Source organism: Citrobacter sp. TBCS-15 (assembly GCF_005280815.1).
Classification (GTDB): domain Bacteria; phylum Pseudomonadota; class Gammaproteobacteria; order Enterobacterales; family Enterobacteriaceae; genus Citrobacter; species Citrobacter werkmanii.
Window position 1 is genome coordinate 342,190 of the sequence record NZ_SZWK01000018.1, and the last position, 115,343, is coordinate 457,532.

Annotated in this window: 97 protein-coding genes and 1 riboswitch (2 of these 98 only partly in view); of the genes, 56 read left to right on the forward strand and 41 right to left on the reverse strand. The window is 53.7% G+C overall.

The window, feature by feature from the left end; genetic code table 11:
- The 3 genes from carA to caiF form a co-directional block, all read left to right on the forward strand.
- A protein-coding gene (gene carA, locus FDW96_RS01810) for a glutamine-hydrolyzing carbamoyl-phosphate synthase small subunit (protein WP_137365139.1) crosses the window boundary here: on the forward strand, nucleotides 1-964 show its 3' portion. 185 nt of this gene lie to the left of the window's left edge; only the last 964 of its 1,149 coding nucleotides appear in the window; the start codon falls outside the window, past its left edge; the stop codon is at nucleotides 962-964.
- An 18-nt stretch (nucleotides 965-982) separates the two neighbouring features.
- Nucleotides 983-4,207: a carbamoyl-phosphate synthase large subunit gene (gene carB / locus FDW96_RS01815; protein ID WP_042312421.1), complete on the forward strand. Its 3,225-nt coding sequence runs from the start codon at nucleotides 983-985 to the stop codon at nucleotides 4,205-4,207.
- Nucleotides 4,208-4,482: 275 nt separating this feature from the next.
- Nucleotides 4,483-4,878, forward strand: coding sequence for a carnitine metabolism transcriptional regulator CaiF (caiF, locus tag FDW96_RS01820; RefSeq protein ID WP_042312419.1), 396 nt, complete (start codon nucleotides 4,483-4,485; stop codon nucleotides 4,876-4,878).
- Nucleotides 4,879-4,954: 76 nt separating this feature from the next.
- Here caiF and caiE read toward each other — a convergent pair whose 3' ends face one another.
- From caiE to caiT, 6 genes are all read right to left on the reverse strand, one after another.
- On the reverse strand, nucleotides 4,955-5,551 hold the full coding sequence (gene caiE, locus FDW96_RS01825; RefSeq protein ID WP_137365140.1) for a carnitine operon protein CaiE: 597 nt from the start codon (nucleotides 5,549-5,551) through the stop codon (nucleotides 4,955-4,957).
- Nucleotides 5,552-5,661: 110 nt separating this feature from the next.
- On the reverse strand, nucleotides 5,662-6,447 hold the full coding sequence (caiD, locus tag FDW96_RS01830) for a crotonobetainyl-CoA hydratase (RefSeq protein ID WP_042312416.1): 786 nt from the start codon (nucleotides 6,445-6,447) through the stop codon (nucleotides 5,662-5,664).
- Between the two features lie 53 nt (nucleotides 6,448-6,500).
- Complete coding sequence (gene caiC, locus FDW96_RS01835; RefSeq protein WP_137365141.1) at nucleotides 6,501-8,054, reverse strand: crotonobetaine/carnitine-CoA ligase; 1,554 nt, start codon at nucleotides 8,052-8,054, stop codon at nucleotides 6,501-6,503.
- Nucleotides 8,055-8,116: 62 nt separating this feature from the next.
- The gene (caiB, locus tag FDW96_RS01840; protein ID WP_042312412.1) at nucleotides 8,117-9,334 is read right to left on the reverse strand and encodes an L-carnitine CoA-transferase; all 1,218 of its coding nucleotides are present in this window, start codon (nucleotides 9,332-9,334) and stop codon (nucleotides 8,117-8,119) included.
- Between the two features lie 105 nt (nucleotides 9,335-9,439).
- Complete coding sequence (caiA, locus tag FDW96_RS01845; RefSeq protein WP_003018898.1) at nucleotides 9,440-10,582, reverse strand: crotonobetainyl-CoA dehydrogenase; 1,143 nt, start codon at nucleotides 10,580-10,582, stop codon at nucleotides 9,440-9,442.
- Between the two features lie 34 nt (nucleotides 10,583-10,616).
- On the reverse strand, nucleotides 10,617-12,134 hold the full coding sequence (caiT, locus tag FDW96_RS01850) for an L-carnitine/gamma-butyrobetaine antiporter (protein ID WP_042312410.1): 1,518 nt from the start codon (nucleotides 12,132-12,134) through the stop codon (nucleotides 10,617-10,619).
- A gap of 480 nt (nucleotides 12,135-12,614) precedes the next feature.
- Between caiT and FDW96_RS01855 the strand changes: the two genes are divergently transcribed.
- The 9 genes from FDW96_RS01855 to folA all read left to right on the forward strand — a co-directional run bounded on the left by FDW96_RS01855 (nucleotide 12,615) and on the right by folA (nucleotide 20,904).
- On the forward strand, nucleotides 12,615-13,385 hold the full coding sequence (locus FDW96_RS01855) for an electron transfer flavoprotein FixA (RefSeq protein ID WP_137365142.1): 771 nt from the start codon (nucleotides 12,615-12,617) through the stop codon (nucleotides 13,383-13,385).
- A 15-nt stretch (nucleotides 13,386-13,400) separates the two neighbouring features.
- Nucleotides 13,401-14,342 (forward strand): electron transfer flavoprotein subunit alpha/FixB family protein, encoded by a 942-nt coding sequence (locus FDW96_RS01860; protein WP_137365143.1) that lies wholly within the window; start codon nucleotides 13,401-13,403, stop codon nucleotides 14,340-14,342.
- 49 nt (nucleotides 14,343-14,391) lie between these two features.
- Entirely contained in the window at nucleotides 14,392-15,678 is a 1,287-nt protein-coding gene (locus FDW96_RS01865) for an FAD-dependent oxidoreductase (protein ID WP_042312403.1), read from the forward strand.
- The gene (gene fixX / locus FDW96_RS01870) at nucleotides 15,675-15,962 is read left to right on the forward strand and encodes a ferredoxin-like protein FixX (protein WP_000203736.1); all 288 of its coding nucleotides are present in this window, start codon (nucleotides 15,675-15,677) and stop codon (nucleotides 15,960-15,962) included. Before FDW96_RS01865 ends, fixX begins: the two co-directional genes overlap by 4 nt.
- A 107-nt stretch (nucleotides 15,963-16,069) precedes the next feature.
- Complete coding sequence (locus tag FDW96_RS01875; protein WP_042312400.1) at nucleotides 16,070-17,413, forward strand: MFS transporter; 1,344 nt, start codon at nucleotides 16,070-16,072, stop codon at nucleotides 17,411-17,413.
- Nucleotides 17,414-17,503: 90 nt separating this feature from the next.
- A complete protein-coding gene (locus FDW96_RS01880; RefSeq protein WP_003018880.1) occupies nucleotides 17,504-17,737 on the forward strand; it encodes a YgdI/YgdR family lipoprotein in 234 nt (77 codons plus the stop codon).
- 103 nt (nucleotides 17,738-17,840) lie between these two features.
- The gene (gene kefF / locus FDW96_RS01885; protein WP_038637110.1) at nucleotides 17,841-18,371 is read left to right on the forward strand and encodes a glutathione-regulated potassium-efflux system oxidoreductase KefF; all 531 of its coding nucleotides are present in this window, start codon (nucleotides 17,841-17,843) and stop codon (nucleotides 18,369-18,371) included.
- Nucleotides 18,364-20,226 carry a glutathione-regulated potassium-efflux system protein KefC gene (kefC, locus tag FDW96_RS01890; RefSeq protein WP_137365144.1) on the forward strand — a complete coding sequence of 621 codons (1,863 nt, stop codon included), beginning with the start codon at nucleotides 18,364-18,366 and terminating at the stop codon, nucleotides 20,224-20,226. The genes kefF and kefC overlap by 8 nt, the downstream gene beginning before the upstream one ends.
- 198 nt (nucleotides 20,227-20,424) lie before the next feature.
- Nucleotides 20,425-20,904 carry a type 3 dihydrofolate reductase gene (folA, locus tag FDW96_RS01895; protein WP_003018873.1) on the forward strand — a complete coding sequence of 160 codons (480 nt, stop codon included), beginning with the start codon at nucleotides 20,425-20,427 and terminating at the stop codon, nucleotides 20,902-20,904.
- 90 nt (nucleotides 20,905-20,994) lie between these two features.
- Here folA and apaH read toward each other — a convergent pair whose 3' ends face one another.
- From apaH to lptD, 6 genes are read right to left on the reverse strand one after another with little or no spacing between them, the layout of a single operon-like run.
- On the reverse strand, nucleotides 20,995-21,843 hold the full coding sequence (apaH, locus tag FDW96_RS01900; protein ID WP_042312394.1) for a bis(5'-nucleosyl)-tetraphosphatase (symmetrical) ApaH: 849 nt from the start codon (nucleotides 21,841-21,843) through the stop codon (nucleotides 20,995-20,997).
- Nucleotides 21,844-21,853: 10 nt separating this feature from the next.
- A complete protein-coding gene (gene apaG / locus FDW96_RS01905; protein ID WP_003018867.1) occupies nucleotides 21,854-22,231 on the reverse strand; it encodes a Co2+/Mg2+ efflux protein ApaG in 378 nt (125 codons plus the stop codon).
- 2 nt (nucleotides 22,232-22,233) lie between these two features.
- On the reverse strand, nucleotides 22,234-23,055 hold the full coding sequence (gene rsmA, locus FDW96_RS01910) for a 16S rRNA (adenine(1518)-N(6)/adenine(1519)-N(6))-dimethyltransferase RsmA (protein WP_061382914.1): 822 nt from the start codon (nucleotides 23,053-23,055) through the stop codon (nucleotides 22,234-22,236).
- A complete protein-coding gene (gene pdxA / locus FDW96_RS01915) occupies nucleotides 23,048-24,040 on the reverse strand; it encodes a 4-hydroxythreonine-4-phosphate dehydrogenase PdxA (protein ID WP_137365145.1) in 993 nt (330 codons plus the stop codon). Before pdxA ends, rsmA begins: the two co-directional genes overlap by 8 nt.
- Nucleotides 24,040-25,326, reverse strand: a complete 1,287-nt coding sequence (gene surA / locus FDW96_RS01920; protein ID WP_042312387.1) for a peptidylprolyl isomerase SurA — start codon at nucleotides 25,324-25,326, stop codon at nucleotides 24,040-24,042. The genes pdxA and surA overlap by 1 nt, the downstream gene beginning before the upstream one ends.
- Before the next feature lie 53 nt (nucleotides 25,327-25,379).
- Complete coding sequence (lptD, locus tag FDW96_RS01925) at nucleotides 25,380-27,737, reverse strand: LPS assembly protein LptD (RefSeq protein WP_137365146.1); 2,358 nt, start codon at nucleotides 27,735-27,737, stop codon at nucleotides 25,380-25,382.
- A gap of 255 nt (nucleotides 27,738-27,992) precedes the next feature.
- Here lptD and djlA point away from each other — a divergent pair, with 255 nt between their 5' ends.
- Complete coding sequence (gene djlA, locus FDW96_RS01930) at nucleotides 27,993-28,808, forward strand: co-chaperone DjlA (protein ID WP_003845702.1); 816 nt, start codon at nucleotides 27,993-27,995, stop codon at nucleotides 28,806-28,808.
- Between the two features lie 173 nt (nucleotides 28,809-28,981).
- Here djlA and rluA read toward each other — a convergent pair whose 3' ends face one another.
- The 6 genes from rluA to araB form a co-directional block, all read right to left on the reverse strand.
- Entirely contained in the window at nucleotides 28,982-29,641 is a 660-nt protein-coding gene (gene rluA, locus FDW96_RS01935) for a bifunctional tRNA pseudouridine(32) synthase/23S rRNA pseudouridine(746) synthase RluA (RefSeq protein ID WP_042312382.1), read from the reverse strand.
- Nucleotides 29,642-29,652: 11 nt separating this feature from the next.
- Nucleotides 29,653-32,559: an RNA polymerase-associated protein RapA gene (gene rapA / locus FDW96_RS01940; protein WP_042312380.1), complete on the reverse strand. Its 2,907-nt coding sequence runs from the start codon at nucleotides 32,557-32,559 to the stop codon at nucleotides 29,653-29,655.
- 176 nt (nucleotides 32,560-32,735) lie between these two features.
- Nucleotides 32,736-35,087 carry a DNA polymerase II gene (gene polB, locus FDW96_RS01945; protein ID WP_137365147.1) on the reverse strand — a complete coding sequence of 784 codons (2,352 nt, stop codon included), beginning with the start codon at nucleotides 35,085-35,087 and terminating at the stop codon, nucleotides 32,736-32,738.
- A 91-nt stretch (nucleotides 35,088-35,178) separates the two neighbouring features.
- Nucleotides 35,179-35,874: an L-ribulose-5-phosphate 4-epimerase gene (gene araD / locus FDW96_RS01950; protein WP_042312376.1), complete on the reverse strand. Its 696-nt coding sequence runs from the start codon at nucleotides 35,872-35,874 to the stop codon at nucleotides 35,179-35,181.
- Between the two features lie 96 nt (nucleotides 35,875-35,970).
- Nucleotides 35,971-37,473 (reverse strand): L-arabinose isomerase, encoded by a 1,503-nt coding sequence (gene araA / locus FDW96_RS01955; protein WP_137365148.1) that lies wholly within the window; start codon nucleotides 37,471-37,473, stop codon nucleotides 35,971-35,973.
- Between the two features lie 10 nt (nucleotides 37,474-37,483).
- Complete coding sequence (gene araB / locus FDW96_RS01960; RefSeq protein WP_137349680.1) at nucleotides 37,484-39,193, reverse strand: ribulokinase; 1,710 nt, start codon at nucleotides 39,191-39,193, stop codon at nucleotides 37,484-37,486.
- Between the two features lie 339 nt (nucleotides 39,194-39,532).
- Between araB and araC the strand changes: the two genes are divergently transcribed.
- Together araC and FDW96_RS01970 are read left to right on the forward strand one after the other, a co-directional pair.
- On the forward strand, nucleotides 39,533-40,378 hold the full coding sequence (gene araC / locus FDW96_RS01965; RefSeq protein ID WP_003018834.1) for an arabinose operon transcriptional regulator AraC: 846 nt from the start codon (nucleotides 39,533-39,535) through the stop codon (nucleotides 40,376-40,378).
- Nucleotides 40,379-40,497: 119 nt separating this feature from the next.
- Nucleotides 40,498-41,265 carry a DedA family protein gene (locus FDW96_RS01970; RefSeq protein WP_038637157.1) on the forward strand — a complete coding sequence of 256 codons (768 nt, stop codon included), beginning with the start codon at nucleotides 40,498-40,500 and terminating at the stop codon, nucleotides 41,263-41,265.
- Nucleotides 41,266-41,303: 38 nt separating this feature from the next.
- Here FDW96_RS01970 and thiQ read toward each other — a convergent pair whose 3' ends face one another.
- From thiQ to sgrR, 4 genes are all read right to left on the reverse strand, one after another.
- The gene (gene thiQ / locus FDW96_RS01975) at nucleotides 41,304-42,011 is read right to left on the reverse strand and encodes a thiamine ABC transporter ATP-binding protein ThiQ (protein ID WP_042312368.1); all 708 of its coding nucleotides are present in this window, start codon (nucleotides 42,009-42,011) and stop codon (nucleotides 41,304-41,306) included.
- On the reverse strand, nucleotides 41,995-43,605 hold the full coding sequence (gene thiP, locus FDW96_RS01980; RefSeq protein ID WP_137365149.1) for a thiamine/thiamine pyrophosphate ABC transporter permease ThiP: 1,611 nt from the start codon (nucleotides 43,603-43,605) through the stop codon (nucleotides 41,995-41,997). Before thiP ends, thiQ begins: the two co-directional genes overlap by 17 nt.
- A complete protein-coding gene (thiB, locus tag FDW96_RS01985; RefSeq protein ID WP_061382924.1) occupies nucleotides 43,581-44,564 on the reverse strand; it encodes a thiamine ABC transporter substrate binding subunit in 984 nt (327 codons plus the stop codon). The genes thiP and thiB overlap by 25 nt, the downstream gene beginning before the upstream one ends.
- 30 nt (nucleotides 44,565-44,594) lie before the next feature.
- Nucleotides 44,595-44,692, reverse strand: a riboswitch (TPP riboswitch).
- Between the two features lie 47 nt (nucleotides 44,693-44,739).
- Complete coding sequence (sgrR, locus tag FDW96_RS01990; protein WP_042312363.1) at nucleotides 44,740-46,395, reverse strand: HTH-type transcriptional regulator SgrR; 1,656 nt, start codon at nucleotides 46,393-46,395, stop codon at nucleotides 44,740-44,742.
- A 99-nt stretch (nucleotides 46,396-46,494) separates the two neighbouring features.
- On the opposite strand from sgrR, the gene sgrT reads away from it, so the two are divergent.
- From sgrT to FDW96_RS02015, 5 genes are all read left to right on the forward strand, one after another.
- Nucleotides 46,495-46,617 carry a glucose uptake inhibitor SgrT gene (gene sgrT, locus FDW96_RS01995; protein WP_016151681.1) on the forward strand — a complete coding sequence of 41 codons (123 nt, stop codon included), beginning with the start codon at nucleotides 46,495-46,497 and terminating at the stop codon, nucleotides 46,615-46,617.
- 115 nt (nucleotides 46,618-46,732) lie between these two features.
- On the forward strand, nucleotides 46,733-47,911 hold the full coding sequence (locus tag FDW96_RS02000; RefSeq protein WP_137365150.1) for a sugar efflux transporter: 1,179 nt from the start codon (nucleotides 46,733-46,735) through the stop codon (nucleotides 47,909-47,911).
- Between the two features lie 278 nt (nucleotides 47,912-48,189).
- Nucleotides 48,190-48,954 (forward strand): gluconate 5-dehydrogenase, encoded by a 765-nt coding sequence (gene idnO, locus FDW96_RS02005; RefSeq protein ID WP_061382927.1) that lies wholly within the window; start codon nucleotides 48,190-48,192, stop codon nucleotides 48,952-48,954.
- Between the two features lie 58 nt (nucleotides 48,955-49,012).
- Nucleotides 49,013-50,296 carry an MFS transporter gene (locus FDW96_RS02010; RefSeq protein WP_003829574.1) on the forward strand — a complete coding sequence of 428 codons (1,284 nt, stop codon included), beginning with the start codon at nucleotides 49,013-49,015 and terminating at the stop codon, nucleotides 50,294-50,296.
- 82 nt (nucleotides 50,297-50,378) lie between these two features.
- On the forward strand, nucleotides 50,379-51,371 hold the full coding sequence (locus FDW96_RS02015) for a LacI family DNA-binding transcriptional regulator (RefSeq protein WP_032944294.1): 993 nt from the start codon (nucleotides 50,379-50,381) through the stop codon (nucleotides 51,369-51,371).
- Nucleotides 51,372-51,416: 45 nt separating this feature from the next.
- Here FDW96_RS02015 and leuD read toward each other — a convergent pair whose 3' ends face one another.
- The 5 genes from leuD to leuL form a co-directional block, all read right to left on the reverse strand.
- Nucleotides 51,417-52,022, reverse strand: coding sequence for a 3-isopropylmalate dehydratase small subunit (gene leuD / locus FDW96_RS02020; RefSeq protein ID WP_137365151.1), 606 nt, complete (start codon nucleotides 52,020-52,022; stop codon nucleotides 51,417-51,419).
- A gap of 10 nt (nucleotides 52,023-52,032) precedes the next feature.
- A complete protein-coding gene (gene leuC, locus FDW96_RS02025) occupies nucleotides 52,033-53,433 on the reverse strand; it encodes a 3-isopropylmalate dehydratase large subunit (RefSeq protein WP_079225515.1) in 1,401 nt (466 codons plus the stop codon).
- 2 nt (nucleotides 53,434-53,435) lie between these two features.
- Nucleotides 53,436-54,527, reverse strand: coding sequence for a 3-isopropylmalate dehydrogenase (leuB, locus tag FDW96_RS02030; protein ID WP_137365152.1), 1,092 nt, complete (start codon nucleotides 54,525-54,527; stop codon nucleotides 53,436-53,438).
- The gene (gene leuA / locus FDW96_RS02035) at nucleotides 54,527-56,098 is read right to left on the reverse strand and encodes a 2-isopropylmalate synthase (RefSeq protein ID WP_137365153.1); all 1,572 of its coding nucleotides are present in this window, start codon (nucleotides 56,096-56,098) and stop codon (nucleotides 54,527-54,529) included. Before leuA ends, leuB begins: the two co-directional genes overlap by 1 nt.
- Nucleotides 56,099-56,187: 89 nt before the next feature.
- The gene (gene leuL / locus FDW96_RS02040) at nucleotides 56,188-56,274 is read right to left on the reverse strand and encodes a leu operon leader peptide (protein ID WP_048998978.1); all 87 of its coding nucleotides are present in this window, start codon (nucleotides 56,272-56,274) and stop codon (nucleotides 56,188-56,190) included.
- A 654-nt stretch (nucleotides 56,275-56,928) separates the two neighbouring features.
- On the opposite strand from leuL, the gene leuO reads away from it, so the two are divergent.
- From leuO to mutT, 23 genes are all read left to right on the forward strand, one after another.
- A complete protein-coding gene (leuO, locus tag FDW96_RS02045) occupies nucleotides 56,929-57,876 on the forward strand; it encodes a transcriptional regulator LeuO (protein WP_042312350.1) in 948 nt (315 codons plus the stop codon).
- Nucleotides 57,877-58,194: 318 nt separating this feature from the next.
- On the forward strand, nucleotides 58,195-59,919 hold the full coding sequence (gene ilvI, locus FDW96_RS02050) for an acetolactate synthase 3 large subunit (RefSeq protein ID WP_079225514.1): 1,725 nt from the start codon (nucleotides 58,195-58,197) through the stop codon (nucleotides 59,917-59,919).
- Nucleotides 59,920-59,921: 2 nt separating this feature from the next.
- On the forward strand, nucleotides 59,922-60,413 hold the full coding sequence (gene ilvN, locus FDW96_RS02055; RefSeq protein WP_003829566.1) for an acetolactate synthase small subunit: 492 nt from the start codon (nucleotides 59,922-59,924) through the stop codon (nucleotides 60,411-60,413).
- A gap of 266 nt (nucleotides 60,414-60,679) precedes the next feature.
- The gene (gene cra, locus FDW96_RS02060; RefSeq protein ID WP_032940373.1) at nucleotides 60,680-61,684 is read left to right on the forward strand and encodes a catabolite repressor/activator; all 1,005 of its coding nucleotides are present in this window, start codon (nucleotides 60,680-60,682) and stop codon (nucleotides 61,682-61,684) included.
- A gap of 613 nt (nucleotides 61,685-62,297) precedes the next feature.
- The gene (mraZ, locus tag FDW96_RS02065) at nucleotides 62,298-62,756 is read left to right on the forward strand and encodes a division/cell wall cluster transcriptional repressor MraZ (protein ID WP_038637194.1); all 459 of its coding nucleotides are present in this window, start codon (nucleotides 62,298-62,300) and stop codon (nucleotides 62,754-62,756) included.
- Nucleotide 62,757: 1 nt separating this feature from the next.
- Nucleotides 62,758-63,699, forward strand: coding sequence for a 16S rRNA (cytosine(1402)-N(4))-methyltransferase RsmH (rsmH, locus tag FDW96_RS02070; protein ID WP_042312345.1), 942 nt, complete (start codon nucleotides 62,758-62,760; stop codon nucleotides 63,697-63,699).
- The gene (gene ftsL / locus FDW96_RS02075) at nucleotides 63,696-64,061 is read left to right on the forward strand and encodes a cell division protein FtsL (protein ID WP_006686695.1); all 366 of its coding nucleotides are present in this window, start codon (nucleotides 63,696-63,698) and stop codon (nucleotides 64,059-64,061) included. Before rsmH ends, ftsL begins: the two co-directional genes overlap by 4 nt.
- Before the next feature lie 15 nt (nucleotides 64,062-64,076).
- On the forward strand, nucleotides 64,077-65,843 hold the full coding sequence (gene ftsI / locus FDW96_RS02080) for a peptidoglycan glycosyltransferase FtsI (RefSeq protein ID WP_042312340.1): 1,767 nt from the start codon (nucleotides 64,077-64,079) through the stop codon (nucleotides 65,841-65,843).
- Entirely contained in the window at nucleotides 65,830-67,317 is a 1,488-nt protein-coding gene (murE, locus tag FDW96_RS02085) for a UDP-N-acetylmuramoyl-L-alanyl-D-glutamate--2,6-diaminopimelate ligase (RefSeq protein ID WP_042312337.1), read from the forward strand. Before ftsI ends, murE begins: the two co-directional genes overlap by 14 nt.
- Nucleotides 67,314-68,672, forward strand: coding sequence for a UDP-N-acetylmuramoyl-tripeptide--D-alanyl-D-alanine ligase (gene murF / locus FDW96_RS02090; RefSeq protein ID WP_137365154.1), 1,359 nt, complete (start codon nucleotides 67,314-67,316; stop codon nucleotides 68,670-68,672). The genes murE and murF overlap by 4 nt, the downstream gene beginning before the upstream one ends.
- Nucleotides 68,666-69,748, forward strand: coding sequence for a phospho-N-acetylmuramoyl-pentapeptide-transferase (gene mraY, locus FDW96_RS02095; protein ID WP_016151694.1), 1,083 nt, complete (start codon nucleotides 68,666-68,668; stop codon nucleotides 69,746-69,748). Before murF ends, mraY begins: the two co-directional genes overlap by 7 nt.
- Before the next feature lie 2 nt (nucleotides 69,749-69,750).
- The gene (murD, locus tag FDW96_RS02100) at nucleotides 69,751-71,067 is read left to right on the forward strand and encodes a UDP-N-acetylmuramoyl-L-alanine--D-glutamate ligase (protein ID WP_137365155.1); all 1,317 of its coding nucleotides are present in this window, start codon (nucleotides 69,751-69,753) and stop codon (nucleotides 71,065-71,067) included.
- Nucleotides 71,067-72,311, forward strand: coding sequence for a cell division protein FtsW (gene ftsW / locus FDW96_RS02105; protein ID WP_079225510.1), 1,245 nt, complete (start codon nucleotides 71,067-71,069; stop codon nucleotides 72,309-72,311). The genes murD and ftsW overlap by 1 nt, the downstream gene beginning before the upstream one ends.
- Nucleotides 72,308-73,375: an undecaprenyldiphospho-muramoylpentapeptide beta-N-acetylglucosaminyltransferase gene (murG, locus tag FDW96_RS02110; RefSeq protein WP_042312327.1), complete on the forward strand. Its 1,068-nt coding sequence runs from the start codon at nucleotides 72,308-72,310 to the stop codon at nucleotides 73,373-73,375. Before ftsW ends, murG begins: the two co-directional genes overlap by 4 nt.
- A 51-nt stretch (nucleotides 73,376-73,426) precedes the next feature.
- Nucleotides 73,427-74,902 (forward strand): UDP-N-acetylmuramate--L-alanine ligase, encoded by a 1,476-nt coding sequence (gene murC, locus FDW96_RS02115; RefSeq protein WP_042312325.1) that lies wholly within the window; start codon nucleotides 73,427-73,429, stop codon nucleotides 74,900-74,902.
- Complete coding sequence (locus FDW96_RS02120) at nucleotides 74,895-75,815, forward strand: D-alanine--D-alanine ligase (RefSeq protein ID WP_137365156.1); 921 nt, start codon at nucleotides 74,895-74,897, stop codon at nucleotides 75,813-75,815. Before murC ends, FDW96_RS02120 begins: the two co-directional genes overlap by 8 nt.
- A gap of 1 nt (nucleotide 75,816) precedes the next feature.
- Nucleotides 75,817-76,650, forward strand: coding sequence for a cell division protein FtsQ (ftsQ, locus tag FDW96_RS02125; RefSeq protein ID WP_003018758.1), 834 nt, complete (start codon nucleotides 75,817-75,819; stop codon nucleotides 76,648-76,650).
- Entirely contained in the window at nucleotides 76,647-77,909 is a 1,263-nt protein-coding gene (gene ftsA, locus FDW96_RS02130) for a cell division protein FtsA (RefSeq protein ID WP_003018755.1), read from the forward strand. The genes ftsQ and ftsA overlap by 4 nt, the downstream gene beginning before the upstream one ends.
- A 62-nt stretch (nucleotides 77,910-77,971) precedes the next feature.
- Entirely contained in the window at nucleotides 77,972-79,123 is a 1,152-nt protein-coding gene (gene ftsZ, locus FDW96_RS02135) for a cell division protein FtsZ (protein WP_003018753.1), read from the forward strand.
- 100 nt (nucleotides 79,124-79,223) lie between these two features.
- Nucleotides 79,224-80,141, forward strand: a complete 918-nt coding sequence (lpxC, locus tag FDW96_RS02140; RefSeq protein ID WP_006686706.1) for a UDP-3-O-acyl-N-acetylglucosamine deacetylase — start codon at nucleotides 79,224-79,226, stop codon at nucleotides 80,139-80,141.
- Nucleotides 80,142-80,423: 282 nt separating this feature from the next.
- Nucleotides 80,424-80,930: a secA translation cis-regulator SecM gene (gene secM / locus FDW96_RS02145; RefSeq protein ID WP_042312321.1), complete on the forward strand. Its 507-nt coding sequence runs from the start codon at nucleotides 80,424-80,426 to the stop codon at nucleotides 80,928-80,930.
- A gap of 60 nt (nucleotides 80,931-80,990) precedes the next feature.
- Nucleotides 80,991-83,696, forward strand: coding sequence for a preprotein translocase subunit SecA (gene secA / locus FDW96_RS02150; protein WP_042312318.1), 2,706 nt, complete (start codon nucleotides 80,991-80,993; stop codon nucleotides 83,694-83,696).
- A 56-nt stretch (nucleotides 83,697-83,752) separates the two neighbouring features.
- Nucleotides 83,753-84,142: an 8-oxo-dGTP diphosphatase MutT gene (mutT, locus tag FDW96_RS02155; RefSeq protein ID WP_061382989.1), complete on the forward strand. Its 390-nt coding sequence runs from the start codon at nucleotides 83,753-83,755 to the stop codon at nucleotides 84,140-84,142.
- Between the two features lie 90 nt (nucleotides 84,143-84,232).
- Here the strand turns inward: mutT and yacG are convergent, their stop codons facing one another.
- The 3 genes from yacG to coaE are packed head-to-tail and all read right to left on the reverse strand — an operon-like array spanning nucleotide 84,233 to nucleotide 85,800.
- On the reverse strand, nucleotides 84,233-84,427 hold the full coding sequence (yacG, locus tag FDW96_RS02160) for a DNA gyrase inhibitor YacG (RefSeq protein WP_003018740.1): 195 nt from the start codon (nucleotides 84,425-84,427) through the stop codon (nucleotides 84,233-84,235).
- A gap of 9 nt (nucleotides 84,428-84,436) precedes the next feature.
- The gene (gene zapD / locus FDW96_RS02165) at nucleotides 84,437-85,180 is read right to left on the reverse strand and encodes a cell division protein ZapD (RefSeq protein ID WP_038637234.1); all 744 of its coding nucleotides are present in this window, start codon (nucleotides 85,178-85,180) and stop codon (nucleotides 84,437-84,439) included.
- Nucleotides 85,180-85,800, reverse strand: coding sequence for a dephospho-CoA kinase (coaE, locus tag FDW96_RS02170; protein ID WP_042312315.1), 621 nt, complete (start codon nucleotides 85,798-85,800; stop codon nucleotides 85,180-85,182). Before coaE ends, zapD begins: the two co-directional genes overlap by 1 nt.
- 225 nt (nucleotides 85,801-86,025) lie before the next feature.
- Here coaE and FDW96_RS02175 point away from each other — a divergent pair, with 225 nt between their 5' ends.
- Nucleotides 86,026-87,069 (forward strand): GMP reductase, encoded by a 1,044-nt coding sequence (locus FDW96_RS02175; RefSeq protein WP_137360253.1) that lies wholly within the window; start codon nucleotides 86,026-86,028, stop codon nucleotides 87,067-87,069.
- 34 nt (nucleotides 87,070-87,103) lie between these two features.
- On the opposite strand, the gene hofC is transcribed toward FDW96_RS02175, so the two are convergent.
- The 4 genes from hofC to nadC form a co-directional block, all read right to left on the reverse strand.
- Nucleotides 87,104-88,306 (reverse strand): protein transport protein HofC, encoded by a 1,203-nt coding sequence (gene hofC / locus FDW96_RS02180; protein WP_042312310.1) that lies wholly within the window; start codon nucleotides 88,304-88,306, stop codon nucleotides 87,104-87,106.
- A complete protein-coding gene (gene gspE, locus FDW96_RS02185) occupies nucleotides 88,296-89,678 on the reverse strand; it encodes a type II secretion system protein GspE (protein ID WP_137349670.1) in 1,383 nt (460 codons plus the stop codon). Before gspE ends, hofC begins: the two co-directional genes overlap by 11 nt.
- A gap of 9 nt (nucleotides 89,679-89,687) precedes the next feature.
- Complete coding sequence (ppdD, locus tag FDW96_RS02190) at nucleotides 89,688-90,125, reverse strand: prepilin peptidase-dependent pilin (RefSeq protein ID WP_042312306.1); 438 nt, start codon at nucleotides 90,123-90,125, stop codon at nucleotides 89,688-89,690.
- A gap of 232 nt (nucleotides 90,126-90,357) precedes the next feature.
- The gene (gene nadC, locus FDW96_RS02195) at nucleotides 90,358-91,251 is read right to left on the reverse strand and encodes a carboxylating nicotinate-nucleotide diphosphorylase (protein ID WP_042312634.1); all 894 of its coding nucleotides are present in this window, start codon (nucleotides 91,249-91,251) and stop codon (nucleotides 90,358-90,360) included.
- Between the two features lie 87 nt (nucleotides 91,252-91,338).
- Between nadC and ampD the strand changes: the two genes are divergently transcribed.
- Nucleotides 91,339-91,902: a 1,6-anhydro-N-acetylmuramyl-L-alanine amidase AmpD gene (gene ampD, locus FDW96_RS02200; protein WP_137365157.1), complete on the forward strand. Its 564-nt coding sequence runs from the start codon at nucleotides 91,339-91,341 to the stop codon at nucleotides 91,900-91,902.
- Nucleotides 91,899-92,753, forward strand: a complete 855-nt coding sequence (ampE, locus tag FDW96_RS02205; RefSeq protein ID WP_137365158.1) for a beta-lactamase regulator AmpE — start codon at nucleotides 91,899-91,901, stop codon at nucleotides 92,751-92,753. Before ampD ends, ampE begins: the two co-directional genes overlap by 4 nt.
- A 75-nt stretch (nucleotides 92,754-92,828) precedes the next feature.
- Here the strand turns inward: ampE and FDW96_RS02210 are convergent, their stop codons facing one another.
- From FDW96_RS02210 to aroP, 3 genes are all read right to left on the reverse strand, one after another.
- Nucleotides 92,829-93,779 (reverse strand): family 43 glycosylhydrolase, encoded by a 951-nt coding sequence (locus FDW96_RS02210; protein WP_137365159.1) that lies wholly within the window; start codon nucleotides 93,777-93,779, stop codon nucleotides 92,829-92,831.
- On the reverse strand, nucleotides 93,779-95,185 hold the full coding sequence (locus tag FDW96_RS02215; protein WP_042312300.1) for a glycoside-pentoside-hexuronide (GPH):cation symporter: 1,407 nt from the start codon (nucleotides 95,183-95,185) through the stop codon (nucleotides 93,779-93,781). Before FDW96_RS02215 ends, FDW96_RS02210 begins: the two co-directional genes overlap by 1 nt.
- Before the next feature lie 157 nt (nucleotides 95,186-95,342).
- A complete protein-coding gene (gene aroP, locus FDW96_RS02225; RefSeq protein ID WP_165406846.1) occupies nucleotides 95,343-96,716 on the reverse strand; it encodes an aromatic amino acid transporter AroP in 1,374 nt (457 codons plus the stop codon).
- Between the two features lie 564 nt (nucleotides 96,717-97,280).
- Here aroP and pdhR point away from each other — a divergent pair.
- The 6 genes from pdhR to traT all read left to right on the forward strand — a co-directional run bounded on the left by pdhR (nucleotide 97,281) and on the right by traT (nucleotide 105,858).
- Nucleotides 97,281-98,045: a pyruvate dehydrogenase complex transcriptional repressor PdhR gene (gene pdhR, locus FDW96_RS02235; RefSeq protein WP_003018699.1), complete on the forward strand. Its 765-nt coding sequence runs from the start codon at nucleotides 97,281-97,283 to the stop codon at nucleotides 98,043-98,045.
- 162 nt (nucleotides 98,046-98,207) lie between these two features.
- Nucleotides 98,208-100,871 (forward strand): pyruvate dehydrogenase (acetyl-transferring), homodimeric type, encoded by a 2,664-nt coding sequence (gene aceE, locus FDW96_RS02240; RefSeq protein WP_042312295.1) that lies wholly within the window; start codon nucleotides 98,208-98,210, stop codon nucleotides 100,869-100,871.
- Nucleotides 100,872-100,885: 14 nt separating this feature from the next.
- On the forward strand, nucleotides 100,886-102,775 hold the full coding sequence (gene aceF / locus FDW96_RS02245) for a pyruvate dehydrogenase complex dihydrolipoyllysine-residue acetyltransferase (RefSeq protein ID WP_137365161.1): 1,890 nt from the start codon (nucleotides 100,886-100,888) through the stop codon (nucleotides 102,773-102,775).
- 175 nt (nucleotides 102,776-102,950) lie between these two features.
- Entirely contained in the window at nucleotides 102,951-104,375 is a 1,425-nt protein-coding gene (gene lpdA, locus FDW96_RS02250) for a dihydrolipoyl dehydrogenase (protein ID WP_003018686.1), read from the forward strand.
- A 269-nt stretch (nucleotides 104,376-104,644) separates the two neighbouring features.
- Entirely contained in the window at nucleotides 104,645-104,929 is a 285-nt protein-coding gene (locus FDW96_RS02255) for a hypothetical protein (RefSeq protein ID WP_060855471.1), read from the forward strand.
- Nucleotides 104,930-105,126: 197 nt separating this feature from the next.
- Nucleotides 105,127-105,858: a conjugal transfer complement resistance protein TraT gene (gene traT / locus FDW96_RS02260; RefSeq protein ID WP_061382962.1), complete on the forward strand. Its 732-nt coding sequence runs from the start codon at nucleotides 105,127-105,129 to the stop codon at nucleotides 105,856-105,858.
- 61 nt (nucleotides 105,859-105,919) lie between these two features.
- Here traT and FDW96_RS02265 read toward each other — a convergent pair whose 3' ends face one another.
- Together FDW96_RS02265 and FDW96_RS02270 are read right to left on the reverse strand one after the other, a co-directional pair.
- Complete coding sequence (locus FDW96_RS02265; protein ID WP_042312284.1) at nucleotides 105,920-106,714, reverse strand: DUF2950 family protein; 795 nt, start codon at nucleotides 106,712-106,714, stop codon at nucleotides 105,920-105,922.
- A 10-nt stretch (nucleotides 106,715-106,724) separates the two neighbouring features.
- Nucleotides 106,725-108,320: a DUF3300 domain-containing protein gene (locus tag FDW96_RS02270; RefSeq protein ID WP_137365162.1), complete on the reverse strand. Its 1,596-nt coding sequence runs from the start codon at nucleotides 108,318-108,320 to the stop codon at nucleotides 106,725-106,727.
- Between the two features lie 124 nt (nucleotides 108,321-108,444).
- Here FDW96_RS02270 and FDW96_RS02275 point away from each other — a divergent pair, with 124 nt between their 5' ends.
- From FDW96_RS02275 to yacL, 3 genes are all read left to right on the forward strand, one after another.
- Nucleotides 108,445-108,708 (forward strand): hypothetical protein, encoded by a 264-nt coding sequence (locus FDW96_RS02275; protein WP_137365163.1) that lies wholly within the window; start codon nucleotides 108,445-108,447, stop codon nucleotides 108,706-108,708.
- Nucleotides 108,709-108,768: 60 nt separating this feature from the next.
- A complete protein-coding gene (gene acnB, locus FDW96_RS02280) occupies nucleotides 108,769-111,366 on the forward strand; it encodes a bifunctional aconitate hydratase 2/2-methylisocitrate dehydratase (protein WP_137365164.1) in 2,598 nt (865 codons plus the stop codon).
- A gap of 174 nt (nucleotides 111,367-111,540) precedes the next feature.
- Nucleotides 111,541-111,903 carry a protein YacL gene (gene yacL / locus FDW96_RS02285; RefSeq protein WP_003018670.1) on the forward strand — a complete coding sequence of 121 codons (363 nt, stop codon included), beginning with the start codon at nucleotides 111,541-111,543 and terminating at the stop codon, nucleotides 111,901-111,903.
- Nucleotides 111,904-111,936: 33 nt separating this feature from the next.
- Here the strand turns inward: yacL and FDW96_RS02290 are convergent, their stop codons facing one another.
- Nucleotides 111,937-112,284, reverse strand: a complete 348-nt coding sequence (locus FDW96_RS02290; protein WP_003018667.1) for a YacC family pilotin-like protein — start codon at nucleotides 112,282-112,284, stop codon at nucleotides 111,937-111,939.
- Nucleotides 112,285-112,437: 153 nt separating this feature from the next.
- Between FDW96_RS02290 and cueO the strand changes: the two genes are divergently transcribed.
- Nucleotides 112,438-114,048 carry a multicopper oxidase CueO gene (gene cueO, locus FDW96_RS02295; protein ID WP_042312277.1) on the forward strand — a complete coding sequence of 537 codons (1,611 nt, stop codon included), beginning with the start codon at nucleotides 112,438-112,440 and terminating at the stop codon, nucleotides 114,046-114,048.
- 84 nt (nucleotides 114,049-114,132) lie between these two features.
- Here the strand turns inward: cueO and FDW96_RS02300 are convergent, their stop codons facing one another.
- Nucleotides 114,133-115,343 carry the 3' portion of a glucose/quinate/shikimate family membrane-bound PQQ-dependent dehydrogenase gene (locus tag FDW96_RS02300; RefSeq protein ID WP_137365165.1) on the reverse strand. It continues 1,180 nt past the right edge of the window, so only the last 1,211 of its 2,391 coding nucleotides appear in the window; the start codon falls outside the window, past its right edge — the gene reads right to left on this strand; its stop codon occupies nucleotides 114,133-114,135.

Below are 115,343 nucleotides of genomic sequence, written 5' to 3' on the forward strand. Positions count from 1 at the left end.
TGTCGGCACCAATGCCGCCGATGAAGAGTCTTCTCAGGTTCACGCTCAGGGTCTGGTTATTCGCGACCTGCCGCTGATTGCCAGCAACTTCCGCAACACCGAAGACCTCTCTTCTTACCTGAAACGCCATAACATCGTGGCGATTGCCGATATCGATACCCGTAAGCTGACGCGACTGCTGCGCGAGAAGGGCGCTCAGAACGGCTGCATCATTGCAGGCGATAATCTGGATGCTACGTTGGCCTTAGAAAAGGCCAAAGCGTTCCCAGGCTTAAATGGGATGGACCTGGCAAAAGAAGTGACTACCGCTGAATCCTACAGCTGGACGCAGGGTAGCTGGACGATTTCGGGGGACCTGCCGGAAGCCAGGTCCGCAGAAGAGCTGCCGTTCCACGTGGTGGCCTACGATTTTGGCGCCAAGCGCAACATCCTGCGCATGCTGGTGGACCGCGGCTGCCGCCTGACGGTGGTACCGGCGAAAACTTCCGCTGAAGAAGTGCTGGCGATGAATCCGGACGGCGTGTTCCTGTCTAACGGCCCCGGCGACCCGGCACCGTGCGACTATGCCATCGACGCGATTGAGAAATTCCTCCAGACCGACATTCCGGTATTTGGCATCTGCCTCGGCCATCAACTGCTGGCGCTGGCGAGCGGTGCGAAGACCATCAAGATGAAATTTGGTCACCACGGTGGTAACCACCCGGTGAAAGACATGGATAAGAATGTGGTGATGATCACCGCGCAGAACCACGGTTTTGCGGTTGATGAAGACTCTCTGCCAGCCAACCTGCGCGTGACCCACAAATCCCTGTTCGACGGTACCCTGCAAGGGATTCACCGTACCGATAAACCGGCGTTCAGCTTCCAGGGCCACCCAGAGGCGAGTCCAGGCCCGCACGATGCGGCGCCGCTGTTCGACCACTTTATCGAGCTTATTGAGCAATACCGTCAGTCCGCGAAATAATCAGGAGTAATAAGAGCCATGCCAAAACGTACAGACATAAAAAGTATCCTGATTCTGGGCGCGGGCCCGATTGTTATCGGTCAGGCGTGTGAGTTTGACTACTCCGGTGCCCAGGCGTGTAAAGCGCTGCGCGAAGAGGGCTACCGCGTTATTCTGGTGAACTCTAACCCGGCAACCATCATGACCGACCCGGAAATGGCCGATGCGACCTACATCGAGCCGATTAACTGGGAAGTGGTACGCAAAATCATCGAAAAAGAGCGTCCGGATGCGGTGCTGCCGACCATGGGCGGCCAGACGGCGCTGAACTGTGCGCTGGAGCTGGAGCGTCAGGGCGTGCTGGAAGAGTTCGGCGTGACCATGATTGGTGCGACCGCCGATGCGATTGATAAAGCAGAAGACCGTCGTCGCTTCGATGTGGCAATGAAGAAAATCGGCCTCGATACCGCGCGTTCCGGTATCGCACACACTATGGAAGAAGCGCTGGCGGTTGCCGCTGACGTCGGCTTCCCGTGCATCATCCGGCCTAGCTTTACCATGGGCGGCACCGGCGGCGGTATCGCTTACAACCGCGAAGAGTTCGAAGAAATCTGCGAACGCGGTCTGGATCTCTCGCCAACCAACGAGCTGCTGATTGATGAATCGCTGATCGGCTGGAAAGAGTACGAGATGGAAGTGGTGCGTGATAAAAACGACAACTGCATCATCGTCTGCTCTATCGAAAACTTCGATGCGATGGGTATCCACACCGGTGACTCCATCACCGTGGCCCCGGCGCAGACCCTGACCGACAAAGAATACCAAATCATGCGTAACGCCTCGATGGCGGTACTGCGTGAAATCGGCGTCGAGACCGGTGGTTCTAACGTCCAGTTCTCGGTGAACCCGAAAGACGGTCGTCTGATCGTTATCGAAATGAACCCGCGCGTCTCCCGCTCCTCGGCGCTGGCCTCGAAAGCCACCGGCTTCCCGATTGCCAAAGTCGCGGCCAAACTGGCGGTGGGTTACACCCTCGACGAACTGATGAACGACATCACCGGCGGGCGTACTCCGGCCTCCTTCGAGCCGTCTATCGACTACGTTGTCACCAAGATTCCACGCTTCAACTTCGAGAAATTCGCTGGCGCTAATGACCGTCTGACCACCCAGATGAAATCTGTCGGCGAAGTGATGGCGATTGGCCGCACGCAGCAGGAATCCCTGCAAAAAGCGCTGCGCGGCCTGGAAGTGGGCGCCACCGGTTTCGACCCGAAAGTGAGCCTCGACGACCCGGAAGCGCTGACCAAAATCCGCCGCGAGCTGAAAGATGCGGGCGCTGAGCGTATCTGGTACATCGCCGATGCGTTCCGCGCGGGCCTCTCCGTCGACGGCGTGTTCAACCTGACCAACATCGACCGCTGGTTCCTGGTGCAGATTGAAGAGCTGGTGCGTCTGGAAGAGAAAGTGGCGGAAGTGGGCATTAACGGCCTCAACGCTGACTTCCTGTTCCACCTGAAGCGTAAAGGTTTTGCCGATGCGCGCCTGGCGAAGCTGGCAGGCGTGCGCGAAGCGGAAATCCGCAAGCTGCGCGACCAGTACAACCTGCATCCGGTCTACAAGCGCGTGGATACCTGCGCGGCGGAATTCGCCACCGATACCGCCTACATGTACTCCACCTATGAAGAAGAGTGCGAATCTAACCCGTCCGTTGACCGCGATAAAATCATGGTCCTCGGCGGCGGCCCGAACCGTATCGGCCAGGGTATCGAATTTGACTACTGCTGCGTACACGCCTCGCTGGCGCTGCGCGAAGACGGCTACGAGACCATCATGGTCAACTGTAACCCGGAAACCGTCTCCACCGACTACGACACTTCCGACCGTCTGTACTTCGAGCCGGTCACGCTGGAAGACGTGCTGGAAATCGTGCGCATCGAGAAGCCGAAGGGCGTCATCGTGCAGTACGGCGGCCAGACCCCGCTGAAGCTGGCGCGTGAACTGGAAGCCGCAGGCGTACCGGTTATCGGCACCAGTCCGGACGCCATCGACCGCGCGGAAGACCGTGAACGCTTCCAGCACGCGGTTGACCGTCTGAAGCTGAAGCAGCCGGCGAACGCCACCGTCACCGCCATTGAACAAGCGGTTGAGAAGGCGAAAGAGATTGGTTACCCGCTGGTGGTGCGCCCATCCTACGTACTGGGCGGCCGCGCGATGGAAATCGTCTATGACGAAGCCGACCTGCGTCGCTACTTCCAGACTGCGGTCAGCGTGTCTAACGATGCGCCGGTGCTGCTGGACCGCTTCCTTGATGATGCGATTGAAGTCGACGTTGACGCCATCTGCGACGGCGAAATGGTGCTGATTGGCGGCATCATGGAACACATCGAGCAGGCGGGCGTACACTCCGGTGACTCCGCCTGTTCCCTGCCAGCCTACACGCTGAGCCAGGAGATTCAGGATGTGATGCGCCAGCAGGTGCAGAAGCTGGCCTTCGAGTTGCAGGTGCGCGGCCTGATGAACGTGCAGTTTGCGGTGAAAGACAACGAAGTCTACCTGATTGAAGTTAACCCGCGTGCGGCTCGTACCGTACCGTTCGTCTCCAAAGCCACCGGCGTACCGCTGGCGAAAGTGGCGGCGCGCGTGATGGCCGGCAAATCGCTGACCGAGCAGGGCGTGACCAAAGAAATTATTCCACCGTACTACTCGGTGAAAGAAGTGGTGCTGCCGTTCAACAAATTCCCGGGCGTAGACCCGCTGTTAGGGCCAGAAATGCGCTCTACCGGGGAGGTGATGGGCGTGGGCCGTACCTTCGCGGAAGCGTTCGCCAAGGCACAGCTGGGCAGTAACTCCACCATGAAGAAACAGGGCCGTGCGCTGCTCTCCGTTCGCGAAGGTGACAAAGAGCGCGTGGTTGACCTGGCCGCTAAGCTGCTGAAACAGGGCTTCGAGCTGGATGCCACCCACGGTACCGCGATTGTGCTGGGCGAAGCCGGTATCAACCCGCGTCTGGTGAACAAGGTGCATGAAGGTCGTCCGCACATTCAGGACCGCATCAAGAATGGCGAATATACCTACATCATCAACACCACCGCAGGTCGTCAGGCGATTGAAGACTCCAAGCTGATTCGCCGCAGCGCGCTGCAGTACAAAGTGCACTACGACACTACACTGAACGGCGGCTTCGCCACCGCGATGGCGCTGAACGCGGACGCTACCGAGAAAGTAACCTCGGTGCAGGAAATGCACGCGCAGATCAAAAAGTAATAAACTGAAGATATCGGTGATATTGCCGTTAATTGGATCTGCAATATAAATTACAAACGGTTCCTGTATAGGAACCGTTTTTTTTACTCTTTCAGGTCATTCCTGGAGAAGTCCGTTTCCGTAACCACATTTTCAATGTAATAAGCACGATATTGCTCACACTAATCAACATTCAAGTCGCATACTATCTTTATATCCACAATTTTAATATGGCTTGGTTTTTATTAATTTGGACAGGCCGTAGCCAGATTTTTAATTTGTGAAATGGTGTGCTTATGTGTGAAAAATATGTTGAAAGACCGCTTTATTTGTTAATCGCTGACTGGATGATGGCAGAGGACCGATGGATTACTGCCAAGGAGATTTCCCGTCAATTTGATATTGAACACTGCAAAGCAATTAATACGCTCTCCTATATTCTGTCAGAAGTGGGGGAAATTGTTTGTGAAGTGAAGATGATCCCTAACCAGATTGCAGGACGAGGCTGTCAGTGCCAGCGTCTGGTGAAAGTCGTGAGTATTGATTCTCATCTCTATCGCCGATTGAATCATAATTTGCAGGAAAGAAAAGTGAGCGTGGCGAAAACACCGCGCCTGTCAGCGGTTCCTCCAACAGAGCTTAACCGTGAGCAGAAATGGCAGATGATGCTGTCAAAAAGTATGCGTCGCTAATTGTCTGTTTACCTGATGGCTGTATAAACGGTGATTGACGCGTAGGCCGGATAAGCGTGAGCGCATCCGGCATCAATTACTGTGCTGATTTTGGCTTTACGTCCGTCGTGCCTTTCAGGCGCGGCCGGTTTTCTTCGACCTGCGTTAACGGCTTCGTTTCAGATAACCCCGTTCGACAGCGGACCGCAAGATCCTGATATTCTTTGGTGTTGAGGCGTTTCCAGTGCAGCTCCTGGTCTGTGACCTGGCGTAGTACGCGCGCAGGTGAACCCACCAGCAGTTGCCTTGCCTCACCCTGAAATCCGGCTTTGACAAAACTCATGGCGGCGACAATGCTCTCTTCGCCAATTACTGCGCCGTCCATAATGACGCTGTTCATGCCGACCAGGGCGTCCCGTCCCACCACGCACCCATGTAAAATAGCGTCGTGGCCGATATGGCCGTTTTCATGCACGATGGTATCGGTATCGCAGTAGCCATGCATAATGCAGCCATCCTGCAGATTAGATCCTGCCTCCAGGATCAGGCGACCATAATCCCCACGCAATGACGCGAGTGGGCCAATATAAACACCAGCACCCACGATGACATCGCCAATCAGCACGGCGCTGGGATGGACAAACGCGTCCGGGTGCACCACCGGGATCAGTCCTTCAAAGGCGTAATAGCTCATGGTTTTACCTCGGTTTTTTTTGTCGGATGGCGGCGTAAACACCTTATCCGGCCTACGGTTGTGCATGTGTTGTAGGCCGGATAAGCGAAACGCCATCCGGCATAGTCACATTAACGACCTTTCCACACCGGATCGCGTTTTTCGGCAAATGCCAGCGGTCCTTCGAGCGCATCTTCTGAATGCAGTACCGAAGGATAATGCTTCAGCACGCCGCTGCGGATGTAGCGGTAGCCTTCTTCAACCGGCATTTCACTGGTCGCGCGATAAATCTCTTTCAGCGCCGCGATAGCCAGCGGAGCGCTATTGACCAGTTGTTGCGCCAGTTCGCGCGCGCTATCCATCAGTTCGCTCTGGCTGACAACGCGGTTCACGATCCCCCAACGCAGCGCTTCTTCGGCGCTCATTCGTCTGCCGGTCATTACCATTTCGTTGACGATAGCTGGTGGCAACAGCTTAGGCAGGCGCAAAACGCCGCCGCTGTCAGGCACGATGCCGAGCTTTGCTTCCGGCAGCGCGAAGCTGGCGTTTTCGGCGCAGACAATAAAGTCTGCCGCCAGCGCCAGTTCGAAACCGCCGCCAAACGCATAGCCGTTCACCGCGGCGATGACCGGCTTATCGAGGTCAAATATTTCGGTTAAACCGGCAAAGCCGCCGGGACCAAAATCGGCATCCGGCGCTTCACCTTCCGCTGCCGCTTTTAAGTCCCAGCCAGCAGAAAAGAATTTCTCACCGCCGCCGGTAATGATTGCTACGCGTAATTCCGGGTCGTCACGGAAATTAAGAAAAGCTTCACCCATCGCAAAACTGGTTTTGGCATCAATGGCATTCGCTTTAGGTCGGTCGAGGGTAATTTCCAGGATCGGGCCGTTACGGGTCAGATGTAATGATTCACTCATAGTTCATCTCCAGATAAATAGTTTCCCGGCGGGAGGGATTCCTGCCGGAAGGTTTATTTCAGATTTTTTTTGATTATTTTTCCTGAACAATTGCGCGGCAGGTCGGTTCTGATCTCCATAAAAGAGGGAACCTTGAATTTCGCCATATTGTTTTCGCAGAAGCTGAAAAACTCGGCCTCGCTTAATGTTTCACCTTCATTAAGGACAATAAATGCTTTAATGGCTTCATCACGGATCGCATCTTTAATACCAACCACTACAATGTCCTGAATTTTCGGATGTGCAGAAATAATATTTTCCAGCTCGACGCAGGAGACATTTTCCCCGCCGCGTTTAATCATGTTGCAGCGTCTGTCGACAAAATAGAAGTAGCCATCCTCATCCTGGTAACCCGAATCACCGGTATGTAACCAGCCCTCTGGTTCCAGCGCCCTGGCGGTTGCCTCCGGCTGCATGTAATACTCTTTGAAGATAGTCTTGCCGGGGATGCCTTTAATACAGATTTCGCCAATTTCTCCGGCGGGCAGCGGGCGATTTTGATCGTCGCGAATTTCAGCTTCATAGCTAAAACCCACGCGACCAATGGAAGGCCAGCGTCGTTTGTCTCCTGGACGGTCGCCAATAATTCCGACAATGGTTTCAGTCATACCATAAGAGGTCAGCAGCCTGACGCCAAAGCGTTCGGTAAAGGCGTCTTTTTCCTGCGCCGATAGATTGAGATAGAACATCACTTCACGCAGATGATGTTGCCTGTCCGTTGGCGCGGCGGGCTGCACCATCAGCGTGCGGATCATCATCGGGATGCACTCGGTCACCGTCGCCTGATATTTACGTACCTGACCCCAGAATGCTCGGGCGCTGTACTTTTCCAGCAGCACAAAGGTACTGCCGGCGGAAAAGGCTGGCATTGCCGCGGTACACTGACAGTCGATATGAAAAGCGGGCATCACCGTCATGTACACGTCATCATCGCGCAGGGCGATTTGCCAGGCAGAGTAGTAGCCCGCAAAACGCAGATTATAGTGGGTAATAACCACCCCTTTTGGACGCGAGGTGGTACCGGAGGTAAACAAAATTTCCGCCGTATCGTCAGTGGATAACGCTGGCGTATAGCACAGCGTGGCCGACTGACGTGCTTGCAGTTGGGAAAAGTGGCTCACGCCATCGTCAGCCGGAAGCTGCTCGCCAATCAGACAGATATGATTAAGCGGAGTGCTATTTTCCTGGCGTATTTCACGGTACATAGGATAAAACTGGGCGCTGGTAACCAGCAGGCTCACCTGGCTGTTTTGCAGGATCCAGGCACTTTCTTCGCCCAGTAAGCGGGCATTAATCGGCACCATAATGGCGCCGATTTTTGCCAGTCCAAACCAGCAAAAGATGAATTCCGGACAGTTATCCAGATGCAGTGCGACTCTATCGCCCTTGCGGATCCCTAAGGAATGAAAAAGGTTCGCCGTGCGGTTAATCTCTTCATTTAGCGAGGCATAGCTAAACTGCCGAACGATTCCCTCACAGGATTCGAAAATTAACGCCGTTTTATCTCCGTACACTTCGGCCAGGTCGTCCCACATCTGACGTAAGTTTTGTCCGCCAACGATATCCATATTGCTTTATCCACTGAAATCAGGCGTGAGCGCTAACCAACGAGCAGGTTAGCGCGTCGCGTTTATTCCTCAACCCTGGCCAGGCCTTTGCCGACCAGCTCATTTATGTCTGCTTCGCTATAACCAATGTTTTTCAGAATGGCGGCGGTATCCATGCCGTGTGATGGCATGCCACGCCAGATTTTCCCCGGGTTGTTTTTAAATTTCGGCATGATGTTCGGCCCTTTACAGGTGCGGCCGTCCATTGTTTGCCACTGAGTAATGGATTCGCGGGCAACGTACTGCGGATTACCTTCAAGTTCTGGAATGGTTAGCACCTTCGCACAGGCGATATTCAGCTCAGCAAAGCGCGCCTGAACTTCGGCGATAGTGTGTGTTGCCAGCCAGGCGTCCAGTTTCTCTTCGACGAGCGGGCCGTAAGGGCATTCCACGCGATGAATTAGCTGCGTGCCTTCCGGAACTTCCGGCGTACCGAGAATGTGGGCAAGGCCAATATCTTTAAAGCACTCGTTGATTTGCGTGATGCCGACCAACTCCATGACGATGTAACCATCGGCGCATTTATACAGGCCGCAGCCGGCGTAGTAGGGGTCCTTCCCTTTCGTCATACGTGGACAGATTTCGCCGCCGTTGAAGTAGTCCATCATGAAGTACTGACCCATGCGCAGCATCACTTCGTACATGGCGATATCAATGCTTTCACCTTTACCCGTTTCGCGCACTTTGTGCAGGGCAGCCAGCGCGGCTGTCGTCGCGGTCATCCCGGAGAAGTAATCGGCGGTATACGGGAAGGCTGGCATCGGTTGGTCAACGTCGCCGTTTTGGATCAGATAACCACTGAACGCCTGCGCGATGGTGTTATACGCCGGAAGATTGGTGTACTCCTCGGTACCAAACTGGCCGAAGCCAGAAAGGTGGGCAATGACCAGTTTCGGGTTATGTTCCCACAGCACTTCATCAGTAATACCGCGGCGCGCAAAGGCAGGGCCTTTACTGGCTTCAATGAAAATATCGGTGGTTTCCATCAGTTTCAGAAACGCTTCCCGACCTTCATCTTTGAAAATATTCAGCGACAGGGCGTGCAGGTTGCGGCGTGAGAGCTGCGGGTAGTTAGGCTGTACGCGGATGGTATCGGCCCATGCGACGTTTTCAATCCAGATAACCTCGGCGCCCCATTCGGCGAACATCTGTCCGGCGAACGGACCGGCGATTTCGATTCCTGAAAAAACAACGCGTACTCCAGCAAGCGGGCCAAAGGTTGGCATTGGTAAATGATTCATCATTTTTCTCCTGGCATTTTTTGTAGGCCCGGCAACTACGGCGCCACCGGGCATGTTGCCGGATGGCGGCGTAAACGCCTTATCCGGCCTACGAATCGTGCTGAATTAGCGGTATTGCTTGAGTACCGCACGACCCAACGTCAGGATCTGCATTTCGTCAGAACCACCAGAAACACGGTCAACGCGCAGGTCACGCCAGAAACGCGTGATGCGGTGGTTGCCCGCGATACCAACACCTCCCAGTACCTGCATGGCGGTGTCTACCACTTCAAACGCGGCGTTGGCGCAGAAGTATTTGCACATAGCCGCGTCGCCGGAGGTAATAGTGCCGTTATCCGCTTTCCACGCCGCTTCCAGCAGCATGTTTTTCATGGAGTTCAGTTTGATCGCCATATGCGCAAACTTCTCCTGAATCAGCTGGAAACGGCCAATAGTTTCACCAAACTGCACGCGCTGATTCGCGTAACGCGCAGCGTCTTCAAAAGCGCACATTGCGGTGCCGTAGTTGGTCAGCGCGACGAGGAAGCGTTCATGGTCAAACTCTTCTTTCACGCGGTTGAAGCCGTTACCTTCCCGACCGAACATGTCTTTTTCGTCCAGTTCAACGTCATCAAAGGTGATTTCACAGCAGCTATCCATGCGCAGACCAAGTTTCTCCAGTTTGTTGACCTTGATACCTGCTTTGCTCATGTCAACAAACCACTCGGTGTAAACAGGTTTATCCGGCGATGCACCGTCTCTCGCCATGACCACGATGTACGGGGTATAGGCGCTACTGGTGATAAAGCACTTACTGCCATTAAGATAAACCTTACCATTTTTGCGTGTATAAGTGGTTTTCAGACTACCAACATCCGATCCTGCTCCCGGTTCGGTGATAGCAGAGTTCCACATCTGCTTACCGGTACCCTGGAACGCCATGATTTTATCAATTTGCTCCTGAGTCCCTTCACGCAGGAAAGTGTTAAAACCTCCCGGTAATTGGTACAACACGTAAGTTGGTGCGCCAAGACGTCCCAGTTCCATCCAGACGGCGGCGACGGTAACAAAACCCGCTTCCAGACCGCCGTGTTCCTCCGGGATCAGCAGGCTATCAATGCCCATATCCGCCAGCGCTTTTACAAAACGCTCAGGGTAGACGCTGTCACGATCGCACTCGGCAAAATAAGCTTCCCAGTTCTCACTGGCCATCAGTTCACGAATACCGGCGACAAACAGTTCCTGCTCGTCATTTAAGTTGAAATCCATCTTTCAGCCTCTTGATCAATTGGGTTAATTAGAATTACTTGTCTTTCCAGTGCACTTTGGCGTCTTTAATAAAGGACAGCGTCACCATAATGTTGACGAAGAACAGCGGGCATCCTCCGGCGATAATCGCGGTCTGAATGGGCTTCAGCCCGCCCAGCGCCAGCAGAACGATACCGATGATGCCGACCAGAATGGACCAGCCGATGCGTACCAGCAGCGGCGGCTCTTCACCATCGCGAACTTCGCGACAGGTCGACATCGCCAGGGTGTAAGAGCAGGCGTTAATCAGCGTTACGGTGGCGATAAAGCAGAGGATAAAGAAACCCCACATGGTGGCGGTGCTGAGCGGCAAGGCGGCCCAGGTTTCGATAATGGCGCGCGCCACGCCGTGTTGCTCAATCAACTGCGGAATGTTGAGGATGTTTTTATCCATCAGCAGCAGCGTGTTACTGCCAAGGACAGTCCACAGGATCCAGGTAGACGCGGTCAGGCCCAGTACCATCCCGAAGCACAGTTCACGTACGGTACGACCCCGAGAAATACGGGCCAGGAAGATACTCATCTGGATGGCGTAAATAACCCACCACGCCCAGTAGAAAACGGTCCAGCCCTGCGGGAAGCCGCCTTTACCGATGGCATCGGTATAGAACAGCATCCGTGGCAGATGCATCAGCAGCATCCCTACAGAATCGGTGAAGTAGTTCATGATGAAGCTGGCACCGCTGACGATAAACACCCAGCCGAGCATCAGGAAGCTCAGGTAGCTACGCACATCGCTGGCGATTCTGACCCCTTTTTGCAGGCCGCAGGCCACGCAAATAGCGTTCAATATGATCCAGCAGGTAATGATGATGGCATCCAATTGCAGCGTATGCGGAATACCGAACAGCCATTGCATACACTCGGTGACCAGCGGGGTAGCCAGACCGAGGCTGGTGCCCATCGCGAAGATCAGCGCCACCAGGTAGAAGTTATCGACGATGGTACCGAACAACCCTTTCGCATGCTTTTCACCGACGAGCGGTACCAGCGTGGAGCTGGGGCGGATGACATCCATCTTGCGTACAAAGAAGAAGTAGGCGAAGGCCACGGAAAGGAAGCTATAGGTTGCCCACGGCAATGGCCCCCAGTGGAACAGGCTGTACGCCAGACCTATCTCTTTCGCGCCTGTGGAATTTGGTTCCAGACCGAACGGCGGGGTGGAGATATAGTAGTAGATCTCAATAGAGCCCCAGAACAGAACTGCAGCGGATGTACAGGAGGCGAACATCATGAAAATCCAGCTGGCGGTACTAAACTCCGGTTTTTCGTCGCCTAATCTCTTTTTAGCATAGGGGCCAAAAACCAGCCAGAACCAGCCGAAGAGCATGACGACCATATACCATTCAAATGCCCAACCCCAGACGTTGGTGACATAACTGAATACCGCATTAATAACGACGTTAGCGGCATCAAGATCTCTTACTGTTAGCCAGCAAAGTATCCCGACAATTATTAATGGCGGGAAAAAAACCTTCGGTTCAATTCCCGATTTTCTCTTTTCATTTTTCATAAGTGAATTCCAGTGTGAAAACGAAATTTATTTAGCGTGCCAGTCCATGAACGTTTGTTTATTTATTATTAATGATTTGTTGATAAGTTTTTAACCTCTGGGACGCCTCAGTGAGTAACTCATAATGGGTATTCATTTCGGGTGGTTCTGTTATCTGTGTCACACTTTTTCGTGCTGGTTATTTTGTGTTTAAATTCTTATTTTTGTTTTGTAAATCATTTAGTTGATGCTGATTTTTTAACTTTTTTAAGTGTCTGGCGTTCAATATTGTTGAGCCAGCAAACAATATTGAAAATTTTCATATTTGGCATATTTCTTTCAATATTGGTGAGGTGCGTAACACTATTGAAAGTTACGAATATCAATGTGTGACATTTTCAATATTGGTGATTAAGGTTTTATTTCCGAATTAAAGAGCGTGATATCTGTATTTAACACCGCCGATATAAATACGTTTCCTTCATGATTTCTGGAGATGCAATGAAGATAATTACTTGCTACAAATGCGTACCTGATGAACAGGATATTGCGATTAATAATGCTGATGGAACACTCGATTTCAGCAAAGCGGATGGCAAAATCAGCCAATATGATCTGAATGCAATTGAAGCTGCTTGCCAGTTAAAACAGCAGTTGGGAGACGCTCAGGTTGTCGCCATGAGCGTTGGCGGCAAAGCGCTGACCAATGCAAAAGGGCGCAAAGATGTCCTCTCTCGTGGCCCTGATGAACTGATTGTTGTGATTGACGATCAATTTGAGCAGGCGCTGCCGCAACAAACCGCCAGCGCGCTGGCTGCCGCCGCGCAAAAATCAGGTTTCGATCTGCTTATTTGCGGTGACGGTTCTTCCGATCTTTATGCTCAGCAGGTTGGTCTGCTGGTGGGCGAAGCGCTGAACGTTCCGGCGATTAACGGCGTGAGTAAGATCCTCTCTCTTACCGACAGCACATTGACGGTAGAACGCGAACTGGAAGATGAAGTTGAAACGCTGAGCATCCCGCTCCCGGCGGTGATCGCGGTTTCCACCGACATCAACACCCCACAAATCCCTTCGATGAAAGCCATTCTTGGCGCGGCGAAAAAACCGGTTCAGGTCTGGTCGCCTGCGGATATCGGGCTGAACAGCATATCCGCGTATTCCGTACAACAGGTTGCCGCACCGAAGCAGCGCGAGCGTCAGCGTGTGGTGATTGAAGGTGACGGGGAAGAACAAATCGCCGCGTTTGTCGAGAATCTGCGCAAAATCATTTAATTATCAGGGGATGTTATGAACAAATTTTCCAGTGTCTGGGTATTCAGCGATACCCCTTCTCGTCTGCCCGAACTGATGAGTGGCGCGCAGGCTGTAGGTGAAAAAGTTAACGCGTTCGTACTGAACGAAGCGGACAGCGCGACAGCATGTCATTTGGGCGCGGATCATGTCTGGCTGCTCAGCGGCAAACCAGAAGACCGCATGATCGAAGACTACGCTGATGCGATGGCTGAGACTATTCGTCAGCATAGCGAGGGCGGCGCGGTGCTGCTGCCGAATACGCGTCGAGGCAAGCTGTTGGCAGCAAAACTGGGCTATCGCTTGTCGGCTGCGGTTTCCAACGACGCCAGCGAAGTCGCCCTGCAGGATGGAAAAGCGGCGGTCAAACATATGGTCTACGGCGGTCTGGCGATAGGAGCGGAAACCATCGCTTCGCCGTTTGCCGTGATCACGCTTAGCAGCGGAACGTTTGACGCACAAGACCCGGACACTTCTCGCAGCGGCGAGATGCATACCGTGCAGTGGCAGGCTCCGGCCATTAACGTGACCCGCACCGCAACCCAGGCGCGTCAGAGCAACAGCGTTGACCTCGACAAAGCGCGTCTGGTGGTCAGCGTGGGACGTGGCATCGGCAGCAAAGAGAATATCTCGCTGGCCGAAGCGCTGTGCCAGACGATTGGCGCCGAGCTGGCCTGCTCTCGCCCGGTGGCGGAAAACGAGAAGTGGATGGAGCACGAGCGCTACGTCGGTATCTCCAACCTGATGCTCAAGCCTGAACTGTATCTGGCGGTGGGGATCTCCGGGCAGATCCAGCATATGGTTGGTGCCAACGGCGCGCAGACGATTTTCGCCATCAACAAAGATAAAAACGCGCCAATCTTCCAGTATGCAGATTTTGGCATCGTTGGCGATGCGCTGAAGATCCTGCCTGCGCTGACGGCTGCCTTAGCGCGATAAACCATTTCGGGCAGGATGCGAAGGTATCCTGCCGCTGACAGGAGTACGTATGTCCGAAGATATCTTTGATGCCATCATCGTGGGTGCAGGTCTGGCCGGTTCGGTTGCGGCGCTGGTGCTTGCTCGCGAAGGTGCACAGGTGCTGGTTATCGAGCGTGGCAATTCTGCTGGCGCGAAGAATGTCACCGGTGGGCGTTTGTATGCACATAGCCTGGAACGCATCATTCCCGGCTTTGCGGATCAGGCCCCCATTGAACGCATGATCACCCACGAAAAACTCGCCTTTATGACCGAAAAAGGGGCGATGACGATGGATTATTGCAACGGCGAGGACGCCGCATCGTCGCAAGTTTCTTATTCCGTTTTGCGCAGTAAATTTGACGCCTGGCTGATGGAGCAGGCCGAAGAGGCGGGGGCGCAACTGATCACCGGTATTCGCGTGGATAATGTCGTTCAGCGTGATGGCAAAGTCGTGGGCGTGGAAGCCGATGGCGATATTCTGGAAGCCAAAGTCGTAATCCTCGCTGATGGGGTGAATTCTCTGCTGGCTGAAAAGCTGGGCATGGCAAAGCGTGTTGAGGCATCGCATGTTGCTGTCGGCGTGAAGGAACTGATCGAATTGCCGAAGTCGGTAATTGAAGATCGTTTCCAGTTACAGGGCAACGAAGGTGCCGCCTGTCTGTTTGCCGGGGCGCCAACCGATGGTCTGATGGGCGGTGGCTTCCTGTATACGAATGAAACAACCCTTTCCCTGGGGCTGGTCTGTGGACTTCATCATCTGAAAGACGCGAAAAAATCGGTCCCGCAAATGCTGGAAGATTTCAAACAGCATCCGGCAGTTGCGCCGCTGATCGCCGGTGGCAAGCTGGTGGAATATGCCGCACACGTTGTACCCGAGGCGGGAATGAATATGCAGCCTGAACTGGTGGGCGATGGCGTACTGATTGCCGGAGACGCTGCCGGCATGTGTATGAACCTCGGCTTTACCATCCGTGGTATGGATCTCGCCATATCCGCAGGCGAAGCGGCGGCGAAAACGGTGCTTTCGGCGATGAAGCGTGACGATTTTAGCAAGCAGTCGTTGGGCGAATATCGTCAGCATCTCGACGAGGGTCCGATGCGCGATATGCGCATGTATCAGAAGCTTCCCGCTTTTCTTGATAATCCCCGCATGTTTACCGCTTATCCCGAAATGGCGGTCAGTATCGCGCGCGACCTGTTCACCGTGGATGGCTCCGCTCCGGTGCCAATGCGTAAAAAAATCCTGCGCCATGCGAAGAAAGTGGGCTTCATCAACCTGATGAAAGATGGTCTGAAAGGAGTGACCGTATTATGACATCTCCCGTCAATGTGGACGTCAAACTGGGCGTCAATAAGTTCAATGTGGATGAAGACAGCCCGCACATCATTCTCAAAACCGATCCTGATAAACAGGCACTGGAGGTGCTGATTAAGGCCTGTCCGGCGGGACTGTATAAAAAGCAGGACGACGGTAGCGTTCGTTTTGATTACGCCGGGTGCCTGGAGTGCGGAACGTGCCGGATCCTCGGCCTTGATACGGCGCTGGAAAAATGGGAATACCCACGCGGGACGTTTGGCGTGGAGTTCCGCTACGGCTAAACCTGGTGCCGGATGGTGGCTTCGCCTTATCCGGCCTACAGGCATAGTACGTAGGCCTTAAAGCTACGCGCCATCAGGCATTAAGTTAAATAAAACAGGACATCACCATGCAGCAGCCCAGGAACTTTGATGATATCAAATTTACCTCTATTCATCGCCGGATAATGCTATGGGGAAGCGGTGGGCCGTTTCTGGATGGTTATGTGCTGGTAATGATTGGCGTGGCGCTGGAACAGCTCACGCCAGCATTGAAACTGGATGCTGACTGGATTGGTCTACTGGGGGCCGGTACACTGGCTGGCCTGTTTATTGGTACATCGCTGTTTGGCTACATTTCTGATAAGGTCGGGCGGCGCAAAATGTTTATTATCGATATCATCGCCATTGGCGTGATATCGGCGGCGACGATGTTCGTTACCTCGCCCGTTGAACTGTTGGTGATGCGCGTGCTGATCGGCATTGTGATTGGCGCCGATTACCCGATCGCCACCTCGATGATTACCGAATTTTCCAATACCCGCCAGCGTGCCTTCTCTATCGGTTTTATCGCGGCTATGTGGTATGTCGGCGCAACCTGTGCCGATCTGGTCGGTTACTGTTTGTATGATGTTGAGGGCGGATGGCGCTGGATGCTAGGTAGCGCGGTGATCCCCTGTATTTTGATCCTGATTGGACGCTTCGACCTGCCTGAATCGCCGCGCTGGCTGCTGCGTAAGGGGCGGGTGAAAGAGTGCGAGGCGATGATGATCAAGCTGTTCGGCGAACCGGTGGTGTTCGACGAAGAAGCGCCGCAGGAGACGCGTTTTCTCCAGCTGTTTAACCGCCGCCATTTCCCATTTGTGCTGTTTGTTGCCGCCATCTGGACCTGTCAGGTGATCCCGATGTTCGCCATTTACACCTTTGGTCCGCAGATTGTTGGACTACTGGGACTGGGCGCCGGGAAAAGCGCCGCGTTGGGCAACGTGGTGATTAGCTTGTGCTTTATGCTGGGGTGTATTCCGCCGATGTTCTGGCTCAACAGCGCGGGGCGGCGACCGCTGTTGATTGGCAGCTTTATTATGATGACGCTGGCGCTGGCCGTACTGGGGTTAATTCCTGATATGGGGGCGTGGCTGGTGGTGCTGGCCTTTGCCGTATACGCATTTTTCTCTGGTGGTCCGGGGAATCTGCAGTGGCTATATCCTAACGAACTGTTTCCTACCGATATTCGCGCGTCTGCCGTCGGGGTGATTATGTCGTTAAGCCGCATCGGGACCATTGTTTCCACCTGGGCGCTACCGGTGTTCATTAGCAAATACGGCATCAGTAATGTCATGCTGATGGGGGCAGGAATTTCGCTGATTGGCCTGCTCGTGTCCATTGCTTTTGCACCAGAAACACGCGGTCTGACGTTGTCTCAAACCAGTCAGATGACGATTCGCAGTAAGCCCGTGACCAGGGCAGGCTATTAGGAGTGTTCTGTATTTTCCCTGTAACTCAGTCAGTTAGCCTACAGTTAATGTATATATCACTGAAAACGACTGAAAAGCAGGGAGAACACCATGCAAAAACATATCCTGATCACCTCTATTTTTACCGCAGCAGCACTGTTTACCGTCGCCGGTTGTTCCTCAAACCAGGCGGTGAAAACCACCGACGGCAAAACCATCGTCACCGACGGCAAACCGCAAGTGGATGATGATACTGGCCTGGTGTCATATAAAAATGCGCAAACAGGTAAGACGGAGCAGATTAACCGCGACCAGGTTAAAGATATGAGTGAGCTGGACAACTAACTCAGATTTTTCCATTTATCTACTCAATAATATTGACTGTTAGCCTGTGGATTAACTGACTAAACTCACTGTTATTACAATAATGCAGTGACACAGGCTAATCATGATTCTCATCATTTATGCGCATCCCTATCCGCAGCATTCGCATGCGAATAAGCGGATGCTTGATCAGGCAAGGACGCTGGAGGGCGTGGAGATCCGCTCGCTCTACCAGCTCTACCCCGATTTCAATATCGATATTGCCGCTGAACAGGATGCGTTGGCACGCGCTGATTTAATTATCTGGCAGCATCCTATGCAGTGGTATAGCACGCCTCCGTTACTCAAATTGTGGATGGATAAAGTCCTCTCTCACGGCTGGGCCTATGGCCATGGCGGAACAGCGCTGCACGGTAAACATCTGCTGTGGGCTGTGACGACTGGCGGCGGTGAAAACCACTTTGATATCGGATCCCATCCTGGCTTTGATGTACTTTCCCAGCCCTTACAGGCAACGGCTTTATATTGCGGCCTCAAATGGCTGCCGCCGTTTGCGATGCACTGTACGTTTATTTGTGATGATGAAACGCTGCAGGCGCAGGCGCGCCACTATAAACAGCGTCTGCTGGAGTGGCAGGAGGTGCATCATGGATAGTCATACGCTAATACAGGCGCTGATTTACCTCGGTTCGGCGGCGCTGATTGTCCCCATAGCCGTACGGCTGGGCTTAGGGTCGGTGTTGGGCTATCTCATTGCCGGGTGCATCATCGGTCCATGGGGTTTGAGGCTGGTGACCGATGCCGAATCAATCCTCCATTTTGCCGAGATCGGCGTGGTGCTGATGCTGTTTGTCATCGGCCTGGAACTGGATCCGCAACGTTTGTGGAAGCTGCGAGCCTCGGTGTTTGGCGGTGGTGCATTACAAATGGTGGTTTGCGGTGGGCTGATCGGTCTGTTCTGTATGTTCCTCGGCCTGCGCTGGCAGGTAGCGGAACTCATCGGCATGACGCTGGCGCTTTCCTCCACGGCCATCGCTATGCAGGCGATGAATGAACGTAACCTGATGGTGTCGCAACTCGGACGCAGCACATTTGCCGTGCTGCTGTTCCAGGATATCGCCGCTATTCCACTGGTGGCGATGATCCCATTACTCGCGGCGAGTGGCGCATCAACAACGCTTGGGGCGTTTGCGCTCTCTGCGCTAAAGGTGGCGGGCGCACTGGTGCTGGTGGTGTTGTTAGGCCGCTATGTGACGCGTCCGGCCTTACGTTTTGTCGCCCGTTCAGGCCTGCGGGAAGTGTTTAGCGCCGTCGCGCTGTTCCTCGTTTTTGGCTTCGGTCTGCTGTTGGAAGAGGTCGGACTGTCGATGGCTATGGGGGCGTTCCTGGCCGGTGTGCTGTTGGCCAGTTCTGAGTATCGCCATGCGCTGGAAAGCGATATTGAACCGTTCAAAGGGCTGTTGCTGGGACTGTTCTTCATCGGCGTGGGGATGTCTATCGATTTTGGCACGCTGATTGATAACCCTTTGCGCATTATCATCTTGCTGGTTGGTTTCTTGGTTATCAAAACCGTCATGCTGTGGCTGATAGCGAAACCGTTGCAGGTGCCGAATAAGCAACGTCGCTGGTTTGCCGTATTATTAGGACAGGGCAGTGAATTTGCCTTCGTGGTGTTTGGCGCGGCGCAAATGGCAGACGTGCTTGATCCTGATTGGGCGAAATCGTTGACCCTGGCGGTGGCGCTGTCGATGGCGGCGACGCCAATTTTACTGGTGATTTTGACGCATCTGGAAAAATCAGCGACCGGTGAAGAGCGGGAAGCGGATGAAATCGACGAAGAACAACCACGAGTGATCATCGCCGGGTTTGGGCGATTTGGTCAGATTACCGGTCGTTTGCTGTTGTCGAGCGGCGTCAAAATGGTGGTTCTTGATCATGACCCGGACCATATCGAAACGCTACGTAAATTTGGCATGAAGGTTTTCTATGGCGATGCGACCCGGATGGATCTGCTGGAGTCTGCCGGGGCGGCTAAAGCTGAAGTCATTATTAACGCCATTGACGATCCGCAAACCAGCCTGCAATTAACCGAAATGGTGAAGGAGCATTTCCCGCATCTGCAAATTATTGCCCGCGCGCGCGACGTAGATCATTACATCCGGCTGCGCCAGGCGGGCGTGGATATGCCGGAACGTGAAACCTTTGAAGGCGCGTTGAAGACCGGGCGTCTGGCGCTGGAAGGGCTTGGGCTGGGGCGCTATGAAGCGCGTGAGCGGGCCGACGTATTCCGTCGCTTCAATATGCTTATGGTTGAGGAGATGGTGAAAGGGGAAAATGACGCGATTTCCCGTGCAGCGGTTTATAAACGCACCAGCGCAATGCTGAGTGAAATTATTGCGGAAGATCGCCAACACTTATCGTTAATTCAACGCCATGGCTGGCAAGGCACGGATGAAGGTAAACATACGGGCGACGTCGCCGATGAGCCGGAAGTGAAACCGTCAGCATAGAGTAAAAAATGTGATGTTCTGCAAACTTTACTGCTAATTGACTGTTTTTGAACTACTGTAATGCTGGCGTACCACCTTAAATAGGTCGGTTCGCCAGCAGAACGGAAAATTTTCATGCTCATCCTCTTTCCGCCAGTCGACGAAAGATTGCGCTTTCCGTATAGTGGCGACAATTTTTTTGTATCCGGGAAACATTCAATGATCAGTCTGATTGCGGCGTTAGCGGTAGATCGCGTCATCGGTATGGAAAACGCCATGCCATGGAACCTACCTGCCGATCTCGCCTGGTTTAAACGTAATACCTTAAACAAGCCGGTTGTCATGGGCCGCCATACCTGGGAATCCATCGGGCGACCGTTGCCAGGGCGTAAAAATATTGTCATCAGCAGCAAGCCTGGCACCGACGATCGCGTGCAGTGGGTGAAGTCTGTTGATGAAGCAATAGCGGCCTGCGGCGATGAACCTGAAATTATGGTGATTGGCGGTGGACGCGTGTATGAACAGTTCCTGCCGAAAGCGCAAAAACTGTATCTGACACACATTGATGCGGAAGTTGAAGGGGATACGCATTTCCCGGACTACGAACCGGACGACTGGGAATCAGTGTTTAGCGAATTTCACGATGCCGACGCGCAAAACTCCCACAGCTACTGCTTCGAGATTCTTGAACGTCGTTAATACTGTAAATGCCGGATGGCGGCGAAATGCCTTATCATCCAGCTAATGTAGGCCGGATAAGGTGCGAGCACCGCATCCGGCAAACGACTATCAGGCGTTGACCGCTTCGCCGGGATCCAGATTCAGATGGCGATTTGATGGCTGCACAAAGTACTGTTTGTCTTCCCAGCGCAGACAGGTGAGGTCTCCCCCCCAGCAACATCCCGTATCCAGCGCGTAGATACCTTCAGGCGTGCCTTTCCCCTCCAGCGATGCCCAGTGCCCGAAAGCAATGCTATAGGCTTCACTGACAGGCCCAGGAATGGCAAACCAGGGCTTCAGCGGGGCTGGCGCATCTTCTGGCGACTCTTTGCTGTACATATCCAACTGACCGTTGGGGAAGCAGTAGCGCATACGGGTAAATGCGTTGGTAATAAAACGCAGGCGCGCCAGCCCCGTGAGTTCCGGCGTCCAGTTGTTTGGCATGTCGCCATACATGGCGTCAAGGAAGAAGGGATACGAGTCGCTCGACAATACGGCTTCAACATCGCGGGCACAATTCCTCGCTGTCTGCAGATCCCATTGTGGGGTAATGCCGGCATGCGCCATCACCAGCTTCTTCTCTTCATCAATCTGCAAGAGTGGCTGGCGGCGTAACCAATTAAGTAACTCATCCGCATCCGCTGCTTCGAGCAGCGGTGTGAGCCGGTCTTTCGGTTTGTTACGGCTGATACCAGCAAACACGGCCAGCAGGTGCAGATCGTGATTGCCAAGGACTAACCGCACGCTATCGCCCAGCGATTTCACGTAGCGTAAAACGTCCAGAGAGCCTGGCCCACGCGCGACCAGATCGCCGGTGAGCCAGAGGGTGTCTTGTTCGGGGTTAAAGTCTACCTGGTGCAGCAAGGCGATCAGTTCATCGTAACAACCGTGAACGTCGCCAATAAGGTATGTCGCCATAGTTATTGTTTTAGTGAATGAGTGTTGGAACGGCGAGCCGAAACACGGGAATGTCGATGGTAAAGGCGATGCCTTGTTCATCGATCATTTCGTAATGACCCTGCATGGTGCCCAGCGGTGTTTCAATTACCGCTCCGCTGGTGTACTGATACTCTTCGCCAGGTTCGATGTGGGGCTGAACGCCAACCACACCTTCGCCCTGAACTTCGGTTTCGCGGCCATGACCATTAGTGATCAACCAATAACGCCCCAACAGCTGCACAGGCGCTCGCCCCAAATTGCGGATAGTCACGGTATAAGCAAAAACGTAACGTTCATCATCAGGTGAGGATTGCGCCTCAATGTAGACGCTTTGTACCTGAATGCACACTCGGGGCGAATTGATCATCTTTAACTCTCCTTCGATGGCGCTTTTTCTGACAGATAGTTAGCCATCCGGCAGTATTGCGCGACAGAGATATTTTCCGCTCGCATCGCCGGATCAATACCCAGCTCGGTCAGGACCTCAACGCTAAACAGGTTACCGAGGCTGTTACGTACCGTTTTACGGCGCTGGTTAAACGCTTCGGTGGTAATACGGCTCAGCACGCGGACATCTTTAACCGGGTACGGCATCGTCGCATGTGGAACCAGACGCACAACGGCGGAATCGACTTTAGGCGCAGGCGTGAATGCGGATGGCGGTACTTCGAGTACCGGGATCACATTGCAATAATATTGCGCCATGACGCTTAATCGACCATACGCTTTACTGTTTGGCCCTGCAACCAGACGATTGACTACCTCTTTTTGCAACATGAAATGCATGTCGGCAATGGCATCAGTATAGGTAAAAAGATGGAACATCAGCGGCGTGGAGATGTTGTACGGCAGGTTGCCGAAAACGCGCAGCGGCTGGCCCATCGTTTGTGCGAGTTCGCCGAAGTTCATCGTCATGGCATCTTGCTGATAAATCGTCAGCTTTGGCCCTAAAAACGGGTGAGTTTGCAGGCGCGCGGCAAGGTCGCGGTCCAGTTCAATGACCGTGAGCTTATCCAGTCGTTCACCTACTGGCTCGGTCAATGCTGCCAGGCCCGGGCCGATTTCGACCATTGCCTGACCCTTCTGCGGATTGATAGCAGAGACAATACTTTCGATCACAAACTGATCGTTAAGGAAGTTTTGCCCGAAACGTTTACGGGCTAAGTGGCCCTGATGGACTCGATTATTCATTAGTATTAACAATCATTTTGATGGCGAGGTTAAGCGCCGTAATAAAACTGCCGACATCTGCTTGCCCACGACCCGCAAGTTCAAGTGCGGTACCGTGATCGACAGATGTGCGAATAAAGGGCAGGCCCAGCGTGATATTCACACCGCGACCAAATCCCTGGTATTTTAGCACGGGGAGACCCTGATCGTGGTACATTGCCAATACGGCATCCGCGTGGTCGAGATATTTGGGCTGAAACAGCGTATCTGCAGGCAGTGGGCCGTTTAATTTCATCCCCTGCGTACGCAGGGCATCGAGGACCGGAATGATGGTGTCTAACTCTTCCGTCCCCATATGTCCGCCTTCACCAGCATGCGGGTTAAGGCCACACACCAGAATCTGCGGATCGGCAATGCCAAACTTGGTGCGCAAATCATGATGCAGAATGCCGATCACTTCCTGCAACAGTGCGGGTGTAATAGCGTCGGCAACGGCTCTGAGCGGCAAATGCGTGGTGGCCAGCGCTACGCGCAGTTCCTCCGTCGCCAGCATCATCACCACTTTCTTCGCCTGTGAACGCTCTTCAAAAAACTCGGTATGCCCGGTAAACGGCACCCCAGCGTCATTGATTACGCCCTTGTGGACAGGGCCGGTAATCAGCGCCGCAAATTCACCTTGCAGACAACCATCGCAGGCGCGAGCCAGCGTATCCACGACATATTGCCCATTTTCTACCGCCAATTGACCTGCGACTACAGGTGCTCGTAGCGCAATCGGTAACAGCGTCAACGTACCTGCTGATTGCGGTCTGGCTGGAGTATCTGAAGAGTAGGGGAGGAGTGAAAGCGGTAAACCGAGCATCGCTGCCCGGTCACTGAGAAGAGCGGCATCCGCACAGACGACGAGTTCTACGGGCCACTCACGCTGTGCGAGCTGAACCACGAGGTCTGGGCCAATCCCGGCGGGTTCGCCGGGAGTGATGACAACGCGTTGAATACGAGTCATTAGTTGCTCAGAATTTTAACGTATGCGCTGGCGCGCTGTTCCTGCATCCAGGTCGCTGCTTCTTCCGAGAATTTACGGTTCATCAGCATACGGTAGGCACGGTCTTTCTGCGCTGCGTCAGTTTTATCCACATTACGCGTGTCCAGCAGTTCGATCAGATGCCAACCGAAAGAGGAATGCACCGGGGCGCTCATCTGTCCTTTGTTAAGTTTGGTCAGCGCATCGCGGAAAGCGGGATCGAAAATATCCGCTGCAGCCCAGCCCAGATCGCCGCCCTGGTTGGCAGAACCGGGATCCTGAGAAAACTCTTTCGCTGCTGCCGCGAAGGTGGTTTTACCGCTCTTAATATCTGCCGCGATTTGTTCCAGCTTCAGACGCGCCTGTTGATCGGTCATGATCGGCGATGGCTTCAGCAGAATATGGCGGGCGTGCACTTCAGTCACGGAGATGCTCTGACTTTGACCACGCATATCGTTGACTTTCAGGATGTGGAAACCTACACCTGAACGAATAGGGCCGATGATATCGCCTTTCTTCGCGGTGCTTAACGCCTGAGCGAAGATGCCCGGTAGTTCCTGAATACGTCCCCAACCCATCTGGCCGCCTTTCAGCGCCTGCTGGTCTGCGGAGTAAGTGATAGCCAGTTTGCCGAAATCGCTACCGTTACGCGCTTCATCAACAACGGAACGCGCCTGGCTTTCAGCCGCGTTTACCTGATCTGAAGTTGGGTTTTCCGGTAATGGGATCAAAATGTGGCTCAGGTTCAGCTCGGTGCTGGCATCGTTTTGGTTGCCAACCTGCTGCGCCAGGGCATCCACTTCCTGCGGCAGAATGGTGACGCGACGGCGGACTTCGTTGTTACGCACTTCGGAGATGGTCATCTCTTTGCGGATCTGGCTACGATAGGTCGAGTAGCTTAAGCCATCCTGTGCCAGACGGCTGCGCATCTGATCCAGCGTCATGTTGTTCTGCTTGGCGATGTTGGCGATAGCCTGATCCAACTGCTCGTCAGAGATTTTAACCCCCATCTTCTGACCCATTTGCAGGAGGATTTGATCCATGATCAAACGCTCCAGGATCTGATGACGCAGCGTGGCGTCGTCCGGTAACTGCTGACCAGCCTGACCCGCATTAAGTTTTACTGACTGCATTAAGCCATCGACGTCGCTTTCGAGAACGACGCCGTTATTGACGACGGCTGCGACTTTATCGACTACCTGTGGGGCAGCGAAACTGGTATTCGCGATCATGGCGATACCGAGAAGCAGCGTTTTCCAGTTCTTCATACTTTTTCCATTTCAATTAACCGCAATGCGGATTACGTTGTAAATCAATCAGATCATAAAGCGCTTTGATACGGCAAAATGTTCGAACGCAACATTTGGTTGGTGCCGAGACCGTAGTTAGAGCTCAGGCCACGCAGTTCGATATTAAAGCCGATCGTGTTGTCATAAATCGCGTGCTGCATTTTGTTATCCCAACCGTTCAGCTTACGTTCGTAGCCGAAGCGAATAGCGTAACAGCAGGAGTTGTACTGTAAGCCCAGCATTGAATCTGCTTCTTTGTTCACATTGGTATCGAAGTAGTAAGCACCGACAATCGACCAGCGGTCGGCAATCGGGAAGCTCGCCACCGCACCCACCTGTGAAATCCCATTTTCATATTGGGCGTTAGTTACATCGCGTGAAGGTACCGCGGCCTTAATATACTCTGGGCTGGCATAACGGTAGTTCAATTGCAGCATACGGTTTTCGTCACGGCGGTATTCGATACTGCTATTGCTGGTTGCGATGCTATCCAGGCGCGTGTCGTACTGGATCCCACTGCGTAAACCCCAGCGATCGGAGATGCGCCAGTAGGTATCGCCAGCCCATACCAGTGAGCCCGTTTTGTCGTCATTCTCCCATTCTGTATGGTCATCGCCAGTGCGAGACTCGGTGAAATAGTAGATTTGACCCACAGAAATATTAAAACGTTCAACGGCCGCGTCATCATAAACGCGAGATGTGACCCCGGTCGTTACCTGATTGGCGGAAGCAATACGGTCCAGGCCGCCATAAGAGCGGTCACGGAACAGGCCACTGTAGTCAGATTGCAGCAGGGATGAGTCATAGTTATAGATATGACTTTGGTCGCGGTATGGGACGTACAGGTACTGCGCGCGCGGCTCCAGCGTCTGGGTATATCCCGGCGCCAGCATGTTCATATCGCGCTCGAAGACCATCTTGCCGTCGACTTTAAACTGCGGCATGACGCGGTTGGCGGAATCATCCAGCTTGGTATTTTTCGGGTTACTGTTGTACCAATCCAGGTTGGTCTGCTGATAGTGCGTTGCCAGCAGTTTCGCTTCCGTATTGACACTGCCCCAGTTATTTGACAACGGCAGATTAATGGTCGGTTCCAGGTGAACACGCGTGGCTTCCGGCATGTTGTCATTGGTGTTCACGAAATGGACCGCCTGGCCATAAATACGGGTATCAAACGGACCGACGTCATTCTGGTAATAGTTGACGTCTAACTGCGGCTGCGCAGAGTAGCTGTTACTGTTTGCGGCATCGAAGACCTGGAACTGCTTGGTCGAGACCGTGGCGTCAAAGTTCTGTACCGCATAGCCAACGCTGAATTTTTGCGTGGCATAGCCGTCGGTACTGGAACCGTATTTATTATCGAAATCATTGAAGTAGCTGGTGTCGCTGACCTTGGTGTAGTCGATGTTGAAACGCCACACCTGGTCCATTACGCCAGCGTGCCGCCAGTAAAACAGCCAGCGGCGTGAGTTGTCATCCTTCGGGTTATCATCCTCGTACACTTTATCGGAGTTCAGATAGTCGAACTCCATCAGGCCTGCACCCGCCTGGGTGAGGTAGCGGAATTCGTTCTCCCACATGATGCCGCCACGACGGTGCATATAATGCGGCGTGATGGTGGCGTCCATATTGGGCGCAATGTTCCAGTAGTACGGAAGATAGAACTCAAAATAGTTATTAGTCGAGTATTTTGCGTTCGGGATCAGGAAACCGGAACGGCGCTTATCGCCGACGGGCAACTGTAAATAAGGACTGTAAAAGACCGGAACCGGACCCAGTTTAAAACGGGCGTTCCAGATCTCTGCGACCTGTTCTTCACGATCGTGGATGACTTCGCTACCGACGACGCTCCAGGTATCGGAACCGGGCAGACAGGAGGTAAAGCTACCGTTTTCCAGAATGGTATAACGGTTTTCCCCACGCTGTTTCATCAAGTCGGCTTTCCCGCGTCCCTGACGGCCCACCATCTGGTAATCACCTTCCCAGATGTTGGTATCTTTGGTATTCAGATTAGACCAGCCCTTCGGTCCCTTCAGAATAACCTGATTGTCATCGTAATGGACATTACCCAACGCATCGACGGTACGTACTGGCTCCGGCTGGCCTTCTGCCTGCTTCTGATGAAGCTGAACTTCGTCGGCTTGCAGGCGGCTATTACCCTGCGCAATATCCACGTTGCCGGTAAACACTGCGTCATCCGGGTAATTCCCTTTCGCGTTGTCGGCATTGATGGTGACGGGTAATTCATTGGTTTCGCCCTTCACCAGAGGACGGTTATAGCTCGGCACGCCCAGCATACACTGTGAGGCGAGATCGGCTGCCAGACCCTGTTGACTATAAAGGGCGCTGGCAATCATGGTGGCCAGAAGAGTGGGAATACGTTTTTTCATACGTTGTATTTATTGTTCCATCATCGGTAGCGTCGCGCGTGACAAACGGTCACAGCCTAACTTATCTCATCTTCACTGCGCTAGTGTTAATCCTGCCCATTTAGGCATCCGTGGTGTTAGGCACGGCATTGAATGACAGGTATGATAATGCAAATTATAGGCGATGTCCCACAATTGACCGCAGCCGTCAAACGGTAAAAGCAGCTTATATTGTGGGACATAGTCTGGCTGAGAGCATAAAGATTTGGGGAGTCTATGCAGTATTGGGGAAAGATAATTGGTGTAGCCGTGGCTTTAATGATGGGCGGCGGCTTCTGGGGTGTGGTTCTGGGCCTGTTAGTCGGCCACATGTTCGACAAAGCCCGCATGCGCAAAATGGCGTGGTTTGCCAACCAACGTGAACGCCAGGCGCTTTTTTTTGCCACCACTTTTGAGGTGATGGGACATCTGACCAAATCCAAAGGTCGCGTCACGGAAGCCGATATTCATATCGCCAGCCAGTTGATGGATCGGATGAATTTGCACGGTGATTCCCGTACTGCCGCGCAACACGCCTTCCGGGTGGGAAAATCAGACAATTACCCATTACGTGAAAAGATGCGTCAGTTTCGCAGCGTCTGTTTTGGTCGATTCGATCTGATCCGCATGTTTCTGGAGATCCAGATCCAGGCAGCATTTGCCGATGGGTCATTGCATCCTAACGAGCGCGAAGTGTTGTATGTGATCGCTGAAGAGTTGGGGATTTCGCGCACCCAGTTTGATCAGTTTCTGCGCATGATGCAGGGCGGGGCACAGTTCGGCGGCGGATATCAGCAGCAGTCCGGTGGTGGCGGCTGGCAGCAAGCGCAACGAGGCCCGACGCTGGAAGACGCCTGCAATGTTCTCGGTGTTAAAACAACCGACGATGCGACCACCATTAAACGCGCTTATCGTAAACTGATGAGCGAACACCATCCGGACAAACTGGTGGCGAAAGGGCTGCCGCCGGAGATGATGGAGATGGCTAAGCAGAAGGCGCAGGAAATTCAGAAGGCGTACGAGCTGATTAAAGAGCAGAAAGGATTTAAGTAAATATACACGGCATCCTTCAAGCTGCCTCTTTGTTGGCTGCACTGTGAAACCCCAGTCACATAGTTATCTATGCTCCTGGGGATTTCTTCGTTTGCCGCCTCGATGCATCTCGAATGATTTGTGTCTATAAATAGAGACACAAAGCAAAAACGAAATGCGTCCCCAGCAACGTTTTAAAAATCCGCCGGGACTTTAAACGTCATGCTGTTGCCGTATTCGGGATGGGTGATGGTTAACATCTCTGCGTGCAGCAGCAGGCGCGGCGCTAACGCCAGGGCCTGTGGCGGGGCGTAGAAGCGGTCACCCAGAATCGGATGCCCTAATGCCAGCATATGCACTCGCAGCTGGTGGGAGCGTCCGGTAATAGGTTTGAGCACCACCCGGGCGGTGTTATCCGCCGCGAACTCTACCACTTCATACTCGGTCTGCGCGGATTTCCCGGTCTCATAACACACTTTCTGCTTTGGCCGGTTCGGCCAGTCGCAAATCAGCGGTAAATCAACCAGTCCCTCGGCCGGAGCGGGATGTCCCCATACGCGTGCGACATATTGCTTTTTCGGTTCGCGCTCGCGAAACTGGCGTTTTAGTTCACGCTCTGCCGCTTTGGTTAGCGCGACTACAATCACGCCGCTGGTTGCCATATCCAGACGATGCACGGATTCAGCCTGCGGATAATCGCGCTGAATGCGCGTCATCACGCTGTCTTTGTGCTCATCCAGACGGCCCGGCACGGACAACAAGCCGCTCGGCTTATTGACCACCATAATGTGCTCATCCTGATACAGGATAACCAGCCAGGGCTCCTGCGGCGGATTGTAGTTTTCCATCCCCATGTATGGCTCCGTTACTGGTGCGTCACAACGATCAGACGCAGGGCATCCAGACGCCAGCCCGCCTGATCCAGGCTTTCCAACACCTGCTGGCGGTTGCTTTCAATGGCGCTGAGTTCGTCATCACGGATGTTCGGGTTAACTGCACGCAGGGCTTCCAGACGCGACAGTTCTGCTGTCAGCTTCTCGTCCGCTTCCTTACGCGCCGCGTCGATCAGCGCGCGGGCGGATTTTTCCACCTGCGCTTCACCCAGTTGCAGGATGGCATGAACATCCTGCTGCACGGCGTTGACCAGTTTGCTGCCGGTGTGGCGGTTAACGGCGCTGAGCTGACGGTTAAAGGTTTCGAATTCAACCTGCGCGGCAAGGTTATTACCGTTTTTATCCAGCAGCATGCGTACCGGCGTTGGTGGCAGGAAGCGGTTCAACTGCAGCTGTTTCGGCGCCTGCGCCTCTACAACGTAGACCAGTTCAACCAGCAGAGTGCCGACTGGTAATGCCTTGTTTTTCAATAAAGAAATAGTGCTGCTTCCGGTATCGCCGGAAAGGATCAGATCCAAACCATTGCGGATCAGCGGATGCTCCCAGGTAATAAACTGAGCGTCTTCACGCGACAGGGCGACATCACGTTCAAACGTAATGGTGCAGCCATCTTCCGGCAGGCCAGGGAAATCCGGTACCAGCATGTGATCGGACGGCGTCAGCACGATCAAATTGTCGCCACGGTCATCTTGATTAATACCGACGATATCAAACAGGTTCATGGCAAAGGCGATCAGGCTGGTGTCGTCATCCTGCTCTTCAATACTTTCGGTAAGCTGTTGAGCTTTTTCGCCGCCATTGGAGTGAATTTCCAGCAGGCGATCGCGGCCTTGCTCCAGCTGGGCTTTCAGCGCGTCATGCTGCTCACGGCAGGTTTTGATCAGGTCATCAAAGCCATCGGTATTTTCCGGCTCAGCCAGGAAGCCGATCAGATTGTTGTATACCGTGTCATAGATAGTACGTCCGGTTGGGCAAGTGTGTTCGAACGCATCCAGACCTTCGTGGTACCAGCGCACCAGCACGGATTGCGCTGTTTTTTCCAGAAACGGCACGTGGATCTGAATATCATGCGCCTGACCGATACGGTCCAGACGACCAATACGCTGTTCCAGCAGGTCCGGGTTGAACGGCAGGTCGAACATCACCAGGTTGCTGGCGAACTGGAAGTTACGCCCCTCGGAGCCGATTTCAGAACACAGCATCACCTGGGCGCCGCTATCTTCTTCGCTAAACCAGGCTGCCGCGCGGTCACGTTCAATGATCGACATTCCTTCATGGAACACGGCGGCGCGGATCCCTTCACGCTCGCGCAAGACTTGCTCCAGTTGCAGCGCGGTGGTCGCTTTCGCGCAGATAACCAGCACTTTTTGCGAGCGGTGGCTGGTCAGGTAGCCCATCAGCCATTCCACGCGCGGATCAAAGTTCCACCAGGTGCCGGTGTCACCTTCGAATTCCTGATAAATCTGTTCCGGGTAGAGCATGTCGCGAGCCCGGTCTTCCGCACTCTTTCGTGCGCCCATAATGCCGGAGACTTTAATCGCGGTCTGATATTGGGTTGGCAGCGGCAGCTTGATGGTATGCAGTTCGCGTTTCGGGAAGCCTTTCACACCGTTACGGGTATTACGGAACAGCACGCGGCTGGTGCCATGGCGGTCCATCAGCATTGAAACCAGCTCCTGGCGCGCGCTCTGGGCGTCCTCGCTGTCGCTGTTTGCCGCCTGCAATAACGGCTCAATGTCCTGCTCGCCAATCATGTCGCCTAACATGTTCAGCTCATCGTTACTCAGCTTGTTGCCAGCCAGCAGCATGGCGACGGCATCAGCGACCGGACGGTAATTTTTTTGCTCTTCAACAAACTGGGCGAAATCGTGGAAACGGCTTGGATCCAGCAGGCGCAGACGCGCAAAGTGGCTTTCCATACCCAGTTGTTCTGGCGTTGCGGTCAGTAGCAGGATACCCGGCACGCGTTCAGCCAGCTGTTCAATGGCCATATATTCGCGGCTGGGCGCATCTTCGCTCCACACCAGGTGATGGGCTTCATCGACAATCAGCAGATCCCATTCGGCGTCACACAAGTGCTCCAGACGCTGTTTACTGCGACGGGCAAAGTCCAGCGAACAGATAACTAACTGTTCGGTTTCAAACGGGTTGTAGGCGTCATGCTGCGCTTCTGCATAACGCTCATCATCAAACAGCGCAAAACGCAGGTTGAAACGGCGCAGCATTTCGACCAGCCACTGGTGCTGTAGCGTCTCCGGGACGATGATCAGTACGCGTTCAGCGGCGCCGGAAAGCAGTTGCTGATGCAGGATCATCCCTGCCTCAATGGTTTTACCTAAACCCACTTCGTCAGCCAGCAAAACGCGCGGGGCGTGACGACGACCAACATCATGAGCAATGTTGAGCTGGTGGGGGATCAGGCTGGTACGCTGGCCGCGCAAACCACTCCACGGCATACGGTACTGTTCGCTCTGAAATTTACGCGCGCGATAGCGCAGCGCAAAGCGGTCCATACGATCAATTTGGCCAGCAAACAGGCGATCCTGTGGTTTGCTGAATACCAGTTTACTGTCGAGCAGCACTTCACGCAGCGTTACACCGGTTTCTTCGGTATCAAGGCGGGTTCCGATATAGGCAAGCAGGCCGTTTTCTTCTTTTACTTCATCGACATGCAGCTGCCAGCCTTCATGGCTCGTTATCGTATCGCCAGGATTGAACATCACGCGGGTCACGGGAGAATCACTGCGCGCATACAGACGGTTTTCGCCCGTCGATGAGAAAAGTAAAGTGACGGTTCGCGCATCCATGGCGACAACAGTACCAAGTCCCAGTTCGCTTTCTGTATCGCTGATCCAGCGTTGACCAAGTGTAAAAGGCATATATGTTCGGCTCTATATCTTTAATTGCAGGCAATACTCGTCATTTTCCGGGCTAACCCGGTTTTTGAGAGCATACGACCCCGCTACCAGGCTAATAAATCAGTGGTAGTGGTGTTAAATGGGTCCAGGAATGGAAAGGGCGCTATGGTACTGGATGGCGGCGGTTTCGTCACGCGTCAAAATAACCCCAGTTGCCCTGTGAGTAGTGTAGCAAAGTTATCATCGATAAAGGGAAGTATTCCCTCGGCAACTGGTTGTATCTGACGGGTCAGATAGTGCTCATAATCGAGAGCAGATTGCTGATAATCCACAGGTTCAGGGCCGTTTACTGTCCAGACATATTTAATGGTGCCACGGTTTTGGTACTGTGGCGCACGACCTCGTTTTATATTCTGTTCATCAGCCAGTCGTGCCGCGCGGACGTGTGGCGGAACATTTCGCTGGTATTCACTTAACGGGCGGCGCAGGCGTTTGCGGTACACCAGTTGCGCATCAAGTTCACCCGCCATCAGACGGTCGATGGTCTCGCGGACAAACTCCTGATACGGCTCGTTACGAAAAATTCGCAGGTACAGCTCCTGCTGGAATTGTTGTGCCAGCGGTGTCCAGTCGGTGCGAACCGTTTCCAGCCCCTTAAACACCATGCGTTGTTCAGCCCCTTCCTGAATCATTCCGGCGTAACGTTTTTTACTACCGGTATCTGCACCGCGAATAGTCGGCATCAGAAAGCGACAAAAGTGGGTTTCAAACTCCAGCTCCAGCGCGCTGGTCAGATTTTGTTGCTTTAGCGATTGCGCCCACCACGAGTTGACATGGCTCACCAGCTCCCGGCCAATCCGGGCGGCATCATCTTCTGAGTGCGCCTTTTTAAGCCAGACAAAGGTCGAGTCGGTATCACCATAGATGACGTCGTAACCCTGAGCCTCAATTAACGCTTTGGTCTGGCGCATGATCGCATGACCGCGCATCGTGATTGATGAGGCCAGTCTCGGGTCGAAAAAGCGACAGGCGGTCGTGCCAAGCACACCGTAAAACGCGTTCATGATAATTTTCAGCGCCTGCGAGAGCGGTTTATTTCCGTGGCGTTTTGCTTCTTCACGCCCGTGCCAGATCTGAGTAACGATCTCCGGCAGGCAATGTTTTTCGCGTGAGAACCAGGCGTCAAGAAAACCTTCGGTGCTGTGCTCCCGATCCGGTTGCGCCATCCCTTCAATAAGCCCCACCGGATCGATCAAAAATGTACGAATAATTGAGGGGTACAGGCTTTTGTAATCCAGCACCAGCACGGAGTCGTACAATCCCGGGCGCGAGTCCATCACGTAGCCGCCGGGGCTGGCGTGCGCGGGAACTTCCCCCAGATTTGGCGCCACGTAACCCGCCCGGTGCATGCGCGGAAGGTAGAGGTGGCCGAAGGCGGCAACCGAACCACCGTGACGGTCGACCGGTAGACCGTTGACCGTCGAGCGCTCCAGCAGAAAAGGCATGATCTCGGTTTTATGAAAAATACGCGTGACCAGCTCACAGTCTTTGAGATTGTAGGTGGCGAGCGCGGGTTTATCCTGGGCAAACCGACGGTCAATTTCGTCCATTCGGTCCCACGGGTTATCAATCGACTTGCCTTCACCCAGCAATTCTTGCGACACCGTTTCCAGCGAGAATGACGAGAAATTCCAGAAGGCGGATTTGAGTGCTTCAATGCCGTCAATGATCAGACGACCTTTGGCCTGCGCGAAGAACACGCCGTTTTTGAAGCCATGCTCGCGCCACTCCAGTTCGCTATTATCACGACCAAAACGCAGGGGGATGCGATAACGTTCGGCATGCTTTTGCAGGACGCGTAAATCGAATTGCACCACGTTCCAGCCGATGATGACATCGGGATCGTGACGGGCAATCCAGTCGTTGAGCTTTTCCAGCAACTGCGGGCGGCTTGCCACGTACTCAAGTTCAAAATCCAGCGCCGAGGCATCGCCGTTTGCCGGGCCGAGCATGTAGACAATACGCTGCCCGCAACCTTCAAGGCCAATGCAGTAGAGTTCACCATGCCGCGTGGTTTCGATATCCAGCGATACCCATTTTAGCGGTGGACGATAGCCCGGGTTTGGCTTCAGACGGGTATTAATCAGCGTGCCGTGCTGTTTGTCGCCTTCGGCCCAGACCGGGGACGTGATGAAGCGTTCCATAAGGTAGCGCTCCGGCGGGCGGATATCCGCCTCGTAGACAGTGACGCCGTTTTCGCGCAGGAGTTTTTCCAGCCGCATGAGCTGGCGATGGGAGCGGCAATACAGACCCGAAACGGGCTGGCGGTGGAAATCTTGTAGTTGAAGCGGCGTCAGGCGATAGCCGTTCTCTGTACGTAATAATGATGTAACGCGCGGAACCTGACTGCCTGGTATAAACGCGACGGATTCCTGCGGCGCGAGCGTAACCAGCAGCGGCCCGTCGTCTGTAGCCAGCCAGAATGAGACCTCAGTTCCCTGCGGGGTGTCCCGCCAGTGCCGGGTTAAAATAAAGCCTGCCTGCGCCACGCTGTGTATCCATTAAAAAACCAGGCATGATTATAGCCTGGTTCTGATAGATTTGCTGTGGTTTTATACAGTTATCCTGTACCCGCAGAGACTACTGTCCGTAATACGCTTTAGCACCGTGTTTACGTAGGTAGTGCTTATCCAGTAGGGTTTGTTGCATATCCGGCAGTTGCGGCGCGAGCTGGCGGCAGAAAATCCCCATATAGGCGACTTCTTCCAGCACGATGGCGTTATGCACCGCATCTTCGGCATTTTTTCCCCAAGCGAACGGACCGTGAGAGTGCACCAGTACGCCAGGCATCTGCGCTGCGTCAATGCCTTGTTTCTCGAAGGTTTCAACGATTACATTTCCGGTTTCCCACTCGTATTCACCGTTAATCTCGCTGTCGGTCATTTTCCGCGTACAGGGAATCGTGCCGTAGAAATAGTCCGCGTGGGTGGTGCCTGTCGCTGGAATTGACTGACCCGCCTGCGCCCAGATTGTCGCGTGGCGCGAGTGGGTATGAACAATACCGCCAATGCTCGGGAATGCCTGATATAACAAACGGTGTGTTGGAGTATCGGAGGAGGGCTTTTTCGTGCCTTCAACGACTTCCCCAGTGGCGATACTGACAACAACCATATCGTCTGCGGTCATGACGCTGTAATCGACACCGGAAGGTTTAATCACAAACACGCCGCGTTCGCGATCGACGGCGCTAACGTTTCCCCAGGTCAGCGTCACCAGGTTGTGCTTTGGCAGCGCCAGATTCGCTTCCAGTACCTGACGTTTAAGATCTTCTAGCATGTTAACTCCTGAATGCCGGATGGCGCTTCGCTTATCCGGCCTACGTAATTTGTAGGCCCGGTAAATGAAATGCCACCGGGCAATCCGTTTCACCAATTAACGTTTGAACCCGTAATACACTTCGTTCCAGCGCAACGCGTCCTTAAAGGCCGGCAGACGGGTATCGTTATCGATCACTGCGATCTCAATATCATGCATTTCAGCGAACTGGCGCATATCGTTCAGATCCAGCGCATGGCTGAAGACGGTGTGGTGCGCGCCACCGGCAAGGATCCAGGCCTCAGATGCGGTTGGCAGATCCGGCTGGGCCTTCCACAATGCGTTAGCCACCGGCAGTTTCGGCAGGTCATGCGGCGTTTGCACCGTGTCGATGCAGTTAACCAGCAGGCGATAGCGATCGCCGAGATCGATCAGGCTGGCAACCACTGCCGGGCCGGTTTTGGTGTTGAAGATCAGACGGGCAGGATCGTCTTTACCGCCAATACCGAGGTGCTGAACGTCGAGGATCGGTTTCTCTTCCACAGCGATTGACGGGCACACTTCCAGCATGTGCGAGCCGAGCACCAGATCGTTGCCTTTCTCGAAGTGGTAGGTGTAATCCTCCATAAATGAGGTGCCGCCCTGCAGACCGGTTGACATCACCTTCATGATGCGAAGCAGAGCGGCGGTTTTCCAGTCGCCTTCGCCCGCAAAGCCGTAGCCTTGCTGCATCAGACGCTGTACGGCCAGACCCGGGAGTTGTTTCAGGCCGTGCAAATCTTCAAATGTCGTCGTAAAGGCGTGGAATCCGCCCTGTTCCAGGAAGCGTTTCATCCCCAGTTCAATACGGGCGGCTTCCAGTACGTTCTGACGTTTTTCACCATGGACTTGCGTGGCCGCCGTCATGGTGTAGGTGCTTTCGTACTCGTCGATCAGTGCGTTGATTTCGCCGTCACTAATTGCGTTCACTACCTGCACCAGATCGCCCACGGCCCAGGTATTTACCGAGAAACCGAATTTGATCTGTGCGGCAACTTTATCGCCGTCAGTGACCGCCACTTCGCGCATGTTGTCGCCAAAACGGCAGACTTTCAGATGGCGGGTATCCTGCTTGGACACCGCCTGGCGCATCCAGGAGCCAATACGCTCGTGCGCTTGCTTATCCTGCCAATGACCGGTGACCACGGCGTGCTGCTGACGCATACGCGCACCGATGAAGCCGAACTCGCGACCGCCGTGTGCGGTCTGGTTCAGGTTCATAAAGTCCATATCAATGCTGTCCCACGGCAGGGCGGCGTTGAACTGGGTGTGGAACTGCATCAGCGGTTTGTTGAGGATAGCCAGACCGTTAATCCACATTTTGGCTGGAGAGAAGGTGTGCAGCCAGACCACCAGGCCTGCGCAGCGATCGTCATAGTTGGCATCACGACAGATAGCGGTAATTTCGTCAGGAGAAGTACCCAGCGGTTTTAATACCAGTTTACAGGGCAGGTTAGCTTCCGTATTCAGTGCGTTAACAACGTGCTCGGCATGTTGGGTTACCTGACGCAGTGTTTCCGGGCCATACAGATGCTGGCTACCAATCACAAACCACACTTCATAGTTATCAAAAATTGTCATTGTCGTGTCCTTAATGAGTCAGGGTTGCCAGGTCTACCGGGGCTTGCTGCGCCGGTGCGGCAGTCGGAAGGTACTGTTGTTCAGCGCTTACCGCCCACAGCTGGTAGCGGCGGTAAAGCTGTTCAAAGCGTTGAGCCTGTTCTGGACGAGGTTGCATCGTCTTTTCTACAGCACTCGCCATGTGTTGCTGGGCGGCTGGAATGTCTGCATGGACCTGCGCGGCAACGGCGGCGAAGATAGCCGCACCGAGCGCGCAACACTGGTCTGAAGCGACAATCTGTAGCGGACGGTTTAGCACGTCACAGCAGGCCTGCATGATGACCGGGTTTTTACGCGCGATACCGCCGAGCGCCATGACGTTGTTAACCGCAATGCCTTGTTCGGTGAAGCATTCCATGATGGCGCGCGCGCCAAAGGCCGTGGCGGCAATCAGACCACCAAACAGCGCTGGCGCATCGGTTGCCAGATTCAGGTCGGTAATGACGCCTTTCAGACGCTGGTTGGCATTCGGCGTACGACGACCATTGAACCAGTCGAGCACCACCGGCAGGTGATCCAGCGACGGATTTTTCGCCCAGGCTTCGGTGAGCGCAGGCAGCAGCTGTTTTTGGCTGGCTTTAATCTGTGTTTTCAGTTCCGGGTGCTGCGCGGCAAGCTGTTCCAGCGGCCAGCTCAACACACGGCTAAACCAGGCATAAATATCGCCAAAAGCAGATTGCCCCGCTTCCAGACCGATAAAATGCGGCACCACGCTGCCATCAACCTGGCCGCAAATGCCTTTCACCGCGCGTTCGCCAACGCTTTGTTTGTCGGCAATCAGAATGTCGCAGGTAGACGTGCCGATGACTTTCACCAGCGTATTGGGCTGTGCGCCTGCGCCGACCGCGCCCATATGGCAGTCAAAAGCTCCGCCTGAAATCACCACGCTTTCTGGTAGCCCCAGGCGCTGCGCCCACTCGGCACACAGGGTGCCAACCGGCAGGTCCGCCGTGAAGGTGTCGCTAAACATTGGGTATTGCAGATGGCGGTTGAGGATGGGGTCGAGTTCGTCAAAGAAACTGGCTGGCGGCAGTCCCCCCCAGCTTTCATGCCACAGGGATTTATGCCCGGCGCTGCAACGACCGCGACGAATATCCTGGGGGCGCACAGTATTGGAGAGCAGGGCCGGAACCCAGTCACATAGCTCAATCCATGAGACCGCTGCCTCGGCGACCGCGTGGTCCTGGCGAGTTACGTGCAGGATTTTTGCCCAGAACCATTCGCTGGAATAAATACCGCCAATATAGCGGGAGTAATCGATCTTGCCCGGCGTGTGGCACAGGCGAGTAATTTCTTCGGCTTCTTCGACCGCGGTGTGATCTTTCCACAGAACAAACATCGCATTCGGGTTTTCCGCGAACTCCGGGCGCAGCGCCAGTACGTTGCCGTCGGCATCGATGGGCGCCGGGGTTGAACCGGTACTGTCAACGCCAATCCCGACCACTTCCGCGCGTTGTTCCGCGCTCAGCTCGGCCAGGACGGTTTTCAGCGCCGCTTCCATGGACTCAATGTAGTCGCGCGGATGATGGCGAAACTGGTTGTTTGGGCCGTCGCAATACTGCCCTTCCTGCCAACGTGGGTACCACTCAACGCTGGTGGCGATTTCTTCACCAGTGGCACATTCCACCGCCAAAGCGCGTACTGAATCACTACCAAAATCGAGGCCAATTGCAATCGCCATCGTCTTACTCCATCCAAAAATACGGGTATGGATAAACAGTAGTGAGAAGGGATAAAAACCGTCAGGCAGGATCCGCTAATCTTATGGACTAAAATGCTGTGGCATCACAAAGTGTGACGCCGTGCAAATAATCAATGTGGACATTTCTGCCGTAGTTATAGACACTTTCGTTAGCCGATTTTGACGTTGGCGTAGTACATGTTTTTTACAAATTGCTTTTCACAAGCGGGGTTGATGGTCCATTACTGCAAACACTGTGACCCGCAGGGGCGACGGCGATGATGTCTGGCGTAATATGGACAAATTGTTTCTTAGCAGAACCCAGGGAGTATTGAAATTATGGCTGAAACGCAAAACGATCCCCTACTGCCGGGCTATTCGTTTAACGCACATTTGGTGGCTGGATTAACCCCCATTGAGGCGAACGGATACCTGGACTTTTTTATCGACAGGCCGCTGGGGATGAAGGGCTATATCCTTAATCTCACTATCCGTGGGGAAGGGGTCATTAATAATCAGGGCAAGCAGTTTGTCTGTCGACCTGGCGATATTTTGCTGTTTCCGCCCGGAGAAATTCACCACTACGGACGCCACCCGGATGCCAGCGAGTGGTATCACCAGTGGGTCTACTTTCGGCCACGCGCTTACTGGCAGGAGTGGCTGACCTGGCCGGCCATTTTTGCCCAGACCGGTTTCTTTCGCCCTGATGAAGCGCACCAACCGCATTTTAATGAACTGTTTGGACAGATCATTAATGCCGGGCAAGGGGAGGGCCGCTATTCCGAACTGCTGGCGATTAATCTGCTGGAGCAATTGTTACTCCGACGTATGGAAGCCATTAATGAGTCGCTGCATCCGCCAATGGACAACCGCGTTCGCGATGCCTGCCAGTACATTAGCGATCATCTGGCGGACAGCAATTTTGATATTGCCAGCGTCGCACAGCATGTCTGCCTGTCGCCTTCCCGTTTGTCACACCTGTTCCGCCAGCAATTGGGCATCAGCGTATTAAGCTGGCGTGAGGATCAGCGAATCAGTCAGGCGAAGCTACTGCTGAGTACCACACGTATGCCTATCGCCACGGTGGGTCGCAACGTCGGCTTTGATGACCAGCTCTATTTCTCTCGCGTTTTCAAAAAATGTACCGGCGCCAGTCCGAGCGAGTTCCGTGCTGGATGTGAATAAAAAGTGAATGATGTGTCCTGAAAGTTGTCATAACTGGCAATCTATTCAGACAATTGATGGCTTGACGAAGTTGAGAAGGGTTATCAAAATCCCTGCTTCGTAAATCTGACGGACACATTATGCAAGCATTGCTGGAACACTTTATTCTCCAGTCCGCCCTGTACTCTCTGATCGCCGTACTTTTGGTGGCTTTTTTGGAGTCGCTGGCGCTGGTTGGTCTGATTCTGCCCGGCACCGTGATGATGGCGGGGCTGGGGGCGCTGATTGGCAGTGGCGAACTGAATTTCTGGCATGCCTGGCTTGCGGGCATCGTCGGTTGCCTGTTGGGGGATTGGATCTCCTTTTGGTTGGGCTGGCGCTTTAAAAAGCCGCTGCACCGTTGGTCGTTCATGAAAAAGAACAAGGCGCTGCTGGATAAAACCGAGCATGCGCTGCATCAGCACAGCATGTTTACCATTCTGGTGGGCCGTTTTGTCGGCCCAACGCGTCCGCTGGTGCCGATGGTGGCGGGCATGCTGGATCTGCCTGTCGCAAAATTTATTGTGCCGAATATTATAGGCTGCGTGCTGTGGCCGCCGTTCTATTTCCTGCCGGGTATTTTGGCGGGAGCGGCAATCGATATTCCTTCCGATATGCAGAGCGGAGACTTCAAATGGCTGCTGCTGGCGACGGCGTTGCTGCTGTGGGTCGGGGGCTGGCTATGCTGGCGGCTGTGGCGTAGCGGCAAAGCGGCAGTCGATCGTTTAACCGCGTATTTCCCCCGCAGTCGTTTGCTGTATCTGGCACCGTTAACGCTCGGGATCGGCGTGGTCGCGCTGGTGGCGTTATTGCGTCACCCACTGATGCCGGTGTATATCGATATTCTGCGCAAAGTTGTGGGTTACTAGCGATTCCTTTGCCGGATGGCGGCTTCGCCTTATCCGGCCTACGAAATATGAGGGTTGATGCCTAACAGCGCTGAGGCACTGGCTTGACCGCTTAGTAGCTCGTCTGTTTTGCCTTGCCATGCAATGCGTCCGTCGGCGACGACGATTGACCGGGGCGCAATTCGCGCCGCATCTTCTACGCTGTGGGAAACCATCAGCAGCGTAAGCTGCTTATCACGGCAGACCTCGGCGACCAGGGTTAACATCTCCTGACGCAGGGCGGGATCGAGCGCAGAGAACGGTTCATCGAGCAGCAATATGGGTTGCTCCCGCACCAGACAACGCGCCAGCGCCACGCGTTGTCGCTGCCCGCCGGAAAGCTCACCGGGGAGTCGCTCCAGCAATGAATCGAGCCCCATTTGCCGGGCGATGTTGTGCATTTTCTCCCGCTGAAGCGCGTTCAGTTTTAAACCTGGATCAAGACCCAGGCCGATGTTTTGCCACACGCTCAGATGGCTGAACAGATTGTTTTCCTGAAACAGCATGGAGACGGGACGACGCGAAGGAGGCGTTGCGGTGTGATCTTCACCTTCAATCATCATTGTGCCGCTGGCAGGCGTGAGAAAGCCGGCAATCAGATTCAGCAACGTACTTTTCCCGGCACCGCTGGGCCCGAGTATTGCTACCTGCTCACCGCGCGAGACTGACAGCGTAAAGCGCATGGGCAAATGGTGGTAAAGCCATGTGATATCAATCAGTTTTAACATTTCGACCCGGCAATTTCTCAATAACGGTAAACAGCGTAAAACACAGGATCAGCAGCAAGAGCGCCGTAACCGCGCCATCCTGACTGCGATAAGATCCAATCTGCTGATATAAATAAAACGGCAGGGTGCGGAAATCCTCATTGCCAAATAACGCCACCACGCCAAAGTCGCCAATCGACAATACACAGGCAAACGCCATCGCCTGCGCCAGCGGACGTTTCAGTGCCCGCAGTTCAACCACTTTCAGGCGCGACCATCCCTCAATTCCCAACGACTGGCACAGCATACTGTAGCGTGCGGTCACGTCACGCATTGGGTTTTCCAGTACCTTCAGCGCGTAAGGGATCGCCATCAGCGCGTTGGTGAAAATCACAATGCCGTCGGCAGATTCGGGGAGTCCAACGGTGTTATTGAGCAGCAGAAAGAAGCCGGTAGCTAACACGATGCCCGGCATGGCGAGGATCATCATGCCGCTAAGCTCCAGTACCTGGCCTGCCAGCACCTGCTGTCGGGCGCGCAGTTCGCGACAGCTCCATAACAGCATCATGGTGAGTATCACGCACAATGCCCCTGCCGCCAGCGCGATGCGCAGTGAAGTTCCCAATGCCTGCCACAGAACCGGCTGCATAAGCACTTCCAGTACCTGGTTGTTAAGACCATCGACAAGCACTGCCAGCAGCGGCGGCAGCAACAGCAGCAGGGCCAGAATAATCAGCAGCGAGTCGGCCAGACGGCTGTGCAAACGATCGTCGGGATCGCGCCAGCCCTGAACCAGCGTGGTGCCCGGCGCAATGGCGCGGCTCAGGCGTTGGCTGAGGAGCACCAGCGCTAAACAACACAGCATCTGGATCAACGCCAGCATCGCGGCACGGGCGGGATCGTAATCAAAGTTCAGCGCCTGATAGATAGCCAACTCAATGGTAGTGGCCTGCGGCCCGCCACCCAGCGACAAAACGGTGGCAAAGCTGGCGAAGCACAGCATAAAGATGAGCGCCGCGACGGGAAGGATCTGACGGCGTAACCATGGCCATTCGACAAAGCGGAAGAAATGCCAGCCGCGGATACCCAACTGAGCGGCTAACTGTCGCTGTTCGCCGGGAATATTTTCCAGCGACTGCAACAGCAGACGGCTGGCCATCGGCAGATTGAAAAAAACGTGCGCCAGCAGGATGCCCTGCAAACCGTACGGCGAAAACGTCCACTCCAGCCCGAATGTCTGCCAGAGCGAGGCTAACCAACCCTGACGGCCATACACGCTCAGGATGCCAAAGACCGCGACCAACACCGGCAGGATTAGCGTCATCGCGCACAGGCGTAGCAGCGCCAGACGTCCAGGGAAACGGCGGCGATAAAGTGCTCTGGCAAGGAAAATTGACGGGACAACCGACAACACTGCGGATAAAAAAGCCTGCCAGAAAGAAAAACGCACCACGTGCCACAGGTAGTCGTCTCGCCACAGCGAGAGCCAGTCACCTTGTGGGGCGTTAAACCATAGCGCCAGGAACGCGGCCAGGGCAACTGCCACCATCAGCGTGGCGGCAGAAAGCCCGGGAACCAGCCAGCCGGGAATTAACGGCTGACGGCGCGTTGCCATTCGCTGATCCATGTCTGACGCTGGGCCGCAACCTGCTGCGGGGTAAATTCCAGCGCGGTGGCCGGTTTATTCAGTTGCTCAAATCCTGGCGGAAGAGCAACCTGCGTCACCGGATACATCCAGTTGCCGGTCGGAATGGCATTCTGGAATGCCGGTGACACCATAAATTTCAGGAATTTCTCAGCCAGTTCCGGCTGCTTGCTGGCCGCGGTGCGGGCGGCAACTTCCACCTGCAAATAGTGACCTTCACTAAAGTTGGCGGCGGCGTAGTTATCTTTTTTCTCGTCAATGATGTGATAAGCCGGAGAGGTGGTGTAGCTCAGTACCAGATCGCTTTCACCTTTCAGGAACAGGCCGTAGGCTTCGCTCCAGCCCTTGGTGACGGTGACGGTTTTGGCTGCCAGTTTCTGCCACGCCTCCGGCGCTTTGTCGCCATAGACTTTTTGCATCCATAACAGCAGGCCCAGCCCTGGGGTGCTGGTGCGCGGATCCTGATAAATGACGCGCCATTTCTGATCGCTTTCGACCAGTTCTTTCAGGCTCTTTGGCGGATTTTTCAGCTTGTTTTTATCATAGACAAAAGCGAAGTAGCCGTAATCAAACGGAACAAAGGTGTCATTTTTCCAGCCGCCGGGCACGTCAACGGCGTCGTTTGCGACCCCGCTTTTGGCGAACAGTTTGGTTTGCGTGGCGGCGTCCAGCAGGTTGTTATCCAGTCCCAGTACGACGTCGGCTTTGCTGTTTTTTCCTTCCATGCGCAGGCGGTTAAGCAGCGAGACGCCATCTTCCAGCGCGACCAGCTTCAGTTCGCAGTTGCAGTCAGCTTCAAAGGCTTTTTTGATTGTCGGGCCAGGGCCCCAGTCCGCGGCGAACGAATCGTAGGTATAGACGGTCAGTACCGGTTTGGCGAAGGCAGGCGCTGCGCACAGCAGTAAAAGCGGAAGACATTTTTTAAACACTTTGCACCTCAAGAGTTGGGTGGCAAAGGACTTGAGATAAGCCTCAAATCCCTTCGCCGGCATTATCCGGATCAGGTTCGACGGGTATCTCTCAGCCAGCATATTGCATAGCACCCCGTTGAGAACGGCGTTAGTGTAGTGATTTTGTTGCCGGGCAGCAATTAAGAGCTGGCTCTTATGGATCCGGCGGCGCAAACCATGCCGATTTAAAATCAAACCAGCCGAGGGTATTCATACGTAGCCCGCGCATACTGCGCTGGCCCTGAATGATCAGCCAGTGGTGGATCAACGGCACAATGGCCTTTGTGGCGAGCAACTGTTGGCACCATGCCGCCAGGCTCATTTCACCGGTTCGCCAACGGGCGGCATCGTTTTCCCAGTCACGCGAGATACAGTTTTGCAGTAATGGGACTTCGCAGAGATGCGCGAACAATGAGAAATCCAGCGGGAGGGTAAAGTTGGCGCTGTTGAGCCAGATATCACTGACTATTTCACCTGCATGCCACTGATCGTAGTCGATCTCCTGAATATTTAACTGTACCTGATGTTCCGCCAGCAGCGTTTTCATGATCTGCGCGATAATTCGGTGTTCGATGTGATCGCGATAGTAAGTGAGCGTTAGCGTTTCCAGCCCGGCCGGTTTTTCGCCATGTCCGGGTTTGGCGTGGTGCCAGCGGGGGAGTAACCCATAGGCGGGAAACCACAGTCGTTGGTACTGTTCGTCGGCGTGACAGATTAAATTTGTCGGTGAAAGAACGCGGCTTGCCCACTCGCGAACCTCCTGGTTCGCGCCACGATGGGTTCGCGCATCAAACAACAGGTAATAGCAGCCTTCTTCGAGGCGGCTTTCGATCGCTTTTTCATCTTCCGTGGGACCTTTTAGCGTCAAGCCGCCGCCCGGCTCTTCGCCGATGTCAGGTAATACCCAAACGTTAACTTCATCGATCAGCGCCCGGTAGCCGAAGTAATCATCAAATGCGCGAATTTTTAGTTGGTTATTAGTATTGCGCATCACGGCATATGGGCCGGTGCCAATCGGATGGCTGGAGAAGTTACTTAGCGTTTCCCATTCTCGTGGCAGGATCATGGCGGGGACTTGCCCCAGTAGCCAGGGAAGCCAGCGGTCCGGTTGGGCAAGATGGATATCCAGCGTCCAGGCGGTGGGGGAGACGATTTGCGTAATGTGCGAGTACAACGGCAGCGTGTTGATACGCTGTAGCGAGGTAATGACATCCTCCATTTCCAGCTCGCGGCCATGGTGGAAATGGATCCCCGGGCGCAGGAAGAATCGCCAGTGTAAAGGCGAAATCTGTTGCCAATGATGGGCTATGTCGGCTTCCAGTTCCCCATTTTCCTCATTTACCAGAATTAAGGAACTGAAGATTTGCCGGGCAATATGGGTTTCGGAGCGGCGTAACGCCGTGCCGGGGAGCAGATTGCGCATAGGACGATAATAGAGGACGCGCATGATGTGCCGCCCCTGGCGAAAACTGCGTCCCAGGTGGGAAACCAGCATTTGTCTGACGGCCGTTTTATCACCGACCAGTTGTACCAGTTGATCGATACGATCCTGTTCCAGCAGGTCTTCTGCTCGCTGCTGCTGGAGCGCCAGCCCGGTATAGAGGAATGTCAGGCGCGAGCGTTTACCCCGCCCAACTTCGGCTTCCCACGTTAACCAGCCGCGATCCTGCATGGTATTAAGCAGGGTGCGCATATGACGGCGCGAGCAGCTCAGCAGCTCCGCCAGTTCGTTCAGCGTCGTGTCTTGCGTTTTGCCGTCACAGCATTGCCACAGACGGATGAACTGTTGTTGCAAACGACCAGAAGACATAAAAGGGGAACTCCTGCGGAAAACTCAGCAATTTTATTATCCCTATATTAAGCCAATAATAGATTCCGATGAAGCGATGAGACAACGAAGGGGTCATCTATGCGTCAGTTCTGGTTGAAGTACTTTACTGCGACGGAAAAATCGTCCTGGTTGGCTTGCCTGAGCGCACCGCAGCGCTTAAAGATGCTTGAAGAACTGATGCAGTGGGAGGTGACAGCCTGACCTCCGAATTGCGAGTTGCAGACATCATGTGTGACTGAGTATTGGTGTTAATCGCCGCGCCAGCAGGTATTATCTGCTGGCTTTTTTCGTTTCAGCTGCGCTTAAAAGGAAAGATATGCTCTGGATTATGACCATGGGACGGCGCCTCAACGGCGTTTACGCGGCATTTATGCTGGTCGCTTTTATGATGGGCGTGGCCGGGGCGTTGCAGGCTCCCACGCTGAGCCTGTTTCTGAGCCGTGAAGTCGGGGCGCAGCCATTTTGGGTCGGGCTGTTTTACACCGTCAACGCCATTGCCGGGATCGGAGTCAGCCTTGGTCTGGCGAAACGATCCGACAGTCAGGGCGATCGGCGCAAACTGATCATGTTCTGTTGTCTGATGGCAATCGGCAACGCGCTGTTGTTTGCCTTTAATCGCCACTATCTCACTCTGATCACCTGCGGTGTGCTGCTGGCTTCGCTGGCGAATACCGCCATGCCGCAGCTGTTTGCGCTGGCGCGGGAATATGCCGATAGTTCCGCGCGCGAAGTGGTGATGTTTAGCTCGGTGATGCGTGCGCAGCTTTCGCTGGCCTGGGTGATTGGGCCGCCGCTGGCCTTTATGCTGGCGCTGAATTACGGCTTCACGGCGATGTTTTCCATTGCCGCAGGCATTTTTGCTATTAGCCTCGTGCTAATCGCGCTGATACTGCCGTCTGTGGCGCGGGTGGAACAACCTGTCGATGTGCCGCTGGAACAGGCTGGCGGTTGGCAGGACAAAAATGTACGCATGCTGTTTATTGCCTCCACGCTGATGTGGACCTGCAACACCATGTACATCATCGATATGCCGCTGTGGATCAGCCTTGAACTGGGTTTACCGGACAAGCTGGCCGGGATCCTGATGGGCACCGCGGCCGGGCTGGAAATTCCGGCGATGATTCTGGCGGGCTACTATGTGAAACGCTTTGGCAAGCGGCGCATGATGATTGCGGCCGTAGCGGCGGGCGTACTGTTTTATCTCGGTTTGATCTTCTTTCACAGCCGCACGGCGCTGCTGGTTCTGCAACTGTTTAACGCGGTGTTTATCGGCATTATCGCCGGAATAGGAATGCTGTGGTTTCAGGATCTGATGCCGGGGCGCGCGGGTTCTGCGACCACATTATTCACCAACAGTATTTCAACGGGCGTGATTCTGGCCGGAGTGATTCAGGGGGCGGTTGCCCAAAGCTACGGTCACTATGCTGTCTATTGGGTAATTGCGGTGATTTCGGTGGTGACGTTGTGGATGACTGGGCGGGTGAAGGATGTTTAGTCCGGTGCAGTCCCGGCGTCGCTGTGCTCGACCGGACGACATTTCGTATTCGCTTTTGTCGTTTTTGTAGGCCGGATAAGGCGTTTACGCCGCCATCCGGCAATCTGTCCTTACGGCCTGATCGCGTTACGCTTATCAGGCCAATCCCTCTTTTTTTCATCTTGCACGTAAATGCAACGTTGATCACATAACGATCATTTTCCTCTTCCTGGATCTTCTTTTTTCTACTGTTACGCGTATACAGTTACGCGTAACAGTTATTAAAAAAGGAGTTTTTTGTGAAAAACCTATTCGACCTGACCGGTAAACGCGCGCTGATTACCGGTTCCGCTCAGGGCATTGGTAACCTGCTGGCCAACGGTCTGGCGGCGCACGGTGCTGAGATTGTGATTAACGATATTACCCAGCAGCGCGCTCAGGCGGCGGCGGACAAACTGGTGGCCGAAGGCTATCGCGCCGTTGGCTATGGATTTGATGTCACCAACGGGGAAGAGGTGGCGCGCGCCATCGCGCAAATCGAAAAGGAAGTTGGGGCCATTGATGTTTTAATTAACAACGCCGGAATTCAGCGTCGTTATCCCTTCACCGAATTCCCGGAGGCTGAATGGGACAAAGTGATTGATGTAAACCAGAAATCGGTCTTTCTGGTGTCGCAGCAGGTTTCCCGCTACATGGTGCAACGCCGCCGCGGGAAGATTATTAATATCTGCTCAATGCAAAGCGAATTAGGTCGTAAAACCATTACCCCATACGCGGCGTCAAAAGGCGCGGTCAAAATGTTAACCCGTGGCATGTGCGTGGAACTGGCGGAATACAATATTCAGGTCAACGGTATTGCGCCCGGTTATTTCGCCACCGACATGACCACCGCGCTGGTTAACGATGAGGCATTCTCCGCCTGGCTGTTCCAGCGCACGCCCGCCGCCCGCTGGGGTAAACCGGAAGAGTTGATCGGCGCGGCGGTTTATCTTGCCGCGCCGGCCTCTGACTTTGTTAATGGACATCTTCTGTTTGTGGACGGCGGCATGCTGGCCGCGGTCTGATCAATAATGGGCCGCTACGCGCGGCCTGACAGATAAAACAATAATCCAAGGAGTGAGTATGAATATGCTCGCAAAACTGCCGGCGCGTCGCTGGTGGTATTTAATGCCGATTATTTTTATTACCTACAGCTTAGCTTATCTCGACCGCGCCAATTACGGCTTTGCCGCTGCCGCCGGTATTGAACATGATTTAGGAATTACTCAGGGAACCGCATCGTTAATTGGCGCGCTGTTCTTCCTGGGCTATTTCTTCTTCCAGGTGCCGGGTGCGATGTACGCCGTTAAGCATAGCGTGCGCAAAATGATTTTTTACAGCCTGATCCTTTGGGGGCTTTGTGCCGCGGCGACCGGCTTTGTAAGCAATATCCCAACGCTGATGGCGATCCGCTTTATTCTCGGCATCGTCGAAGCAGCGGTGATGCCCGCTATGCTGATTTATATCAGCAACTGGTTTACCAAAACTGAACGCTCGCGCGCCAACACCTTTTTAATTCTCGGCAACCCGGTCACAGTGCTGTGGATGTCGATAGTCTCCGGCTACCTGATTGAAGCCTGGGGCTGGCGCGAAATGTTTATTATCGAAGGTATCCCGGCGGTGATCTGGGCGTTCTGCTGGGTGATTCTGGTACGCGACAAACCGGCGGATGCGGGCTGGTTGAGCGAGCAGGAGAAACAGGCATTACAGCAGGCGATGGATCGCGAGCAGCGCGACATCAAACCGATGCGTAACTACGGTGAAGCGATGCGTTCACGCAGCGTCATTATGCTTTGCGCGGTTCATGCGCTGTGGAGCATCGGCGTGTATGGCTTCATGATGTGGATGCCGTCAATCCTCAAAAATGCGGCGCAGATGGACATCGTGGCGGTGGGCTGGCTGGCAGCGGTGCCGTATCTGGCGGCGATTTGCCTGATGCTGACCGTCTCCTGGCTGTCCGATAAGTTCCAGAACCGTAAACTGTTTATCTGGCCGCTGCTGTTGATTGCCGCCATCGCGTTCTTTGCCTCGTGGCTGTTGGGCAACCAGTCCTTCTGGCTCTCCTACGCGCTGCTGGTTGTAGCCGCTGCCTGTATGTATGCGCCTTACGGGCCGTTCTTTGCGCTGATCCCCGAACTGCTGCCGCGCAACGTCTCCGGCGTGTCGATGGGGATGATCAACAGTTTTGGCGCGTTAGGGGCATTCCTCGGCGCGTGGCTGGTGGGTTACCTCAACGGTGTGACCGGCGGGCCGGGCGTCTCCTACACCTTCATGGCGATTGCTCTGCTGGCGTCGGTGGTGCTGATGTACTGCGTTCGTGCGCAAAATGAAACCACGTCGCCGTCGGCTGAGATGGCTACGCGTTAAGGCTGAGCGAGGAGTGCAGTCGCTAACCGGCTGTGATAAGGTTCTCTGCGAGCATAATGGGCTGTTGGTCGTAGAGAACCTCATGAAAAACAATCGGATGACATTACAGGATATCGCTAATCTGGCCGGGCTGAATAAGATGACGGTCAGCCGTTATCTGCGTGACCCGAATCAGGTGTCGCAACGCAGCCGCGAATTGATTTCGAAAGTGATGGAAGAGAACAACTACATCCCCAACCGCGCCCCGGAAATTCTGCTCAACGCCCGCAGCAAAACCATTGGTGTGCTGATCCCCTCGTTTCGTAATCAGATCTTTGCCGATGTGCTGGCGGGGATTGAATCCGTCACCTCGGCCTGCCAGTACCAGACGCTGATCGCCAACTACGAATATGATGCCGAGCGTGAAGAACGCGAAGTGCTGAACCTGCTCTCTTACAATATCGACGGCCTGATCCTCACGGGAAAGCTGCATACCGAGCGGATGATCCAGTACGTGCGCGCCAGCGGCGTGCCGGTGGCAGAACTAATGGACATTAGCGGCCAGTATCTTGATATTCAGGTTGGGTTTGATAACGAAAAAGCCGCGTTTGAAATGACGCAGGCTTTTATCGACAGCGGCAAACGCAGCATTGCTTTCTTTGGCTCGATGGATGACCCCCGAGACCTTAGCCGTTTTCGCGGCACCGAGAAAGCGCTGGCGGCGCAGGGGCTGGAAGCGTACCACCTGGCGCCAAAAACCATTTCGTCGGTGGCGCTGGGCCGCAAGATGTTCCAGCAGGCGATGGCGGAAAAGCCGGATATTGACGCTATTTTCTGTACCAACGATGACCTGGCGGTTGGCGCGCTGCTGGAGTGTCAGGCACAGCAGTACGATGTGCCGGGAAAAATGGCGATTGCCGGTTTCCACGGGCTGGAAATAGGGCGCGCACGGCTGCAAAAAATTGCCAGCGTGATTACGCCACGCTTTGAGATTGGCAAAACGGCAGCGGATATTCTGATTAAGCGTTTGAACGGGAAAGATGCGCCGGGCAGCGTCAATCTTGGCTACCAAATCTATTACGGCGATACGCTTTAGGCGAAGAGAAAGGGCTGGCCACCGTGTGGTGACCAGCGGGAGAGATTACTGCATAAACGCGGGCTGCTTGTCTTCGTATTCGGTGATGGCGGCTTCGTGCTGCAGCGTCAGCCCGATGCTGTCCAGACCGTTCAGCATGCAGTGGCGACGGAAGTCGTCGATCTTAAAGCTGTAGGACTTATCGCCCGCTTTCACTACCTGCGCGACCAGATCCACTTCAAATGTAATCCCCGGATTGGCTTTGACCAGGTTGAACAGCTCATCGACCTGTTCGTCGCTTAATTTCACCGGCAGCAGTTGGTTGTTGAAACTGTTGCCGTAGAAGATGTCGGCGAAGCTTGGCGCGATCACCACTTTAAAGCCGTAATCGGTCAGCGCCCATGGCGCATGTTCGCGTGAAGAGCCGCAGCCAAAGTTTTCCCGTGCCAGCAGAATTGAGGCACCTTTATATTCCGGGAAGTTCAGCACAAACTCTGGATTTGGCTGTTGGCCCTTTTCGTCCAGGAAACGCCAGTCGTTAAACAGATGGGCGCCAAAACCGATGCGCGTAACCTTCTGCAAAAACTGTTTCGGGATAATTGCATCGGTATCGACGTTGGCGGCATCCAGTGGGACAACCAGGCCGGTATGCTGGGTAAATTTCTCTGCCATGGTAGTTTCCTTATTTGATGCTGCGAATGTCGGCGAAGTGGCCGGTAACGGCGGCGGCGGCGGCCATCGCTGGGCTGACTAAATGCGTGCGACCACCGCGGCCCTGACGACCTTCAAAGTTACGGTTGCTGGTGGATGCGCAGCGCTCGCCTGGGTTCAGGCGGTCATTGTTCATGGCCAGGCACATGGAACAGCCCGGTAAGCGCCATTCAAATCCTGCTTCGATAAAGATCTTGTCCAGACCTTCCGCTTCCGCCTGCGCTTTCACCGGACCAGAACCCGGCACCACCAGTGCCTGTACGCCCGGCGCGACTTTGCGCCCTTTGGCGATTTCCGCCGCGGCGCGTAAATCTTCAATGCGCGAGTTGGTGCAGGAACCGATAAACACTTTATCGATAGCCACTTCTGTTAACGGAATGCCCGGTTTCAGCCCCATATACGCCAGCGCTTTTTCTGCCGATGCGCGCTCAACGGGATCAATAAATGACGCCGGATCGGGAATAGTATCGTTCACCGAGATCACCTGACCCGGATTCGTTCCCCAGGTTACCTGCGGCGCGATCTCTTCTGCTTGCAGGGTGACGACGGTGTCAAACGTTGCGCCGTCGTCGGTTTGCAGCGTTTTCCAGTACTCAACCGCGTGGGCAAAATCCTCGCCCTTCGGTGCGTGTAAACGACCTTGCACATAGTTGAACGTGGTTTCATCCGGTGCGACCAGACCCGCTTTGGCCCCCATTTCAATGGCCATGTTACACAGGGTCATGCGGCCTTCCATGCTCAGCGCACGGATGGCTTCGCCGCAAAATTCAACCACGTGCCCGGTACCGCCCGCGCTGCCGGTTTTACCGATAATCGCCAGCACGATATCTTTCGCCGTGATGCCCGGCGCGGCTTTGCCGTTGACTTCAATCTTCATGGTTTTGGCGCGGCCCTGTTTCAGGGTTTGCGTTGCCAGCACGTGTTCAACTTCTGACGTGCCGATACCGAACGCCAGCGCGCCGAACGCGCCGTGGGTGGCGGTGTGGGAATCGCCACAGACGATGGTCATTCCCGGCAACGTTACGCCTTGTTCAGGCCCCATCACATGCACGATACCCTGGTACGGGTGGTTCAGGTCGTACAGTTCGACGCCAAATTCATTGCAGTTTTTGATCAATTCCTGCATCTGAATACGCGCCATTTCGCCGGAGGCGTTAATGTCTTTGGTCTGCGTGGAGACGTTGTGGTCCATGGTGGCGAAGGTTTTACCCGGCTGGCGCACCTGACGGCCATGTGCGCGCAGACCATCAAACGCCTGCGGAGAGGTGACTTCATGCACCAGATGGCGGTCGATATACAGCAGCGGGGTTTCGTTTTGCGCCTCAAAGACTACGTGCGCATCAAATAATTTTTCGTATAACGTTTTGGCCATGATTACACCCCTTCTGCGACGTAACGGGCAATGATGTCACCCATTTCATCGGTACCGACTGCGGCAGCGCCACGGGCCAAATCACCAGTGCGAATGCCTTCTTCTAATGCGCGGTTAATGGCGCTCTCAATTGCGGTTGCCGCATCGTTGGCATCCAGGCTGTAGCGCAGCAGCAGCGCCAGCGACAGGATCTGGGCGATAGGGTTAGCAATGTTTTTCCCGGCGATATCCGGGGCGGAGCCGCCAGCAGGCTCGTACAGACCAAAACCCTGCTCGTTCAGGCTGGCGGATGGCAACATCCCCATTGAACCGGTGATCATGGCGCACTCGTCAGACAGAATGTCGCCAAACAGGTTGGAGCACAGCAGGACGTCGAATTGGGAAGGATCTTTGATCAACTGCATTGTCGCGTTGTCGATGTACATATGCGCCAGTTCAACGTCCGGATATTCATTGGCAATTTCATTGACGATTTCGCGCCACAGAATAGAGGTTTGCAGCACGTTAGCTTTATCAATCGACGTGACTTTACGGCGACGCTGGCGAGCTGACTCAAACGCGATACGGGCAATACGTTCGATCTCGAAACGGTGATATACCTCGGTATCAAAGGCTTTTTCATGCTGGCCGCTGCCTTCGCGGCCTTTTGGCTGACCGAAGTAGATCCCACCGGTCAGTTCTCGCACGCACAGGATGTCGAAACCGTTAGCGGCGATATCGGCACGCAGCGGGCAAAACGCTTCCAGCCCCTGGTACAGCTTTGCCGGGCGCAGGTTGCTGAATAATTTGAAATGCTTACGCAATGGCAGCAGCGCACCGCGCTCAGGCTGCTGGTTTGGCGGCAGGTTTTCCCATTTCGGGCCGCCAACGGAGCCAAACAGAATGGCGTCAGCTTGCTCACAGCCTTCAACTGTTGCCGGTGGCAGCGGATGACCGTGGTTATCGATGGCGGCGCCACCCACATCGTAGTGGCTGGTGGTAATGCGCAGGTTAAAACGGTGGCGAATTGCGTCCAGTACTTTCAAGGCTTGCGCCATCACTTCCGGGCCAATACCATCACCCGGCAAAACAGCAATATGGTAATTCTTCGACATCACACGGTTTCCTTGTTGTTCTCGTTGTTCTGAGCTTTGCGTTGCAATTCTTTTTCGACTTCCTCGGCGCGCCAGATATTGTTCAGCACATGCACCATCGCTTTAGCGGAAGACTCGACGATATCTGTTGCCAGACCGACGCCGTGGAAGCGGCGACCGTTATGGTTGGCGACGATATCCACCTGACCCAGCGCATCTTTACCGTGCCCCTTGGCGGTCAGGCTGTATTTCACCAGTTCGATGTTGTATTCCGTCACGCGGTTAATGGCCTGATAAATGGCATCGACCGGGCCGTTACCGTTCGCCGCTTCGGCTTTGACGTCTTCACCACAGGCCAACTTGACGGAGGCGGTGGCAATATCATTAGAACCAGACTGCACGCTGAAATAGTCCAGACGGAAGTGTTCTGGTTCTTCCTGCTGTTTGTTAATAAAAGCCAGCGCTTCCAGGTCGTAATCGAATACCTGACCTTTTTTATCTGCCAGTTTCAGGAAAGCGTCATACAGGTTGTCCAGATTGTATTCATTTTCTTTATAGCCCATCTCGTCCATACGGTGTTTCACCGCGGCGCGTCCGGAACGGGAGGTCAGGTTCAACTGCACCTGATTCAAGCCGATGGATTCAGGCGTCATGATTTCGTAGTTTTCACGATTTTTCAGTACGCCGTCCTGATGGATGCCGGAGGAGTGCGCAAAGGCACCGCTACCGACAATCGCTTTGTTTGCCGGAATGGGCATGTTACAGATTTGGCTGACTAACTGGCTGGTACGCCAGATCTCCTGGTGATTAATGCGGGTCTGTACGTTCAGGATATCTTTGCGCACTTTGATCGCCATAATCACTTCTTCCAGTGAGCAGTTACCAGCACGTTCGCCGATACCATTCATTGCGCCTTCCACCTGACGCGCACCGGCATGAACGGCCGCCAGCGCGTTGCCGACGCCCAGACCTAAATCATCATGGGTGTGCACGGAGATGATGGCTTTATCGATATTCGGTACGCGTTCATACAGACCGGAAATGATTGCGCCAAATTCGAAAGGCATGGTGTAACCGACGGTATCGGGGATATTGATGGTTTTGGCACCCGCATTAATGGCGGCTTCTACCACGCGAGCCAGGTCTGCGATAGGAGTACGACCCGCGTCTTCGCAGGAGAATTCCACGTCATCCGTATAATTACGCGCTCGCTTAACCATATAGATAGCTCGCTCGATAACCTCATCCAGCGTGCTGCGTAATTTTGTTGCGATATGCATCGGCGAGGTGGCGATAAACGTATGAATGCGGAAAGCTTCAGCGACCTTCAGGGATTCAGCGGCAACATCGATATCTTTTTCAACGCAGCGCGCTAAGGCGCAAACGCGGCTGTTCTTAACCTGACGAGCAATGGTTTGAACCGACTCAAAGTCACCGGGTGAAGAAACCGGGAAACCCACTTCCATCACGTCAACGCCCATACGCTCGAGGGCCAGCGCAATCTGCAGTTTTTCTTTCACACTCAGGCTTGCCTGTAACGCCTGTTCTCCGTCGCGTAAGGTGGTATCGAAAATAATGACTTGCTGGCTCATGGTTTAGGTCCTTGGTCTTTAGGGCGCCTTGCTTCGAGCATAAAAAAACCCGCGCAACGGCGCGGGTTTCTGTCTTAACTGGAGCTGACTTAATGCTGAATGTCGTCCACCAGTCTACCGCGCAACGAAGATGCGTTTAGTAGTAGTAGACCGTTGAAACGAGCAATGTAAGTCATCAATTAAGCTCCAGGCGAATGCGATATGCTTTTAGTGGTACTGGATATGAACTTCGATGTCAACCCCATCCTCTGTAAATGCCCCTGTAGCAGAGGAAAGTTTAGGCAAAACTTAAGCGAATTGTGCTGAATTTTTTACCGTATATAAAATTAATCCGCTGATGTTTGTACATGTTTTTCATGATTAGACATATTTAAGCATATTTGTTTGCACTTACTGTAACCATCGGTTGAAGTAGTTGACCTGTTTGAGATTTTATATCTGTATGATTTACCTGTTTTTATACTAATTTTGAATAGATAGGAAGAGAGCAAAAGCTCATAATTGATAAATTAATGTTAACTTTTAATGTATTAATAATATAAACATTTAATTAAAACTTAAATATACATTCATAATATGTATGATTGTGTATTCGCCGTGCTTATGGTTATATTGTTTTTGAAATTTAAACATATGAATCATCGTGCAGTGACCTCTGCCACACTGCGCTCGCATTGCTCTTTTGTTCATTTAGGTTTGTACCTTTATGTTTTCCTAATTTTAATGTTTTTCCTTTTTCTCATTTTATATGCATGGTAAATCATATTAACGGAGGTTATTTCTTCACTCCGTCTGGAAAAAGGGAGTTTAGAGTGACAGTGGAGTTAACTATGCCAGAAGTAAAAATAATAGATAAACCCAATCTTTTAGAGCCAGGAAAACCGCAGCTTCGCATGGTTGACCTTAATCTTTTAACTGTTTTTGATGCGGTGATGCAGGAACAGAATATTACCCGCGCAGCGCATACCTTAGGAATGTCGCAACCAGCAGTCAGTAATGCGGTAGCGCGCCTGAAGGTCATGTTTAATGATGAGCTTTTTGTTCGTTACGGCCGTGGGATCCAGCCGACAGCAAGAGCTTTCCAGCTATTTGGTTCCATTCGTCAGGCATTGCAATTAGTGCAAAACGAGCTGCCTGGATCGGGTTTTGAGCCAACCAGCAGCGAACGTGTATTCAATCTTTGCGTATGCAGCCCATTAGATAATATCCTGACATCATTGATTTATAATCGGGTTGAACAAGTCGCGCCAAACATTAATGTCGTATTTAAATCTTCACTCAATCAAAATACCGAGCATCAGTTGCGTTACCAGGAAACTGAGTTTGTTATTAGCTATGAAGAATTCCGCCGTCCAGAATTCTCAAGTATTCCGTTATTCAATGATGAAATGGTATTAGTCGCGAGCAAAAAGCATCCGCGCATTAGTGGTCCATTATTGGAAAGCGACCTTTATAATGAGCAGCACGCGGTGGTTTCGTTGGACCGCTTCGCATCTTTCAGTCAGCCGTGGTATGACACGCCGGATAAACAATCTTGCGTCGCTTACCAGGGCATGGCATTAATTAGCGTTCTTAATATTGTATCGCAAACGCATCTGGTTTCGATTGCGCCACGTTGGTTGGCAGAAGAGTTCGCAGATTCGTTAGAACTTCAGATATTGCCTTTACCTTTAAAATTGAATAGTCGGACATGTTATCTTTCCTGGCATGAAGCTGCTGGCCGGGATAAAGGACATCAATGGATGGAAGAGCTGTTGGTCTCCGTCTGTAAGCAATAGCATTCAGCAGAACAAATCGGTTAATGCAACCTGTTTGTTCTGCTTTTTTCTTTGTATATGAAATTTTATGCTGAAATCCACTTTTCAGGTTTAGCCAAAAGTGTAAAAAAATAGAGTAATAGCTGTAAGTACCCCTTTTTAAGCGATTATTTATCATATCATTTACTTATCCTGGTTTAATTCTCCATTAAATCGACGCTTTCCTCCGTTTTATTCTTATTTGCTCTGAGGCTACCCCTGCGGAGTCAATTGCCATGCGTCATCGTCAGCGGTTAATGTGTTGTTAAACCGTTTTTCATTATAAGAGTGAGGCAAGCCATGGAGATGTTGTCTGGAGCCGAGATGGTCGTCCGATCGCTCATCGATCAGGGTGTAAAGCAGGTATTCGGTTATCCCGGGGGGGCCGTCCTCGATATTTATGATGCGCTGCATACGGTCGGTGGTATTGATCATGTGCTGGTCCGCCATGAGCAGGCTGCGGTACACATGGCTGATGGCCTTGCGCGCGCTACGGGGGAGGTGGGCGTCGTATTAGTCACTTCAGGACCCGGCGCTACCAACGCGATTACCGGGATTGCAACGGCTTACATGGATTCCATTCCGCTGGTGATCCTCTCCGGACAGGTCGCAACGTCGCTGATTGGCTACGATGCCTTCCAGGAGTGCGACATGGTAGGTATATCCCGCCCGGTAGTGAAGCACAGTTTCCTGGTCAAACAAACGGAAGACATCCCACAGGTGCTAAAAAAAGCCTTCTGGCTGGCGGCAAGCGGTCGTCCCGGGCCAGTGGTGGTGGACTTACCGAAGGATATTCTGAATCCAGCTAAGAAACTGCCTTATAGCTGGCCGGAGTCGGTGAGCATGCGTTCGTATAATCCGACGACGACCGGACATAAAGGGCAGATAAAACGCGCTCTGCAGACGTTAGTCGCGGCTAAAAAACCGGTTGTGTACGTGGGTGGTGGCGCCGTTAATGCCGCCTGCCATGCGCAGTTAGGCCAGATCGCTGAAGCACTTAATCTGCCGGTTGTTTCCTCGCTGATGGGGTTAGGCGCGTTTCCGGCAACACATCGGCAGGCGCTTGGGATGCTGGGCATGCATGGAACTTACGAAGCAAACATGACCATGCATCATTCCGATGTGATCTTCGCCGTCGGCGTGCGCTTTGACGATCGAACGACCAATAACCTGGCAAAATATTGCCCAAATGCGACCGTGCTGCATATCGACATCGATCCGACCTCTATTTCGAAAACCGTCACTGCGGATATTCCGATTGTCGGCGATGCTCGTCTGGTACTTGATCAGATGCTCGAACTGCTGGATCAGGAGAAATCTCAGCAGCCGCTGGATGATAACCGTGACTGGTGGCAACAGATTGAACACTGGCGCGCCCGTCAGTGCCTGAAATATGACACGCAAAGTGAAAGCATTAAGCCACAGGCGGTGATTGAAACCATCTGGCGTCTGACGAAAGGGGATGCGTATGTCACCTCTGACGTTGGCCAGCATCAGATGTTTGCCGCACTCTACTACCCATTCGATAAACCACGCCGTTGGATTAACTCAGGCGGCCTCGGCACCATGGGATTTGGATTACCTGCGGCGTTAGGCGTGAAAATGGCGCTGCCGGATGAAACGGTAGTGTGTGTTACCGGGGATGGCAGTATTCAGATGAACATCCAGGAACTGTCTACGGCGCTGCAATATGAGTTGCCGGTACTGGTGCTCAACCTGAACAACCGTTATCTCGGCATGGTCAAGCAGTGGCAGGACATGATCTACTCCGGACGTCACTCACAATCTTATATGCAGTCGCTGCCCGATTTTGTGCGCCTTGCCGAGGCTTATGGGCATATTGGTATCCAAATTAACCATCCAGAAGAACTGGAAAGCAAACTGAGTGAAGCGCTGGAGCATGTGCGCAATCGTCGTCTGGTGTTTGTCGATGTCACCGTTGATGGCAGCGAGCATGTCTACCCGATGCAGATTCGTGGGGGCGGTATGGATGAAATGTGGTTAAGCAAAACGGAGAGGACCTGATTATGCGCCGGATATTATCGGTATTACTGGAAAACGAGTCGGGTGCCTTGTCGCGTGTGATAGGCCTTTTCGCCCAGCGTGGATACAATATTGAAAGCCTGACCGTCGCCCCCACTGACGATCCAACCTTGTCGCGGATGACGATTCAGACGGTAGGGGATGAGAAAGTCCTGGAGCAGATCGAAAAGCAGCTACACAAACTGGTGGATGTTCTGCGCGTGAGCGAACTGGGGCAGGGTGCCCATGTTGAACGCGAGATCATGTTGGTGAAAATTCAGGCCAGCGGCTATGGTCGGGAAGAGGTGAAACGCAACACGGAGATTTTCCGCGGGCAAATCATCGACGTCACGCCGTCCATCTACACCGTACAGTTGGCGGGCACCAGTGATAAGCTGGATGCGTTCCTGGCAACATTACGGGAAGTTGCCAAAATTGTAGAGGTAGCTCGTTCCGGCGTGGTGGGGCTTTCTCGCGGCGATAAAATCATGCGCTAATAGTCGACTGTAGGCCTGACAAGCACAGCGTCATCAGGCATCCTCGTGGAGGTCATGCCGGATGGCGGTGTAAACGCCTTATCCGGCCTACAGGTAACGTACCCGTTTTCGCTGATGCTTCCTGTTGCGCTTTTTTTTTTGCGAAATCAGCAGTAACCAGAGACAAAAGCGGTTGCCGCAGTCATTATTCTGCGCTTAGATGTTAAGAAACTTAACCCATGCCATCACAAAGGTTATGGTTTGTACATTTTACGCAAGGGGCAATTGTGAAACTGGATGAAATCGCTCGGTTGGCCGGCGTTTCGCGAACGACTGCAAGCTACGTTATTAATGGCAAAGCAAAGCAATATCGCGTAAGCGACAAAACGGTTGAAAAAGTCATGGCGGTGGTGCGTGAGCATAATTACCACCCGAATGCCGTGGCGGCCGGGCTGCGTGCTGGACGCACACGCTCTATCGGGCTGGTGATCCCGGATCTTGAAAACACAAGCTATACCCGGATCGCAAACTATCTGGAGCGCCAGGCGCGTCAGCGCGGGTATCAACTGTTGATTGCCTGCTCTGAAGATCAGCCAGATAACGAAATGCGCTGTATTGAGCATCTTTTACAGCGCCAGGTTGATGCCATCATTGTGTCGACTTCCTTGCCGCCAGAACATCCGTTCTATCAGCGCTGGGCAAACAGTTCATTCCCTATTGTGGCGCTGGACCGTGCGCTGGATCGCGAACATTTCACCAGCGTCGTGGGCGCGGACCAGGATGATGCGGAAATGCTGGCGCAGGAGTTACGTAAATTCCCTGCAGAAACCGTACTTTATCTGGGCGCGCTCCCTGAATTATCTGTCAGCTTCCTGCGTGAGCAGGGCTTCCGTACCGCGTGGAAAGATGATCCGCGTGAGGTGCATTTCCTCTACGCCAACAGCTATGAACGCGAAGCGGCAGCGCAGCTGTTTGATAAATGGCTGGAAACGCATCCAATGCCTCAGGCGCTGTTTACCACGTCGTTTGCTCTGTTGCAGGGGGTGATGGATGTGACCCTGCGTCGCGATGGGCAGTTGCCGTCTGATTTGGCGATAGCGACTTTTGGCGATCACGAACTGCTCGACTTCCTGCAGTGTCCGGTTCTTGCGGTGGCGCAACGCCATCGTGATGTAGCGGAACGCGTGCTGGAGATTGTGCTGGCAAGTCTGGATGAGCCGCGTAAACCAAAACCTGGATTAACGCGTATACGGCGTAATCTGTACCGTCGCGGTATTCTGAGCCGTAACTAAGTTGCCTCATTTGATGACGTCAACGGCATAAGCCTCTGACGTCATCAAATATTCTATTCTCAGAAATAACCTCATTATAATTAAGAATATTCTTTAGAATTATCTGAAATTGATTCTTGAAATATGCCGAATTAAAAATGCAACTCGCCATTTTTGGGTTATTGAAGCGTAAAGATGCGTTACGGTTGTATTATTTTGTTACATGCTTGTAGGGATTTGCCGAATTAACAAACACTTTGCTGCCCTATGGCGACAACCTCACGCTGACCTCGCTCCTGCACGGCATACAGACTGATTAACTGGTACTGTTATCTCGCTGCATATTGTCCTAAAATGCCGCTCGCGTCGCAAACTGACACTTTATATTTTCTTTGGATGATATTCAGTTGTTTTAAACAATCATGAGTTGTTGGATTTTTTTCTTACAAATATTCATGACGTTAATTTGCTTCGTTTGCTGTACGGAATTTGTTCAACGCTGATATTAGCCGTAAACAATGTGTTTTTTGCTCCGCTTAGCGCCGTGACTTGCTTGACAAGGTTTTCCTCCGCTCCGTAAACTCCTTTAAGTGGGATTTTGTGGGATAAAGTGGTAATCGGGGGTGAGACTGGCATGTTCCGGGGAGCAACGTTAGTTAATCTCGACAGTAAAGGGCGCTTATCGGTGCCCACCCGTTATCGGGATCAACTGCTCGAGTGCGCTACCGGTCAAATGGTTTGCACCATTGACATCCATCACCCGTGCCTGCTGCTGTACCCCCTGCCTGAATGGGAAATTATCGAGCAGAAGTTATCGCGTCTGTCGAGCATGAATCCAGTTGAGCGTCGCGTACAGCGCCTGTTGTTGGGGCATGCCAGCGAATGTCAGATGGATAGCGCTGGCCGATTATTGATAGCGCCCATTCTGCGACAACATGCGGGGCTAACGAAAGAAGTGATGCTGGTTGGGCAGTTCAATAAGTTTGAGCTGTGGGATGAAACGACCTGGTATCAACAGGTCAAGGAAGATATCGACGCTGAGCAGTCTGTTACCGGCGCGCTGTCGGAACGATTGCAGGATTTGTCTCTATAAAATGATGGAAAATTATAAACATACAACGGTGTTGCTGGATGAGGCCGTCAACGGCCTGAATATTCGTCCAGACGGCATCTACATTGACGGGACATTTGGTCGCGGTGGTCATTCACGTCTGATCCTCTCCCAGCTTGGCGAAGAGGGACGTTTACTGGCTATCGATCGCGATCCGCAGGCTATTGCCGTTGCACAGACGATTACCGATCCCCGTTTCTCCATCGTCCATGGACCTTTCTCTGCGCTGGCTGACTATGTCGCCGAGCGTGGGCTTACCGGTAAGATCGACGGGATTCTTCTCGATCTTGGCGTGTCTTCACCGCAGCTTGATGACGCGGAGCGCGGTTTTTCGTTTATGCGTGATGGTCCGTTGGATATGCGTATGGATCCAACACGCGGTCAGTCCGCGGCCGAATGGCTGCAAACCGCCGATGAAGCGGATATTGCCTGGGTGATTAAAACCTTTGGCGAGGAGCGCTTTGGTAAACGCATTGCTCGCGCCATCGTAGAGCGCAATCGCATCGAACCGATGACCCGCACCAAGGAGCTGGCGGAAGTGATTGCGGCGGCAATGCCGGTGAAAGACAAATTCAAACATCCCGCGACCCGTACCTTCCAGGCGGTGCGCATCTGGGTGAACAGTGAACTGGAGGAGATAGAGCAGGCGCTAAAAAGCTCGCTCAGCGTGCTGGCACCAGGTGGTCGCCTTTCGATTATCAGTTTCCATTCGCTTGAAGACCGCATTGTGAAACGCTTTATGCGCGAACAAAGCCGTGGTCCTCAGGTTCCGGCTGGAATACCGATGACGGAAGCGCAGATCAAAAAGCTGGGCGGCCGTGAGTTAAGAGCACTAGGCAAGATGATGCCGGGTGAAGAAGAGGTAGCTGAAAATCCTCGTGCCCGTAGTTCAGTTCTGCGTATTGCAGAGAGGACGAACGCATGATCAGCAGAGTGACAGAAGCCCTCAGCAAAGTTAAAGGATCGATAGGAAGCAACGAGCGCCATGCCTTGCCTGGCGTGATCGGTGACGATCTTTTGCGGTATGGGAAGCTGCCACTCTGCCTGTTCATTTGCATTATTTTGACGGCGGTTACCGTCGTGACAACAGCCCACCATACGCGGTTACTGACCGCGCAGCGTGAGCAACTGGTTCTGGAGCGAGATGCGCTGGATATCGAATGGCGCAACTTGATCCTTGAGGAGAACGCGCTCGGCGACCATAGCCGTGTTGAACGGATCGCAACGGAAAAGCTGCAAATGCAGCATGTTGATCCCTCACAAGAAAATATCGTAGTACAAAAATAAGGATAAACGCGACGCATGAAAGCAGCGGCAAAAACGCACAAACCAAAACGCCAGGAAGAACAAGCCAACTTTGTCAGTTGGCGTTTTGCGTTACTGTGCGGCTGTATTTTGCTGGCATTGGGTTTCCTGCTGGGGCGCGTTGCCTGGCTGCAAATCATTGCGCCGGATATGCTGGTGCGTCAGGGTGACATGCGTTCCCTGCGCGTCCAGGAAGTCTCCACATCGCGCGGGATGATTACCGACCGTTCCGGTCGTCCGCTGGCGGTGAGCGTTCCGGTGAAAGCGATTTGGGCCGACCCGAAAGAGGTGCATGACGCAGGCGGCGTGAGCGTTGGTGAACGCTGGAGAGCGCTGTCGACTGCGCTGAATCTACCGCTCGACCAGCTGGCTTCCCGCATTAACGCCAACCCGAAAGGACGCTTTATCTATCTGGCGCGTCAGGTTAATCCTGACATGGCCGACTACATCAAAAAACTCAAGCTGCCGGGTATTCACCTGCGTGAAGAATCCCGTCGTTACTATCCTTCCGGAGAAGTGACCGCTCACCTCATTGGCTTTACTAACGTTGACAGCCAGGGGATTGAAGGCGTTGAGAAGAGCTTCGATAAGTGGCTCACCGGACAGCCGGGCGAACGTATCGTGCGTAAAGACCGCTATGGCCGCGTAATTGAAGATATTTCCTCTACTGACAGCCAGGCGGCGCATAACCTCGCGCTGAGTATTGATGAGCGTTTACAGGCGCTGGTCTACCGTGAACTGAATAATGCCGTCGCGTTCAACAAAGCGGAATCCGGCAGCGCCGTGCTGGTGGATGTCAACACCGGTGAAGTGCTGGCGATGGCCAACAGCCCGTCCTACAACCCCAATAATCTCTCCGGTACGCAAAAAGATGTCATGCGTAACCGTACCATTACCGACGTGTTTGAACCGGGTTCTACCGTCAAACCAATGGTGGTAATGACGGCGCTGCAGCGTGGAGTGGTACGCGAAAATACCGTACTTAATACGATTCCTTACCGAATTAATGGCCACGAAATCAAAGACGTGGCGCGTTATAGCGAATTGACCCTTACCGGGGTTTTGCAGAAGTCGAGTAACGTCGGTGTTTCTAAGCTGGCGTTAGCGATGCCGTCCTCAGCGTTAGTAGATACTTACTCACGTTTTGGGCTGGGAAAAGCGACCAATTTGGGGTTGGTCGGAGAACGCAGTGGCTTATATCCTCAAAAACAACGGTGGTCTGACATAGAGAGGGCCACCTTCTCTTTCGGCTATGGGCTAATGGTAACCCCGTTACAGTTAGCGCGAGTCTACGCAACGATCGGCAGCTATGGCGTTTATCGCCCGCTGTCGATTACCAAAGTTGACCCTCCTGTACCGGGCGAACGTATTTTCCCGGAAGCGACCGTTCGTACCGTGGTGCACATGATGGAAAGCGTGGCGCTGCCCGGTGGCGGCGGCGTGAAGGCGGCGATTAAAGGCTATCGCATCGCTATCAAAACCGGTACGGCGAAAAAAGTAGGGCCGGATGGTCGCTACATCAACAAATACATTGCTTATACCGCAGGCGTTGCGCCTGCGAGTCAGCCGCGCTTCGCGCTGGTTGTTGTTATCAACGATCCGCAGGCGGGTAAATACTACGGTGGCGCCGTTTCCGCGCCGGTCTTCGGTGCCATCATGGGCGGCGTATTGCGCACCATGAACATCGAGCCGGATGCGCTGGCAACGAGCGATAAAAGTGAATTTGTGAATAATCAAGGCGAGGCAACAGGTGGCAGATCGTAATTTGCGCGACCTTCTTGCTCCATGGGTGCCGGGTGCACCGGAGCGAGCACTGCGGGAGATGACGCTCGACAGCCGTGTGGCTGCATCGGGCGATCTCTTTGTAGCAGTATTGGGTCATCAGGCGGACGGGCGTCGGTATATCCCGCAGGCGATAGCGCAAGGTGTGGCTGCCATTATTGCAGAAGCAAAAGATGAAGCGACTGACGGTGAAATCCGTGAAATGCACGGCGTTCCGGTTATCTATCTCAGCCAGCTTAACGAACGTTTATCTGCACTGGCGGGCCGTTTTTACCACGAGCCTTCTGAAAAAATGCGTCTGGTCGGCGTGACCGGGACCAACGGTAAAACTACTACGACCCAATTGCTGGCGCAGTGGAGCCAACTGCTGGGTGAAACCAGCGCGGTTATGGGAACCGTTGGCAATGGCCTGTTGGGCAAAGTGATCCCGACGGAAAATACCACCGGTTCAGCCGTTGATGTCCAGCATGTGCTGGCGGGGCTGGTTGCGCAGGGTGCAACGGTTGGCGCGATGGAGGTTTCCTCCCACGGTTTGGTTCAGCATCGCGTTGCGGCGCTGAAGTTTGCCGCATCGGTATTTACTAACTTAAGCCGTGACCATCTCGACTACCACGGTGACATGGAACATTACGAAGCGGCGAAGTGGCTGCTGTATTCCACGCACCATTGCGGTCAGGCCATCGTCAATGCGGATGATGAGGTTGGCCGTCGCTGGCTGGCGAAACTTCCGGATGCGGTTGCCGTTTCGATGGAAGACCACATCAACCCGAACTGTCACGGTCGCTGGTTAAAAGCGGTTGAGGTGAAGTATCACGACAGTGGGGCAACGATTCGCTTTACCTCTTCATGGGGTGAGGGCGAAATAGAAAGCCGCCTGATGGGGGCGTTTAACGTCAGCAATCTGCTGCTGGCGCTGGCAACGCTGCTGGCGCTGGGTTATCCGTTAGCCGATTTACTGAAAACGGCGGCGCAATTACAGCCGGTTTGCGGGCGCATGGAAGTGTTCAGTGCGCCGGGTAAAACCACTGTTGTCGTTGATTATGCCCATACGCCGGATGCGCTGGAAAAAGCGTTGCAGGCGGCGCGTCTGCACTGTACTGGCAAACTGTGGTGCGTCTTTGGCTGCGGTGGCGATCGCGATAAAGGCAAACGTCCGCTGATGGGTGCGATTGCCGAACAATTTGCTGATGTCGTCGTGGTGACCGATGACAACCCACGTACCGAAGAACCTCGTGCCATCATCAACGACATTCTGGCGGGGATGCTGGATGCCGGACAGGCGAGGGTGATGGAAGGTCGCGCAGAAGCAGTGACTAACGCCATCATGCAGGCGAAAGAAAACGACGTGGTGCTGGTGGCTGGTAAAGGTCACGAAGACTACCAGATCGTTGGCTCACAGCGCCTTGACTATTCTGACCGCGTCACGGCTGCGCGCCTGCTGGGGGTGATCGCATGATTAGCGTAACGCTCAGCCAGCTGGCGGAAATCCTCCGTGGCGAACTAAAAGGGGCCGATCTGACCCTCGATGCAGTGACAACCGATACGCGTCAAGTGACGCCGGGCTGCCTGTTTGTGGCGCTGAAAGGCGAACGTTTTGATGCCCACGATTTTGCCGATAAGGCGAAAGACGGGGGAGCAGGCGCGCTGTTAGTCAGCCGTCCGCTCAATATTGATTTACCACAGGTCATTGTCAAAGACACCCGTCTGGCGTTCGGCGAACTGGCTGCGTGGGTTCGCGCCCAGGTTCCGGCGCGCGTTGTCGCGCTGACCGGCTCATCCGGCAAAACGTCTGTTAAAGAGATGACCGCCGCGATTCTCAGCCAGTGCGGCAAAACGTTATATACCGCAGGCAATCTGAACAACGACATCGGTGTACCGATGACGCTGTTGCGCTTAAACAATGATTACGACTATGCAGTGATTGAGCTCGGCGCCAATCATCAGGGCGAAATCGCCTGGACCGTTGGCCTGACGCGCCCGGAAGCGGCGCTGGTGAACAATCTTGCCGCCGCGCATCTGGAAGGTTTCGGCTCTCTGGCGGGCGTTGCGAAGGCTAAAGGTGAGATCTTTAGCGGTCTGTCGGCGAATGGTATCGCCATCATGAATGCTGATAACAACGACTGGCTGAACTGGCAGAGCATCATTGGCGATCGCAAAGTCTGGCGCTTCTCCCCGAATGCGGCCAACAGCGACTTTTCGGCGACCAACGTTCACGTGACCTCACACGGCACGGAGTTTTCATTGCAAACGCCAACCGGAAGCATTGATGTTCTGCTGCCGCTGCCGGGGCGTCACAACATAGCCAACGCCCTGGCGGCGGCTGCGCTCTCTATGGCGGTAGGCGCGACGCCTGAGGCGATCAAAGCGGGCCTGAAGGATCTGCAAGCGGTGCCGGGGCGTCTGTTCCCGATTCAACTGGCAGAAAATCAGTTGCTGCTGGACGACTCCTACAACGCTAACGTTGGTTCGATGACCGCAGCGGTACAGGTGCTGTCCGAAATGCCGGGCTACCGCGTGCTGGTGGTGGGCGATATGGCAGAGCTTGGCGCGGAAAGCGAAGCATGTCACGTACAGGTAGGTGTTGCTGCGAAAACCGCGGGCATCGACCGTGTACTGAGTACAGGGAAACTGAGTCAGGCAATTAGCGACGCCAGCGGCGTGGGCGAGCATTTTGCGGATAAAACCGCGCTGATCGCGCATCTCAAGGCGCTGATTGCAGAACATCAGATCATGACGATTTTAGTGAAGGGTTCACGTAGTGCCGCCATGGAAGAGGTAGTACGCGCATTACAGGAGAATGGGACATGTTAGTTTGGCTGGCCGAACATTTGGTCAAATATTATTCCGGCTTTAACGTCTTTTCTTATCTGACGTTTCGCGCCATCGTCAGCCTGCTGACCGCGCTGTTCATCTCTTTGTGGATGGGCCCGCGCATGATCGCCCGCCTGCAAAAAATGTCCTTTGGACAGGTCGTACGTAACGACGGTCCGGAATCACACTTCAGTAAACGCGGTACGCCGACCATGGGCGGGATTATGATCCTCACCGCGATTGTTATCTCCGTGCTGCTGTGGGCATACCCGTCGAACCCGTACGTTTGGTGCGTGCTGGTTGTATTGGTCGGTTACGGCATCATCGGTTTTGTCGATGACTACCGCAAAGTGGTACGCAAAGACACCAAAGGCCTGATTGCGCGCTGGAAATATTTCTGGATGTCGGTGATTGCTCTGGGCGTAGCCTTTGCGCTGTACCTCGCGGGCAAAGATACCCCGGCGACGGAACTGGTCGTGCCGTTCTTCAAAGACGTGATGCCGCAACTGGGACTGTTCTACGTCCTGCTGGCGTACTTTGTGATTGTGGGGACTGGTAACGCGGTCAACCTCACCGATGGTCTGGATGGTCTGGCGATTATGCCGACCGTGTTCGTGGCTGCGGGTTTTGCGCTGGTGGCATGGGCGACCGGTAACATGAACTTTGCCAACTATCTGCACATTCCGTATTTACGCCATGCCGGTGAACTGGTGATCGTCTGTACGGCGATTGTCGGTGCAGGGTTAGGCTTCCTGTGGTTTAACACCTATCCGGCGCAGGTCTTCATGGGCGACGTCGGATCGCTGGCGCTGGGCGGCGCACTGGGCATTATTGCTGTGCTGCTGCGTCAGGAGTTCCTGCTGGTGATCATGGGCGGCGTATTTGTCGTAGAAACGCTGTCGGTCATTCTGCAGGTCGGTTCCTTTAAGTTGCGCGGACAGCGCATCTTCCGTATGGCGCCGATCCACCATCACTATGAACTGAAAGGCTGGCCGGAACCGCGCGTGATTGTGCGCTTCTGGATTATTTCGCTGATGCTGGTGCTGATTGGCCTGGCAACGCTGAAGGTACGTTAATCATGGCTGATTACCAGGGTAAAAAAGTCGTCATTATCGGTCTGGGTTTGACCGGACTGTCCTGCGTGGATTTCTTCCTGGCGCGTGGCGTAACGCCGCGCGTGATGGATACCCGCGCGACGCCGCCGGGCCTGGATAAATTACCGGAAGCGGTTGAGCGTCATGTTGGCAGTCTGAATGATGACTGGCTGCTGGACGCCGATCTTATCGTCGCCAGCCCTGGTATTGCCCTGGCGCACCCTTCGCTGAGCGCTGCCGCCGATGCAGGGATTGAAATTGTCGGTGACATCGAGCTGTTCTGTCGCGAAGCGCAGGCGCCGATCGTTGCGATCACCGGTTCTAACGGTAAAAGCACCGTTACGACGTTGGTTGGCGAAATGGCGAAAGCGGCCGGTGTGAACGTGGGGGTGGGCGGTAACATTGGCCTGCCCGTGCTGATGCTGCTGGATGATGAGCGTGAGCTGTATGTTCTGGAACTGTCGAGCTTCCAACTGGAAACAACCTCCAGCTTACAGGCCGTAGCCGCCACTATTTTGAACGTCACCGAAGATCATATGGACAGGTATCCGTTTGGCTTGCAGCAGTATCGTGCGGCCAAACTGCGCGTTTATGAGAATGCGAAAGTCTGCGTGGTCAATGCGGATGATGCGCTGACCATGCCGGTTCGTGGTGCCGATGAGCGTTGCGTGAGCTTTGGCGTCAACATGGGTGACTATCATCTTAATCGTCAGCAGGGCGAAACCTGGCTGCGGGTGAAGGGTGAAAAAGTTCTCAACGTGAAAGAGATGACGCTTACCGGCCAGCATAACTATACCAACGCTCTGGCAGCGCTGGCGCTGGCTGATGCTGCGGGGCTGCCGCGGGCGTCAAGCCTGAAAGCGCTGACCACCTTTACCGGACTGGCGCATCGTTTCCAGTTGGTACTGAATCATAATGGTGTGCGTTGGATCAACGATTCAAAAGCGACCAATGTCGGCAGTACCGAAGCGGCGCTGAATGGCCTGCACGTTGACGGTAAGCTGCACCTGTTGTTGGGCGGCGACGGGAAATCCGCTGACTTTATGCCGCTGCAACGTTATCTGAACGGCGACAACATTCGTCTGTACTGCTTTGGCCGCGATGGCGCGCAGCTTGCCGCGCTGCGACCTGAGGTTGCGGAACAAACTGAAACCATGGAGCAGGCAATGCGTCTGCTCGCGCCGCGCGTGAAGCCCGGTGATATGGTGCTGCTGTCGCCCGCCTGTGCCAGCCTCGATCAGTTCAAGAATTTTGAGCAACGCGGTGACGTCTTTACGCGCCTGGCGAAGGAGTTGGGTTGATGCGTTTATCTCTCCCTCGTCTGAGAATGCCGCGCTTACCGGGACTGGGTGTCCTGGCGTGGATCTTTGCGGCACTTAAAGGCTGGGTGATGGCTTCGCGCGATAAAGACGCGGACAGCCTGATCATGTATGACCGCATGCTGCTGTGGCTGACCTTTGGTCTGGCGGCAATTGGTTTCATCATGGTGACATCGGCATCGATGCCGGTAGGACAACGTCTGGCGGGCGACCCCTTCCTGTTTGCCAAACGTGACGCGCTGTACATCTTCCTGGCGTTCTGTTTGGCGATGGTCACTCTGCGTTTGCCGATGGAGTTCTGGCAGAAGTACAGCACCACGATGCTCATCGCCTCGATCATCATGCTGCTGATCGTACTGGTGGTGGGGAGCTCCGTTAACGGGGCATCGCGCTGGATTGCTCTGGGGCCGCTGCGTATTCAGCCTGCGGAATTTACCAAGCTGTCGCTGTTCTGTTATCTCGCCAACTACCTGGTACGCAAGGTGGATGAAGTTCGAAACAACCTGCGCGGCTTCCTGAAACCGATGGGCGTGATCCTGGTACTGGCCGTGCTGCTGCTGGCGCAGCCTGACCTCGGTACGGTGGTGGTGCTGTTTGTCACCACGCTGGCGATGCTGTTTCTTGCCGGCGCTAAATTATGGCAGTTCATTGCGATTATCGGCATGGGGATATCGGCGGTCGTGCTGCTGATCCTTGCCGAACCGTATCGTATTCGCCGCGTAACTTCTTTCTGGAATCCATGGGAAGATCCGTTCGGCAGCGGATACCAGCTGACGCAATCGCTAATGGCTTTTGGCCGCGGTGAGGTTTGGGGGCAGGGGTTAGGCAACTCAGTCCAAAAGCTGGAGTATTTGCCGGAAGCGCATACCGACTTCATCTTCGCCATCATTGGGGAAGAGCTGGGTTATATCGGTGTGGTATTGGCACTTTTAATGGTATTCTTCGTCGCTTTTCGCGCGATGTCGATTGGCCGTAAAGCGCTGGAAATTGACCACCGTTTTTCAGGCTTTTTAGCCTGCTCCATCGGGATCTGGTTTAGCTTCCAGGCGCTGGTAAACGTCGGCGCGGCGGCAGGTATGCTGCCAACCAAAGGTCTGACGCTGCCGTTAATCAGCTATGGTGGTTCTAGTTTGTTGATAATGTCGACGGCCATCATGTTTTTGTTACGTATAGATTATGAAACGCGTCTGGAAAAAGCCCAGGCGTTTACACGAGGTGCACGATGAGTGGTCAACCGAAGCGGTTAATGGTGATGGCAGGCGGTACCGGCGGGCATGTGTTCCCGGGGCTGGCGGTCGCGCACCATTTAATGGCCCAGGGCTGGCAGGTTCGTTGGCTGGGCACCGCCGATCGTATGGAAGCGGACTTAGTGCCGAAGCATGGCATTGAAATTGACTTTATTCGCATCTCCGGTCTGCGTGGCAAAGGCGTTAACGCACTACTTGCCGCACCCGTGCGTATTTTTAACGCCTGGCGTCAGGCGCGCGCCATCATGAAGCAATTCAAGCCTGATGTGGTGCTCGGTATGGGCGGCTACGTGTCAGGTCCTGGCGGTTTAGCTGCATGGTCATTAGGTATTCCGGTCGTACTGCATGAACAGAACGGCATTGCGGGATTAACCAATAAATGGCTGGCAAAGATTGCAACGAAGGTTATGCAGGCTTTCCCTGGCGCTTTCCCGAATGCGGACGTGGTCGGGAACCCAGTACGCACGGACGTTCTGGCGTTGCCATTACCCGAAGCGCGTCTGGCTGGACGTGAAGGCCCGGTTCGTGTGCTGGTGGTTGGTGGTTCTCAGGGCGCACGCGTCCTCAACCAGACGATGCCGCAGGTTGCCGCAAAGCTTGGCGAGGCGGTGACTATCTGGCACCAGAGCGGTAAGGGCGCGCAGCAGACCGTTGAACACGCTTATGCCGAGGCGGGACAACCGCAGCATAAGGTCACTGAGTTTATTGATGATATGGCCGCCGCTTATGCGTGGGCGGATGTTGTCGTGTGCCGTTCTGGCGCGCTGACGGTGAGTGAGATTGCCGCCGCAGGCTTGCCTGCGCTGTTTGTGCCGTTCCAGCACAAAGACAGACAGCAGTACTGGAATGCGTTGCCGCTGGAAAAAGCGGGCGCCGCCAAAATTTTAGAGCAACCACAGTTTACTGTGGACGCCGTCGCCAGCACCCTTGCCGGGTGGTCGCGAGAAACTTTATTAACCATGGCAGAACGTGCGCGCGCCGCATCCATACCGGATGCCACCGAACGCGTTGCAAATGAAGTGAGCCGGGCTGCCCGGGCGTAATTGTGGTGATGCCTTTTGCATCGCATGAACTAAGAAGTTAATGGCTAAAGAATGAATACACAACAACTGGCAAAACTGCGTTCCATCGTGCCCGAAATGCGTCGCGTTCGGCACATTCACTTTGTCGGCATCGGTGGTGCTGGTATGGGCGGTATTGCCGAAGTTTTGGCCAATGAAGGTTATCAGATCAGCGGTTCTGACTTAGCGCCAAATCCGGTGACGCAGCAGTTGACGAATCTCGGCGCCACGATTTTCTTCAACCATCGCCCTGAAAACGTGCGCGATGCGAGCGTGGTGGTGGTCTCCAGCGCTATTTCTGCGGATAACCCGGAAATTGTTGCGGCGCATGAAGCGCGTATTCCAGTGATCCGCCGTGCTGAGATGCTGGCGGAGTTAATGCGTTTTCGTCACGGCATCGCCATTGCCGGGACGCACGGTAAAACCACGACCACAGCGATGGTCTCCAGTATTTACGCGGAAGCGGGGCTGGATCCGACTTTTGTTAACGGTGGTCTGGTGAAGGCTGCTGGCGTCCATGCGCGCCTGGGTCATAGCCGTTATTTGATTGCCGAAGCGGACGAGAGCGACGCGTCGTTCCTGCATTTGCAGCCGATGGTGGCGATTGTCACCAATATCGAAGCCGACCATATGGATACCTACCATGGCGACTTCGAAAATTTAAAGCAGACGTTTATTAATTTCCTGCATAACTTGCCGTTTTATGGTCGTGCGGTGATGTGCGTTGACGATCCGGTGATCCGCGAACTGTTACCGCGAGTTGGCCGTCAAACCACAACCTATGGTTTCAGTGATGATGCCGATGTGCGCGTTGAGGATTACCAGCAGATCGGCCCGCAGGGGCACTTCACGCTGGTGCGTCAGGGGATGGCCGATCTACGCGTGACGTTAAACGCGCCGGGCCGCCACAATGCGCTGAACGCCGCGGCGGCGGTGGCTGTCGCAACGGAAGAAGGTATTGAAGACGACGCGATCCTGCGCGCGCTGGAAAGTTTCCAGGGTACCGGACGTCGTTTTGACTTCCTCGGCGAATTCCCACTTGAGCCGGTTAACGGTAAAGCCGGGACCGCGATGCTGGTTGATGATTACGGCCATCACCCAACGGAAGTGGACGCCACAATTAAAGCTGCACGCGCAGGCTGGCCGGACAAAAATCTGGTGATGCTGTTCCAGCCGCATCGGTATACGCGCACTCGCGATTTGTATGACGACTTTGCCAACGTGCTGACTCAGGTTGATACGCTGTTGATGCTGGATGTATACGCCGCGGGCGAAGCCGCCATTCCGGGCGCTGACAGCCGCTCGCTGTGCCGTACTATTCGTGGTCGCGGTAAGATCGATCCTATTCTGGTATCCGATCCAGCCCTGGTGGCAGAAATGTTGGCACCGGTATTAACCGGCAACGATCTGATTTTGGTGCAAGGCGCTGGAAATATCGGCAAAATTGCGCGTTCCTTAGCTGAAATCAAACTGAAGCCGCAAAATCCGGAGGAAGAACAACATGGCTGATAAAATCGCGGTCCTGTCAGGAGGTACCTCCGCAGAGCGAGAAGTGTCGCTGAATTCCGGCGCGGCCGTATTGGCAGGGTTACGCGAAGGTGGTGTCGATGCCCATCCGGTTGACCCGAAAGAGGTTGATGTCACTCTTCTGAAATCAATGGGTTTTCAGAAGGTGTTTATTGCGTTGCATGGTCGTGGCGGGGAAGATGGCACGTTGCAGGGCATGCTGGAGCAAATTGGCCTGCCGTATACCGGCAGCGGCGTCATGGCTTCCGCGATCTCAATGGACAAACTGCGCAGCAAGCTGCTGTGGCAGGGCGCAGGTTTACACGTCGCGCCATGGGTTGCGTTGACCCGCGCTGAGTTCGAAAAAGGTCTTAGCAATGAGATAGTTGCAAAAATCTCTGCGTTAGGTTTGCCGCTGATTGTGAAGCCAAGCCGTGAAGGCTCCAGCGTAGGGATGTCAAAAGTTGAAGAAGAAAATGCTTTGCAGGGTGCATTAGCATTGGCTTTTCAGCATGATGAAGAAGTACTGATTGAAAAATGGCTCAGTGGCCCGGAATTTACCGTTGCGATACTCGGCGAAGAAATTTTACCGTCAATACGTATCCAACCCGCGGGAACCTTCTATGATTATGAGGCGAAGTATCTCTCTGATGAGACACAATATTTCTGCCCCGCAGGTCTGGAAGTCGAGCAAGAGGCCAGATTACAGGATTTAGTCCTGAAAGCGTGGACCGCCCTGGGCTGTAAAGGTTGGGGGCGCATTGACGTCATGCTGGACAGCGATGGCCAGTTTTATCTGCTGGAAGCCAATACCTCTCCGGGTATGACCAGCCACAGCCTGGTGCCGATGGCGGCGCGTCAGGCGGGTCTGAGCTTCTCGCAGTTGGTGGTAAGAATTCTGGAGTTGGCGGACTGATATGTCGCAGGCTGCGCTGAACACGCGAAACGGTGATGAAGAAGAAGTAAACTCCTCACGCCGCAATAATGGAACGCGTCTTGCAGGAATACTGTTCCTGCTGACAGTGCTGTGCACCGTGTTTGTCAGCGGCTGGGTAGTGTTGGGATGGATGGAAGATGCGCAGCGTTTGCCGTTGTCAAAACTGGTGTTAACCGGCGAACGGCATTACACGCGCAATGATGATATCCGTCAGTCCATTCTGGCGCTGGGCGCGCCGGGAACCTTTATGACGCAGGATGTAAACATCATCCAGAGTCAGATTGAACGCCTCCCGTGGATTAAACAGGCGAGCGTGAGAAAGCAATGGCCTGATGAATTGAAGATTCATCTGGTTGAATATGTGCCAATTGCGCGTTGGAATGACCAGCACATGGTGGATGCCGAAGGCAATACGTTCAGCGTCCCAACCGGTCGGGCCAATAAGCAGGTATTACCTATGTTGTACGGACCGGAAGGCAGCGCAAGTGAAGTGCTGCAAGGGTTCCGCGATATGGGGCAGGTGCTGGCTAAGGATAGATTCACCCTGAAGGAAGCGGCGATGACCGCGCGTCGTTCCTGGCAGTTGACGCTGAATAACGATATTAAGCTCAATCTGGGCAGGGGCGATACGATAAAACGTTTGGCTCGCTTTGTGGAACTCTACCCGGTTTTACAGCAGCAGGCGCAAACCGATGGCAAACGGATTAGCTACGTTGATTTGCGTTATGACTCAGGAGCGGCAGTAGGCTGGGTTCCCTTGCCTCCTGAGGAATCTAATCAGCAACAGAATCAGGCACAGGCAGAACAACAATGATCAAGGCGACGGACAGAAAACTGGTAGTTGGACTGGAGATTGGCACCGCGAAGGTAGCCGCTTTAGTAGGGGAAGTTCTGCCCGACGGTATGGTCAATATCATTGGCGTGGGCAGTTGCCCATCGCGAGGTATGGATAAAGGCGGGGTGAATGACCTTGAGTCAGTGGTGAAATGCGTACAGCGCGCCATTGACCAGGCTGAGCTGATGGCAGATTGCCAGATATCCTCGGTATATCTGGCGCTTTCCGGCAAACATATTAGCTGTCAGAATGAAATTGGTATGGTGCCCATTTCCGAAGAGGAAGTGACACAGGAAGATGTGGAAAACGTCGTACATACGGCAAAATCCGTACGCGTGCGCGATGAACATCGTGTTCTGCACGTTATTCCGCAGGAATACGCCATTGACTACCAGGAAGGTATTAAAAATCCGGTCGGTCTTTCCGGCGTACGCATGCAGGCAAAAGTGCATCTTATTACCTGCCATAACGACATGGCGAAGAATATTGTCAAAGCCGTTGAACGTTGTGGTCTGAAAGTTGACCAACTGATTTTCGCCGGACTGGCAGCCAGTTATTCCGTGTTGACGGAAGATGAACGTGAACTGGGTGTCTGCGTGGTAGATATTGGTGGTGGTACAATGGACATCGCCGTTTATACTGGCGGGGCGTTGCGCCATACCAAAGTGATCCCTTATGCAGGGAATGTGGTGACCAGCGATATCGCTTATGCCTTCGGTACGCCGCCGAGCGATGCCGAAGCCATCAAAGTTCGTCATGGCTGCGCGCTGGGCTCCATCGTCGGTAAAGACGAGAGCGTTGAGGTGCCAAGCGTGGGCGGCCGTCCGCCACGTAGTCTGCAGCGTCAGACTTTGGCAGAGGTCATTGAGCCGCGTTATACCGAGCTGCTCAACCTGGTCAACGAAGAAATTTTGCAATTACAAGAACAGCTTCGCCAGCAGGGTGTGAAACATCATCTGGCGGCGGGGATTGTGTTAACCGGTGGCGCAGCGCAAATTGAAGGTCTTGCGGCCTGCGCACAGCGCGTGTTCCATACGCAAGTCCGTATTGGCGCACCACTGAATATTACCGGTCTGACGGATTATGCCCAGGAGCCGTACTATTCCACGGCGGTGGGGCTGCTTCACTACGGGAAAGAATCCCATTTAAGTGGTGAAGCTGAAGTTGAAAAACGCGTAACGGCGTCAGTTGGCTCGTGGATTAAACGACTCAATAGCTGGCTGCGAAAAGAGTTTTAATTTTTAAAGAGACCGACGCACATTAAAGGTCTCAGGCGACAGGCACAACGGAGAGAGAAACTATGTTTGAACCTATGGAACTAACCAATGACGCGGTGATTAAAGTCATCGGCGTCGGCGGCGGCGGCGGTAATGCCGTTGAACACATGGTGCGCGAGCGCATCGAAGGTGTTGAATTCTTCGCGGTGAATACCGACGCTCAGGCGTTGCGTAAAACGGCGGTTGGACAGACCATTCAGATTGGTAGCGGCATCACCAAAGGTCTGGGCGCGGGTGCAAACCCGGAAGTCGGTCGTAATGCGGCAGACGAAGATCGTGAAGCTCTGCGTGCAGCGCTTGACGGCGCAGACATGGTGTTTATTGCAGCAGGTATGGGCGGCGGTACCGGAACCGGTGCAGCGCCAGTGGTTGCTGAAGTAGCAAAAGATTTAGGTATCCTGACTGTTGCTGTCGTGACTAAGCCTTTCAACTTTGAAGGCAAGAAGCGTATGGCATTCGCTGAGCAGGGTATCACCGAGCTGTCCAAACACGTGGACTCTCTGATCACTATCCCGAACGACAAACTGCTGAAAGTGCTGGGCCGTGGTATCTCCCTGCTGGATGCGTTTGGCGCAGCGAACGATGTGCTGAAAGGCGCAGTCCAGGGTATCGCTGAACTGATTACGCGTCCGGGCCTGATGAACGTCGACTTTGCAGACGTGCGCACCGTGATGTCCGAAATGGGCTACGCGATGATGGGCTCCGGCGTGGCAAGCGGTGAAGACCGTGCGGAAGAAGCGGCTGAAATGGCAATCTCTTCCCCGCTGCTGGAAGATATCGATCTGTCCGGCGCGCGCGGCGTGTTGGTCAACATTACTGCGGGCTTCGACCTGCGTCTGGATGAGTTCGAAACCGTCGGTAACACCATCCGTGCCTTTGCATCGGATAACGCGACCGTGGTTATCGGTACCTCTCTGGACCCGGATATGAACGACGAACTGCGCGTGACCGTTGTTGCCACTGGAATTGGTATGGACAAGCGTCCTGAAATCACTCTGGTAACCAACAAGCAGGTTCAGCAACCGGTAATGGATCGTTACCAGCAACACGGTATGGCGCCGTTGACGCAAGAGCAAAAACCGGTTGCGAAAGTGGTGAACGACAATACGCCGCAAACCACTAAAGAGCCGGATTATCTGGATATCCCTGCGTTCCTGCGTAAGCAAGCTGATTAAGAATTAGCTGGAATTTGGGAATTGTGGCTCTTTGTGCTAAACTGGCCCACCGAATGTATAGTACACTTCGGTTGGATAGGTAATTTGGCGAGATTATACGATGATCAAACAAAGGACTCTTAAACGTATCGTTCAGGCGACTGGCGTCGGTTTGCATACCGGCAAAAAAGTCACCCTGACATTACGCCCTGCGCCGGCCAACACCGGGGTCATCTATCGTCGCACCGACTTGAATCCTCCGGTAGATTTCCCGGCCGATGCCAAATCTGTGCGTGATACCATGCTCTGTACGTGTCTGGTCAATGAGCATGATGTACGGATTTCAACCGTTGAGCACCTTAACGCTGCTCTGGCGGGCTTAGGTATCGATAACATCGTTATTGAAGTTAACGCCCCGGAAATCCCGATCATGGATGGCAGTGCCGCTCCGTTCGTTTATCTGCTGCTTGATGCGGGTATTGAAGAACTGAGCAGCGCCAAAAAATTTGTTCGCATCAAAGAGACCGTTCGTGTCGAAGATGGCGATAAGTGGGCTGAGTTTAAGCCGTATAATGGTTTCACGTTGGATTTCACCATCGACTTTAACCATCCGGCAATCGACTCCAGCACGCAGCGCTACGCGATGAACTTCTCTGCGGATGCGTTCATGCGCCAGATCAGCCGCGCGCGTACTTTCGGCTTCATGCGTGATATCGAATATCTGCAGTCCCGCGGCCTGTGCCTGGGCGGCAGCTTCGATTGTGCCATCGTTGTTGACGATTATCGCGTATTGAACGAAGACGGCCTGCGTTTTGAAGACGAATTCGTTCGTCACAAAATGCTCGACGCGATTGGTGACTTGTTCATGTGTGGTCACAACATTATTGGTGCATTCACCGCGTATAAATCCGGTCATGCATTGAATAACAAACTGTTGCAGGCGGTCCTGGCGAAACAGGAAGCCTGGGAATATGTGACCTTCCAGGACGATGCAGAACTGCCGTTGGCGTTCAAAGCACCTTCGACCGTACTGGCATAACGACATACGCTGTCGCATAAATTCGACTGGTTAATCTGGCACTCTCTCCGGCCAGGTGAACCAGTCGTTTTTTTATTTTCCGATTGCAAACCACCTTCCCTGAAGCGACTTTCTCCCCACCGGCAGAGTAAAATAGCGTTCGATCGCTGCTTTCTTAAGCATATTTACCCGCGACTTGCGTCATTACTGCTGTGGTGCGAACGCATTAATGGTAATATTTGTGCGCAAAAAATGGTTTTGCATATGTAACCCCAAACGCAGGGTATATCAGGTGGCAATAACGTGAGTGGAATACTGACGCGCTGGCGACAGTTAGGCAGACGGTACTTCTGGCCGCATCTCCTGTTGGGGATGGTCGCGGCTAGTTTTGGCCTGCCCGCGCTCGGTAATGCTGCTGAACCTAATACCCCCGCGAAGGCGACCGCCAGCAATCACGATCAAGGCGCTAAAGTTAACTTTAACCAGCTTGCTTTGCTGGAAGCGACCAACCGCCGCCCGAATTTTACCGTCGACTACTGGCATCAGCATGCTATTCGTACGGTCATTCGCCATCTTTCTTTTGCCATGGCTCCTCAGGCGCTGCCCGTTGCCGAAGAGCCGTTGCCAATCCAGGCGCACCATCTTGCGTTACTGAATACGCTCAGCGCGATGCTGACGCAAGAAGGCACTCCGCCCGCGACAGTAAGTCGCGTGACATACGCACACTTTACCTCTCAGGCCGCGTTTAGCGTTCCGGTCTGGATCAGCCAGCTGCAGGGTATCCGCGCTGGCCCTCAACGCCTCAGCTAAAAAAGAACCTTCCAACTTATAATTTTTGACTCCGCACCGCGGGGCGTTTGAGATTTTATTATGCTAATCAAATTATTAACAAAAGTATTCGGTAGCCGTAACGAACGTACGCTGCGTCGTATGCGTAAAGTGGTCAATGTCATCAACGCAATGGAACCGGAGATGGAAAAACTCTCCGATGATGAGCTGAAAGCGAAGACCGCTGAATTCCGCGCCCGTCTGGAAAAAGGTGCCAGCGTTGAGAGCCTGATCCCGGAAGCGTTCGCGGTGGTCCGCGAAGCGAGTAAGCGTGTGTTCGGCATGCGCCACTTCGATGTTCAGCTGCTGGGCGGTATGGTCCTGAACGACCGTTGCATCGCGGAAATGCGTACAGGTGAAGGTAAAACCCTGACCGCAACGCTGCCGGCGTACCTGAACGCGTTAAGTGGCAAAGGCGTACACGTGGTTACCGTGAACGACTACCTGGCTCAGCGTGACGCTGAAAATAACCGCCCACTGTTTGAATTCCTCGGCATGACCGTTGGTATCAACATGTCTGGCCTGCCAGCACCAGCCAAGCGTGAAGCCTACAACGCTGATATTACTTACGGTACCAACAACGAATACGGTTTTGACTACCTGCGTGACAACATGGCGTTTAGCCCGGAAGAGCGCGTTCAGCGTAAACTGCACTATGCGTTGGTCGATGAAGTCGACTCCATCTTGATCGATGAAGCGCGTACGCCGCTGATCATTTCCGGTCCGGCTGAAGATAGCTCGGAAATGTATAAAAAAGTGAACAAAATCATTCCGCACCTGATCCGTCAGGAGAAGGAAGATTCCGACACGTTCCAGGGTGAAGGCCACTTCTCCGTTGATGAGAAAGCGCGCCAGGTTAACCTGACCGAACGTGGTCTGGTGCTGATTGAAGAACTGCTGGTGAACGAAGGCATTATGGATGAGGGCGAGTCGCTGTACTCTCCGGGCAACATTATGCTGATGCACCACGTGACTGCCGCACTGCGCGCGCACGTGCTGTTTACCCGTGACGTCGACTACATCGTGAAAGACGGCGAAGTTATCATCGTCGACGAACACACTGGTCGTACGATGCAGGGGCGTCGCTGGTCCGATGGCCTGCACCAGGCTGTTGAAGCGAAAGAAGGCGTGGAGATCCAGAACGAAAACCAGACGCTGGCATCCATTACCTTCCAGAACTACTTCCGTTTGTACGAAAAACTGGCCGGTATGACCGGTACTGCAGACACTGAAGCGTTTGAATTCAGCTCCATCTACAAACTGGATACCGTGGTCGTTCCGACCAACCGTCCGATGATCCGTAAGGATTTACCGGATCTGGTGTACATGACCGAAGCGGAAAAAATTCAGGCGATTATTGAAGATATTAAAGAGCGTACCGCAAATGGCCAGCCGGTGCTGGTGGGTACTATCTCCATTGAAAAATCGGAAGTGGTCTCTAACGAGCTGACCAAAGCGGGGATCAAGCACAACGTACTGAACGCCAAGTTCCACGCCAGCGAAGCGGATATCGTTGCTCAGGCGGGTTATCCGTCAGCCGTAACTATTGCGACAAACATGGCGGGTCGTGGTACCGATATCGTGTTGGGTGGTAGCTGGCAGGCGGAAGTTGCCGAGCTGGAAGACCCAACTCCGGAACAGATTGCCCAGATCAAAGCTGACTGGCAGGTTCGTCATGACGCGGTGTTAGCGGCCGGTGGTTTACATATTATCGGTACTGAGCGCCATGAATCTCGTCGTATCGATAACCAGCTGCGCGGCCGTTCCGGTCGTCAGGGGGATGCGGGTTCGTCTCGTTTCTACCTGTCGATGGAAGATGCGCTGATGCGTATTTTTGCCTCTGACCGCGTGTCCGGCATGATGCGTAAACTGGGTATGAAGCCGGGTGAAGCGATTGAACACCCGTGGGTGACGAAAGCGATTGCAAACGCGCAGCGTAAAGTGGAAAGCCGCAACTTCGATATTCGTAAGCAACTGCTGGAATATGATGACGTTGCAAACGACCAGCGCCGTGCAATCTACACCCAGCGTAACGAACTGCTGGACGTCTCTGACGTTAGCGAAACCATTAACAGCATCCGCGAAGACGTCTTCAAAGCGACGATTGATGCCTATATTCCGCCGCAGTCTCTGGAAGAAATGTGGGATATTCCGGGTCTGCAGGAGCGCCTGAAAAACGACTTCGATCTGGATATGCCGATTTCAGAGTGGCTGGATAAAGAACCTGAGCTGCACGAAGAAACGCTGCGCGAACGTATTCTGGCAAACGCGGTAGAAGTTTATCAGCGCAAAGAAGAAGTTGTGGGCGCAGAGATGATGCGTCACTTCGAAAAAGGCGTGATGCTGCAAACGCTCGACTCGCTGTGGAAAGAGCACCTTGCGGCAATGGATTACCTGCGTCAGGGTATCCATCTGCGTGGTTATGCGCAAAAAGATCCGAAGCAGGAATATAAGCGCGAATCCTTCTCTATGTTTGCATCAATGCTGGAATCACTGAAGTATGAAGTGATCAGTACCCTGAGCAAAGTTCAGGTACGTATGCCAGAAGAAGTAGAAGCGATGGAGCAGCAGCGTCGTGAAGAAGCTGAGCGTTTAGCGCAGATGCAGCAGTTGAGCCATAAAGGTGACGATTCCGCCGCAGCAGAAGAGCTGGCAGCACAAACCGGCGATCGTAAAGTGGGTCGTAACGATCCGTGCCCTTGCGGTTCCGGCAAGAAATACAAACAGTGTCATGGCCGTCTGAGCTAAGAAAATAACTTATTGAAAAGGCGCAGACTTCTGCGCCTTTTTTATGGACGATGAAAATGAAAATACTACAGATCGCCGTCGGGATTATTCGTAACCAGCACAATGAAATTTTTATCACCCAGCGTGCGGCGGATGCCCATATGGCAAATAAGCTGGAATTCCCCGGCGGGAAAATTGAAGCGGGTGAAACGCCAGAGCAGGCGCTGATTCGCGAACTACAGGAAGAAGTCGGGATCACACCGACTCAGAATTCACTGTTCGAAAAGCTGGAGTATCAGTTTCCGGACCGGCACATCACTCTATGGTTCTGGCTGGTTGAGAGCTGGGAAGGCGAACCGTGGGGCAAAGAGGGACAACCGGCGCAGTGGATTGCGCAAGATACTCTGAATGCGGAGGATTTCCCGCCCGCGAATGCGCCGGTAATTGAAAAGCTGATTGCGGGCTAATGGTGTTCGTAGGCCGGATAAGCGCAGCGCCATCAGGCAAAACAACATACAATGCCGGATGTGGCGTTGCCTTATCCCGTTTTAACAGAATTATTTCTGCTCTTCACTCCAGTCGTCGCTTTCCGACAGATCGCCAGAGCTTGGGATGCGTTTCTCTTCCGCGGCCCACTCACCCAGATCGATTAACTGGCAGCGTTTGCTGCAGAATGGGCGAAACGGACTGACTTCAGCCCACACCACGGGTTTGCCACAGGTTGGGCAGTTGACGATAGTTTGTTCAGACATGTTGACTCCTTAACAGCACGCCAGATCAAAATCGAGACGCTCAGGCACCTGGCCATTCTCGCTATCCAGCGGCATAAAACGAATGGCAAAACGGCTCTTATGACCAGAAATTTGCGGATAAAGCTGCGAATCCAGCGGCAGCTGCAAGCGCAGCAAATCGGCATCTTCGCCGTTATCCTGGTAAAAACCATTCAGGCTGGTTTGTTTACGAAACGGCGCCGAGTTACGAATTAAATCCAGCACCAGCGACAACGCCTGGTTGAGCGGATTCAGGCTGGCAAGCCAGGTTTCAACCTGCGCGTCGCGTTGCGGTTGCGGTAAATGTAACCAGATATGCAGGGTGGGAAGATCGAAACTGCAGCATCCGCCAGGAATGCTTAAACGCTGACGCACGAGGCCAATCAGACGATCTTCACGCAGCGTTTGTCCAATGCGTGGGGCCGAAATCAGAATGCTGCCCGCGCTTTTTAACTGTTGGCGCAATGCGTCGATTCTGCTTTGATCGACGCCGGGAACTTCAACCCAGGCCTGGAGTTTACGCTGTTGTCGTTCAAGTTCTTTCAGGAGTTCGGTTCGGACTTCACCGCGTTCAAAGACATCCAGTAAGTCGCCGATATTACGGAAAAAATGCAGCGCCCCTGCATGGTCTGCAATAGGTAAATTAACGGAGAGCTGTTGGATCAAAAACTCTATGCGCAGCCATGTACGCATCTTCTCATTGAGAGGGTGTTCAAAAAGGACCTGGGTGTGCATTACGGTTTTTCCTGTGAGACAAACTGCAACGCGCATTGCAAATAGAGCGCGTGCAGGCGGGCGACATCCGAGGCGATGGCTTCCGGTGCGCCATTATTATCAATAACATCGTCTGCCACGGCCAGACGCGCTTCACGCGTTGCCTGGGCAGCAAGAATTTGTTCAACATGCTCGCGTGTCACATCATCACGCTGCATGGTTCGTCTGAGCTGGGTCTCAGGGGTGACATCCACCACCAGCACGCGGTTGGCTTTTTTATACAGCGAATTCTCTACCAGCAACGGGACAACCCATAACAGATAGGGCGAGGTCGCTTGATCAAACTGACGCTGTGTTTCCTGCTGAATAAGCGGATGGAGCAGCGCATTTAGCCAGCTTTTTTCCTCAGGATTGGAAAAAATACGTTCGCGTAAAATGCGTCGCTGTAGCGACCCGTCAGCGGCTATCACGTCGGAACCAAAATGTTCTTTAATCGCCACGAGGGCAGGCTTACCTGGTTCAACCACCTGACGCGCAATGATATCTGCATCAATCACGTTTATTCCGAGGTCAGCGAACGCATTTGCAACGGTGCTTTTACCACTGCCAATGCCGCCGGTTAAGGCTACTGTATACCTCATAGATGCAGATCCTGGAGTTTAAGTTTGATTATCAAACAGTTAAAAGTTAAGCGCGTGAAGGCGAGGCTGCTGCAGGATTAACCTACTATTCGCCAGGTAAATTTATGGGATTGTAGCGTAAAAAAAGAGAATTTCGCAGTCTTGCGCGGCATTGATTAGTGCGTATGATAGCGTCACTGGAGTTGTGAGTTTCGATTTTTCGCCATTAACCCCAGGAATCCGCACATGCGTATCGAAGAAGATCTGAAGTTAGGTTTCAAAGACGTTCTTATCCGCCCTAAGCGTTCTACTCTCAAAAGCCGTTCCGATGTTGAGCTGGAACGTCAATTTACCTTTAAGCATTCAGGTCAGACCTGGTCCGGCGTACCGATTATCGCTGCGAACATGGACACTGTCGGGACGTTTGCCATGGCAAAGGCTCTGGCATCTTTCGACATCCTGACGGCTGTGCACAAACACTATTCTGTTGAAGACTGGTCTGCCTTTATCGCAGAGACTTCTACCGATGTGCTCAAGCATGTGATGGTTTCAACCGGCACCTCTGACGCTGATTTCGAAAAAACCAAACAGATTCTGGCGCTCAACCCGGCGCTGAACTTTATCTGCATTGATGTGGCAAATGGCTACTCAGAGCATTTTGTTCAGTTTGTCTCAAAAGCGCGTGCAGCATGGCCGACGAAAACGATCTGTGCGGGCAATGTGGTTACTGGCGAAATGTGTGAAGAGCTGGTGCTTTCCGGTGCGGACATTGTCAAAGTCGGTATTGGGCCAGGTTCTGTATGTACCACGCGTGTAAAAACCGGCGTTGGCTATCCGCAGCTTTCAGCAGTGATTGAATGTGCCGATGCAGCCCACGGTCTGGGCGGTATGATTGTCAGCGACGGTGGCTGCACAATGCCGGGTGACGTGGCAAAAGCGTTCGGCGGCGGTGCGGACTTCGTTATGCTCGGCGGGATGCTGGCCGGTCATGAAGAAAGTGGCGGCAAAATTGTTGAAGAGAACGGTGAGAAATTCATGCTGTTCTACGGTATGAGCTCTGAATCTGCCATGACGCGTCACGTAGGTGGTGTTGCACAGTACCGCGCCGCAGAAGGTAAAACCGTTAAGCTGCCGCTGCGTGGTCCGGTTGATAATACCGCTCGCGATATCCTCGGCGGCCTGCGTTCAGCCTGTACTTATGTCGGTGCATCTCGTCTGAAAGAGCTGACCAAACGTACAACGTTTATTCGTGTACAGGAACAAGAAAACCGCGTTTTCAATAGTCTGTAACATGATCAAGCTGGCGTGTGGTAATGCGCCAGCTTTATCCCACGCCGCTCATTGCATCTCCCAAATGGAAAATCGGTAAATACATCGCGACAACCAGCGTACCGATGATCAAACCCGTAATGACCAGTAACGCGGGCTCAAGTAGCGCAGCCAGATTTTCCGCCTGAGACAGCGTTTTCTCTCCGTGATGGTGGGCGAGATTACGCAGCATTGCATCCAGCGAACCTGATGCTTCCCCCGTTCTTACCAGCTGTATACATAATGGACTGAATTCACCGCAATTTTTCAGCGCCAACCAGACAGGTTTCCCGGCGCTGATATCGTGATGAACCTGCGCTAAACGTTGAGACCAGAAAGGGCTGGCAAGCGTTTCACTAACACTCTCAAGACTCTGTAAAAAGGGAATGCCAGCGTTTTGTGTTAACGCCAGAACGGTAAAAATCTGTGCGAGTTTTTGCCCTCTGACCATTGCTCCTGTAACAGGGAGCCCAAGCAACCATTTCTGACTCAGAATGAGCCAATACGGTTTTTGTTTGATCACGTGATATGTCATAACCGAGAGCATAGTGAATGCTACCGCCAGCCACCCCCATTGGCTGCTATAGTCGGCGATGGCAATAATCCCCCGAGTGAGCGCCGGTAGTGGGGTGTTGAACGTTTGGTAGATGGCGGCAAACTCAGGGAGCACAAACTGCAGCATCGCAAATACGACCATTACCGCCATCGTGATGATGATAATCGGATAGCGCAGGGCTTTTTTAACTTTATCAGCGAGTTGCTGCTGGTTTTTTTGCTGTCTGGCGAGTTCAAAACAGCAATCATCCAGCTTACCTGTAAGCTCTCCGGTACGGATCATTGCCTGATAAAGTGGCGGAAAAACGTGTTGCCATGTTGCGAGTGAGGTGGAGAGGGAAATGCCCTGCTCCATATCGTGAGCCAGTGTGCGCAGTAGCGCCTGCCACTGGCTGCTGGGATGCTGTTCAGCCAGCAGGGTTAGCGCTGCCGAGAGTGTTAGCCCTGCTTTCAGTAAGGTTGCCAACTGATGTATGGTTTCGGCGCTTCTTTCACGGCTCCAGTGAGAGTTTTTGACACGGATACGTTTAATACGTAGCGGCGTGATATGCCGCTGCTCCAGTGCTTGTATCAGCGAGAGTCGGGTTTCAGCCCATAATACGCCTTCCGACGGCTCACCTTCGTTGTTAATGCCTTGCCAGCGCCAAAGCTGTTTAGCTGACATGCGGCATGCCCAGTACGCGAATAAGTTCTTCATATGTCGTTAAGCCTTGTTCGACAGCCTGACAGCCATTCTCGAAAAGCGTACGCCCTGATAGCTGAGCATCTGACTCGACCCCGTCTGTGGATGTGCCGCTGGCGATATTCTGACGTAATGCAGGAGTAACGGGCAGCACTTCAAACAATGCGGTACGGCCATAAAACCCGTGATAACAATGTTCGCAACCAGACGCATGCCAACGTGGCAGTGGCATGGGCCAGATTGCTTTGGGGAGCGTGATGGATGTCTCCAGGCGTTGTCGGCAATGGGGGCATAGCTTTCTGACCAGCCGTTGGGCAATGACGAGCGTCAGCGCGGAGGCGATCATCCAACGCGCAACCCCCATTTGCTGCAGGCGCACCAGGGTTTCACTGGTGGAATTTGTATGCAGTGTTGACAGAACCAGATGGCCGGTTTGTGCTGCCTTAAGCGCTATTTCAGCCGTTTCGCCATCGCGGATTTCGCCGACCATAATGATGTCGGGATCCTGGCGCAGCAGAGCGCGCAATACTCCCTGAAAAGTAAGACCTGCGCGTGGGTGAATTTGTGTCTGGTTAAGGCCTGCGATCGGGATCTCTACCGGGTCCTCTACGCTACAAAGATTCACATCTGATGTATTTCGGGTTTGTAGCGCGCTGTACAGGGTGACCGTTTTACCGCTCCCGGTAGGCCCGGTAACCAGAATCAGCCCTTGAGGCTGCTGCAACGCTTGCGAAAATGCTGCCAGCTGTTCGTCCTGCATTCCCAGCGTAGTGATATCCAGCGTCTGATCGACCTGTTGAAGTAGCCGCAGCACTACCTTTTCACCCCAGCGACAGGGCAGGGTGGAGATACGAAACGAAATGGGCTGCCCTGAAATCTCAACGGTAAATTGTCCGTCTTGTGGCAGCCGGTGCTCGGCGATATCCAGACTGCCTAATACTTTTAATCTCGCAGTGATAGCGATGCCCATCTCAGTTGTGACTTCCGGCAAAGCGTGTAATACGCCATCCACGCGTAATCTGATCCGATAGCGATGTTCCGCGGGTTCAAAGTGAATATCAGAAGCCCGTTGAGCCAGGGCGGATTGAAACGTCTGATTCAGCAACCCGGCTGCGGTAGCGCTGCTTTCAGACACTACGACCGGTAACATTTTCTGTGGCGTATGCGTGTGCCCTTCCATTTGCTGGCGCGTCCAGCAAACAATGTCGATACGTCGGGTGGTGGCAAAATGCAGGGCATCCAGCAGCTCATGGGACGGTGCATCCACCACGGCGATGTGTACTACTTCATTGTCTGCATCGAGTAATATTCCCTGATAACGTTGGCATAGCGCCTTAAGTTGCGTGGTATTCATCTCTTTTCCTTAGTAGGTATCGAAGCGGAAAACGTCTTCGCAAGCCTGTTGCAGTGCGCTGTCATTTTGAATGGCGCAGTTACGGCTCCAGCCGGTAATACCGTTGGCATTATCCCAACCCGGCGTCATCGTGATGCTTAGCCCGTTCAGGCTTTCCTGGCCTGTGAGACTGACAACGCCTTTTTCAACACTCATGCCTGAGACATAACGGGTGGTTGTGGGGGAGGGGATGCCATTGGTCCCGGCATCGCAAGTCTCAGTTCCACCATGCTCCAGCGCACAGAGTTCGACCGCGGTGCGATAGGGGACAAAGGTTTGCAGCATGTCTGTCAGGGCGGCTTTGCGTAGATAGTTTTGATAAGCCGGAATACCGATGGCGCTAAGAATGGCAATGATGCCAATGACCACCATCAGTTCGATAAGCGTGAAGCCTCGTTGTTTATCCATTGTTGATTCGCTCCTGGAGTTAGCTGGCGCTACTTTGGCAAATCGAACGGATCTTTGGCGAGAGACAAAAAACAGAACGGGAAGGCGGGTTCAGAGGATATTTACGAAATTACAGCATCAGACAACGTATTTGCGAAGGGGCTCGAAGAAACTGCCGGATGACGGCGTAAATGCCTTATCCGGCTGGGGGATGCCCGATAAGCGAAGCGCCATCGGGCCTTGCTATTAGAAATTAACGAAAACGCATGGAGAGATCGAGCGCGCGGACGTGCTTGGTCAGTGCGCCAACGGAGATAAAGTCCACACCGGTTTCGGCAAATTCTCGCAGTGTTTCATGGGTGACGTTACCCGAGACTTCCAGACGCGCCTGGCCGTTGGTGCGTTTTACCGCTTCGCGCATTTGCTCAGTTTCGAAGTTATCGAGCATGATGATGTCCGCCCCGGCTTTCAGCGCGTCGTCCAGTTCTTCCAGGCTTTCAACTTCAACTTCAACGGGTACATCCGGATGCAACCAGAAGGCTTTTTCAACGGCCTGGCGTACCGAACCAGAAGCAATAATATGGTTTTCTTTAATCAGGAAGGCGTCAGAAAGCCCCAGACGATGATTCGCGCCGCCGCCGCATAACACGGCGTATTTCAGGGCAGTACGCAGCCCTGGCAGCGTTTTACGTGTATCCAGTAGTTGGGTTTTTGTCCCCGCCAGCAGATCGACGTATTTACGCACCTCGCTCGCCACACCCGAAAGCGTCTGCACAAAATTAAGCGCGGTACGTTCGCCGGTCAGCAGTACGCGGGAAGGTCCGTCCAGCTCAAACAGCGGTTGATTAGCTTTAATGCTGTCGCCATCCTCGACATGCCAGGTGATGTTGACATCATCGCCAGCCAATTGAATAAAGACCTCTTCCACCCAACGTTTCCCGCAAAAAACGCCATTTTCTCGGGTGATCACGGTGGCGTGGGAGCGCATGTCTTCGGGTAAAAGCTGCGCGGTGATATCGTTATTGGCATCAACTTCTCCGCCTAAATCTTCGCGCAGTGCCTGGGCTACAGCGGCAGGGATATCCAGATTTATGCGTTCCAACAGCGCGTCACGTCGGTAGTCAGGGTTATAGCGGCGAGGCGGCATGATAAAACTCCAAATTGCTAACGAATCATAAGGTAGAAACATGCTACCCTGAACCTGATATGAGCACCACCAATAAGGAGATTCTGCATGTTGTTAGATGAGGGTTGGCTGGCAGAGGCGCGACGCGTTCCCTCTCCTCATTACGATTGCCGCCCGGATGACGAAAACCCTTCTCTGCTGGTGGTGCATAATATCAGCCTGCCGCCCGGCGAATTTGGCGGCCCGTGGATAGACGCGTTGTTTACCGGCACGATTGATCCCAAGGCCCATCCTTTTTTTGCTGAGATTGCCCATTTGCGCGTCTCGGCCCATTGTTTGATCCGCCGTGATGGTGAGATTGTGCAGTACGTCCCTTTTGATAAACGAGCCTGGCATGCGGGCGTGTCAAATTATCAGGGGCGTGAGCGCTGTAATGATTTTTCAATTGGTATCGAGCTGGAAGGAACGGATACGCTGGCCTATACCGATGCACAGTATAAGCAACTGGCCGCCGTGACGAATGCACTGATTACGCGTTATCCGACCATTGCCAGCAATATAACTGGACACTGCAACATTGCCCCCGAGCGTAAGACCGATCCCGGGCCGTCTTTTGACTGGGCAAAATTTCGCGCCCTGGTCACCCCCTCGTCGCACAAGGAGATGACATGACGTTGTTTACAACATTACTGGTGTTGATTGTTGAACGCCTGTTTAAGCTGGGTGAGCACTGGCAGCTTGATCATCGGGTGGAAGCTTTTTTCCGCCGAATTAAGCACTTCTCGATGATGCGTACGGTGGGCATGACCCTGATTGCAATGGGGCTGACATTCCTGCTGCTGCGCGCGGTTCATGGGCTGCTGTTTAACGTTCCGTTACTGGTGGCGTGGATCTTAATTGGCTTGCTGTGCATTGGAGCAGGCAAGGCGCGTCTCCACTATCACGCCTATTTACAGGCGGCATCTCGTGATGATGTACATGCTCGTGAGGCGATGGCCAGCGAGCTGACGCTTATCCATGGTGTTCCGCCGGACTGTGATGAGCGTGAGTTCCTGCGTGAACTGCAGAACGCGCTGTTATGGAACAACTTCCGCTTTTATCTGGCGCCGTTATTCTGGTTGATTGTCGGTGGTCCTTGGGGACCGGTGACGCTGGTTGGTTATGCCTTTTTACGCGCCTGGCAGTCCTGGCTGGCGCGCTATCAGACGCCGCATCAGCGTCTGCAATCGGGTATTGATGCGATCCTGCATGTGCTGGACTGGATCCCGGTTCGTTTGGCTGGCGTAGTCTATGCGCTGCTGGGACACGGCGAGAAAGCGCTGCCGGCCTGGTTTGCCTCACTGGCGGATCTGCATACTTCGCAATATCAGGTGTTAACGCGTCTGGCGCAGTTCTCTCTGGCGCGTGAACCGCATACTGATAAAGTCGAAACGCCAAAAGCGGCTGTTTCAATGGCGAAGAAGACTTCGTTTGTGGTGGTGGTGGTCATTGCGCTGCTGACAATTTATGGAACACTGATATAACGATTGTTGCCGGATAGCGGCATAACCGCCTTATCCGGCCTGGCGCATATGTAGGCCGGATAACGGCGCAATGACTCAATACGTATCCGCTGGCGGCACGCCAAAATCAGGCATCCCGTTTTCGTCCCAGCGCACCAGTTTCAGACGCGTATGGCGGTTTGGATCGTACAACGGATCGCCTTCAATTTCGGTGTAATTTCTCGCGTGGTACACCAGTACATCTTCACCTTCCGGCGTTTGCGTAAAGCTGTTGTGTCCCGGTCCATACTGGCGATTTTCATAGCTGGTGGTAAAGACCGGGCGCGGTGATTTATGCCAGTTCTGCGGGGTGAGCGGATCGTCGTTGAGGTCGATCCACAGTAATCCCATACAGTAATTCTCGTCGGTGGCGCTGGCGGAATAGCTGATAAACAGCTTGTCGCCATGCACCATGACGGCCGGACCTTCGTTGACCCAGAAACCCCGGCATTCCCAGTCATACTCAGGATGGCTGAGCATGACCGGCTCGCCTTTAATCGTCCATGGGTTTTCCAGCTCGGCGAGATAAATATTGGAATTTCCGGCGATATCGGGCGATTTTTGTGCCCATAGATACCACTGTTTTCCCTGATGATTAAAGGTGGTGGCATCCAGGGCGAAGGTATCAAACTGCGTTTTAATCTGGCCTTTCTCTGTCCACTTGCCGGTCAACGGATCGGCGTCTGCGCACTCCAAAGCAAACATGCGGTGCTGGAACATCCCCAGCTTATCAAGCGCCTGAGTATGGGTAGCGGCAAAATAGATGTACCACTTGCCCGCCAGATGATGAAGTTCCGGCGCCCAGATGAGCTGGCTCATAGGACCACTTTCCGGCTTACGCCAGACGACAACGGGAGTGGCGGAGCGCAATCCCTCCAGAGAGTCGGCCCGACGAATCTCCAGTCGGTCATATTCTGGTACTGACGCAATGAAATAGTAGTGGCTACCGTCGCGTAAGATAAACGGATCGGCGCGTTGTTCGATAAAGGGATTTGGCCACTGATTCATTAGGCTTTCCTTACGGGTTCAGTCGTTTTTATATCGTGGTATTCATTCAGTTCACGGTAGTTGGTACGGCGTTTTTCCAGATCGGTCTGGATTTGCTGCATAAACTCGCGGTCAACTTTTAGCAGGCGAACCACGCCTGCGGTAATCAGGTAGCCTACGCCGGGTATGATGGTAAACAGCAGCATAATACCGTTGATGGCAGAGTCGCTTTGCGCTTTCGCCCCTGCGTCGTAGCCGTACCAGGAGAGCAGGAAGCCAACCATCGCCCCGGCAATCGCCAGGCCCAGCTTGAGGAAGAACAGGTTACCGGAGAAACTGATCCCGGTGATGCGCTTACCGGTTTTCCACTCACCGTAGTCATCGACATCCGCCATCAACGACCAGTGCAGCGGGGAAGGGATCTGATGCAGGATGTTGAGCAGGAAGTAGAGCACCATGATCATCATGGTGGCTTTCGGGTCGAAGAAATAAAATGCAGCGGAGAAAATCGCCAGGATGATGTTGGTCCAGAAGAACACCTTCAGTTTGCACCAGCGATCGGTTAATACCTTCGCCAGCATGCTGCCGATCATCATGCCGACGACGCCGAGGCTGATAAACAACGTGGCGAACTGCGTGCTTTGTTGCATAACCCACGTAACGTAGTACATGGTGGCGGCCATGCGAATAAAGCCCGGGCAGACGTTGCACAGGGTTAACAGCAGGATTTTTACCCACTGATCGTTCTTCCACACATCTTTCAGGTCGGCTTTTAAATCGTCGTTAGTCTGCACGGCGGGACGAACGCGTTCACGGACTGATGCAAAGCAAAACAGGAACATACACATGCCGATGAAGGCGAGCACCGCCATCGCCATCTGATACCCTTTAGCTTTGTCTTCCCCGCCAAACCAGTCAGCCATCGGCAGCAGGGTGAGGGAGAGTAGCAGGGTTGCAATCCCTACCAATACAAAGCGATATGACTGACAGGCGACGCGTTCCTTGGGATCGTTGGTGATAACGCTGCCGAGCGAACAGTAGGGAATGTTGATCGCCGTATAGGTAATAGAGAGCAGGAAGTAGGTGACGAAGGCATAGATAACTTTGCTGTTATACGTCCACTCAGGGGTGGTAAACATAAGCACGCTGAATAATGCGTAAGGGAAAGCCATCCACAAAAGCCATGGACGAAATCGACCATATTTACTGCGTGTGCGGTCGGCCATCGCGCCCATTATAGGGTCGGTAACGGCATCGATAACGCGTACTGAGAGTAGTAATACGCCGACCAGGGCAGGCGCCAGACCAAAAATATCTGTATAAAAGTAGTTAACAAACAACATGATGGCGCCAAAGATGATGTTGCATCCGGCGTCGCCCATTCCATAGCCGATCTTTTCTTTCACCGTGAGCTTACTGGTTTCCATCAACTGCACTCCATTAATAAGATATGGAGAGAATTATTGTCTGGTACCGGTGTTTTTACGTTGCAGGATAACGCCGCTGATATGGACGAAACAGTCGTGAATGGGAAAGTGTGAGGCAGGTAACAACCCCCACCCGGTCCAGGTGGGGGAGGGAAGTTTAATGCGCTTTAACCGCGCGGGCCGTTTTCTGCTTGCACAGATAGCCGATGCCAAGAATACCAATCCATACCGGGATTAAGTACACCGAGATCGCCATGCCCGGCGTCATCAGCATAATCACCAGCACTGCGGCCATGAACAGCAGGCACACCCAGTTACCAAGCGGGTAGAGCAGAGCCGGGAAGCGGGTGGTTACGCCCTGCTGCTGTTTGGCTTTGCGGAACTTCATGTGCGCCAGGCTGATCATCGCCCAGTTGATCACCAGGGCGGAAACCACCAATGCCATCAGCAGGCCAAAGGCGGATTCCGGCGCCAGATAGTTGATCAACACACATAGAGCCGTTACCAGCGCGGAGACCAGAATGGTGTTCACCGGTACGCCGCGCTTGTCGACGTTCATCAGCGCTTTCGGCGCGTTGCCCTGCTGCGCCAGACCGAACAGCATGCGGCTATTGCAGTATACACAGCTGTTATAGACAGAAAGGGCGGCGGTCAACACCACGATGTTCAGCGCATTGGCAACAAAGGTGTCGCCCAGCTCGTGGAAAATAAGGACAAACGGGCTGGTATCAGCCGTGACGCGTGTCCACGGCATCAGGGAAAGCAGAACCGCCAGCGAACCGACATAGAAAATCAGGATACGGTAGATAACCTGGTTAGTCGCTTTCGGAATGCTTTGCTCCGGGTTATCGGCTTCTGCTGCGGTGATGCCGACCAGTTCCAGCCCACCAAAGGAGAACATGATAATCGCCATCATCATCACCAGACCGGTGAAGCCGTGTGGCAGGAAGCCCCCCTGGCTCCACAAGTTGCTGACGCTGGCCTGTGGGCCGCCGTTACCGCTAAACAGCAACCAGCCGCCGAACAGGATCATCGCAACTACGGCAATGACTTTAATAATGGCAAACCAGAACTCCATCTCGCCAAACACCTTCACGTTGGTCAGGTTGATGGCGTTGATTAGCACGAAGAAGGCAGCCGCAGAAACCCAGGTTGGGATCTCCGGATACCAGAACTGAATATATTTACCTACGGCAGTCAGCTCTGCCATGGCAACCAAAACGTACAGTACCCAATAGTTCCAGCCGGAAGAGAAACCCGCGAAACCGCCCCAGTATTTATAGGCAAAGTGGCTAAAGGAGCCTGCAACCGGCTCTTCAACCACCATTTCACCTAACTGACGCATGATCAAAAAGGCGATAAAGCCGGCAATAGCGTAACCGAGAATAATCCCCGGTCCTGCAGACTGGATAACGGATGCGCTACCAAGGAATAACCCGGTACCAATCGCGCCACCCAGCGCGATTAGCTGTATATGGCGGTTTTTAAGGCCGCGCTTGAGCTGATCGCCATGCGGTTGACTTTCCATCATTAAACCTCGTGTGTGGTTTTACTCTTCATATTTCGAGTACTTATTTTTTGAACTACGCAGCAATGCGTGTGTAAGTTTGCAATTCCGTTTGTTGTATTAATTTCTTTACAGATGCCAATAAGGAAATGTTGCCTTAATACTTTTGTCTTGATCAGAATAATGTTATGCGAGCGCGAATGCACCTGCTTTATGCGAGGGTGTTGACGAGTTGAATAAAAAGAAACCATTTGTAAATGCGAGTTTATCTACCTCAAAATTTCCATTTTGAATTTTTATTCATTAATTTCGCTTTATAAGTCGATAATTAGATAGGTGAATCGGTTCAGATAATATATTTTTTCGTTTCAATTCGGTTAAAACTACCCCATGGTGGGTAAATTTAACATTTGTGCATAGTTACATGTTTGAAACGTTATTTCTGTAATGTTGTTAAAATATGCCCCCTTTACTGATTTCAATCAAAACCTGTATGGACAGAAGGTGAATACTTTGTTACTTTAGCGTCAAGAACATGAAATTGGTAAGACCAATTGACTCCGGGCAAATGGCTTAAGACAGGAAATCATGGCCTACAGCAAAATCCGCCAACCAAAACTCTCCGATGTGATTGAGCAGCAGCTGGAGTTTTTAATTCTTGAGGGGACACTTCGCCCCGGAGAAAAACTCCCACCGGAACGCGAGCTGGCAAAACAGTTCGATGTCTCCCGCCCCTCTTTACGCGAGGCGATCCAACGCCTTGAAGCGAAGGGGTTACTGCTTCGTCGTCAGGGCGGTGGCACTTTTGTTCAGAGCAGCCTGTGGCAGAGCTTTAGCGACCCACTGGTAGAGCTGCTCTCTGACCATCCTGAATCCCAGTTTGACCTGCTTGAGACGCGCCATGCGTTGGAAGGTATTGCAGCCTATTACGCTGCATTACGCAGCACGGATGAAGACAAAACGCGTATCCGTGAACTCCACCATGCGATCGAGCTTGCGCAACAGTCCGGCGATCTGGACGGCGAATCCGATGCGGTACTCCAGTATCAAATTGCTGTCACCGAAGCCGCACACAATGTGGTGCTGCTCCATCTGCTAAGGTGTATGGAGCCGATGCTGGCCCAGAATGTTCGTCAAAACTTCGAATTGCTGTACGCGCGTCGCGAGATGCTGCCGCTGGTAAGCAGTCATCGTACCCGTATCTTTGAAGCAATCATCGCCGGGAAGCCTGAAGAGGCGCGTGAAGCGTCTCACCGTCACCTGGCGTTTATCGAAGAGATTTTACTGGACAGAAGCCGTGAGGAAAGCCGTCGTGAACGCGCCTTACGCCGTCTGGAGCAACGAAAGAATTAGTGATTTTTCTGGCAGAACGTTAACCAGAAGATGTTGTAAATCAAGCGCTAATAAAATGCGCGGCAACTAAACGCAGAACCTGTCTTATTACGCTCTCTGGCGAGAACGTAATGGGACAGGTTCCAGATAACTCAACGTATTAGATAGATAAGGAATACCCCCATGTCAGAACGTTTCCCAAATGACGTGGATCCGATCGAAACTCGCGACTGGCTACAGGCGATCGAATCGGTCATCCGTGAAGAAGGTGTTGAGCGTGCTCAGTATCTGATCGACCAACTGCTTTCAGAAGCGCGCAAAGGCGGCGTGAAAGTAGCGGCAGGTGCAGGGGCCAGCAATTATGTAAACACTATTGCCGTTGAAGATGAACCGGAATATCCGGGTAATCTGGATCTGGAACGTCGTATCCGTTCTGCTATCCGCTGGAACGCCATCATGACCGTACTGCGCGCGTCTAAAAAGGACCTCGAGCTGGGTGGCCACATGGCATCCTTCCAGTCCTCCGCAACGGTATATGATGTTTGCTTCAACCACTTCTTCCGCGCACGCAACGAGCAGGATGGCGGCGATCTGGTGTACTTCCAGGGTCACATCTCTCCGGGCATCTACGCACGCGCATTCCTGGAAGGTCGTCTGACTGAAGAGCAGATGAACAACTTCCGTCAGGAAGTACATGGCAAAGGCCTGTCTTCCTATCCGCACCCGAAACTGATGCCAGAATTCTGGCAGTTCCCGACCGTCTCTATGGGTCTGGGCCCAATCGGTGCTATCTACCAGGCTAAATTCCTGAAATATCTGGAACACCGTGGCCTGAAAGATACCTCTAAACAAACCGTTTACGCTTTCCTCGGCGACGGCGAGATGGATGAGCCAGAATCTAAAGGTGCGATCACTATCGCGACCCGTGAAAAACTGGACAACCTGGTCTTTGTTATCAACTGTAACCTGCAGCGTCTTGACGGCCCGGTCACCGGTAACGGCAAGATTGTTAACGAACTGGAAGGCATCTTTGCAGGTGCTGGCTGGAACGTTATCAAAGTCATGTGGGGCGGTCGTTGGGATGAGCTGCTGCGTAAAGACACCAGCGGTAAACTGATCCAGCTGATGAACGAAACCGTTGACGGCGACTACCAGACCTTCAAATCCAAAGATGGCGCATACGTACGTGAGCATTTCTTCGGTAAATACCCGGAAACCGCAGCTCTGGTTGCTGACTGGACCGATGAGCAGATTTGGGCTCTGAACCGTGGTGGTCACGATCCGAAGAAAGTCTACGCTGCACTGAAAAAAGCGCAGGAAACCAAAGGCAAAGCAACTGTAATCCTCGCCCATACCATTAAAGGTTACGGCATGGGTGACACTGCTGAAGGTAAAAACATCGCTCACCAGGTTAAGAAAATGAACATGGACGGCGTGCGTTATATCCGCGACCGTTTCAACGTTCCAGTGACCGATGAGCAGGTTGAAAACCTGTCTTACATCACCTTCCCGGAAGGTTCTGAAGAGCACACCTATCTGCACGCTCAGCGTCAGAAACTGCACGGCTACCTGCCTGCTCGTCAGCCGAACTTCACCGAGAAGCTGGAACTGCCGGCTCTGGAAGACTTCGGTGCGCTGCTGGAAGAGCAGAACAAAGAAATCTCCACCACTATCGCGTTCGTTCGTGCCCTGAACGTGATGCTGAAGAACAAGTCGATCAAAGATCGTCTGGTGCCGATCATCGCTGACGAAGCGCGTACTTTCGGTATGGAAGGTCTGTTCCGTCAGATCGGTATCTACAGCCCGAACGGCCAGCAGTACACCCCGCAGGACCGTGAGCAGGTTGCTTACTATAAAGAAGACGAGAAAGGTCAGATCCTGCAGGAAGGTATCAACGAACTGGGTGCCGGTGCATCCTGGCTGGCTGCTGCGACTTCTTACAGCACCAACGATCTGCCGATGATCCCGTTCTACATCTACTACTCCATGTTCGGGTTCCAGCGTATCGGCGACCTGTGCTGGCAGGCTGGTGACCAGCAGGCGCGCGGCTTCCTGATTGGTGGTACTTCCGGTCGTACTACGCTGAACGGCGAAGGTCTGCAGCACGAAGATGGTCACAGCCATATTCAGTCTCTGACTATCCCGAACTGTATCTCTTACGATCCGTCTTACGCGTACGAAGTTGCGGTCATCATGCACGATGGTCTGGAGCGTATGTACGGTGAGAAACAAGAGAACGTTTACTACTACATCACCACCCTGAACGAAAACTACCACATGCCGGCAATGCCAGCAGGCGCCGAGGAAGGTATCCGTAAAGGTATCTACAAACTCGAAACCCTCGAAGGTAGCAAAGGTAAAGTTCAGCTGCTGGGCTCCGGTTCTATCCTGCGTCACGTGCGTGAAGCTGCCCAGATCCTGGCGAACGACTACGGTGTTGGTTCTGACGTGTACAGCGTAACCTCCTTCACTGAACTGGCGCGTGATGGCCAGGATTGTGAGCGCTGGAACATGCTGCACCCGATGGAAACGCCGCGCGTTCCGTACATCGCTCAGGTGATGAACGACGCTCCGGCAGTAGCATCTACTGACTATATGAAACTGTTTGCCGAACAGGTTCGTACTTATGTACCGGCTGATGATTACCGCGTACTGGGTACTGACGGCTTCGGTCGCTCTGACAGCCGTGAAAACCTGCGTCACCACTTCGAAGTTGATGCTTCCTACGTGGTTGTAGCGGCCCTGGGCGAACTGGCTAAACGTGGCGAAATCGATAAGAAAGTGGTTGCTGACGCAATCACCAAATTCAACATCGATGCAGATAAAGTTAACCCGCGTCTGGCGTAAGAGGTAAAAGAATAATGGCTATCGAAATCAATGTACCGGACATCGGGGCTGATGAAGTTGAAATCACCGAGATCCTGGTCAAAGTGGGCGACAAAGTTGAAGCTGAACAGTCGCTGATCACCGTAGAAGGCGACAAAGCCTCTATGGAAGTTCCGTCTCCTCAGGCTGGTATCGTTAAAGAGATCAAAGTCTCTGTTGGCGATAAAACTGAGACCGGCAAACTGATCATGATTTTCGATTCCGCCGATGGTGCAGCAGCCGCTGCACCTGCTCCGGCAGAAGAGAAGAAAGAAGCAGCTCCGGCAGCAGCACCTGCTGCGGCAGCGGCGAAAGAAGTACACGTACCGGACATCGGTGGTGACGAAGTTGAAGTTACCGAAGTGATGGTTAAAGTGGGCGACACCGTTGCGGCTGAACAGTCTCTGATCACTGTAGAAGGCGACAAAGCCTCTATGGAAGTTCCGGCGCCGTTCGCAGGCACCGTTAAAGAGATCAAAATCAACACCGGCGACAAAGTGTCTACTGGCTCCCTGATTATGATCTTTGAAGTGGCGGGCGAAGCGGGCGCGGCTGCACCGGCGAAAGCCGAAGCGGCGCCAGCAGCAGCGGCTCCGGCAGCGTCTGGCTCGAAAGAAGTTAACGTACCGGACATCGGTGGTGACGAAGTTGAAGTCACTGAAGTGATGGTTAAAGTGGGCGATAAAATTGCCGCTGAACAATCACTGATCACCGTAGAAGGCGACAAAGCCTCTATGGAAGTTCCGGCTCCGTTCGCGGGTACCGTGAAAGAAATCAAAATCAGCACCGGCGACAAAGTGAAAACCGGTTCTCTGATTATGGTCTTCGAAGTTGAAGGCGCAGCACCTGCGGCCGCTCCGGCTAAACAGGAAGCGGCGGCTCCGGCTCCTGCGGCGAAAGCTGAGAAGCCAGCGGCTCCAGCTGCAAAAGCGGAAGGTAAATCTGACTTCGCTGAAAACGACGCTTACGTCCACGCTACTCCGCTGATTCGCCGCCTGGCGCGCGAGTTTGGTGTGAACCTGGCGAAAGTGAAAGGCACCGGTCGTAAAGGTCGTATCCTGCGTGAAGACGTTCAGGCTTACGTGAAAGAAGCGGTTAAACGCGCCGAGTCTGCACCGGCAGCATCTGCTGGCGGCGGTATCCCGGGCATGCTGCCCTGGCCGAAAGTGGACTTCAGCAAGTTTGGTGAAATCGAAGAAGTGGAACTGGGCCGTATCCAGAAAATCTCTGGTGCTAACCTGAGCCGTAACTGGGTGATGATCCCGCACGTTACTCACTTCGACAAGACCGATATCACCGATCTGGAAGCGTTCCGTAAACAACAGAACGCCGAAGCTGAAAAACGTAAACTGGACGTGAAATTCACCCCAGTAGTCTTCATCATGAAAGCCGTTGCTGCCGCTCTGGAACAGATGCCGCGCTTCAACAGCTCTCTGTCCGAAGACGGTCAGCGTCTGACCCTGAAGAAATACATCAACATCGGCGTTGCGGTAGATACCCCGAATGGTCTGGTTGTTCCGGTCTTCAAAGACGTGAACAAGAAGAGCATTACCGAGCTGTCTCGCGAACTGACCACCATCTCTAAGAAAGCGCGTGATGGCAAGCTGACCGCTGGCGAAATGCAGGGCGGTTGCTTCACCATCTCCAGCATCGGTGGCCTGGGTACTACCCACTTCGCGCCGATTGTGAACGCGCCGGAAGTGGCGATCCTCGGTGTCTCCAAGTCCTCTATGGAGCCAGTGTGGAACGGTAAAGAGTTTATGCCGCGTCTGATGATGCCGATTTCGCTCTCCTTCGACCACCGTGTAATTGACGGTGCGGATGGTGCACGCTTTATCACCATCATCAACAACATGCTGTCTGACATTCGCCGCCTGGTGATGTAAGCGAAAAAGCCGGCCCGACGGCCGGCTTTTTTCTGGTAATCTCATGAAGTCAGTGAGGTTATTGTGCGAAAGACAAATCGGTTGCCGTTTGTTGTTTCAAAATTGTTAACAATTTTGTAAAATACGGGCGGATAGAACGACCCGGTGGACGACGGGTATAAATTAAGAGGTCATGATGAGCACTGAAATCAAAACTCAGGTCGTGGTACTTGGGGCAGGCCCTGCAGGTTACTCTGCTGCCTTCCGTTGCGCAGATTTAGGTCTGGAGACCGTCATCGTAGAACGTTACAGCACCCTCGGTGGTGTTTGTCTGAACGTCGGCTGTATCCCTTCTAAAGCGCTGCTGCACGTAGCAAAAGTTATCGAAGAAGCCAAAGCGCTGGCTGAACACGGTATCGTTTTTGGCGAGCCGAAAACCGATATCGACAAGATTCGTACCTGGAAAGAAAAAGTTATCACTCAACTGACCGGCGGTCTGGCTGGTATGGCTAAAGGCCGTAAAGTGAAAGTGGTTAACGGTCTGGGTAAATTTACCGGGGCGAACACCCTGGAAGTTGAAGGCGAAAACGGCAAAACCGTGATCAACTTCGACAACGCGATCATCGCGGCGGGTTCCCGTCCGATCGAACTGCCGTTTATTCCGCATGAAGATCCGCGTGTGTGGGATTCCACTGACGCGCTGGAACTGAAAACTGTTCCTAAGCGCCTGCTGGTTATGGGCGGCGGTATCATCGGTTTGGAAATGGGTACCGTGTACCATGCGCTGGGTTCAGAGATCGACGTGGTTGAAATGTTCGATCAGGTTATCCCGGCTGCCGATAAAGACGTGGTTAAAGTCTTCACCAAGCGCATCAGCAAGAAATTCAACCTGATGCTGGAAACCAAAGTGACCGCCGTTGAAGCGAAAGAAGACGGTATCTACGTTTCCATGGAAGGCAAAAAAGCGCCTGCTGAAGCACAGCGTTACGATGCCGTGCTGGTGGCTATCGGTCGTGTACCGAACGGCAAAAACCTCGATGCGGGCAAAGCTGGCGTGGAAGTTGACGACCGTGGCTTCATCCGCGTTGACAAGCAGTTGCGCACCAACGTGCCGCACATCTTTGCTATCGGCGATATCGTCGGTCAGCCGATGCTGGCGCATAAAGGTGTTCACGAAGGTCACGTTGCCGCTGAAGTTATCGCCGGTAAGAAACACTACTTCGACCCGAAAGTTATCCCATCCATCGCGTACACTGAACCAGAAGTTGCATGGGTTGGTCTGACTGAGAAAGAAGCGAAAGAAAAAGGCATCAGCTACGAAACCGCCACTTTCCCGTGGGCTGCTTCTGGCCGTGCTATCGCTTCTGACTGCGCAGACGGTATGACCAAACTGATTTTCGACAAAGAATCTCACCGTGTGATCGGTGGGGCGATTGTCGGTACCAACGGCGGCGAGCTGCTGGGTGAAATCGGTCTGGCGATCGAAATGGGCTGTGACGCTGAAGACATCGCGCTGACCATCCACGCTCACCCGACTCTGCACGAGTCCGTTGGCCTGGCAGCTGAAGTGTTCGAAGGTAGCATCACCGACCTGCCGAACCCGAAAGCGAAGAAAAAGTAATTTTTCCAAAATGATAAAAAGCGGCTGAATGGCCGCTTTTTTTATGTATTTGTTACAAAATAGTGTCAAAATCTGGCAAGAATTAAGGTAAATCGCCGAATTGCCAGAAAATGTTTTTTCCTGTACTGCACGATACGCCCGAACCGCATGAAATCGCCATTCCAAATCAACATCCTGTTTCACAAGAAATAAATCACCTTATCTTGTCATTAGATGAAATTAATAACCCTCTAAACTAATAGCGTGATAATAAATTGAGAGGGGAAATGATGAAACGTTTTTTAAAAGCAGCAGTAATGACTACCGTGTTTATTTCCGGCATGGCGCTGGCGCAGGACGCCGTCATCCCATGGGCTACCAACAGCGGTGGTACCGAAAGCACGCATATTGCAGCAATGGGACAAAATTTGAATGCGCAGCATCAGCAGATTAGCCAGACACAGGAAGGTGTGTGGGCCACAAACTCTGGCAGCATTCGAGCTGATGAAGTAGCACTTACCAGCACGAAGCCGGCGTTTAAAGGTTATCCTGAATTAATGCCGCATCAGAATTAACTCTCCCGCTCACGTCAGACAAATTCACGCTGACGTGAGCGTCGCCAATTCCAAACTACCAGTTCTGGTAGTCATCTTATTGATATTTCCGCTAAAAAAAATTGCGCAACTGCCGATACTTTTTTCGCCATTGTGTGGCTACTGGCCGCGCGGTTAAGAGGCTCTGGACTCTCTATTACACGAAAAAAGGAAAAAACATGTCTTTAAAAAAAATCGCGGTTGTTGGCATGGTTGTCGCGACAATGACGCTGACCGGGTGTGGCGCCATGACCACCGCCGTTAAAAAACGTAATCTTGAAGTGAAAACGCAGATGAGTGAGACCATCTGGCTGGAGCCTTCCAGCGAGAAGACCGTCTACATTCAGGTGAAAAACACTTCCGATAAAGACATGAGCAACCTGCAAACCCTGCTGGCAAATGACCTGTCCGCGAAGGGCTATAAAGTGACCAGTTCACCGGACAGCGCTTACTACTGGGTGCAGGCGAACGTACTGAAAGCGGACAAAATGGATCTGCGCGAAGCTCAGGGCTTCCTGAAGACCGGTTATGAAGGGGCGGCGATGGGGGCTGCTTTAGGCGCGGGGATTACCGCTTATAACAGCAACTCCTCCGGTGCGGCGCTGGGCGTTGGCCTGGCAGCGGGACTGATCGGTATGGCTGCTGATGCGATGGTGGAAGACGTAAACTACACCATGGTCACTGACCTGCAAATCTCCGAGCGCAGCAAAGCGAAAGTGACAACAGATAACGTTGCCGCGCTGCGTCAGGGGACGTCCGGCATCAAGCTGCAAACCAGCACTGCGCAAGGCGATCGCGCCAAATATCAGACCCGAGTAGTATCTAATGCCAATAAAGTGAACCTGAAGTTCGAAGAAGCGAAGCCGGTTCTGGAAGCTCAACTGGCGAAATCTGTCGCTAACATCCTGTAATTTGTTGCGAGTTGCCGGGTGGCTACGCTTACCCGGCAACTCATCCTTCGATTCTGGGGATTCAGGGCGCGACAGGCTGCCAGGTTTTATCCAGGTGGTAGGCGGTTAACGCCTGTGCTTTTCGCTGCGACTCCTCGCCAAGATCCGCCTGATAGACCTTGTCATCACCGTTGACCATAAAGCTCATCACGCCAGTATGATCGTAGCTGACGGGCCAGGCTACCATCGCAAAGCCGCTGGCTTTGTCGGGAAGAATACGGAAATGATAACCGTGATAGCCTGTGCCGGGTTCCTGCGGACTGAAGGCTGGCCCCAGCGGGCTTGGCGCTTCACCGGGTGAAACGGGCCAGTACAGACCATCTTTTTTCCCTTCAGAGCTGACAATCTTTTGTGCGTACGTCTGGTTCATCGCAAAGTAGCTTTGCTGAGCATCGACATAGGCATGTAATGCCTCGATGGCAGCGAGTTCGTTGCGCCCAATCTCACGGGTCAGGATCTCTTCGGCCGCTTCCTTAATATCAAATTGCCAGCCAGAAGTGGTTTTAACCACCGGGATCGGCAGTTGCCAGTCGCTATCCCCGACCACCAGGTGCGCGGTATTACCGTCGACAACGGTGTTATGGCGAACCTTCCAGTCGCGCAGGAAGCGGTCTACCGCATCGGGGTCGACGCCTTCCGGCGGCAGAAACTCGCGCCAGTTTTCCCCAAGCAGGTTGTTCATCGCACTTTCATTTTGCTCACTGATAGCGTTTGCCAGCGCATCGGTGGCCTGGTCCGGCGTGCTGAAGGATTGCTGTGCCATCGCGGTGGCCGAAACCATGAACAACACCATTCCACTGAGTAGTTTATTTTTCATGTCGGTTCCCTTAACGATGACGGAATTCACGGTGTTCAGCACGACCGCCGGATAGCTGGCGAGATGGTTGGTTGCGGGCGAACTGCCTGCTTTGGGCCCCTCGCTGCTGCTGTGCCTGCCAGTTGGCGGAGCGACTGTCATTACCGCTCAGCGCATTGGCGCGCGGCTGGAACTGTTGAAGATTACGCTGCTGCACATTGCGTTGCTGCGCCGGTTGCGTGATCCGTTTCTCCTGGCGCTGGGCGGCAGCCTGGCGATTTTCACGCTGCTGAGTGTTTGCCCGCTTCGCCGTTTGCGGCTTGGTATCGTAACCACGGTAGTTATTACGCTGAGAAATTTGCTTCAGCTGTTGGCTGGATGCCTGACGCTGGGCGTCTCTCGTGCCCGTACGCGCCGTTTGCGGGAATGTTTTCCCCGTTGATTTTTCCATCTGGCTCAGGGCTGCCTGACGCTGGCTATCACGGTTGACTGGTCGTTGCTGGGTTGAGCTTAATCCCGTTGCCGTGTTAGTGGGGTGAAAGCGGTTATTAAGCTGGCTATTAGGGTACGGCACACCCTCGCGATAGGCCGGGTTGTGCTGCCAGGTACGGTTGGCGTCCGTCAGCCGTTGCCCGCTGATTTTATTGAAGTTATCAACGTTGATATTGATGTTGTTATCGCCGTTGCGGTTATACCCGCCATGGTTATCCCAGTCATCGTGATGATGGTGGTCCCAGTCATCGTCATCATCCCAGTCGATATTGCTGAAGATGGCATAGGTTGTGGCAACACCGAGACTGAAGCCTAAACCGTTCACGAAGCTGTTGCCAAACTGCTCACCGGGCGTTGGCGGTAGATAGGTTGGCGGATAGGCGGTATTGGGCCAGGTACCGTAAACCGTGTTCGGGTTATAGGTGGGGACGTACACCACCTGCGGATCGGCGGATTCAATTTTGATAACCGTTGGGCTTGTCGTGGCGGTCGTGGTAGTAGAACTGGTTGTTGACTCGCTGGTGACGGTTTTAGCCGGTGCTGCTTTTGTCACAGTAGTGACGGTCTGTTGCGGTGTTGATTGCAACGCCCCGGTTTGTTGCGCCAGCGCGCGCAGACGTTGCACAGAGTCCATGACATCTTTCGGTTGCGCGAGGAAAGCGTCACCCAGGCTTTGTACCCACGGCGGATTTTCGCCCATCAGCGACATCAGTTGTGGGAAGGCGACCAGTGATTTCACGCTGGGATCCCAGGGTTGACCAGCAACGGCCTGAATGGCGGCATCGCCCTGCATTTTGGGATTATCTTTTGACCACTGCGCGGCCTGGATGACGTTAGCCGGATAGGTTGAGGCCATCAAAATTTGTGACAGCAGTGAGTCCGGATAGAGCGCGATAGGTGCCACCCACTGATCGATTTGCGCAGCCGAGTATGTCGGCGCAGCAGCAGGCGCAGGTTGGTCAACTGGAGCAGGGGCCGCTACGGGGGCGGGAGCCGGCGCTGAAGGTTGTTGTGCGACGGGGGCCGGAGCAGCGGGCTCCGTTACGCGACTTTTAACGAACATCACGCCAGAGGCGGCAAACAACCCGGCACTGCACAGAAGAACAAGCAGGTGTGGCTTAAATGGCAACTTCATAAAATGACTCCAACGAGACAAGTGCTGTGCCGTGAGGCGTTCCTGTTGTCGCGAGTATCATGCACCCGTGTTTGACAGTTTTGACTTTTATTGGGGATTCAGCCGGCAGGTCCGGAAAAAGAGTGTGAGTATTTATTACACAATTATATCTGATGGCTTAAAAAGCGCTGGAAAATTCAGCATGTCGCGCTTGAAAATCAACCGCTTTACGGCAATCTTAATCCCTCTGAAATGCGCCTCGCCTCGCCGCTACACCATTCTTAACGATTCAGCCAATTTTTTATGTTGCTTTTTTGTAAACAGATTAACACTTAAAGAAAATCCTGTTATTGTGCCTTATGCGGTACCGGGCATTTACCCTACTAACTACTGTCTCACAGGAGCGTGAAGAGAATCGCCCATCAACAAAAGCGCCGCATTATGACAATGAGAGCGAGGAGATATCGTCGTGCTAGAAGAATACCGTAAGCACGTAGCTGAGCGTGCTGCCCAGGGGATTGTGCCAAAACCTTTAGACGCAACCCAAATGGCCGCACTTGTCGAGCTGCTGAAGACCCCGCCTGTGGGCGAAGAAGAATTCCTGTTAGACCTGTTGATCAACCGCGTTCCTCCTGGCGTAGATGAAGCCGCATATGTTAAAGCCGGTTTTCTCGCTGCTGTCGCGAAAGGCGACACCACCTCCCCACTGGTCACGCCAGAAAAAGCCATTGAATTGCTGGGCACCATGCAGGGTGGTTACAACATTCATCCGCTGATCGATGCGCTGGACGACGCAAAACTGGCGCCGATTGCCGCCAAAGCGCTCTCTTCAACGCTGCTGATGTTCGATAACTTCTACGATGTAGAAGAAAAAGCCAAAGCGGGCAACGAATATGCGAAGCAGGTAATGCAGTCCTGGGCTGATGCCGAATGGTTCCTGAACCGTCCTCAGCTTGCTGAAAAAATTACCGTTACCGTCTTTAAAGTGACGGGTGAAACCAACACCGATGACCTTTCTCCGGCCCCGGATGCCTGGTCCCGCCCGGATATTCCTTTGCACGCGCTGGCGATGCTGAAAAACGCCCGTGAAGGCATTGACCCGGATCAGCCGGGCGTAGTTGGCCCGATCAAACAAATCGAAGCATTACAGAAAAAAGGCTACCCGCTGGCCTACGTCGGTGACGTTGTCGGCACTGGTTCCTCCCGTAAATCGGCGACCAACTCCGTACTGTGGTTTATGGGCGATGATATCCCGCATGTGCCGAACAAGCGCGGCGGCGGTCTGTGCCTCGGCGGCAAAATTGCGCCTATCTTCTTCAACACCATGGAAGATGCGGGTGCGCTGCCGATTGAAGTCGACGTGTCGAACATGAACATGGGCGACGTGATTGACGTTTACCCTTACAGTGGTGAAGTGCGCAACCACGAAACCGGTGAGCTGCTGGCAACCTTCGAACTGAAAACCGACGTGCTGCTCGACGAAGTCCGCGCCGGTGGCCGTATCCCGCTGATTATCGGCCGTGGCCTGACCACCAAAGCGCGTGAAGCGCTGGGTCTGCCGCACTCAGACGTTTTCCGTCAGGCGAAAGACGTGGCAGAAAGCAGCCGTGGCTTCTCTCTGGCACAAAAAATGGTTGGCCGTGCCTGCGGCGTGAAAGGCATCCGACCGGGCGCGTACTGCGAACCGAAGATGACTTCCGTGGGTTCCCAGGATACCACTGGCCCGATGACCCGTGACGAACTGAAAGACCTGGCGTGTCTGGGCTTCTCGTCTGACCTGGTGATGCAGTCCTTCTGTCACACTGCCGCGTATCCGAAGCCGGTGGACGTGAACACGCATCACACGCTGCCAGACTTCATCATGAACCGCGGCGGTGTGTCGCTGCGTCCGGGCGACGGCGTTATTCACTCCTGGCTGAACCGCATGCTGCTGCCGGATACCGTGGGTACTGGCGGTGACTCCCATACCCGTTTCCCGATTGGTATTTCCTTCCCTGCGGGCTCTGGTCTGGTGGCGTTTGCTGCCGCGACCGGCGTGATGCCGCTGGATATGCCGGAATCCGTTCTGGTGCGCTTCAAAGGCAAAATGCAGCCGGGCATCACGCTGCGCGACCTGGTTCACGCGATCCCGCTGTACGCGATCAAACAGGGTCTGCTGACCGTTGAGAAAAAAGGGAAGAAAAACATCTTCTCTGGCCGCATTCTGGAAATTGAAGGTCTGCCGGATCTGAAAGTCGAGCAGGCGTTCGAATTGACCGATGCCTCCGCCGAGCGTTCTGCTGCCGGCTGTACCATCAAGCTGAACAAAGAGCCGATCGTTGAATACCTGACCTCCAACATCGTCCTGCTGAAGTGGATGATTGCAGAAGGCTACGGCGACCGTCGTACGCTGGAACGTCGCGTGCAGGGCATGGAAAAATGGCTGGCGGATCCGCAGTTGCTGGAAGCCGATGCTGATGCGGAATACGCGGCGGTGATCGACATCGATCTGGCGGATATCAAAGAGCCAATCCTGTGTGCGCCGAACGATCCGGACGACGCGCGTCTGCTGTCTGACGTGCAGGGCGAGAAGATCGACGAAGTGTTCATCGGCTCCTGCATGACCAACATCGGCCACTTCCGCGCCGCTGGTAAGCTGCTGGATGCGCACAAAGGCCAGCTGCCGACACGCCTGTGGGTGGCTCCGCCGACCCGTATGGACGCGGCGCAACTGACCGAAGAAGGCTACTACAGCGTGTTTGGTAAGAGCGGCGCGCGTATTGAGATCCCGGGCTGTTCCCTGTGCATGGGGAACCAGGCGCGTGTAGCCGACGGTGCGACGGTGGTATCGACCTCTACCCGTAACTTCCCGAACCGTTTAGGAACCGGGGCGAACGTCTTCCTGGCCTCTGCGGAGCTGGCGGCGGTTGCGGCGCTGATCGGCAAGCTGCCGACGCCGGAAGAGTACCAGACCTATGTGGCTCAGGTGGATAAGACGGCGGTGGATACCTACCGTTATCTGAACTTCGACCAGCTTTCTCAGTACACCGAGAAAGCGGATGGCGTGATTTTCCAGACCGCAGTCTAATGCGTTAACGCGTTTTGTGTAAAAACGCATCAATGCCCGGAGAAGTCAGCTTCTCCGGGCATTTTTATTTCTATTCCTTATACCCGCTACGCTTTTTTTCTGCCGCGCTGCTGCGATAATTACAGCAAGGCGCAATGCGGTATTGGCGCATTGCCGGGAGCAGAGGAAGACATTATGGATTACGAATTTCTGCGCGATATTACCGGAGTGGTAAAAGTGCGTATGTCCATGGGCCACGAGGTGGTGGGGCACTGGTTTAATGAGGAAGTGAAAGAGAACCTGGCCTTACTTGATGAAGTGGAACAGGCGGCGCGCGCGGTGAAGGGCAGTGAGCGCTCCTGGCAGCGAGCAGGGCATGAATACACGCTCTGGCTGGATGGCGAAGAGGTGATGGTTCGCGCCAATCAGCTCGAGTTCTCGGGCGATGAAATGGAAGAGGGGATGAGCTACTACGACGAAGAAAGCTTTTCGCTCTGCGGCGTAGAGGATTTTCTGCAAGTGGTCGCGGCGTACCGCGAATTTGTGCAACAGCGTTAATCCATGCGGAGCCAGCGGGCTCCGCTATGTCTGTTACTTCACGTACGCCAGCAGGCTTAACGAGTCACGCGCCAGCGCTTTGCATTTTTTTGCCGTTGGGATGCCGATACCGCTGAGATCGCGATAGCTGTCCTCACCCAGTGCCTTCATGTTGAAGGTGTCGTAATTGCTCAGGTCCCACTGGTTTTGCTGGGCAAAAAAGACCAGTGCGCGACGGATCTGCCCATTTGGCAAATTCTGGTATCCACAGTCATTTTTCAGAAAAACAAAAACTGCCGTTAAATCGGCCATATCTTCGGCTTCGGACTCGCTCAGCGCGTAGCTATTTGCGCATACGGCCATCAGGCTGCCGAACAAAACTGTTCTGAAAAACGTCTTCATTGCTTCTACCACTGCATCACGGAATTTAAACGTTAGCACACTGCGAGCGAAGCGACGACCTTTATTATTAGCCGTTTACTTGACCTTCCCGTAAGGGGAAGGCTTATGCTTAAAAGATAGCCTGCTTAAGCTGCTGAATATAAGGAAGTGATTATGCAACGTCGTGACTTTTTAAAGTACTCCGTGGCGCTGGGCGTCGCGTCAGCATTACCTCTGTGGAGCCGTAGCGTATTTGCCGCCGACCGTCCGGCATTACCCATTCCAGACCTGTTAACCGCCGATGCTTCTAATCGCATTCAGTTGATTGCACAAGCCGGGCAGTCGAACTTTGCAGGTAAAACCGCCACGACGTGGGGATATAACGGCAATTTGCTCGGACCGGCGCTAAAGCTAAACAAAGGGCAATCGGTGACGGTGGATATCCACAACCAGCTTGCCGAAGAGACGACGTTGCACTGGCACGGGCTGGAAATTCCTGGTGAAGTTGATGGTGGGCCGCAAGGTATTATCCCGGCAGGCGGGAAACGTTCCGTCACTTTCACACCGGATCAACGGGCAGCAACCTGTTGGTTCCATCCACATCAGCATGGTAAAACCGGTCGCCAGGTGGCGATGGGGCTGGCCGGACTGGTGCTGATTGAAGATGAAGAGATCCACAAACTGCTGCTGCCGAAGCAGTGGGGCATTGATGATGTGCCGGTGATTATTCAGGACAAGCAGTTTTCCGCCGATGGACAGATCAACTATCAACTGGACATGATGACCGCTGCCGTCGGCTGGTTTGGCGATACGCTGCTGACCAATGGCGCGATTTATCCTCAACATGCCGCGCCGCGCGGTTGGCTGCGCTTGCGCCTGCTGAACGGGTGTAACGCTCGCTCGCTGAATATTGCCGCCAGCGACAATCGTCCTCTGTACGTTATTGCCAGCGATGGTGGACTGTTGGCGGAACCGGTCAAAGTAACTGAACTTCCTATGCTGATGGGCGAGCGCTTTGAAGTGCTGGTGGATGTGAGCGACGGTAAGGCGTTTGATCTGGTCACTCTTCCTGTCAGCCAGATGGGGATGGCGGTTGCGCCATTTGATAAGCCGCACCCGGTGATGCGCGTTCAGCCGTTGCTGATTACCGCTTCCGCAACGCTGCCTGATTCGCTGACATCCATGCCGTCATTGCCGTCACTGGATGGCCTGACGGTACGCAAACTACAGCTGTCTATGGATCCGATGCTCGACATGATGGGCATGCAAATGCTGATGAAGAAATACGGCGGTCAGGCGATGGCGGGTATGGATCATGGGAAGATGATGGACCATATGAATAATGACAATATGGGCCACGGGAAGATGAATCATGGCAATATGAACCATGGCAACATGGGGAATATGCAGCATGGCAACATGAAGCAGGCGGGATCATTTGATTTCCATAATGCCAACCGGATTAACGGTCTGGCGTTTGATATGAATAAACCCATGTTCGCCGCGGCGAAAGGTCAGCATGAGCGCTGGGTAATTTCCGGTCAGGGCGACATGATGCTGCATCCGTTCCATATTCACGGCACCCAGTTTCGCATTTTGTCTGAGAATGGCAAAGTGCCTGCCGCGCACCGCGCGGGATGGAAGGATACGGTGCGGGTAGAAGGCGGCGTCAGCGAGGTGCTGGTGAAGTTTGACCACGACGCGCCGAAAGAGCATGCCTATATGGCGCACTGTCATCTGTTAGAGCATGAAGATACCGGCATGATGCTCGGATTCACGGTATAAAAAAGCCGGGGGGCGGCTTCGCCTTGCCCGGCCGACATGTCGCATCCGTAGGCCCGGTGGCGCTAAGCTTACCGGGCTTTTCAGTTATTTAGCGTCGTCCGGCAATGCATACGCCACGATATAATCGCCCATCTTCGTGCCAAACGACCCGTGGCCTCCGGCGGAGATCACCACATACTGCTTGCCATTCACTTCATAGGTCATCGGTGTCGCCTGTCCACCTGCCGGTAGACGGCCCTGCCACAGTTTTTCACCGTTACTCATATTGTAGGCGCGCAGATAGTTGTCGGCGGTTGCGGCAATGAACAGCACGTTACCGGCTGTGGAGATAGGCCCTCCCAGCATTGGCATTCCCATATTGAACGGTACCTGAACCGGCATTGGGAACGGCATGCTGTCCTGCGGGGTGCCAATACGTTTTTTCCACACCACTTCATTGGTCTTCAGATCCACGGCGGAGATGTAGCCCCAGGCTGGCTGCTTACACGGCAGGCCAAATGGCGACAGGAACGGATTCAGCGTGACGCCGAACGGCACGCCGTACTGTGGCTGAATTCCTGATTCTGTGCCGGTGCCTTTGGCATCTTTCGGCGGCTCCATCGGATTACCGGGGCCGCGTGGGATCAGCTTCGAGACAAACGGCAGCGCCATCGGGTTGGCTATCGCCACCTGACGGTTGGGATCAACGGAGATTCCGCCCCATTCGAACATCCCCAGGTTGCCAGGGAACACCAGCGTGCCCTGCTCTGAAGGTGGGGTGAAGATGCCCTCATAACGCAGTTGGTGGAACATTACGCGACACACCAACTGGTCGAACATGGTGGCGCCCCACATGTCCGCGCCGCTCAAATCTTTCTGCGGACGGAAGGTAAGGTCGGAGAACGGCTGGGTTTTGCTGACGTAATCACCTTTGGCTGCACCCTGCGGCACCGGTTTTTCCGGGGCAGGTACCACCAGTTCACCATTACGGCGGTCGAGCACGAAGATGTTACCGGTTTTCGCCGGGGCGTAAATGACCGGGACTTTCTGGCCTTTAACGGTGATATCCGCCAGCGTTGGCTGCGCCGGTAAGTCCATATCCCATAGATCGTGATGAACGGTTTGATAGCTCCAGGCCAGCTTCCCGGTAGTGGCATTTAACGCCAGGATGGCGCTGGCATAACGTTCCTGTTCCGGCGTGCGGTTACCGCCCCAGATGTCCGGTGTGGTGACGCCCATGGGCAGATACACCAGATCCAGCTTCGCGTCATAGGCCGCAGGGGCCCAGGAGTTTGGTGAGTTAAAGGTGAACGTAT

Coding starts and splice junctions, on each gene's coding strand:
- ampD (WP_137365157.1), top strand. CDS start 91,339: ATGTTGTTAGATGAGGGTTGGCTGGCAGAGGCGCGACGCGTTCCCTCT.
- FDW96_RS02215 (WP_042312300.1), bottom strand. CDS start 95,185: ATGGAAACCAGTAAGCTCACGGTGAAAGAAAAGATCGGCTATGGAATG.
- yacL (WP_003018670.1), top strand. CDS start 111,541: ATGGATTACGAATTTCTGCGCGATATTACCGGAGTGGTAAAAGTGCGT.
- ftsZ (WP_003018753.1), top strand. CDS start 77,972: ATGTTTGAACCTATGGAACTAACCAATGACGCGGTGATTAAAGTCATC.
- caiF (WP_042312419.1), top strand. CDS start 4,483: ATGTGTGAAAAATATGTTGAAAGACCGCTTTATTTGTTAATCGCTGAC.
- pdxA (WP_137365145.1), bottom strand. CDS start 24,040: ATGACTCGTATTCAACGCGTTGTCATCACTCCCGGCGAACCCGCCGGG.
- carB (WP_042312421.1), top strand. CDS start 983: ATGCCAAAACGTACAGACATAAAAAGTATCCTGATTCTGGGCGCGGGC.
- ftsQ (WP_003018758.1), top strand. CDS start 75,817: ATGTCGCAGGCTGCGCTGAACACGCGAAACGGTGATGAAGAAGAAGTA.
- lpdA (WP_003018686.1), top strand. CDS start 102,951: ATGAGCACTGAAATCAAAACTCAGGTCGTGGTACTTGGGGCAGGCCCT.
- caiE (WP_137365140.1), bottom strand. CDS start 5,551: ATGAGCTATTACGCCTTTGAAGGACTGATCCCGGTGGTGCACCCGGAC.
- apaH (WP_042312394.1), bottom strand. CDS start 21,843: ATGGCGACATACCTTATTGGCGACGTTCACGGTTGTTACGATGAACTG.
- sgrT (WP_016151681.1), top strand. CDS start 46,495: ATGCGTCAGTTCTGGTTGAAGTACTTTACTGCGACGGAAAAATCGTCC.
- caiA (WP_003018898.1), bottom strand. CDS start 10,582: ATGGATTTCAACTTAAATGACGAGCAGGAACTGTTTGTCGCCGGTATT.
- yacG (WP_003018740.1), bottom strand. CDS start 84,427: ATGTCTGAACAAACTATCGTCAACTGCCCAACCTGTGGCAAACCCGTG.
- pdhR (WP_003018699.1), top strand. CDS start 97,281: ATGGCCTACAGCAAAATCCGCCAACCAAAACTCTCCGATGTGATTGAG.
- kefF (WP_038637110.1), top strand. CDS start 17,841: ATGATTCTCATCATTTATGCGCATCCCTATCCGCAGCATTCGCATGCG.
- ftsA (WP_003018755.1), top strand. CDS start 76,647: ATGATCAAGGCGACGGACAGAAAACTGGTAGTTGGACTGGAGATTGGC.
- ppdD (WP_042312306.1), bottom strand. CDS start 90,125: ATGGATAAACAACGAGGCTTCACGCTTATCGAACTGATGGTGGTCATT.
- ftsW (WP_079225510.1), top strand. CDS start 71,067: ATGCGTTTATCTCTCCCTCGTCTGAGAATGCCGCGCTTACCGGGACTG.
- FDW96_RS01970 (WP_038637157.1), top strand. CDS start 40,498: ATGCAAGCATTGCTGGAACACTTTATTCTCCAGTCCGCCCTGTACTCT.
- cueO (WP_042312277.1), top strand. CDS start 112,438: ATGCAACGTCGTGACTTTTTAAAGTACTCCGTGGCGCTGGGCGTCGCG.
- FDW96_RS02270 (WP_137365162.1), bottom strand. CDS start 108,320: ATGAAGTTGCCATTTAAGCCACACCTGCTTGTTCTTCTGTGCAGTGCC.
- rsmH (WP_042312345.1), top strand. CDS start 62,758: ATGATGGAAAATTATAAACATACAACGGTGTTGCTGGATGAGGCCGTC.
- sgrR (WP_042312363.1), bottom strand. CDS start 46,395: ATGTCTTCTGGTCGTTTGCAACAACAGTTCATCCGTCTGTGGCAATGC.
- FDW96_RS01855 (WP_137365142.1), top strand. CDS start 12,615: ATGAAGATAATTACTTGCTACAAATGCGTACCTGATGAACAGGATATT.
- surA (WP_042312387.1), bottom strand. CDS start 25,326: ATGAAGAACTGGAAAACGCTGCTTCTCGGTATCGCCATGATCGCGAAT.
- leuA (WP_137365153.1), bottom strand. CDS start 56,098: ATGAGCCAGCAAGTCATTATTTTCGATACCACCTTACGCGACGGAGAA.
- FDW96_RS01860 (WP_137365143.1), top strand. CDS start 13,401: ATGAACAAATTTTCCAGTGTCTGGGTATTCAGCGATACCCCTTCTCGT.
- rapA (WP_042312380.1), bottom strand. CDS start 32,559: ATGCCTTTTACACTTGGTCAACGCTGGATCAGCGATACAGAAAGCGAA.
- araD (WP_042312376.1), bottom strand. CDS start 35,874: ATGCTAGAAGATCTTAAACGTCAGGTACTGGAAGCGAATCTGGCGCTG.
- lptD (WP_137365146.1), bottom strand. CDS start 27,737: ATGAAAAAACGTATTCCCACTCTTCTGGCCACCATGATTGCCAGCGCC.
- araB (WP_137349680.1), bottom strand. CDS start 39,193: ATGGCGATTGCAATTGGCCTCGATTTTGGTAGTGATTCAGTACGCGCT.
- mraZ (WP_038637194.1), top strand. CDS start 62,298: ATGTTCCGGGGAGCAACGTTAGTTAATCTCGACAGTAAAGGGCGCTTA.
- FDW96_RS02010 (WP_003829574.1), top strand. CDS start 49,013: ATGAATATGCTCGCAAAACTGCCGGCGCGTCGCTGGTGGTATTTAATG.
- aceF (WP_137365161.1), top strand. CDS start 100,886: ATGGCTATCGAAATCAATGTACCGGACATCGGGGCTGATGAAGTTGAA.
- mutT (WP_061382989.1), top strand. CDS start 83,753: ATGAAAATACTACAGATCGCCGTCGGGATTATTCGTAACCAGCACAAT.
- folA (WP_003018873.1), top strand. CDS start 20,425: ATGATCAGTCTGATTGCGGCGTTAGCGGTAGATCGCGTCATCGGTATG.
- kefC (WP_137365144.1), top strand. CDS start 18,364: ATGGATAGTCATACGCTAATACAGGCGCTGATTTACCTCGGTTCGGCG.
- djlA (WP_003845702.1), top strand. CDS start 27,993: ATGCAGTATTGGGGAAAGATAATTGGTGTAGCCGTGGCTTTAATGATG.
- araC (WP_003018834.1), top strand. CDS start 39,533: ATGGCTGAAACGCAAAACGATCCCCTACTGCCGGGCTATTCGTTTAAC.
- fixX (WP_000203736.1), top strand. CDS start 15,675: ATGACATCTCCCGTCAATGTGGACGTCAAACTGGGCGTCAATAAGTTC.
- hofC (WP_042312310.1), bottom strand. CDS start 88,306: ATGTCAGCTAAACAGCTTTGGCGCTGGCAAGGCATTAACAACGAAGGT.
- ilvI (WP_079225514.1), top strand. CDS start 58,195: ATGGAGATGTTGTCTGGAGCCGAGATGGTCGTCCGATCGCTCATCGAT.
- coaE (WP_042312315.1), bottom strand. CDS start 85,800: ATGAGGTATACAGTAGCCTTAACCGGCGGCATTGGCAGTGGTAAAAGC.
- leuC (WP_079225515.1), bottom strand. CDS start 53,433: ATGGCCAAAACGTTATACGAAAAATTATTTGATGCGCACGTAGTCTTT.
- FDW96_RS02265 (WP_042312284.1), bottom strand. CDS start 106,714: ATGAAAAATAAACTACTCAGTGGAATGGTGTTGTTCATGGTTTCGGCC.
- thiP (WP_137365149.1), bottom strand. CDS start 43,605: ATGGCAACGCGCCGTCAGCCGTTAATTCCCGGCTGGCTGGTTCCCGGG.
- FDW96_RS02290 (WP_003018667.1), bottom strand. CDS start 112,284: ATGAAGACGTTTTTCAGAACAGTTTTGTTCGGCAGCCTGATGGCCGTA.
- FDW96_RS02255 (WP_060855471.1), top strand. CDS start 104,645: ATGAAACGTTTTTTAAAAGCAGCAGTAATGACTACCGTGTTTATTTCC.
- lpxC (WP_006686706.1), top strand. CDS start 79,224: ATGATCAAACAAAGGACTCTTAAACGTATCGTTCAGGCGACTGGCGTC.
- ilvN (WP_003829566.1), top strand. CDS start 59,922: ATGCGCCGGATATTATCGGTATTACTGGAAAACGAGTCGGGTGCCTTG.
- leuB (WP_137365152.1), bottom strand. CDS start 54,527: ATGTCGAAGAATTACCATATTGCTGTTTTGCCGGGTGATGGTATTGGC.
- traT (WP_061382962.1), top strand. CDS start 105,127: ATGTCTTTAAAAAAAATCGCGGTTGTTGGCATGGTTGTCGCGACAATG.
- leuD (WP_137365151.1), bottom strand. CDS start 52,022: ATGGCAGAGAAATTTACCCAGCATACCGGCCTGGTTGTCCCACTGGAT.
- rsmA (WP_061382914.1), bottom strand. CDS start 23,055: ATGAATAATCGAGTCCATCAGGGCCACTTAGCCCGTAAACGTTTCGGG.
- aceE (WP_042312295.1), top strand. CDS start 98,208: ATGTCAGAACGTTTCCCAAATGACGTGGATCCGATCGAAACTCGCGAC.
- FDW96_RS01875 (WP_042312400.1), top strand. CDS start 16,070: ATGCAGCAGCCCAGGAACTTTGATGATATCAAATTTACCTCTATTCAT.
- caiD (WP_042312416.1), bottom strand. CDS start 6,447: ATGAGTGAATCATTACATCTGACCCGTAACGGCCCGATCCTGGAAATT.
- ftsL (WP_006686695.1), top strand. CDS start 63,696: ATGATCAGCAGAGTGACAGAAGCCCTCAGCAAAGTTAAAGGATCGATA.
- FDW96_RS02175 (WP_137360253.1), top strand. CDS start 86,026: ATGCGTATCGAAGAAGATCTGAAGTTAGGTTTCAAAGACGTTCTTATC.
- aroP (WP_165406846.1), bottom strand. CDS start 96,716: ATGATGGAAAGTCAACCGCATGGCGATCAGCTCAAGCGCGGCCTTAAA.
- zapD (WP_038637234.1), bottom strand. CDS start 85,180: ATGCACACCCAGGTCCTTTTTGAACACCCTCTCAATGAGAAGATGCGT.
- FDW96_RS01880 (WP_003018880.1), top strand. CDS start 17,504: ATGCAAAAACATATCCTGATCACCTCTATTTTTACCGCAGCAGCACTG.
- ftsI (WP_042312340.1), top strand. CDS start 64,077: ATGAAAGCAGCGGCAAAAACGCACAAACCAAAACGCCAGGAAGAACAA.
- FDW96_RS02120 (WP_137365156.1), top strand. CDS start 74,895: ATGGCTGATAAAATCGCGGTCCTGTCAGGAGGTACCTCCGCAGAGCGA.
- mraY (WP_016151694.1), top strand. CDS start 68,666: ATGTTAGTTTGGCTGGCCGAACATTTGGTCAAATATTATTCCGGCTTT.
- leuL (WP_048998978.1), bottom strand. CDS start 56,274: ATGACTTACATTGCTCGTTTCAACGGTCTACTACTACTAAACGCATCT.
- rluA (WP_042312382.1), bottom strand. CDS start 29,641: ATGGGGATGGAAAACTACAATCCGCCGCAGGAGCCCTGGCTGGTTATC.
- apaG (WP_003018867.1), bottom strand. CDS start 22,231: ATGATCAATTCGCCCCGAGTGTGCATTCAGGTACAAAGCGTCTACATT.
- murG (WP_042312327.1), top strand. CDS start 72,308: ATGAGTGGTCAACCGAAGCGGTTAATGGTGATGGCAGGCGGTACCGGC.
- gspE (WP_137349670.1), bottom strand. CDS start 89,678: ATGAATACCACGCAACTTAAGGCGCTATGCCAACGTTATCAGGGAATA.
- murD (WP_137365155.1), top strand. CDS start 69,751: ATGGCTGATTACCAGGGTAAAAAAGTCGTCATTATCGGTCTGGGTTTG.
- caiB (WP_042312412.1), bottom strand. CDS start 9,334: ATGAATCATTTACCAATGCCAACCTTTGGCCCGCTTGCTGGAGTACGC.
- FDW96_RS01865 (WP_042312403.1), top strand. CDS start 14,392: ATGTCCGAAGATATCTTTGATGCCATCATCGTGGGTGCAGGTCTGGCC.
- murC (WP_042312325.1), top strand. CDS start 73,427: ATGAATACACAACAACTGGCAAAACTGCGTTCCATCGTGCCCGAAATG.
- secA (WP_042312318.1), top strand. CDS start 80,991: ATGCTAATCAAATTATTAACAAAAGTATTCGGTAGCCGTAACGAACGT.
- thiQ (WP_042312368.1), bottom strand. CDS start 42,011: ATGTTAAAACTGATTGATATCACATGGCTTTACCACCATTTGCCCATG.
- FDW96_RS02210 (WP_137365159.1), bottom strand. CDS start 93,779: ATGAATCAGTGGCCAAATCCCTTTATCGAACAACGCGCCGATCCGTTT.
- FDW96_RS02000 (WP_137365150.1), top strand. CDS start 46,733: ATGCTCTGGATTATGACCATGGGACGGCGCCTCAACGGCGTTTACGCG.
- ampE (WP_137365158.1), top strand. CDS start 91,899: ATGACGTTGTTTACAACATTACTGGTGTTGATTGTTGAACGCCTGTTT.
- murF (WP_137365154.1), top strand. CDS start 67,314: ATGATTAGCGTAACGCTCAGCCAGCTGGCGGAAATCCTCCGTGGCGAA.
- araA (WP_137365148.1), bottom strand. CDS start 37,473: ATGACAATTTTTGATAACTATGAAGTGTGGTTTGTGATTGGTAGCCAG.
- caiC (WP_137365141.1), bottom strand. CDS start 8,054: ATGGATATCGTTGGCGGACAAAACTTACGTCAGATGTGGGACGACCTG.
- leuO (WP_042312350.1), top strand. CDS start 56,929: ATGCCAGAAGTAAAAATAATAGATAAACCCAATCTTTTAGAGCCAGGA.
- nadC (WP_042312634.1), bottom strand. CDS start 91,251: ATGCCGCCTCGCCGCTATAACCCTGACTACCGACGTGACGCGCTGTTG.
- FDW96_RS02015 (WP_032944294.1), top strand. CDS start 50,379: ATGAAAAACAATCGGATGACATTACAGGATATCGCTAATCTGGCCGGG.
- caiT (WP_042312410.1), bottom strand. CDS start 12,134: ATGAAAAATGAAAAGAGAAAATCGGGAATTGAACCGAAGGTTTTTTTC.